Origin of the sequence: Chryseobacterium arthrosphaerae, from assembly GCF_001684965.1 — a bacterium.
GTDB classification, from domain to species: Bacteria; Bacteroidota; Bacteroidia; order Flavobacteriales; family Weeksellaceae; genus Chryseobacterium; species Chryseobacterium arthrosphaerae.
Genome location: NZ_MAYG01000001.1, coordinates 57,672 through 173,014, shown reverse-complemented (window position 1 = coordinate 173,014; position 115,343 = coordinate 57,672). Strand labels below are relative to the sequence as shown.

106 protein-coding genes and 5 tRNA genes (2 of these 111 cut by a window edge) are annotated in these 115,343 nt (G+C 38.9%); 35 read left to right on the top strand and 76 right to left on the bottom strand.

Translation table 11 applies throughout. From position 1 onward, the window contains the following. The 8 genes from BBI00_RS00765 to queG form a co-directional block, all read right to left on the bottom strand. Positions 1–108: the 5' end (the start) of a TolC family protein gene (locus BBI00_RS00765; RefSeq protein ID WP_065396972.1), read on the bottom strand. 1,335 nt of this gene lie to the left of the window's left edge; the window shows 108 of its 1,443 coding nt (coding positions 1–108); the start codon lies at positions 106–108; its stop codon lies beyond the left edge, outside the window. Next, entirely contained in the window at positions 89–3,211 is a 3,123-nt protein-coding gene (locus tag BBI00_RS00760) for an efflux RND transporter permease subunit (protein ID WP_065396971.1), read from the bottom strand. Before BBI00_RS00760 ends, BBI00_RS00765 begins: the two co-directional genes overlap by 20 nt. Before the next feature lie 28 nt (positions 3,212–3,239). Further along, complete coding sequence (locus BBI00_RS00755) at positions 3,240–4,328, bottom strand: efflux RND transporter periplasmic adaptor subunit (protein WP_065396970.1); 1,089 nt, start codon at positions 4,326–4,328, stop codon at positions 3,240–3,242. 61 nt (positions 4,329–4,389) lie between these two features. Beyond that, positions 4,390–4,722 carry a hypothetical protein gene (locus BBI00_RS00750; RefSeq protein ID WP_065396969.1) on the bottom strand — a complete coding sequence of 111 codons (333 nt, stop codon included), beginning with the start codon at positions 4,720–4,722 and terminating at the stop codon, positions 4,390–4,392. Positions 4,723–4,933: 211 nt separating this feature from the next. Continuing rightward, positions 4,934–5,386 (bottom strand): SRPBCC family protein, encoded by a 453-nt coding sequence (locus tag BBI00_RS00745; RefSeq protein WP_065396968.1) that lies wholly within the window; start codon positions 5,384–5,386, stop codon positions 4,934–4,936. An 11-nt stretch (positions 5,387–5,397) separates the two neighbouring features. Then, positions 5,398–6,042 (bottom strand): murein L,D-transpeptidase catalytic domain-containing protein, encoded by a 645-nt coding sequence (locus BBI00_RS00740; RefSeq protein ID WP_065396967.1) that lies wholly within the window; start codon positions 6,040–6,042, stop codon positions 5,398–5,400. Between the two features lie 3 nt (positions 6,043–6,045). After that, positions 6,046–6,729: a TIGR02117 family protein gene (locus BBI00_RS00735; RefSeq protein WP_065396966.1), complete on the bottom strand. Its 684-nt coding sequence runs from the start codon at positions 6,727–6,729 to the stop codon at positions 6,046–6,048. Between the two features lie 360 nt (positions 6,730–7,089). Then, on the bottom strand, positions 7,090–8,028 hold the full coding sequence (queG, locus tag BBI00_RS00730) for a tRNA epoxyqueuosine(34) reductase QueG (protein WP_065396965.1): 939 nt from the start codon (positions 8,026–8,028) through the stop codon (positions 7,090–7,092). A 293-nt stretch (positions 8,029–8,321) separates the two neighbouring features. Between queG and BBI00_RS00725 the strand changes: the two genes are divergently transcribed. Both BBI00_RS00725 and BBI00_RS00720 read left to right on the top strand, forming a co-directional pair. Continuing rightward, positions 8,322–8,621, top strand: coding sequence for a rhodanese-like domain-containing protein (locus BBI00_RS00725; RefSeq protein WP_065396964.1), 300 nt, complete (start codon positions 8,322–8,324; stop codon positions 8,619–8,621). A gap of 26 nt (positions 8,622–8,647) precedes the next feature. Then, complete coding sequence (locus BBI00_RS00720; RefSeq protein ID WP_065396963.1) at positions 8,648–9,265, top strand: HD domain-containing protein; 618 nt, start codon at positions 8,648–8,650, stop codon at positions 9,263–9,265. Positions 9,266–9,281: 16 nt separating this feature from the next. Here BBI00_RS00720 and BBI00_RS00715 read toward each other — a convergent pair whose 3' ends face one another. Both BBI00_RS00715 and BBI00_RS00710 read right to left on the bottom strand, forming a co-directional pair. Continuing rightward, positions 9,282–10,109 carry a GLPGLI family protein gene (locus tag BBI00_RS00715; protein WP_065396962.1) on the bottom strand — a complete coding sequence of 276 codons (828 nt, stop codon included), beginning with the start codon at positions 10,107–10,109 and terminating at the stop codon, positions 9,282–9,284. A gap of 72 nt (positions 10,110–10,181) precedes the next feature. Next, positions 10,182–10,385, bottom strand: a complete 204-nt coding sequence (locus tag BBI00_RS00710) for a hypothetical protein (RefSeq protein ID WP_065396961.1) — start codon at positions 10,383–10,385, stop codon at positions 10,182–10,184. 433 nt (positions 10,386–10,818) lie between these two features. Between BBI00_RS00710 and BBI00_RS00705 the strand changes: the two genes are divergently transcribed. Next, the gene (locus BBI00_RS00705) at positions 10,819–11,304 is read left to right on the top strand and encodes a hypothetical protein (RefSeq protein ID WP_065396960.1); all 486 of its coding nucleotides are present in this window, start codon (positions 10,819–10,821) and stop codon (positions 11,302–11,304) included. Positions 11,305–11,337: 33 nt separating this feature from the next. On the opposite strand, the gene BBI00_RS00700 is transcribed toward BBI00_RS00705, so the two are convergent. The 10 genes from BBI00_RS00700 to BBI00_RS00655 all read right to left on the bottom strand — a co-directional run bounded on the left by BBI00_RS00700 (position 11,338) and on the right by BBI00_RS00655 (position 20,733). Continuing rightward, complete coding sequence (locus BBI00_RS00700) at positions 11,338–12,177, bottom strand: GLPGLI family protein (protein ID WP_065396959.1); 840 nt, start codon at positions 12,175–12,177, stop codon at positions 11,338–11,340. Between the two features lie 114 nt (positions 12,178–12,291). Continuing rightward, a complete protein-coding gene (locus BBI00_RS00695; RefSeq protein WP_065396958.1) occupies positions 12,292–13,062 on the bottom strand; it encodes an alpha/beta fold hydrolase in 771 nt (256 codons plus the stop codon). 7 nt (positions 13,063–13,069) lie between these two features. Then, the gene (locus BBI00_RS00690; RefSeq protein WP_065399563.1) at positions 13,070–14,014 is read right to left on the bottom strand and encodes an NAD(P)H-dependent flavin oxidoreductase; all 945 of its coding nucleotides are present in this window, start codon (positions 14,012–14,014) and stop codon (positions 13,070–13,072) included. A gap of 224 nt (positions 14,015–14,238) precedes the next feature. Then, positions 14,239–15,606, bottom strand: a complete 1,368-nt coding sequence (locus tag BBI00_RS00685) for a peptidylprolyl isomerase (protein ID WP_065396957.1) — start codon at positions 15,604–15,606, stop codon at positions 14,239–14,241. 86 nt (positions 15,607–15,692) lie between these two features. Continuing rightward, positions 15,693–16,616 (bottom strand): PfkB family carbohydrate kinase, encoded by a 924-nt coding sequence (locus tag BBI00_RS00680; RefSeq protein WP_065396956.1) that lies wholly within the window; start codon positions 16,614–16,616, stop codon positions 15,693–15,695. A gap of 28 nt (positions 16,617–16,644) precedes the next feature. Further along, positions 16,645–17,202: a gliding motility lipoprotein GldD gene (gldD, locus tag BBI00_RS00675; protein WP_065396955.1), complete on the bottom strand. Its 558-nt coding sequence runs from the start codon at positions 17,200–17,202 to the stop codon at positions 16,645–16,647. 44 nt (positions 17,203–17,246) lie between these two features. Then, positions 17,247–18,281 (bottom strand): A/G-specific adenine glycosylase, encoded by a 1,035-nt coding sequence (gene mutY, locus BBI00_RS00670; RefSeq protein WP_065396954.1) that lies wholly within the window; start codon positions 18,279–18,281, stop codon positions 17,247–17,249. Positions 18,282–18,368: 87 nt separating this feature from the next. Further along, the gene (locus tag BBI00_RS00665) at positions 18,369–18,827 is read right to left on the bottom strand and encodes a hypothetical protein (RefSeq protein ID WP_065396953.1); all 459 of its coding nucleotides are present in this window, start codon (positions 18,825–18,827) and stop codon (positions 18,369–18,371) included. Between the two features lie 77 nt (positions 18,828–18,904). Next, the gene (locus BBI00_RS00660; RefSeq protein ID WP_065396952.1) at positions 18,905–20,266 is read right to left on the bottom strand and encodes a DUF5458 family protein; all 1,362 of its coding nucleotides are present in this window, start codon (positions 20,264–20,266) and stop codon (positions 18,905–18,907) included. A gap of 20 nt (positions 20,267–20,286) precedes the next feature. Continuing rightward, the gene (locus tag BBI00_RS00655) at positions 20,287–20,733 is read right to left on the bottom strand and encodes a type VI secretion system contractile sheath small subunit (protein ID WP_065396951.1); all 447 of its coding nucleotides are present in this window, start codon (positions 20,731–20,733) and stop codon (positions 20,287–20,289) included. Positions 20,734–21,082: 349 nt separating this feature from the next. Between BBI00_RS00655 and BBI00_RS00650 the strand changes: the two genes are divergently transcribed. After that, positions 21,083–22,129, top strand: coding sequence for a hypothetical protein (locus BBI00_RS00650; protein WP_065396950.1), 1,047 nt, complete (start codon positions 21,083–21,085; stop codon positions 22,127–22,129). Between the two features lie 62 nt (positions 22,130–22,191). Here BBI00_RS00650 and BBI00_RS00645 read toward each other — a convergent pair whose 3' ends face one another. Beyond that, the gene (locus BBI00_RS00645) at positions 22,192–24,288 is read right to left on the bottom strand and encodes a M13 family metallopeptidase (RefSeq protein WP_065396949.1); all 2,097 of its coding nucleotides are present in this window, start codon (positions 24,286–24,288) and stop codon (positions 22,192–22,194) included. A 59-nt stretch (positions 24,289–24,347) separates the two neighbouring features. Here BBI00_RS00645 and BBI00_RS00640 point away from each other — a divergent pair, with 59 nt between their 5' ends. After that, positions 24,348–24,566 (top strand): hypothetical protein, encoded by a 219-nt coding sequence (locus tag BBI00_RS00640; RefSeq protein ID WP_123902207.1) that lies wholly within the window; start codon positions 24,348–24,350, stop codon positions 24,564–24,566. A gap of 80 nt (positions 24,567–24,646) precedes the next feature. On the opposite strand, the gene BBI00_RS00635 is transcribed toward BBI00_RS00640, so the two are convergent. The 3 genes from BBI00_RS00635 to BBI00_RS00625 form a co-directional block, all read right to left on the bottom strand. Beyond that, the gene (locus BBI00_RS00635) at positions 24,647–26,704 is read right to left on the bottom strand and encodes a M13 family metallopeptidase (RefSeq protein WP_065396947.1); all 2,058 of its coding nucleotides are present in this window, start codon (positions 26,702–26,704) and stop codon (positions 24,647–24,649) included. A 228-nt stretch (positions 26,705–26,932) separates the two neighbouring features. After that, positions 26,933–30,331, bottom strand: coding sequence for a polysaccharide deacetylase family protein (locus tag BBI00_RS00630; RefSeq protein WP_065396946.1), 3,399 nt, complete (start codon positions 30,329–30,331; stop codon positions 26,933–26,935). An 87-nt stretch (positions 30,332–30,418) separates the two neighbouring features. Further along, positions 30,419–31,669, bottom strand: a complete 1,251-nt coding sequence (locus tag BBI00_RS00625; protein ID WP_065396945.1) for a CinA family nicotinamide mononucleotide deamidase-related protein — start codon at positions 31,667–31,669, stop codon at positions 30,419–30,421. A gap of 114 nt (positions 31,670–31,783) precedes the next feature. Here BBI00_RS00625 and BBI00_RS00620 point away from each other — a divergent pair, with 114 nt between their 5' ends. After that, positions 31,784–32,257, top strand: coding sequence for a DUF7832 domain-containing protein (locus tag BBI00_RS00620; protein ID WP_065396944.1), 474 nt, complete (start codon positions 31,784–31,786; stop codon positions 32,255–32,257). Between the two features lie 242 nt (positions 32,258–32,499). Here the strand turns inward: BBI00_RS00620 and BBI00_RS00615 are convergent, their stop codons facing one another. From BBI00_RS00615 to BBI00_RS00605, 3 genes are all read right to left on the bottom strand, one after another. Next, the gene (locus BBI00_RS00615) at positions 32,500–33,042 is read right to left on the bottom strand and encodes a lipocalin family protein (protein WP_065396943.1); all 543 of its coding nucleotides are present in this window, start codon (positions 33,040–33,042) and stop codon (positions 32,500–32,502) included. A gap of 74 nt (positions 33,043–33,116) precedes the next feature. Further along, positions 33,117–33,851, bottom strand: a complete 735-nt coding sequence (locus BBI00_RS00610; RefSeq protein WP_065396942.1) for a LytR/AlgR family response regulator transcription factor — start codon at positions 33,849–33,851, stop codon at positions 33,117–33,119. Positions 33,852–34,008: 157 nt separating this feature from the next. Then, positions 34,009–35,790, bottom strand: a complete 1,782-nt coding sequence (locus BBI00_RS00605) for a tetratricopeptide repeat-containing sensor histidine kinase (protein WP_065396941.1) — start codon at positions 35,788–35,790, stop codon at positions 34,009–34,011. 1,583 nt (positions 35,791–37,373) lie between these two features. On the opposite strand from BBI00_RS00605, the gene BBI00_RS00600 reads away from it, so the two are divergent. Further along, positions 37,374–38,048 carry an SIMPL domain-containing protein gene (locus tag BBI00_RS00600; protein ID WP_065396940.1) on the top strand — a complete coding sequence of 225 codons (675 nt, stop codon included), beginning with the start codon at positions 37,374–37,376 and terminating at the stop codon, positions 38,046–38,048. Between the two features lie 382 nt (positions 38,049–38,430). Then, positions 38,431–39,618, top strand: coding sequence for a VWA domain-containing protein (locus tag BBI00_RS00595; RefSeq protein ID WP_065396939.1), 1,188 nt, complete (start codon positions 38,431–38,433; stop codon positions 39,616–39,618). Between the two features lie 142 nt (positions 39,619–39,760). On the opposite strand, the gene BBI00_RS00590 is transcribed toward BBI00_RS00595, so the two are convergent. Further along, positions 39,761–40,966, bottom strand: coding sequence for an NAD(P)/FAD-dependent oxidoreductase (locus BBI00_RS00590; RefSeq protein WP_065396938.1), 1,206 nt, complete (start codon positions 40,964–40,966; stop codon positions 39,761–39,763). 115 nt (positions 40,967–41,081) lie between these two features. Here BBI00_RS00590 and BBI00_RS00585 point away from each other — a divergent pair, with 115 nt between their 5' ends. Both BBI00_RS00585 and BBI00_RS00580 read left to right on the top strand, forming a co-directional pair. Next, the gene (locus BBI00_RS00585) at positions 41,082–41,462 is read left to right on the top strand and encodes a SpoIIAA family protein (protein WP_065396937.1); all 381 of its coding nucleotides are present in this window, start codon (positions 41,082–41,084) and stop codon (positions 41,460–41,462) included. 174 nt (positions 41,463–41,636) lie between these two features. Beyond that, positions 41,637–41,981: a mannan-binding lectin gene (locus tag BBI00_RS00580; RefSeq protein ID WP_065396936.1), complete on the top strand. Its 345-nt coding sequence runs from the start codon at positions 41,637–41,639 to the stop codon at positions 41,979–41,981. Between the two features lie 116 nt (positions 41,982–42,097). Here BBI00_RS00580 and BBI00_RS00575 read toward each other — a convergent pair whose 3' ends face one another. Next, complete coding sequence (locus BBI00_RS00575; RefSeq protein ID WP_065396935.1) at positions 42,098–43,300, bottom strand: MFS transporter; 1,203 nt, start codon at positions 43,298–43,300, stop codon at positions 42,098–42,100. Between the two features lie 183 nt (positions 43,301–43,483). Between BBI00_RS00575 and BBI00_RS00570 the strand changes: the two genes are divergently transcribed. Then, on the top strand, positions 43,484–44,383 hold the full coding sequence (locus tag BBI00_RS00570; protein ID WP_065396934.1) for an AraC family transcriptional regulator: 900 nt from the start codon (positions 43,484–43,486) through the stop codon (positions 44,381–44,383). Between the two features lie 125 nt (positions 44,384–44,508). Here BBI00_RS00570 and lipA read toward each other — a convergent pair whose 3' ends face one another. Both lipA and BBI00_RS00560 read right to left on the bottom strand, forming a co-directional pair. After that, complete coding sequence (gene lipA, locus BBI00_RS00565; protein WP_065396933.1) at positions 44,509–45,375, bottom strand: lipoyl synthase; 867 nt, start codon at positions 45,373–45,375, stop codon at positions 44,509–44,511. 324 nt (positions 45,376–45,699) lie between these two features. Continuing rightward, complete coding sequence (locus tag BBI00_RS00560) at positions 45,700–46,260, bottom strand: RNA polymerase sigma factor (RefSeq protein WP_065396932.1); 561 nt, start codon at positions 46,258–46,260, stop codon at positions 45,700–45,702. Positions 46,261–46,538: 278 nt separating this feature from the next. Between BBI00_RS00560 and tyrS the strand changes: the two genes are divergently transcribed. Beyond that, entirely contained in the window at positions 46,539–47,834 is a 1,296-nt protein-coding gene (gene tyrS, locus BBI00_RS00555; protein WP_065396931.1) for a tyrosine--tRNA ligase, read from the top strand. A 158-nt stretch (positions 47,835–47,992) separates the two neighbouring features. On the opposite strand, the gene BBI00_RS00550 is transcribed toward tyrS, so the two are convergent. Further along, positions 47,993–48,499, bottom strand: coding sequence for an outer membrane protein (locus BBI00_RS00550; protein WP_065396930.1), 507 nt, complete (start codon positions 48,497–48,499; stop codon positions 47,993–47,995). A 181-nt stretch (positions 48,500–48,680) separates the two neighbouring features. Here BBI00_RS00550 and BBI00_RS00545 point away from each other — a divergent pair, with 181 nt between their 5' ends. Next, positions 48,681–50,675, top strand: a complete 1,995-nt coding sequence (locus tag BBI00_RS00545; RefSeq protein WP_065396929.1) for a sensor histidine kinase — start codon at positions 48,681–48,683, stop codon at positions 50,673–50,675. Next, complete coding sequence (locus BBI00_RS00540) at positions 50,665–51,303, top strand: response regulator (RefSeq protein WP_065396928.1); 639 nt, start codon at positions 50,665–50,667, stop codon at positions 51,301–51,303. Before BBI00_RS00545 ends, BBI00_RS00540 begins: the two co-directional genes overlap by 11 nt. 48 nt (positions 51,304–51,351) lie before the next feature. Here BBI00_RS00540 and BBI00_RS00535 read toward each other — a convergent pair whose 3' ends face one another. Continuing rightward, the gene (locus tag BBI00_RS00535; protein ID WP_228394691.1) at positions 51,352–51,783 is read right to left on the bottom strand and encodes a hypothetical protein; all 432 of its coding nucleotides are present in this window, start codon (positions 51,781–51,783) and stop codon (positions 51,352–51,354) included. Between the two features lie 246 nt (positions 51,784–52,029). Between BBI00_RS00535 and BBI00_RS00530 the strand changes: the two genes are divergently transcribed. The 3 genes from BBI00_RS00530 to BBI00_RS00520 all read left to right on the top strand — a co-directional run bounded on the left by BBI00_RS00530 (position 52,030) and on the right by BBI00_RS00520 (position 54,639). Continuing rightward, on the top strand, positions 52,030–52,668 hold the full coding sequence (locus BBI00_RS00530; protein ID WP_065396926.1) for an alpha/beta hydrolase: 639 nt from the start codon (positions 52,030–52,032) through the stop codon (positions 52,666–52,668). 120 nt (positions 52,669–52,788) lie between these two features. Then, entirely contained in the window at positions 52,789–54,108 is a 1,320-nt protein-coding gene (locus tag BBI00_RS00525) for a PDZ domain-containing protein (protein ID WP_065396925.1), read from the top strand. A 3-nt stretch (positions 54,109–54,111) separates the two neighbouring features. Further along, entirely contained in the window at positions 54,112–54,639 is a 528-nt protein-coding gene (locus BBI00_RS00520; RefSeq protein ID WP_065396924.1) for a hypothetical protein, read from the top strand. On the opposite strand, the gene BBI00_RS00515 is transcribed toward BBI00_RS00520, so the two are convergent. The 4 genes from BBI00_RS00515 to BBI00_RS00505 all read right to left on the bottom strand — a co-directional run bounded on the left by BBI00_RS00515 (position 54,632) and on the right by BBI00_RS00505 (position 57,176). Next, positions 54,632–55,672, bottom strand: coding sequence for a L,D-transpeptidase (locus tag BBI00_RS00515; RefSeq protein WP_174715402.1), 1,041 nt, complete (start codon positions 55,670–55,672; stop codon positions 54,632–54,634). The two genes, BBI00_RS00520 and BBI00_RS00515, sit on opposite strands and share 8 nt — an antisense overlap. 233 nt (positions 55,673–55,905) lie before the next feature. Further along, entirely contained in the window at positions 55,906–56,028 is a 123-nt protein-coding gene (locus BBI00_RS23625) for a hypothetical protein (RefSeq protein WP_262487220.1), read from the bottom strand. A gap of 5 nt (positions 56,029–56,033) precedes the next feature. Continuing rightward, a complete protein-coding gene (locus tag BBI00_RS00510) occupies positions 56,034–56,741 on the bottom strand; it encodes a hypothetical protein (protein WP_065396923.1) in 708 nt (235 codons plus the stop codon). A 15-nt stretch (positions 56,742–56,756) separates the two neighbouring features. Beyond that, positions 56,757–57,176, bottom strand: coding sequence for a hypothetical protein (locus tag BBI00_RS00505; RefSeq protein ID WP_065396922.1), 420 nt, complete (start codon positions 57,174–57,176; stop codon positions 56,757–56,759). A 172-nt stretch (positions 57,177–57,348) separates the two neighbouring features. Here BBI00_RS00505 and BBI00_RS00500 point away from each other — a divergent pair, with 172 nt between their 5' ends. The 3 genes from BBI00_RS00500 (at position 57,349) to BBI00_RS00490 (ending at position 62,581) form a co-directional block, all read left to right on the top strand. Beyond that, on the top strand, positions 57,349–58,398 hold the full coding sequence (locus tag BBI00_RS00500) for an AraC family transcriptional regulator (RefSeq protein WP_083988387.1): 1,050 nt from the start codon (positions 57,349–57,351) through the stop codon (positions 58,396–58,398). 136 nt (positions 58,399–58,534) lie between these two features. Continuing rightward, on the top strand, positions 58,535–61,381 hold the full coding sequence (locus BBI00_RS00495) for a TonB-dependent receptor (protein WP_065396920.1): 2,847 nt from the start codon (positions 58,535–58,537) through the stop codon (positions 61,379–61,381). Positions 61,382–61,399: 18 nt separating this feature from the next. Beyond that, positions 61,400–62,581, top strand: coding sequence for a phosphatidylinositol-specific phospholipase C domain-containing protein (locus BBI00_RS00490; protein ID WP_065396919.1), 1,182 nt, complete (start codon positions 61,400–61,402; stop codon positions 62,579–62,581). Between the two features lie 140 nt (positions 62,582–62,721). On the opposite strand, the gene BBI00_RS00485 is transcribed toward BBI00_RS00490, so the two are convergent. The 7 genes from BBI00_RS00485 to hutH form a co-directional block, all read right to left on the bottom strand. Then, entirely contained in the window at positions 62,722–64,371 is a 1,650-nt protein-coding gene (locus BBI00_RS00485) for a hypothetical protein (protein WP_065396918.1), read from the bottom strand. Positions 64,372–64,374: 3 nt separating this feature from the next. Then, positions 64,375–67,719, bottom strand: coding sequence for a WGR domain-containing protein (locus tag BBI00_RS00480; protein ID WP_065396917.1), 3,345 nt, complete (start codon positions 67,717–67,719; stop codon positions 64,375–64,377). A 44-nt stretch (positions 67,720–67,763) separates the two neighbouring features. Further along, entirely contained in the window at positions 67,764–69,278 is a 1,515-nt protein-coding gene (locus tag BBI00_RS00475) for a retron St85 family RNA-directed DNA polymerase (RefSeq protein ID WP_065396916.1), read from the bottom strand. A 521-nt stretch (positions 69,279–69,799) separates the two neighbouring features. Further along, positions 69,800–69,873: transfer RNA gene (locus BBI00_RS00470), tRNA-Asp, on the bottom strand. 205 nt (positions 69,874–70,078) lie between these two features. Further along, a complete protein-coding gene (locus BBI00_RS00465; RefSeq protein ID WP_065399561.1) occupies positions 70,079–72,070 on the bottom strand; it encodes a urocanate hydratase in 1,992 nt (663 codons plus the stop codon). A 12-nt stretch (positions 72,071–72,082) separates the two neighbouring features. After that, positions 72,083–73,348: an imidazolonepropionase gene (gene hutI, locus BBI00_RS00460; protein WP_065396915.1), complete on the bottom strand. Its 1,266-nt coding sequence runs from the start codon at positions 73,346–73,348 to the stop codon at positions 72,083–72,085. Between the two features lie 11 nt (positions 73,349–73,359). Then, a complete protein-coding gene (gene hutH / locus BBI00_RS00455; RefSeq protein WP_065396914.1) occupies positions 73,360–74,907 on the bottom strand; it encodes a histidine ammonia-lyase in 1,548 nt (515 codons plus the stop codon). Between the two features lie 77 nt (positions 74,908–74,984). On the opposite strand from hutH, the gene BBI00_RS00450 reads away from it, so the two are divergent. After that, positions 74,985–75,872, top strand: a complete 888-nt coding sequence (locus tag BBI00_RS00450; protein ID WP_065396913.1) for a LysR family transcriptional regulator — start codon at positions 74,985–74,987, stop codon at positions 75,870–75,872. A 167-nt stretch (positions 75,873–76,039) separates the two neighbouring features. Here the strand turns inward: BBI00_RS00450 and BBI00_RS00445 are convergent. The 23 genes from BBI00_RS00445 to BBI00_RS00335 form a co-directional block, all read right to left on the bottom strand. Beyond that, positions 76,040–76,113, bottom strand: a tRNA-Asp gene (locus BBI00_RS00445). 32 nt (positions 76,114–76,145) lie between these two features. Beyond that, positions 76,146–76,219, bottom strand: a tRNA-Asp gene (locus tag BBI00_RS00440). A gap of 33 nt (positions 76,220–76,252) precedes the next feature. Next, positions 76,253–76,326: transfer RNA gene (locus BBI00_RS00435), tRNA-Asp, on the bottom strand. A gap of 33 nt (positions 76,327–76,359) precedes the next feature. Continuing rightward, positions 76,360–76,433: transfer RNA gene (locus tag BBI00_RS00430), tRNA-Asp, on the bottom strand. Positions 76,434–76,562: 129 nt separating this feature from the next. Continuing rightward, positions 76,563–76,880, bottom strand: coding sequence for a thioredoxin (gene trxA / locus BBI00_RS00425; RefSeq protein WP_027374941.1), 318 nt, complete (start codon positions 76,878–76,880; stop codon positions 76,563–76,565). Between the two features lie 85 nt (positions 76,881–76,965). Further along, positions 76,966–78,141: a cysteine desulfurase family protein gene (locus tag BBI00_RS00420; protein ID WP_065396912.1), complete on the bottom strand. Its 1,176-nt coding sequence runs from the start codon at positions 78,139–78,141 to the stop codon at positions 76,966–76,968. A gap of 2 nt (positions 78,142–78,143) precedes the next feature. Further along, positions 78,144–78,611 carry a hypothetical protein gene (locus tag BBI00_RS00415; RefSeq protein WP_065396911.1) on the bottom strand — a complete coding sequence of 156 codons (468 nt, stop codon included), beginning with the start codon at positions 78,609–78,611 and terminating at the stop codon, positions 78,144–78,146. 24 nt (positions 78,612–78,635) lie between these two features. Further along, positions 78,636–79,223 carry an HAD-IB family hydrolase gene (locus tag BBI00_RS00410; RefSeq protein WP_065396910.1) on the bottom strand — a complete coding sequence of 196 codons (588 nt, stop codon included), beginning with the start codon at positions 79,221–79,223 and terminating at the stop codon, positions 78,636–78,638. Positions 79,224–79,227: 4 nt separating this feature from the next. Further along, positions 79,228–79,953 carry an SDR family NAD(P)-dependent oxidoreductase gene (locus tag BBI00_RS00405; RefSeq protein ID WP_065396909.1) on the bottom strand — a complete coding sequence of 242 codons (726 nt, stop codon included), beginning with the start codon at positions 79,951–79,953 and terminating at the stop codon, positions 79,228–79,230. Continuing rightward, positions 79,953–81,272, bottom strand: a complete 1,320-nt coding sequence (locus BBI00_RS00400; RefSeq protein ID WP_065396908.1) for an FAD-binding oxidoreductase — start codon at positions 81,270–81,272, stop codon at positions 79,953–79,955. Before BBI00_RS00400 ends, BBI00_RS00405 begins: the two co-directional genes overlap by 1 nt. After that, entirely contained in the window at positions 81,269–82,156 is an 888-nt protein-coding gene (locus BBI00_RS00395; protein WP_065396907.1) for a decaprenyl-phosphate phosphoribosyltransferase, read from the bottom strand. Before BBI00_RS00395 ends, BBI00_RS00400 begins: the two co-directional genes overlap by 4 nt. 195 nt (positions 82,157–82,351) lie before the next feature. Further along, positions 82,352–83,041 (bottom strand): OmpA family protein, encoded by a 690-nt coding sequence (locus BBI00_RS00390; protein ID WP_065396906.1) that lies wholly within the window; start codon positions 83,039–83,041, stop codon positions 82,352–82,354. 25 nt (positions 83,042–83,066) lie between these two features. Beyond that, positions 83,067–83,558 carry a lipocalin family protein gene (locus BBI00_RS00385; RefSeq protein WP_065396905.1) on the bottom strand — a complete coding sequence of 164 codons (492 nt, stop codon included), beginning with the start codon at positions 83,556–83,558 and terminating at the stop codon, positions 83,067–83,069. Between the two features lie 124 nt (positions 83,559–83,682). After that, positions 83,683–85,389: a S8 family serine peptidase gene (locus tag BBI00_RS00380; RefSeq protein WP_065396904.1), complete on the bottom strand. Its 1,707-nt coding sequence runs from the start codon at positions 85,387–85,389 to the stop codon at positions 83,683–83,685. Positions 85,390–85,462: 73 nt separating this feature from the next. Beyond that, positions 85,463–86,086: a WbqC family protein gene (locus BBI00_RS00375; protein WP_376786448.1), complete on the bottom strand. Its 624-nt coding sequence runs from the start codon at positions 86,084–86,086 to the stop codon at positions 85,463–85,465. Between the two features lie 60 nt (positions 86,087–86,146). Further along, positions 86,147–87,790, bottom strand: coding sequence for a signal peptidase I (lepB, locus tag BBI00_RS00370; protein ID WP_065396903.1), 1,644 nt, complete (start codon positions 87,788–87,790; stop codon positions 86,147–86,149). Between the two features lie 134 nt (positions 87,791–87,924). Further along, positions 87,925–88,626: a 4-hydroxy-tetrahydrodipicolinate reductase gene (gene dapB, locus BBI00_RS00365; RefSeq protein WP_065396902.1), complete on the bottom strand. Its 702-nt coding sequence runs from the start codon at positions 88,624–88,626 to the stop codon at positions 87,925–87,927. 61 nt (positions 88,627–88,687) lie between these two features. Next, positions 88,688–89,326, bottom strand: coding sequence for a DUF5683 domain-containing protein (locus BBI00_RS00360; protein WP_065396901.1), 639 nt, complete (start codon positions 89,324–89,326; stop codon positions 88,688–88,690). Further along, positions 89,326–90,216: a ParB/RepB/Spo0J family partition protein gene (locus BBI00_RS00355; RefSeq protein WP_065396900.1), complete on the bottom strand. Its 891-nt coding sequence runs from the start codon at positions 90,214–90,216 to the stop codon at positions 89,326–89,328. Before BBI00_RS00355 ends, BBI00_RS00360 begins: the two co-directional genes overlap by 1 nt. Positions 90,217–90,286: 70 nt before the next feature. Then, on the bottom strand, positions 90,287–91,060 hold the full coding sequence (locus BBI00_RS00350; RefSeq protein WP_047099017.1) for a ParA family protein: 774 nt from the start codon (positions 91,058–91,060) through the stop codon (positions 90,287–90,289). Between the two features lie 165 nt (positions 91,061–91,225). Beyond that, positions 91,226–92,065 carry a hypothetical protein gene (locus BBI00_RS00345; RefSeq protein WP_065396899.1) on the bottom strand — a complete coding sequence of 280 codons (840 nt, stop codon included), beginning with the start codon at positions 92,063–92,065 and terminating at the stop codon, positions 91,226–91,228. A 247-nt stretch (positions 92,066–92,312) separates the two neighbouring features. Further along, positions 92,313–92,603, bottom strand: coding sequence for a hypothetical protein (locus BBI00_RS00340; protein ID WP_065396898.1), 291 nt, complete (start codon positions 92,601–92,603; stop codon positions 92,313–92,315). 142 nt (positions 92,604–92,745) lie between these two features. Continuing rightward, positions 92,746–94,032, bottom strand: coding sequence for an adenylosuccinate synthase (locus BBI00_RS00335; protein ID WP_065396897.1), 1,287 nt, complete (start codon positions 94,030–94,032; stop codon positions 92,746–92,748). Positions 94,033–94,248: 216 nt separating this feature from the next. On the opposite strand from BBI00_RS00335, the gene BBI00_RS00330 reads away from it, so the two are divergent. From BBI00_RS00330 to BBI00_RS00305, 6 genes are all read left to right on the top strand, one after another. Continuing rightward, complete coding sequence (locus BBI00_RS00330; RefSeq protein WP_065396896.1) at positions 94,249–95,172, top strand: alpha/beta fold hydrolase; 924 nt, start codon at positions 94,249–94,251, stop codon at positions 95,170–95,172. A gap of 78 nt (positions 95,173–95,250) precedes the next feature. Next, the gene (locus BBI00_RS00325) at positions 95,251–95,799 is read left to right on the top strand and encodes a P-loop NTPase family protein (RefSeq protein WP_065396895.1); all 549 of its coding nucleotides are present in this window, start codon (positions 95,251–95,253) and stop codon (positions 95,797–95,799) included. 131 nt (positions 95,800–95,930) lie between these two features. Continuing rightward, a complete protein-coding gene (locus BBI00_RS00320) occupies positions 95,931–96,611 on the top strand; it encodes a helix-turn-helix transcriptional regulator (protein WP_065396894.1) in 681 nt (226 codons plus the stop codon). Positions 96,612–96,812: 201 nt separating this feature from the next. Further along, positions 96,813–97,076, top strand: coding sequence for a zinc ribbon domain-containing protein (locus BBI00_RS00315; RefSeq protein WP_065396893.1), 264 nt, complete (start codon positions 96,813–96,815; stop codon positions 97,074–97,076). 11 nt (positions 97,077–97,087) lie between these two features. Further along, positions 97,088–97,606: a HEAT repeat domain-containing protein gene (locus BBI00_RS00310; RefSeq protein WP_065396892.1), complete on the top strand. Its 519-nt coding sequence runs from the start codon at positions 97,088–97,090 to the stop codon at positions 97,604–97,606. A gap of 140 nt (positions 97,607–97,746) precedes the next feature. Next, positions 97,747–98,370 carry a hypothetical protein gene (locus BBI00_RS00305; protein ID WP_065396891.1) on the top strand — a complete coding sequence of 208 codons (624 nt, stop codon included), beginning with the start codon at positions 97,747–97,749 and terminating at the stop codon, positions 98,368–98,370. Positions 98,371–98,431: 61 nt separating this feature from the next. Here the strand turns inward: BBI00_RS00305 and BBI00_RS00300 are convergent, their stop codons facing one another. Then, on the bottom strand, positions 98,432–100,024 hold the full coding sequence (locus tag BBI00_RS00300) for an ABC-F family ATP-binding cassette domain-containing protein (protein ID WP_065396890.1): 1,593 nt from the start codon (positions 100,022–100,024) through the stop codon (positions 98,432–98,434). A 194-nt stretch (positions 100,025–100,218) separates the two neighbouring features. Between BBI00_RS00300 and BBI00_RS00295 the strand changes: the two genes are divergently transcribed. From BBI00_RS00295 to BBI00_RS00275, 5 genes are all read left to right on the top strand, one after another. After that, a complete protein-coding gene (locus BBI00_RS00295) occupies positions 100,219–100,773 on the top strand; it encodes a phosphoribosyltransferase (RefSeq protein WP_065396889.1) in 555 nt (184 codons plus the stop codon). Between the two features lie 153 nt (positions 100,774–100,926). Then, positions 100,927–101,505 (top strand): adenylate kinase, encoded by a 579-nt coding sequence (locus BBI00_RS00290; RefSeq protein ID WP_065396888.1) that lies wholly within the window; start codon positions 100,927–100,929, stop codon positions 101,503–101,505. 62 nt (positions 101,506–101,567) lie between these two features. After that, complete coding sequence (gene obgE, locus BBI00_RS00285; protein WP_065396887.1) at positions 101,568–102,551, top strand: GTPase ObgE; 984 nt, start codon at positions 101,568–101,570, stop codon at positions 102,549–102,551. Positions 102,552–102,689: 138 nt separating this feature from the next. Further along, the gene (locus tag BBI00_RS00280; RefSeq protein ID WP_065396886.1) at positions 102,690–103,178 is read left to right on the top strand and encodes a DUF6438 domain-containing protein; all 489 of its coding nucleotides are present in this window, start codon (positions 102,690–102,692) and stop codon (positions 103,176–103,178) included. Between the two features lie 156 nt (positions 103,179–103,334). Next, entirely contained in the window at positions 103,335–104,645 is a 1,311-nt protein-coding gene (locus tag BBI00_RS00275; protein ID WP_065396885.1) for a DEAD/DEAH box helicase, read from the top strand. A gap of 58 nt (positions 104,646–104,703) precedes the next feature. Here BBI00_RS00275 and BBI00_RS00270 read toward each other — a convergent pair whose 3' ends face one another. From BBI00_RS00270 to BBI00_RS00235, 8 genes are all read right to left on the bottom strand, one after another. Continuing rightward, positions 104,704–105,858 carry a hypothetical protein gene (locus BBI00_RS00270; protein WP_065396884.1) on the bottom strand — a complete coding sequence of 385 codons (1,155 nt, stop codon included), beginning with the start codon at positions 105,856–105,858 and terminating at the stop codon, positions 104,704–104,706. A gap of 3 nt (positions 105,859–105,861) precedes the next feature. Next, positions 105,862–106,629, bottom strand: a complete 768-nt coding sequence (locus BBI00_RS00265; RefSeq protein WP_065396883.1) for a TatD family hydrolase — start codon at positions 106,627–106,629, stop codon at positions 105,862–105,864. A gap of 7 nt (positions 106,630–106,636) precedes the next feature. Continuing rightward, positions 106,637–107,161 carry a DUF4269 domain-containing protein gene (locus BBI00_RS00260; protein WP_065396882.1) on the bottom strand — a complete coding sequence of 175 codons (525 nt, stop codon included), beginning with the start codon at positions 107,159–107,161 and terminating at the stop codon, positions 106,637–106,639. Next, positions 107,162–108,112 (bottom strand): GSCFA domain-containing protein, encoded by a 951-nt coding sequence (locus BBI00_RS00255; RefSeq protein WP_065396881.1) that lies wholly within the window; start codon positions 108,110–108,112, stop codon positions 107,162–107,164. A gap of 74 nt (positions 108,113–108,186) precedes the next feature. Next, positions 108,187–109,158: a polyprenyl synthetase family protein gene (locus tag BBI00_RS00250; protein ID WP_065396880.1), complete on the bottom strand. Its 972-nt coding sequence runs from the start codon at positions 109,156–109,158 to the stop codon at positions 108,187–108,189. 102 nt (positions 109,159–109,260) lie between these two features. Continuing rightward, positions 109,261–110,403, bottom strand: a complete 1,143-nt coding sequence (locus BBI00_RS00245; RefSeq protein ID WP_065396879.1) for an inorganic phosphate transporter — start codon at positions 110,401–110,403, stop codon at positions 109,261–109,263. Between the two features lie 12 nt (positions 110,404–110,415). Next, positions 110,416–111,054 carry a DUF47 domain-containing protein gene (locus BBI00_RS00240; protein WP_065393534.1) on the bottom strand — a complete coding sequence of 213 codons (639 nt, stop codon included), beginning with the start codon at positions 111,052–111,054 and terminating at the stop codon, positions 110,416–110,418. 150 nt (positions 111,055–111,204) lie between these two features. After that, on the bottom strand, positions 111,205–112,896 hold the full coding sequence (locus tag BBI00_RS00235; protein WP_065396878.1) for a DEAD/DEAH box helicase: 1,692 nt from the start codon (positions 112,894–112,896) through the stop codon (positions 111,205–111,207). A 389-nt stretch (positions 112,897–113,285) separates the two neighbouring features. Between BBI00_RS00235 and BBI00_RS00230 the strand changes: the two genes are divergently transcribed. From BBI00_RS00230 to BBI00_RS00220, 3 genes are all read left to right on the top strand, one after another. Next, positions 113,286–113,951, top strand: coding sequence for a DUF2461 domain-containing protein (locus BBI00_RS00230; RefSeq protein WP_065396877.1), 666 nt, complete (start codon positions 113,286–113,288; stop codon positions 113,949–113,951). A 389-nt stretch (positions 113,952–114,340) separates the two neighbouring features. Then, on the top strand, positions 114,341–115,135 hold the full coding sequence (locus tag BBI00_RS00225; protein WP_065396876.1) for an FkbM family methyltransferase: 795 nt from the start codon (positions 114,341–114,343) through the stop codon (positions 115,133–115,135). Positions 115,136–115,144: 9 nt separating this feature from the next. Beyond that, on the top strand, positions 115,145–115,343 hold the 5' end (the start) of the coding sequence (locus tag BBI00_RS00220) for a lipopolysaccharide biosynthesis protein (protein WP_065396875.1). Its footprint extends 1,280 nt past the window's final position; the window shows 199 of its 1,479 coding nt (coding positions 1–199); its start codon is at positions 115,145–115,147; the stop codon falls past the right edge of the window.

The following is a 115,343-nucleotide window of genomic DNA, read 5'->3' as shown; positions in this document are numbered from 1 at the left end:
AGGCAGGGTCTGGGCCTTTTTAAGGTCAGCAACCTTCGGAACGGCGCATGAAACTAAACTCAATGCAGCCATTCCGTACAATATATTTCTAGGATTTAATCTTTTCATCTTTCTTCTTATTTTCAAGTTTTGCAAAGAATATATACAGTCCCGGAATGACGATCAGTCCGAAAACAGTTCCAAGCAACATTCCTCCTGCTGCCGCTGTTCCGATGGAACGGTTTCCTATGGCTCCTGCTCCCGATGCAATACACAGGGGAATAAGTCCTGCTACAAAAGCGAATGAAGTCATCAGAATCGGTCTCAGACGCTGTCTCGCTCCTTCAATAGCTGCCGGAATGATATCAAAGCCCTGCTTATTTCTGGCTACAGCAAATTCTACGATCAGAATAGCATTCTTAGCCAAAAGCCCGATCAGCATCACCAGCGCAACCTGAGCATAGATATTATTATCCAATCCGGCCATCACCAAAGCAATATAAGAACCGAAGATCCCGGTAGGTAAGCTTAAAAGCACCGGCATAGGAAGAAGGAAACTTTCATATTGGGCGGCCAATAAAAGGTATACGAATAACAGACAGATCAGGAAGATATAAACAGTCTGGTTTCCGGATAAGATCTCTTCCCTCGTCATTCCGGACCATTCAATATCAAAACCTCTCGGAAGGACTTCCTTTGCCACACGCTCCACCGCTGCAATAGCATCTCCGGAACTGTACCCGTCAGCCGGCTCTCCGTTGATCATTGCCGACATATACATATTATACCTCGTCAGTACTTCAGGGCCGTAAACTTTTTCGATGGTGATGAATGTTGAAAACGGAACCATTTCACCTTTATCATTTTTCAGATACAGGTTCAGAATACTTTCCGGGGTATCCCTGTGTTCCGGACTTGCCTGAACCATCACCTTATACATCTGACTGAAACGGATAAAATTGGTCGCATAATAAGACCCCAGCATCGTCTGTAATGTTGACATCGCATTGTCTACGGAAACTCCTTTTTTGGCAGCCATATCATAATCAACATTGATCATATACTGAGGGAAAGTAGCATCAAAACTGGTAAAGTTATTCTGCAGTTCCGGCGCTTCATTCAGTTTTTTAACAAAATCCTTGGTGATTTTATCCGTATTTTCAATGCTACCTCCGGTTCTGTCCAGCAAGCGCAGTTCAAAACCACTGGTATTCCCGAATCCCGGAACCGTAGGAGGTGCAAAAATCTCGATCTGGGCATCTGAGATCCCTTTTGTTTTTTCAGAAAGCTCTGCAATCAGATCATTTACTGAAATGTTTCTTTCTTTCCAGTCTTTAAGGTTGATCATGGCCATACCGTAGGAAGAACCTGCAATTTCCGTTACAATACTATATCCGGCAAGAGTTGTTACGTTTTCCACGCCTTCGATTTTCTTTGCCATTACAGTCACTTCATCCAGCACTTTCTCTGTTCTTTCCACGGTTGCTCCCTGCGGAGTGGTAACACTCACATACACCATTCCCTGGTCTTCCATCGGAATGAATCCTGTTGGCAGGAATTTACTGGTCACAAAAGTTAACCCGACAAATAAGAACAGTAAACCAAAAGTAACCGTTGTTCTCGTTGCAAATTTTGATAAGATTCCCACATACCCATTGGTTAATCTTTCAAAACCTGTATTGAAACTCTGGAAAGCCCTGTCGATGATCGTTTTCTTCTTATGATGGTCATGAGGCTTCAGGATAATGGCACAAAGCGCCGGCGTAAGTGTCAATGCATTAACTCCTGAAATAACAATACTGATAGCCAGCGTCAATGAAAACTGTCTGTAGAATACTCCTACCGGACCATCCAGAAATGCTACCGGAATAAATACCGCAGACATGACAATGGTAATCGCTACTACCGCTCCTGCAATTTCTTTTGTGGCACTGATGGTGGCATCCATGGCATTCATACCCTCTTCCATTTTTACATGGACTGCCTCTACGACGACGATGGCATTATCTACCACGATCCCGATAGCAAGCACCAATGCGAATAAAGTCAGCAGGTTGACGGAGAAATCAAGCATATTCATAAAGGCAAAGGTTCCTACAAGTGCCACAGGAACTGCCAGCACAGGAATCAGGGTTGAACGCCAGTCCTGCAGGAAGATAAATACCACAATTCCTACCAGAATAAATGCCTCGATAAGCGTAGTTAATACCGCACTGATGGAAGCATCCAGGAATCTGGAAACATCATACGCCATATTATATTCCATTCCGGGAGGGAAAGAGGAGACTTTCAGCTCTTCCATTTTTGCTTTTACACTTTCAATAACTTCTGAAGCATTGGAGCCGGGACGCTGTTTCATCATAATAGATGCGGAAGGTCTTCCGTCTGTCTTGGAAACCATTCCATAGTTCATTGCTCCGAATTCCACTTTAGCAATATCTTTAAGCTTTAAGATGGTTCCGTCTACATCTGAGCGGATAGGAACTTCCTCATATTGTTTAGGCTCAAAGAATTTTCCTTTATATTTGATCACATATTGCAGCTGGCTGGAAGTTTTTCCGGAGGTTTCCCCTACTTTTCCCGGTGCCGCTGAAATATTCTGTTTTTGTAATGAAGTGATCACTTCATCTGCTGAAATATTGTAAGCCGCCATCTTCTGAGGATCCAGCCATACCCTCATCGAATATTCTTTTTGCCCCATGATCTCCGCACGCCCTACTCCATCAATACGTTTCAGCTCCTGCAGGACATTGATATCCGTAAAGTTGTAAATGAACTGCTCATCCTGACTGGGATCCGTACTCGTAATGTTGAGGTACATCAGCATACTGTTGACTTCCTTTTCGGTGGTAACACCGGCACGGATTACTTCTTCAGGAAGCTCATCCAGAATTGTGGTTACCCTGTTCTGAACATTTACTGCCGCCACGTCAGGATCAGTTCCCACTTCAAAGAAAACCTGAATCAGGGTAAGACCGTCATTCGAGGTTACCGTAGACATATACGTCATCCCCGGAACCCCATTGATGGCACGTTCCAGAGGAAGGGCTACCGCATTGGCAGATACTTCGGCATTGGCTCCCGTATACTTTGCCGTTACCGTTACGGAAGGCGGCACGATATCCGGGAACTGGGTGATCGGCATCTTCAGCAATGCCATGATTCCCAGGAGTACAAATAATATGGAAATAACCAACGAAAGAACCTTTCGTCTTATAAACATTTCTACCATTGTAAATTGATTTAAAGATTATGAAAGGTTAATATTTCTTTTTGATTTTGATCACATCACCGTCTTTCAATGACTGGGTGCCTTCATAAATGATTAAATCTCCTTTTTTAAGGCCGCTTTCCACCATATAGGAATCTCTCAGGGTGGTTCCGATCTTAATATTGGTCATTTTCACTTTATTCTGCTTATCCACAACAAAAACATAAGTTTTATCCTGAATAGAGAATGTAGATTTTTGTGGGATAAGGATTGCATTATCCTGCTGTTCGGAAATGATAAGCTTTCCTGAGGTTCCGTGTTTGATCAGACGGTCCGGATTCGGGAAAAGGGCTTTATACCGGATGGATCCTGTAGTTCTGTCGATCTCTCCTTCAGCGGTTTTCAGTGCTCCGTTAAACTGATAATTCACTCCGTTAGGCAAGGTAAGCTCAATCTTCTGATGATTCCCGATCTTGTCATTGGCCAGAAGCTCAAAGTACAGGTTTTCAGGAATAGAAAAATAGGCATACACTTCATTAAGCTGGGACAGTGTGGTAAGTAAAGTGCCATTTTCTACCAAACTTCCGTCTTTGTGAGGGATTACGTCAATGACCCCGTCAAAAGGTGCTGTAATTTTTGTAAAGCTTATTTTCTGAAGAACGGCTCTTTTCTCTGCATCGGCAAAAGCATGCTTAGCCTGGGCAGAGGTCAGCTTTGCTTTCACCATTTCCAGTTCGTTATTGGCTACGAATTTTTTGGCATGGAGGCTCTGAATCTGCTTCAGTTCAACTTCTGCAATGCGTACATCAGCTTCCGTCTGCTTTAGTGCAGCGTTAGCCTTCAAAAGTTCCATCTGCAGTTCGGCATCATTGATCTTAAATAAAGGCTGGCCCTGGTGTACAAACTGACCTTCATTCACATAAATATGCTGAATAATACCTCCAATCCTGGAACGCATCTCTACGTTTTTTTTAGCCTGAATATCCGTAACAAACTGGTTATTGACCAACGTATCTTTTTCCTTGATTTCCAGTACGGGAACTTCTTTCTCTTTCTGGCTGTTTTTTTTCTTGTCTTTACTGCATGACACAGCGAATAATATTGCAAAGCTGCAAATTATTACGTTTTTAAAATACATTTTTAAATGTTTAGGTTATAAGATTTCCGTTAAAAGTAATTTGGCATTCAACAACTTAAACCTAATACAACTGAAGGAGATGGAGAAAGGATTTGACACCGCAGATGATAGAGACTGCAATTTCCGGAAGACTGATTTTAGGAATAACTTTTAATATTCCTGAAAAGTCACCAACGGCAGTATCATCTTTACGGGTGGAGTATTTTACGATTTTAGAGGCTGCAGGTAATGCATGCGTGTTCATATCCGCCTCTTCATAAACGTCAAGAAGGTGAATATTACTGACATGAGGAACATGAGGAATATTCTGCAATGAATTCTCTGCCCAATTCGAATTGAAAAGGGTAAAAACCAGTAGGATATAGAATAAGATAAATGACCTCAGACCTGCCATGTCAATCAGAACACATTAGTTTTCGTAAAAACGGTAAGTATTGCAAAAATAAGGATTTTTAACGGAGCAGAAGATCTTTAATTGTTAAAAAAACTTAAACTATGAAGACATTGGTATTAATTCCACGTCATACTGTCGAATATTATTCTGAGATTTCTGTGAAATGGTAAAGTGTATGATTGTATAGTGAATTAAAGAATATTAAATCAGTTTAAAACAGTTTACTCAATATCCTGAAACGGTAATCAAAGATATATTCCAGCTTCTTTTTGACAAGCAGTCTGTGAGCGATTTCTCCCAGAAACCCCAACGGAAGCTCATAGTCTATCGTATCTTTCATCAGAACGCCCTGCTCATTCGGAATAAACTCATGATGGTGGTTCCATAATTTGTAAGGTCCTTTTTTCTGAAAATCGGTGAAGCTTTTCCGGTAGTCTACCTGAGTGATCTCTGTCTGCCATTTCATTTTAATCCCCAGGAGCGGCGATACATCATAATCAATCAGCATTCCTTCGTAGATCTGGTCATCTTCCAATTCCGTCAGGACAACAAACCCCATATCTTTAGGGGTAATTTCAGAAAGGTTATCTGCTGCTGAGAAAAATTTCCATGCCGTTTCTATATCACAGCTGAGCTGTTGCTCACGGAAAAGCTTATGTTTCATCGTACTTCTTTTTAATTGTATATCCACATCAGAACCGGTTTTCCGGATTTCTGAATCATCGGGTCAATTTCCTTCATTGCATTATTGGAAACAGTAGGGCATCCCCAGCCCTCCGGCGAACCTTCAGGAAAAGTTTCTTCATCACTCATTTTATCCCAGGAATGAAAAACAATGAATCTTTTCAGGGCATTGCTGTTGGTGTCTTCAAGGCCATGCATCAGGTATTTTATATGGATTCCCCAATCGCTGTACCCTCTGCCTTCCAGTTTATATTTTCCCAAAGATGAAAGATGACTTCCATCCTCATTGCTAAATCCTGGATCCGACTTCGAGTCATCTTTACTCCATGAGTTTGATCCGCAGCCATGGCCTACCAGATATTGCTTTGAAATGGAATTGGTTTTAAAATCCCACACAAAGAAACGGTTGATCCCGGAATGAAGGCTCATATCAATCAGAATACAGAAATCGGTATTGAATTTCCCGGAGGTACAGAACTCCAATGCTTCTTCAGCCTTCATTTTTGTTTTAGAGAAATCAGCCCCGGGTTTCTTTTCAACTGCAGCCGGAATTTCAGCAACTGGTATTTCTTTTTGTTTCTTCTGTGAACAGGAGCTGAGGATAAAAATAATGATGAAAAGAAAGCCCGTTCTCATTTCTTATTTATAATGCTGAAAAATTCCAAAATCTGAAGGGGTCCATAACGCAGCTTTCTGTCCTGCAGCCTTTAAAGCGTTATTAGACCATGTATTGCATGTATAAAGAAAGCTGTATGTTCCTTTAGCATCATAAAAAGCATCGTTATCACCATACACCGCATCAGTAGGAATCAGCATAAATTTTCCGTTCTGATCCCTGTCGAACTTATCTTCTACAAATTTTACAAGATTTTCATACTGTCCTCTGCTGATCATGATCATTTTACAATCTTCACCTTCTTTCATTGTTCTGTAATAGGTACAGTGCATTGCTGAATCACTTAGCCAGAATGCAGCTTTTACGGCAGTAGAGAATTTCAGATCGGCCCAGGTGGGGGTATCCAGATAAAAGCCTTTGTCTCCCCAGCCGATCCCGATATACTGATAATCTGTTTTCTTTGATTTTGTATCTGCAAAAGGTATTTTCGCACTCCAGTCCTGGAGGTCATTTTTTACGGGCATTACAATATCGGTATGCACTCCGTTGGTATAAATATAGATAGGAATCTCTTTCTTTTGTCCGTCATCTTTTGCAGAAACAGGAATGTAGGGAATCAACAGTCCAAGGATCACGTATATAATTACAATTCCCAGAATAACGCCTATCACTTTCAGGATATACATCAATATTATTTTCACAGTCATGTTTTTTAATAAAATTTAATTTACACTTTTCTGTAAAAGTATTTGTTTTAATCGAAAAAATGGCTATATTTAGTTACGAAATATTCACAAATATGCGTAAAAATACCAAATCCCAGAAAAGATTTAAAGTAAGAGTAAAAACGGCTCCAAAAAGAATACAAAAAAGACGTTGATTTTCGGTGAGATCTGATCTCCTGGAAGTCAATTTTTCTTTTTAGGAAAGGACTTTTCAGCTTATTTAATCTTATAAATCTTTACCTCCTTAAGGCAGAAAATTTAAGGAATGGTCGTTTATCCGCTTTAGTTTGGAAATCCAGAAAATTCCAAAGAAGGGATCATCACCAAAAATTTAAGCTAAAATCAATCTGATGAGTTGTTTAAAAACTCAATATTTCTCTTCAGCCCTGTAAACTTGGTCCTTTTCACGGGTGATTTTCTGAAGATCTCAGAGAATATTTCCTGGGTAAGATCCTTCCATTCTCCTTTTGTAAAGTTTTTTAAAGCTTCATTGGGTTTGAAACGGCTCTGTTTATGCGGTGCAGAGAAGCGGTTCCATGGGCATACATCCTGGCAGATGTCACAGCCAAACATCCAGTCTTCCATTTTACCTTTGAAATGGTCCGGGATTTCATTTTTAAGCTCAATGGTCGCATAGGAAATACAGCGGCTTCCGTCTATGATCTTTTCAGAAACGATAGCATCTGTGGGGCAGGCATCGATACATTTTCTGCAGGTTCCGCAGTGATCGGTGGTTGCATGATCGGGGATCAGCTCAAGATCACAGATAATTTCAGCAAGGAAGTAAAAAGATCCGTTCTGCCTGGTTATCAGGTTGGCATTTTTCCCTACCCAGCCTATCCCGGACTTCCGGGCCCAGCTTCTCTCCAATACCGGAGCTGAGTCTACAAAAACCCGAAAGCCGAACTCTCCTATTTCTTCCTGCAGCTCTGCCACCATCTCACGGAGAATTTCTTTGATCACCTCATGGTAATCTTCTGCATATGCATATTTTGAAATTTTATAATTTTCCAGTATTGGGATTTTCTCTTCAGGAAAGTAATTATAAGAAAGTGAAATCACAGACCTGGAGCCTTCTACCAAAAGTCTCGGATCCAATCTTTTATCAAAATGGTTTTCCATATACTTCATCTCGCCATTGAAGTTATTCTTCAGCCATTTTTCCAGATGAGGTGCATCTTCTTCAAGAAAATCAGCTTTGGAAACGCCACAGCTCTGGAATCCAAAACTTTTTGCCTTGGATTTGATCAGTTGGGTATATTTTTCAGCGCCTGCATTCATAATTTCACCCTGCAAAATTAAGATTATTTTATCAATCTTCCGGTTTTTCAGGATCAGGCGCTATCCCTGCTGAAGCACGTGGTTTTTCTTCACAGCAGAGTAATTTGAAAGCCTATGCTTTCATACCTTAACGGCCAATGTTATTCAAATCGTTTACATTTCTTCCGGTTATGCATACAGGAACGCCTGCTCAATACGGTTTTCTTTCTGAAAAATTTATGCTTGAATTAAGATTTTTTTCAAAAAAAAATTGCGTAATTTCGTTCATAATTTAATGTTTAAAATAAACAACTATGTCTTTAATAGAAGTAATACAATCCGGAAACTATGAATTGATCGACGTTCGTGAGCCTATGGAGCTTGAAATGGACGGAAATATAGAAGGTGCTAAGAATATTCCTCTTGGTGAAGTAGAAGACAGACAGGATGAAATCCTATCTATCGAAAAACCGGTTATCTTATTCTGCAGAAGTGGAAACAGAAGTGGAAAAGCACTGGAATATCTTAATTCTCAAGGATTGAAGGACGGTTACAACGGCGGAGGCTGGGCTGAGCTGAAAGACGTTCTTGCAGCAAACAGAGGAACTTTTTAAAGTTCCTTTTTTTATTCTTTATTACCATGCATTTAAAAGATCGGTTTCTCCGGCTCTGTCTGCCTTTGGATAAAGATCATGAGCGCATCAGCCGTTTGTGGAATGAAATTGAAACAAAATATACCGAAAAAGGCAGGTATTATCACAATCTTCTTCATCTTGACAATATGTTTCAGGAGCTTGAAGCGGTAAAGGATCGTATTTCCCGTTTTACCCTGTTATCTTTTGCCTTGTTTTACCATGATATCATTTATGATGCCACTTCCAAGTCTAATGAAGAAAAAAGCGCAGTAACCGCTGAGAAAAGGCTTTCAGAACTTGGCTTATCCCATGAAGAGATCAAGATTGTCTCTGACCAGATCTTAGCAACAAAATCCCATCAGAAATCTGAAAATATGGATATCAATTATCTTCTGGATGCTGACCTATCTGTTCTTGGAAAAGACCGGGAAACGTATTTAGTATACACTGAGATGATCAGAAAAGAATATTCCATTTACCCTGATTTTCTTTATAAACCGGGACGGAAAAAAGTTCTCAGACATTTTCTGGAACTTGAAAATATCTTTAAAACTGAATATTTCAGAGATCAATATGAAACCCATGCAAAAGAGAATATTGAAACAGAACTTCGGTTGCTGTAATCACTGATCTCTTCTTTCAGTTTACAGCTTTCAACAGGTCAATTTCGATGATATTATTATCTTTTTTGATTCTTTCCCTGCTCAGCTGTTCAATATCCCTCACAATTTCAGCTCCTGTACGGAATTTTCCTGAAGTATCTGTCTGATCCGGAATCCTGCCTGCCATATAAAGTTGTCTTGTCCCTGCAGCAGGGTCTTTTCTATATCTGATAAAAATTTCTTTAAATTCAGAGTAGGTTAGATTTGTATCTTTTGTTTCCGGATTTAGATCAGGATACTGTATATCTCCGGCAATATTTTTAATGCCTGCCAATTCATAGGCATGGCTTTTCTTATCATCTTCTATTTTTAGAATTAATCCCGGAAGCCCATGAAATTTATAGGGTCCATCCTGAACGGGAATATCTGTTGTAAACCATGCTGTCCATTTTCTGCCTGCGAAATTCAATAATGCTTCCTGGGCTTCATAGCCTAAAATGTTCTGTATCTTTTGGAGAATCTTCCAGTTCATTTTCCTGTCATCATCCACCCTTATTTTATCCAAACCATAATCACTGATCAAAAAGAAAACATGATTATTCTTCTTTTCTATTTTGTATAAAATATCTGCATTGGGTATATAAGGATTTCCTTTCCGGGCTTCAGCTACCGCAATGGAATCTTCAACAAGTTTATTCCGGCTAAAAAATAAAGATCGGTTTTCGGTTATATCCAGATACATTAATTCCTTAAGAATATGGGCACTATTCGTTGAATCAGGAATAAAAGTATATTGATACATGAACCTTTTGTTCTGAGCAAAAATCATTTGTGATAACAATAAAAACACTAGGATATTTTTCATAGGATATCAATTGAAAAGAAAATACATCTGACTGATTCATCAGATGTATCTCATTAAACATTCATTCAAGTATTAAACCAGTACCACGTGAGAACCGGAACTGCATGAAACTGATCCGGATTGCTCAACTGATACCGTTATCGTTTTACTGCAAAGCTGAGGATTTTTATCTGAGCAGCATTTATAGCTGCATCCTGTTCCTTCTGAAGGCTGAGAAGGTCCTCCACCTTTTAAGTTCTTCAGATTGTCTCTTGAGATTCTTTTAATTTTGTTCATAGCATTCGGTTTTTTAAATTATTTGTTCCATTATCAACACTTTAAAAGTAAAACTTTACTATATCACAATAATGTGATTATTGTTGCATATTTTTTGTTTTTTTATTGCATAAAGTACTGTATACAAAGGCTAAATCTTAAACTCAGAAGAAAGAATTATTTAAACATTCAGCTTAATACTAAGTGAATAATTTTAAATGAAAAAAGATTCTTTAAAATATTTAAGTTTAAAAAAACAGGATTTATTAAAATTCTGAAGAGCAGCTTGTTCCGTTAAAAAAAATAGGTTCTGTATGATAAGGTGTGCAATATGTACAAATTTTAATTTGTCACAATAAAGGCTAGCTAACAAATATCATTATGATAAAGTGTGATAAGCTTTAAGCAATGGATTTATTTGCTTATTTTTACTCATTATAAATAAAAATAATCTATGAGAAAAATTATATTTGCGGGAATAGCTGCTTTAGGAGGACTTCTAACGGTAAATGCACAGTGTAAAACGGTATCTGATCTTACCGAAAATTTTGATACCTGGAAAGATATTCATAAATGCTGGTCTGCCCAGCCGGGAAAAGCCATGCTTTATGCCAGTGACCAACGAATTGTATTTTATTCGATGAGCAGTCCCGGAGAAAACATGTACCTGATTACTCCAAAAATTAAGGCCGGAAACTACACGCTTTCCGTTGATGCTTCAGATAACGGAGGAGAAACAACCCTGGAGATTTTTTCCGTAAACAGTGCATCTGATGCCAAGTCCTATGTTTCCATTGTGAAACCTTCAAAGATAACGGGAAACAAAAAGACCGTGAGTATTTCTTTAAAGAAGGATTCAAGCCTTGCACTAAAAGTTTTGCTGAACGGTATACATCAGGCCGTTTACCTTGACAACTTTTCACTGCAGCCTAAAAAATAAAACAAAAAAGAGATGCCGGGCATCTCTTTTTTATTATTGTACTGTTTTCAGCATATCAATTTCGATGATATTATTATCTTTTTTTACGTTTTCTTTAGCTGCTATTTCTATATCTCTCAGAACTTGCGCTCCCGTCCGGAAGTTTCCGGTATGGTCTCTCTGATCAGGAATTCTTCCTTCTATATATAACTGTTTTTCTATAGCAGCAGGATCTTTCCTGTATTTTGTATAATACTTTTGATATTCCGCCCTATTGAACTCTACTTCTTTCAAAAACTGATATCGTTCTGGATAGGAATAATCATCAGGAAGATTTGCTATGCCTACCAATTCAAAAATATGACTTGCTGTAGTATCCTCTATCTTCACAATAAGCCCCGGCAGTCCGTGAAACTTATAAGGGCCGTCCTGCATAGGGATAGCTTGAGTAAACCAGGCATTCCAGGTTCTTCCACCAAATTTTAAGGAAGCTTTTTGAGCATCATAATTCAGAATTTTCTGTCTGTCATTAAGAATTTTCCAGTCCATTTTTCTGTCTTCATTCACTTTTATTTTCATCTGGGCGGAACTGCCTAATGTTTTGTAAAAGATTTTATCTCCTTTCTTTTCTATCGTATACAAGACCTGCAGATCCATTGGTGGCATTATCATTTTTCCTTTATTGGCAGGTGCAATCATGGTTGAGTCAGACTGATATTTACGCTGACTGAAAAAGGATGATCCACCATCGGAGACATCTAAAAACATAAATTCTTTCATAACCCCAGCTTTATTTGTAGAATCTGGAATGAAGGTGTACTGATAAATAAACCGTTTATTTTGAGCGGTCAAACCCTCTGCGAGGAGAAAAAGAAGAAAGAAAAAATATTTCATGGCTGATCGTGTCATTTGTCTTTTCAATATACATCAAAATTTATTGACAGAAAAAACTTAATTTTTAAAACGAATAAAGACACCTTCGAAAGATGTCTTGTATTATTTTTTTTCTCAGAAATTTCTATTGATAAATTCTGAAGCTTTTTCCAATACCAGCTCCGGAACTTCTTTGTGTGGAGTATGGCCGATCCCGGGAATAATATATTTCTCAGCGTTTCCACTGACCTGAGTAATGGTTTTTTCAACCTGATCCAATGTCCCGTATTCGTCCGCTTCTCCCTGAATAAATAATAATGGGCAAATAATATCCTTCAAGAGGTATTCAATATTCCATGATCTGTAGTCATCACGGGTCCATGTTTCTGTCCAGGCTTTGAATAGCATTTCAACCTTATCGCCATGATATTTCCGGAGACGCTCCGGCAGATTGGTCGTCCTGTAAGCTTCCCAGGCATCATAAACACCTTTTAAGGTTACTTCTTCTACAAAAATATGTCCGGCTTCACATACCACCGCTTCCACTCTTTCAGGATATTTTGCGGCGGCAATCAATGCAATGGTTCCTCCGTCACTATGCCCGAAAAGAATCGCTTTATCAATTTTCATTTCAGTCAGAAGCTCATTCAGTACATCTGCTTCCAGCTCCATATAGTTTACAGGCCTTTCATGGGTGAGCATTGGATAAGATTTTCCGTATCCTAAACGGTAATAGGCAAGAACGTTACATCTGGTTTTCTCAGCCAGTTTCGCAGGAAAATCACGCCAAAGCTGTACCGATCCCAGTGAGTCATGTAAAAAGACAATGGTAGGTCTGCTTTCAAATGATTTAGTGTATTCTATGTATAATTTTTTCCCTTTTGCATCAATGATTCTCCCTTCCATTCAACTATTAAAATGTTGGCATTTTTACTTCTTCAAATTCTTTTAACAGCTGATTGAAGACAACTTCTACCGGCAATATATCATCAATTAGGGCAGAAACCTGTCCTATTTCCAGCTCACCGTCTTCCATATCTCCTTCAAACATTCCCTTCTTTGCTCTTGCTCTTCCCAGCGAAGCGATCAGAGCTTCTTTATTTCTTCCGCTCTGGTAGATCTCTTCCAGCTCGCCGAAGAATTTATTTTTCACCATTCTTACAGGGGCCAGTTCTTTTAAGGTAAGATGGGTGTCCCCTTCCTGAAGTTCCGTGATTTTCTTTTTCCAGTTTTCATGGGCGCTGGCCTCAGTAGTTGCGGCAAAACGCGAACCGATCTGTACCCCGTCTGCGCCTAAGATCATAGCTGCTTTCATCTGGGATCCCAATGCAATTCCTCCGGCTGCGATCAGTGGTTTAGAAATATGTTTTCTTACATTAGGAATAAGACAAAGCGTTGTAGTTTCATCTCTTCCATTATGCCCTCCGGCTTCGAAACCTTCAGCTACTACCGCATCTACTCCTGCATCTTCACATTTTACTGCAAATTTGGTAGAAGACACTACATGGGCAACTTTGATCCCTTCTTTCTGAAGGGTCTCCGTATATGTTTTCGGGTTCCCTGCTGAGGTAAATACAATTTTCACTCCCTCTTCAAGAATAATCTGAATGATCTCTTCAAGATTAGGATACAGCATCGGAACATTGACCCCAAAAGGTTTATCCGTTGCCTGCTTACATTTCTGAATATTTTCCCGCAAAATATCGGGATACATACTTCCTGCACCGATCAGGCCCAGCCCGCCGCAATTGGACACTGCCGAAGCCAGTCTCCATCCTGAATGCCAGATCATTCCTGCCTGTATAATCGGATATTTGATATTGAAAAGCTGTGAAATTCTATTTTGGTTACCCTGCATATCATGAATTTTTTTTGCCGAATTGAAATCTATAAAATTGCTCATGCGTAAAAATACTAAAAACAAAGGTTTTATGGGAAAAATATGCCGATAAATTCAGTTTGAAAAAACAGGAAAATCAACGTTGTAAAGTTTTGGATATTTTCCCGAAAAATCATTACAGCAATACTGCTCTTTCTTGTATGCCATAAAAAAACCTTCAGAAATTCTGAAGGTTCATTTTATTATTTTTTGATGGATTCTTTCTTCCAGTTAGACTTAAAGCTACAGTTATCATAGCGTCCGTCTATAGAGATAAAAGTGCTTGGCAGTTTAGAATTGACAAACTTCTCAACCATTTCACTTTTCTTTTTATTCAGCGCCATCTGCTTGATTCTGCTAAAGTCTGTTTCCAGAGTGATCTGGTGCGCTGCAATTTCATCTTCCAGTTTCAGGATCTTAACCAATTTTCTTTTGTTTTCTTCATCTTCAAAAGCTGTAGTAATATCTCCTTTATTTAAACCTGCCAATTCGTAGCTGATTGTTCCCGGAATACTTTCTCTCTCAATTTTGTCTGAACCATCAGCTCCCGGAATAATTCCACCGTTGAATTTGGTTCTTTTATCATCTGAGAATTTGAAAGCAGCATCTTTAAATGTCATTTTTCCATCCATGATAAGTCCTCTGATGCTGTCTAATTTTGCCTTGGCAGTCTTAATTTCGTCATCGGTAGGCTTAGCCTGCAGAAGGATGTGTCTTGCATCATATACTTTACCTGATCTTTTCAGTAACTGAATAATGTGAAATCCGAATTCAGATTCAACAGGATCAGAAATTTCATTTTCCTGAAGGTTTAGTGCAGCAGCTTCAAATGGTTTCACCATCTGTCCTTTGTTGATGTTCTTATATAAACCACCATTGGCAGCCGATCCTTCATCTTCTGAATAGATTCTTGCCTGGCTTTCAAAACTTTCTCCTGCAAGAATATCCTGTTTGATCTTTTTCAGCCTGTTGATCAGCTCCTGCTTATGAGCTTCCGTTAATGTAGGATAGATCATAATCTGAGCAAGAGTAACCTCGTCTTTTACCTGAGGGAGCTGCATTTTATACATATTGTAGAAATCCGTTACCTCATTTGGGGTTACGTCAGCTTTTTCAGTAATTCTCTGGTATTTTGCCTGTCCGTAATATTGATCCGTATCGATTTTCTCGATAGCATTCTTCATTTCGTAGGCATTTCTGAATTTATAAGCGGCCAGTAATGTTTTTTCGTCCGGAAATTGAGAAAGCAACTGACGGTATTTTGCATTAGCCTGTTCTTTGATCGCTGCAGAACGGTTCTCGATCAGTGTATCTTTTTTTGCTTCGTATACAAGAAGCTTATTGCTGATAAGGTTTTCAAGGAACTCACATTTGTCTGTATTGGCAGCTCCCTGCTGCTTCCCATAATTCATCTGCTCGATTACATCTGACTCCAACACGATTTCATTCCCGATAACAGCAGCAATACCATCCACCAAATCTCCTTGTTTTAGCTGGGCCTTCATCATATTTGAAGAGAACATCATCATGAAAATCCCAAGAAGAAAAGTGATTTTTAGTTTATTTGTCATTTTACTATTTTAACAAGTTGCAAATTTAGAATTCTTAACGAATTTCACTCAATTTTTTATTATAAATATTTCTTAAAAAGACTTATTTACTGCAGCTCAACATCAAATGTCGTCAATTCTTTAAATTGTCTCAATCTGCTGAACATATCTGCTTCGTTTACTTCTTCTATTCTTTCTGTTCCGAATTTCTCTACAGTGAATGAAGCCATTGCAGATCCCACGATCAGGGCAGACTTCATGGTATCGAAATCAAATTTCCCTTTTTTAGCAAGATAAGCTGCAAAACCTCCTGCAAAAGTATCTCCGGCTCCTGTAGGATCGAAAACATCTTCCAGTGGAAGTGCCGGAATGGCAAATACTTTATTGTCATGGAAAAGAAGCGCTCCGTGTTCTCCTTTTTTGATGATCACGTATTCAGGTCCCATAGTGTGGATCTTTTTAGCGGCTTTCACTAAAGAATATTCACCTGAAAGCTGTCTTGCTTCTTCATCATTAATGGTAATAACGTCTGTTTTAGCGATCATATCCATCAGAATATCCAAAGCACTGTCCATCCAGAAATTCATGGTATCAAGGATCACAAGCTTAGGACGGGTGTTCATTTTTTCCAATACGGACAGCTGAACTCCAGGGTGTAGGTTTCCAAGTAACAGGATTTCGGCATCCTGCATTGAATCCGGGATTTTCGGATCAAAATTCTCCAATACGTTTACTTCAGTAGCTAAAGTATCTCTTGTATTCAGATCATTGTGGTATCTGCCAGCCCAGAAGAAAGTTTTTCCTTCTTTTACGATTTCAATTCCTTCGATGTTTACATCTCTGTCGGTAAACATATCAAGGTGTTCCTGTGGAAAGTCTCCTCCTACTACAGAAACAATACCGGATTTAACGCCTAAAATAGATGAAGTGATCCCGATATAAGTGGCTGCACCTCCTAAAATTTTGTCCGTTTTACCAAATGGTGTTTCAATTGCATCAAATGCAACACTTCCTACAACTAAAAGTTTCATATATTTTTCAATGTATATTAAAAGTAAATTATTTTTTCCACTCAAAAGAGTCCAGCAGATGCTTCATATCGTTTTTGATATAGTTTACTGCAGGAGCAAGGGAGTCCGGTTTCGGTCTCGTATTAAAGTATAGATAGGCAGTCACGAAATGTTTTGTACTGTCTGTAATGTAAAACTGAAGATTGGAAGCTGTCTGCCCTTTCAGCTCATAAAAATCCCCGTACACCTTCTTTTCAGGGTATGCAAAGGATTTTGTGTCTATAGCACTGGCTTTGATGGTATGTTCATATACCATTTTTTCAGATTCCTTGATATGATCTGCAAAGTCATTCTGTATCGGATAATACGTAACGAAAACTTTGGCCTTCATTTTAGGATAATTCAGATAGAACCAGCAGGGTTTCTTGGCCGGGTCAATCGAAGCAAAATCCGAGTATTCAAAGGTATAGGCACAATTGTTTTCAAACTTTTGGTATTTCGGAGCCGGATATTCCAGACGCAGTTCACCATAAGGTTTCGGAACGGAGTCTTTTCCACATGAAATTAAAAGCAGTGATACAAAAATAAAAATGACTTTTTTTATCATTTTGCAAAAGTACAAATTAGATTTCAGATTTCGGAAGACAAATTTCAGTCTTTCAGAGAGTTTTGAATGTAATTTTCCAGAGGCTTAGGAAAGGATTTTTTGTGGGACGCTTCCACATCCGTAATCAGGTATTGATTTTCAGTGATAAAATCGTTCCAGATCTTTTCTGAAGTTACCTCAACATTAAAAATTTCAATGCTTAAATTCTTGTGGGTCAGCTTATGCGTAATTGTTTTCGAGCCCATGATGAAGGATTCCATCCCGGCGGGAATCGCTGCAGGAAATTCAAACAGTTTCTTCCAGATAAAATCATCTCCTCTCTGGCGGATCAGAAACTGACCGTTTCTGTGAACAAAATAATACGTCAGGGCAAGATCTTCTGCTTTTACCTTTTTTGTTTTCACTGGGTAATCAGAGATTTTTTGAGTAGCAAATGCCAGGCAGTCTTCGTTTAGAGGGCATTCTCCGCAAAGTGGATTTTTAGGTTTACAGATTTCGGACCCTATATCCATCATCGCCTGATTGAAATCTCCTACATTTTCCGGCATTACCAATTGAGCCAGTTCAGAGAAATAGCTGAAAGCTTTTGAGCTTGAAATATCAAAATCATCAGCAAAAAGGCGGCTCAGAACCCGGTAGAAATTACCATCAACAGCAGGCATTTTTCCATTGAAGCAGATGCTGGAAACTGCAGCAGCAGTATACTTTCCTACACCTTTAAGTTTTAGAATTTCTTCATACCGGCTGGGAAATACGCCCTGATAATCATTCATAATCTGTTGAGCAGCCTTATGAATATTGATAGCTCTGGAATAATAGCCCAATCCTTTCCAATACAGCAATACCTCATTCTCTTCAGCTTCTGCCAAAGTTTTTACATCCGGAAATCTTTCTATAAAGTTATTATAGTGATTGAGTCCCTGGTTGATCCTTGTCTGTTGAAATACAATTTCGCAAATCCAGATTTTATACGGATCTTTTGTCTGTCTGAAAGGCAGATCTCTTGCATTATTCCTGTACCATTCCCCGATTTTCCTGCCAATGTACAGAAAGTCTGAATTTCCGCTATCCTTCTTCAAAAATTTTTTGTTTAGATTTTAATATGGTCTGCTTCAACTTTCTTCAGCATCTTTGAAGCATTTTCTGTCTGCAAAGATAGGCTTATTTTATTTTTTCTTCACAGTATATACGGGAGCGGCTTTCAGCCATTGGTATTTAAGATTTCTGTCTTTGGCTATAAAACGGTATCCATCCAGTTTTTTCAGATACACATACATGGAGTCGCTGCTTTTTATTTTTAATTTGTAAGGCGACAGGAACATCATCGGCATTTCTACCACTGAGTCTCTCACGGTTTTCAATACTTTTCCGGAGCTGACTTTATAAAGGAAGAACGATTTCCCACGGCCTTTTGAGCTGTCTGCCAGTTTCACACCTGCACTCGCCAGTACAAGCTCACTGCCCTGAAAGCATTCATCTTCACTCATGATGTAAGCTTTTCCTTCCTGGCGTTCGTCTGCAAAAAGATCATTTTCATAGGTACCGGGACTCTGGTATTTTTTTTCGCAACTTACCAGAAATACCATGCATAAAGCGGTGAGCCCTATGATCAGTTTTTTATTCATATGCAATTTTATAGATATTGGTAGAAAAAAACCGATGTAAAAATTGCATCGGTTTTTGATATTTTAAATAAGGATTTTTATTCCTGAGCGTATTCTGCATCCCATTCGTTACCATCATCTCCTTTGTGTCCGTCAAGTTTGATAACGAAACTTTTTGTAGGGAAATAAGGGGTCATCCGGATATCAAGCCATACTCTGTCTTTGTTTACCCTATCCTGTTCGAAACGAACGATCTTGAATTTCTCGATCAGTTTGTCCGGCCCTTTGATATTGTCTAAGAATGTTACGATCTGTCTTCTCAAATCGTCTTCGTTTTTGGCATTCCAGTTTTCGAAGGCTCTTCTGTTAAGGAAATCAAGCAACACTTTAGTAACATAGTCGAATACACGGACTACCGAATACGTCTGAAGACCGATGTTGTCTCCTGTAAATAATGTTTTCGCAGAGAAAGCCATAATTTTACCATATTCGTTCACCATTGGTACAAGACCCATTTTTTCCAACTGAGAGATTTCACTTTTCTTCAATTCGAATTTTACAGCATCTACCTCGTTGATGTTACCGTGCTTTTTACCGGCTGCCACCTGAGACATCAGTGTTTTATGAATTTTTCCAGCCAATGAAGTGGAAGGCGGAAGCTCTACATTCTCTTCTTCCCCTACTTCTTCAGCTTTTCCACGGCCTACCAGCCAGTTACACGTCATAATCACGTTACTTCTGTGAAGCTCACCTCCGGTAAGGTTTGCGGAGTGGAATAAGTCTACTACGTCATCCGGTTTATCCAGGTTGGCGAAGTCTGTAACCATCATTACTTTATTCTCGTTACAGATTTTTGCCCATTTCTCGATCACCTTGTTGGATCCTAAATATCCTGGAATGGCCAGAATTGAATAGTTGTCTCTAAGGTCAAGACGGTCGTAGTAGTTTTTAAATTCTTCGGAAATAGCATCGATGAATAAAGGATTATCAAGATCTGAAACCTGTTCAAGACTTGCATTTACGATGCTTACGTTATCCACTTTATCCAATTCTGTGTTTTTATAGAATTGAGCTACGGTTCTGTAGTTGGTTTCCAACATACGAACGGCGTCCAGTGTATTTTTTAAGTTTGTTTTTAGATTCTGGTCAGCCTGCTGTGCTTTATTTTTGCACGTCTCAGCCATTTTATCAGCAGATTCATTACCTTCTAAAAGGCTTACCCAAAGGTTGATCTTCTGAAGAAGCTCTTTTCTTTCTTCTGATTTATTGCTGTCATTAAGGAAAATTTCCTTTCTTGCTTTTCTTGTAGGGTTCATATTGGCGATACCGTCTACAACGGATTCAACAAAGCCAAAACCTCCCATTTTATTGAGCTCCGCAAGCGGGTTGCCTTTCGGCTGCCCTGAGTGTTGCTGTTGTCCCTGCTGCTGGCTTTCCTGCGCCTGTAATTTGCTATCCATGATTTAATGTAAGTCTTTAATTATTTTTCAAGTTCCTGTGCCACTTCTTTCAATACTTCTATGAACGCAGCTCTTGTCTGATCGTTCTCCAGCATATTGCGTAGAATTTTATTTGTTTTCAGCTGACGTACAATTTTATTGTACTGCTCCTGCTCCATGCTCAGCTGCTGCAGATAATCTGATTTCTGAGTAAGGCTTTTAGGAGTAAAGTCACCAAGATTTTGAAAACGGAATTCTTCTTCTACTATTCCACCATCCTCTGTTTCATGCTGTACCGCTACAGAAGGCTGGAAATGTTTGAAAACATCTTCCACAGTTTTTAATCCTGTTACAATTTCAGGGGTATAAGATTCTTCTGTTGTAAGCTGGCTTACTATCAGTGATTTATTTTCCTGGATTTCCTGAATAGCTTCATTAGCGTCTACTTTTACCTCGTTTCCGCCAACACCATAATTAAACATTGCCATATTATTATTATTTTGAGATTTACTATTTTATTTTGGATCTGTCTTTGAGTAATTTACAGAGTAATCCAATAAATTACCAATCCAATGTTTAAATTTAAAAAAAAACTGTAACATACAAAATTTTGACAAGATTTTTCTTGACTTATTTAAATTTACCCATACTTATTTAACATAAAATCACGATCTTACGATCTCACTAAGCTATGAAAAATAAATAAAATCAATCAAAAAAATTAAATTAAATTTTTGTCTGCTCTGTCATTATAGAAAAGTTTCCCGGAATACTTCAACAATAATTCTCAGACGTTACAAAAAATATTCTTTATATTTAAGCAAAGTGAACCGTGTCATGAAAGATGTAAAAATAGCGTTTAGAAAGCCCATATTCCCTGTTTCCGAAGCATTAGGGCAATATCTGGAAAAACACAACAGAACGACCAAGATTAAATTTCTGTACGAAGACCTGTTAAGATTCAGTGACAGTGTGAATATTCTGGATAAGGACGGCAAGGATACTTTATGGCTAGGCGTGTTATATCCTGAATATGAGTTTAGAGAAATTGAAGCCAATTTAAATAAGATCTACACGCTGCTGCATTCTGACGGTGATGAAGCAACTTTGCCTTATCTGAAAGTAGATACGATCGATTTCTGTACTTTCGGGAACTCCAAACCTTTCCGGATCCGGGTGAGAAATATCCTGAACGACAACTATACCAATTTTTATATAAAACAGGCAGATGCTTCCCGAATATACGGGCTGGAACTTGAAGATCTGCTTTCTCCCAACCGTATTAATTTTCTAATCTACAAAAACACTTTGATAGAAGAACATATTCTGGGGATTCCCGGCGATGTTTTTATCCAGAAACATTTACACAACTGCACAGAGCTGGAAAAGGCACAGATTTCAAAGGAGTTTGTAAAGTTCAATGAGCGCTGCCTCATCGGGCTTCTCGGGGATATGCGGTCTTATAATTATGTGGTGATTCCTATACACGATTTTGACCAGGTTATCTACAGGATCCGGCCGATAGATTTTGATCAGCAGAGCTATGAGGGGAACCTGAAAGTCTATCTTCCGCAGTATTTCAAAGAAAACAACCTGATGGTAAATATGGTGCTGGAAAAGCTAAAACCCAATTCTATAGAACAATACCGGAAAGAAGTACGTTCACAGATTGTAAAAAGGGTGACCAGCAGCAAAAACAGATTTGACGAACTTATTTCTATTATGAAAAAGGAAGATCTCGCTCCGGAAGCCAATGTTACAGAACTGAAGACTGCTCTGCAGAAACTCACCTATGACGTCAACTTCAAATACTGTAAGACCATGGGTGACATTTTAGAAACCGGAATCAGGTTTGTCATCCGGAATTATAAAAAAGCCTATTAAAAAAAGAATCCGTCTCAATGAATATGAGGCGGATCCTTTTTTCTAACAATCTTTTGGTAAACCTACCAAATTTTTATTCTGTCCTGAGGCGCTTTATACAGCTTGTCTCCAGGCTTGATATCAAATGCTTTGATGAATGAGTCCTGATTCACCAACGGGCCAAATGCTCTGAACATTCCCGGAGAGTGCGGATCTGTTTTTACCTGATTGATCATATACTGATCCGTAGCTTTGGTTCTCCAAACGGTTGCCCAGCTCATAAAGAATCTCTGATCCTGAGTAAAGCCACTGATCTTACCCGGATTTCCTTTATCTTTAAGATACATCTGAAGGGCATCGTAAGCCACTGCTACCCCACCAAGGTCACCGATATTTTCACCACTTGTAAATTTACCGTTTACAAAGCTTCCTTTTACGGGTTCATAAGCACTGTACTGGGCAGCAAGCTGTCCTACTTTTGCATCAAAGTTCTTACGGTCAGCATCTGTCCACCAGTTATTAAGGTTTCCGTCCCCATCGAAACGGGAACCGCTGTCATCAAATCCGTGAGAAATTTCGTGACCGATTACGGCACCAATACCTCCGAAGTTCACTGCAGCATCTGCTTTCGGATTGTAGAAAGGAGGCTGAAGGATTGCGGCAGGGAATACAATTTCGTTGTTTGATCCGCTGTAATAAGCATTTACAGTTTGCGGAGACATTCCCCATTCTGTTTTGTCAACCGGTTTTCCTACTTTATCCAGGCTTCGCTGATATTGCCATGCTGCCACATTCTGAAGGTTTGAATATAATGTAGCTCCCTGCTTCGGAGATTCTACTTTCAACTGGGTATAATCTTTCCACTTATCAGGGTATGCAATCTTCACCGTAAATTTGGATAATTTTTCCTGAGCTTTCACTTTGGTCTCAGGAGACATCCAGTCTATATTGGCAATATGGGTTTTGAAAGATCTCAAAAGGTAATCGATATAGGTCTCCATCTGCTGTTTGGCTTCAGGAGTAAAATATTTATCTACATAAAGTTTTCCGAAAGCTTCTCCCAGAACTCCATTCACAAGAGTAAGCCCTCTTTTGTTCATAGGGCGCTGCTCTTTCTGCCCCTGTAAATATTTAGCATAGAAGTCAAATCTGATCTGCTCCAGGTTATCGTCAAGATTGCTGGCATTACCATTAATGATATGGTACTTCAGATAATCTTTTAATAAAGGCAGGTTTTTCTGCGTGATAAACTGATCCATATTCTGGTAATATTTCATTTCCCCAATGATCACCCTATCTGTATTTACCCCTGCATCTTTTAAATATTTTGCAAGGTCAACATTTTTAACGATTCCGGATAACTCGGATACATTTTTAGGATTATATCTGAGATTGGCATCCCTGTTTTGCTCAAGGGTCAACAGATAATTAGCCATCTGTTTTTCAAAATCCACAACGTTCTGTGCAGCCTGAGCTGTATTTTTATAGCCTAACACTCCGAACAGCTTACCTACGTAAGTCTGATATTCTGCCAAAGTTTTGGTATTGGCCTCATTTACCTTCTGATAATAGTCTCTTCCCAATCCAAGATCAGGGCCACCCAGGTAAACAGCATTCATTTTAGAATTCTTCATATCTGCACCCACTCTCCAGCCATAGAAAGAGTTGTCTCCCATTCTTGTTGCTTCCAGAAGATATTTCTGCAGATCATTCAGACTTTTAATGGCATCTACTTTTGCCAGATCAGCCTTGATAGGTGCCAAACCTTCTGCATTTCTTTTAGCAGTATCCATAAAAGAGGCATAAAGATTCTGGATCTTCTGTCCTTCTGATCCTGCCGGGTAGTTTTCGGTAAGAATTTTATTTAAAATATCCAATGAAGCATCATCTACATTTTCCCTCAATGCATTGAAAGATCCCCAATTGGCTTTATCGGAAGGAATCTGGGTAGTTTTCACCCAATTTCCGTTCACATAGCTAAAAAAGTCATCCTGCGGACGGACACTTGTATCCATATAAGATAAATTGATTCCCTCCTCTTTCACGTCTTCTTTCACCGGCTCTGCAACAGCTGCCGTAGCCTCAGTTTTTTTCTCTGTCCCTGCAGTCTTTGCCGCACCACACGAATTGAGAAATACAATCCCCGCAAGGGCAAGTATTCCAATATTTAGCTTTTTCATTAAAGATAATTTTTGATTTTACACAAACTTATCAAATATACAAACTTTAATGATAAGTGGTGAAGGATAATTGGATTGCGGTAAAACTGATTCAGGTTTTGGCTAAAGCCGGATGGAGATTGATTTATAAAGTAAGCGGGCTAAAGCCCGCTTGTATTGATATTACCTCGTGGTTGACCACCCGTCAAATCAGAGATTTGACCCCTTCCGGAGGAGGGAATGATCGTTCTATCATCTGTCATTTGTATCTATTAGCTGCCTCTTCCCACAATCCCTAATCATCAACCTCCTGCTACCTGCCACCTCAGACCTGCCACCTGAAAAAACAAAAACCGCCCATTGCTGAGCGGCTGTATTATTACCAGATTTTGATTCTGTCTTCCGGAGCTTTGTATAATTTGTCTCCTTTTTTAACATCGAATGCTTTGTAGAAGGCATCAACGTTGATCAACGGACCGAAACTTCTGAAATATCCAGGAGAGTGAGGATCTGTTTTCACCTGATTGATCATGTATTTTTCACTGGATAAAGTTCTCCAAACGGTTGCCCAGCTTAAGAAGAATCTCTGATCCTGAGTGAATCCGCTGATCTTTCCTGGGTTTCCTTTATCTTTTAAATACATCTGAAGCGCATCGTAAGCGATGTTTACTCCTCCTAAATCTGCAATATTTTCACCGTTTGTAAAGGTTCCGTTTACGAAAGTTCCTTTCACAGGCTCATATTTGTCATATTGGGCAGCAAGAGCTTTTGTTGCTTTTTCGAAGTTGGCTTTATCTTCCGGAGTCCACCAGTCAACAAGGTTACCGTCTGCATCAAACTGAGCTCCTGAATCATCAAACCCGTGGCTCATTTCGTGACCGATAACAGCACCAATTCCTCCAAAGTTTACAGCGGCATCAGCCTGAGGGTTGAAGAACGGCGGCTGCAGGATTGCTGCAGGGAATACGATTTCGTTATACACAGGATTGTAGTAAGCATTTACAGTCTGTGGAGTCATTCCCCACTCTGTTTTATCCACCGGTTTTCCGATTTTTGCTAAATCTTTGTTGTACTGCCATTCACCAATGCTCTGAAGGTTGGAGTATAATGTTCCTCCTTTTGCTTCAGGAGTAATAACCAATTTGGAATAGTCTTTCCATTTGTCCGGATACGCTACTTTTACTGTAAACTTATTCAGTTTCTTCATCGCTTTCTCCTTGGTTGTAGAAGACATCCAGGTCAGATTATTGATATGAAGGGCAAAGCTTTTCTTTAAGTAATCGATCAGTTCTACCATCTGAGCTTTAGCTTCTGCCGGGAAGTATTTTTCAACGTATAATTTACCGAAAGCTTCTCCAAGGTTTCTGTTGATCAGCTCAAAACCTCTCTTGTTCAATGCTCTCTGTTCCTGCTGGCCTCTCAGGTATTTAGCGAAGAAGTTAAACTTCATATCACCCAGTTTTTCACTCAGGTAAGAAGCACTTCCGTTGATCATATGGAATTTCAGATAATCTTTGATTACCGGAAGGTTTTTGGCATTTACCAACTGATCAAAGTTTTTATAGTAACCTAACTCTCCAATGATTACGCGGTCTGTATTAACTCCCACCTTTTTAAGGTAAGAAGGAAGATCTACTCCTTTTACCAAAGCTGAAAGCTGAGCCATCGTCTGAGGGTTATACTGAAGGGTGTTATCACGGCTCTGCTCATTTGTAAGATACGTTTTTGCAATGCTTTTTTCGTAGTCAACAATACCTTTTGCTGCTGCGTCTGCATTTTGGTATCCTAATTCTTTCAGCATAGAAGCTACATATTTCTGGTATTCAGCAATAGCTTCTGTATTTTTATCATTTACTTTCTGATAGTAATCTCTTCCCAAACCAAGGGCTGCTTCTCCCAAGTAAACCGCATTCATGTTGGAATCTTTCAGGTCAGCGTATACGCCCCATCCGTAGAAGCTATTTTCGCCTTCTTTTGTTACGGAAGCAAGATAAGTCTGAAGGTCTGCCATATTTTTGATGGCATCAATTTTATTCAGGTTTTCCTGGATAGGTTTGATTCCGTCAGCATTTCTTTTCTGCATGTTCATATAGGAAGCATACAGGTCCTGGATTTTTTTCCCTTCGCTGCCATCAGCAAATTTATCTTTCAAAAGAGAGTTCAGAATCGTCATGGAATTGTTATCCGTGTCTTCTCCAAGTTTGTTGAAACTTCCCCAGGTAGGCTTATCGGATGGAATTTTAGCCGTTTTCATCCATGTTCCACTCACATAGTTATAAAAATCATCCTGTGGACGTACCGAAGTGTCCATCAAGCTAATGTCCAGACCTTTGTCTGTGTTGTTTACTGCTGTTTTAACAGCTTTAGCCTGTGCGCTCATTGTATTTTGAGTGCAGATCCCTGCTATTAGAAACAAAGAAAGCGTTAGTTTTTTCATTATGATAACAATTTATACAATAGGTATGATTTATTTATTATTTGTTACTTTTTTGTAAAACAAATTTAAACAAATAACATCAGAGTGGGATGAGAGTTTATAATTTAGAGCGGTTTGAAGCAGGAAGTTATAAAGTCATCAGTACTATCTGCGTAATGCTAACTCAAAATAACTTCCTTCTTCCGGCCGGATCATCTCAACTCCTTACTCCACAGTTCCGTTCACCCATTAAATTGTTGCGATCTCTTTTACATTTCCGGTTCTTTTCAAAAATCCCCAGGACTGCATTTCGCCTTTCAACGCTTTTCTTAAACTTTTAAATAATACGATATACATCAGCCATCTGTACCCGAATCTCTGTGGAATTATATAGAACAGGTTGGTCAGTTTTTCCCGTTGCATAATGAACGCTACCAGTGCCAATGAGGCATCCACCAAAAGGAAAATCAGATAATAGGTAAATATTTTACTCCCATTCCCGGACAGGATTCCAAAAAACATAATGACGTCTGCCAATGGCGAAAAGAACGGAATAATGTATTGGAATAATAAAATATTCGGCATGGCCCAAAGTCCCAGTCCTTTATAACGGGGATTAAGGAAAGTCTGTCTCTGCTTCCAGAACATCTGCATGATTCCGTAGGTCCAGCGGAAACGTTGTTTTAAAAACTGTTTTACGGTTTCCGGAGCTTCTGTCACGGCAACAGCCCTGTTTTCATTGGCAACCGTGTACCCTGCTTTCAGGATTTTCACCGTAATATCACAGTCTTCAGCCAGGGTATCGGAAGAATATCCTCCTGCTTCCAGCACTACAGATCTTTTAAATGCTCCGATAGCTCCGGGAATTACGGTAATGGCATTAATATGGGCATACGCCAGACGGTCGAAGTTCTGGCTGGTCGTATATTCTATGGCCTGCCATCTGGTCAGCCAGTTTACGGTATTCCCTACTTTTACATTTCCGGCTACTGCAGCGATTTTTTCTTCAGGGCCGGCATTTAAAAATCTTGCGATCAGGTATTTTACCGCATCCTGCTGTAATTTGGTATCGGCATCAATACACACTACATATTCTGCATCGGTTTGTGAAATTCCGAAATTCAGAGCAGTCGCTTTCCCACCGTTTGTTTTGGTAAAAATCTTCAGTTTCGGATGATCCGGAAATGCTTCATTTGCTCTGTCATAAGTTGAATCCTTACTTCCGTCATCTACCATGATAATATTAAAGTTCGGGTAGGTCTGTTTCAGTAAATTCTGCAAGGAAGAAACAATATTCACTTCTTCATTATAGGCAGGAACGATAATGGAAACTTTCGGATAGGATTCCAACACGGGAAACCCACTCAGTTTTTTCTCTTTTTTTCTTTCTTTAAAAGCCCAATATGCCATCAACAGAAGTCTCATCAATCCCAATGCAATGAAAATAGTGAACAGAGCGACCAGAAAATGACTTATCCCGTAAATAACAGTAGCCAATACCAGGTTGAGCTGCATAATATAATAGGATCTTGTTTTAGGAACTTCAGGCATCAGCTCATTTTTACTTTTATGCAGAATATTGGTAAGGTTGGTGAAATGATAACCTTGCTTCTGCAACATAGGAATTAAAGTTTTCAGTGCTTTCACTGTTTCTTCTCTGGTGTCTCCCCCCGCATCGTGAAGCAATATGATATTTCCTCTCTGCTGTTGGATTCCGGCCATGACCCGTTTTATTATTTCATCTGCCTTTATTCCGGGTTGCCAGTCTTCCGGGTCAATATTCTCACCGATATCCAGATAGTTCTGCTGTCTTGCCAGCGCTACCGGAATGATCTCTTCAGATGTTGTAGGTTCAGAGTCTGCATTATAAGGAGCCCTGAACAGGATCGTGCTGTGACCTGTCACACATTCAATCAGCAGTCTTGTCAGTTTCATTTCAAGCAAGGCTCTTTCCGGACTTACTTTAGCTACATTTTCATGCGTGAAAGTATGGTTTCCTATTTCATGCCCTTCCCGGTAAATTCTTTTCACCAGCGGAAGGTTTTTTTCAGCATTTAATCCTACCAGGAAGAAAGCAGCCGGAACATGATATTTGGACAACACATCGAGTATCTGAGGGGTATATGTTTCGTCAGGTCCGTCATCGAAAGTGAGTACCAGTTCTTTCTGCGGGGCACTTCCGTATTTTTTTACTTCATAAGAACTTGGATAGGTGATATAATTCTCGTCAGTAATGATCTTCTCTTTTGGATCTGTTTCCAGAGCGATTTTCCCGTCATGAGGGGTATTCAGTACATCAAGCACTTCTCCGTCCCCGATATAATCCACCATGGTCTGCCCTTTCACATTCTCAAGTGTCTTTAAATTGAACTTAGATAGTCCGGCAAACGTAAGATCCTTATCATAGAAATTCCAGATTCTGCTGTCCTCACTTCCCAGTCTCCACAGTGCGGTTCCTGCCAATGGATATTCGGATGAAAAACGCATGGTGTTGAAAATAGAAGCCGCATCATTGAAAAATACGGTATGCGTGAAGTTTTTAGAATCGGTATAGGAATAATTCAGATTAAAAGTATTGTCATTAAAATCAATCACGGCCTTGCTTGCATGGGCTTTTGTAATGGCCTGCATATAAGTGACTGAAGTATTATCATCTTTATTGGAACTCCAATCATAACCATAAGCACCCAATCCCAATATAATCTTGCGGGGAGATGTTTTTCTCACCACTTTACCGGTTTGTTCCTCTATCCATTTCTGAGAAGAAACGGGGCCCGCATCGCCATCAGCAGAATATTCGTCATAAGCCATCAGTACAAAATAGTCTACATAAGGATCGAGTTTTTGAATATTATAATCATCATTATCTGTCATAATATCCATGGTAACCAGCAATTGGTTCTGTCTGAAAGTTTCTGACAGTTCTTTCATGAAAGCAATCAGATTTTCATCAGAATTCAGATTCATATCTTCAAAGTCGATATTAATCCCTTTGAAATGATATCTGATACACTGCTGCGTAATCTTCTGAATCAGCGCTGCTCTTCTCTTAGGATCGTTAAGCACTTTTGCCAGTCCTTCGGCACGGAATTCCCGGTCAGAGTTATTACTCAGCATCGGCATTGCTGCTACTCCGGTTCTTTTGATGACTTTATAACCTTCGGGGTCTACATTGGTTTTCAGGTCTCCCGTTTTGGGATCAATGAAAAACCATTCCGGAAATACAAGGTTGACATGTCTGATATTTCGCTTCAATGACATCAGAGACTGCGGATCCCATGCCACATAAAATGCAGAACGGATTCCTCCTGGGAATTGTGCCCAGTTCCGGTTCTGATTTTTCAATCTTTCTGCTCCCGCCTTTTCAATCTTGGCGAGATTAGTGTGCATTGTTTTTTCAGAAATGAAACTTCTGAAGCCTTTATATTCTTTGGAAATTTTATTCTCCTGAAGATAGGGTTTATTAGCTGTGATTACAGCCTTATAATCTTCTTTGAAGGGAATTGCAGGACTCTTGTCCAGGATCATCATCAGACCCAAAGCGAGCAGCAGCAGTATTCCTGTAAAGATAAAAATACGGCTTCCCCATTGCACACTTTTCCAGCGTTTTTTACTGTTGGTCTGAAAGATCTGTTTGGAATTTTCCACGTTGATGAAATTTTATGGAATGATTTCAAAAAGCGTGAAAAACTGCCAAAAAAATAATTAAAAAAAAATTAAAACAACACCTGGTTTCTAGCTGTTTACAAGAAGTGCCACCAGATCCTGAATCACCTTCTGAGAAACGAAATCCATAAAATCAATCCGCTCCAGATGCGGCATATATAATCTGGACGTTACTTCCTGATCACCCATTCTTATGGTATAGAAAACGGTTCCTACTTCTTTTCCATCCTCACCTTTTCCGGGGCCGGCAACTCCGGTAGTTGAAAGGGAAATATCTGTATCAAACAATTGCTGACAGCCTTTTGCCATTTCCTGAGCCACCTGTTCACTGACTACGGTGAACTGATCTACAGTTTCTTTGGAAACATTCAGAATCTTAATTTTCTTCTCTGTAGCATAGGCTACCATCCCACCCATAAAATACTTTGAGCTTCCGGAAACTGAAGTGATCATTTTTGCCAGTTCGCCTCCCGTACAGCTTTCTGCGGTAGAAATGGTGAGCTTTCTTTCGGTAAGCATTTCGGCCAGAATATTCTCGATCTTGTCTTCAGATACGGCAATCACATGATCTCCAAGTAACGGAAGCAGCTTCTGAATTTCTTCTTCGGTCTGTAGTTTCAGTTCGTTTTCGTTACTTCCTGATGCCGTCAGCCTAAGTTTTACACGGGTACCTACCGGAAGATAGGACAATGCTGTATTTTCAGGAAGTGCCAGCTCCCAGTCTTCGATCATATCTGCAAGGATACTTTCAGGGATCCCGACTACGGAAACAATTCTTGTATGGATATAATTCAGGCTAAATTTTTCCTGTAAATAAGGTATAATCTGATCCTTGATCAGGGGTTTCACTTCATAAGGAACTCCAGGCAGGCTGTAACTCAGCTTTCCGTTCAGTTCCATCATCATGCAGGGAGCCGTTCCGTAATGGTTTTGGAAGACAATGGATTTTGTGGGAACGAAAGCCTGTTCTCTGTTTCTTTCCAAAATATCCGCACGCCCTCTTCTTTCCATATATCCTTTGAGATGACTGAAGGTAACCTCATCCAGGGCAATTTCATCATTGAAGAATTCTGCCAGTGCTTTTTTGGTCTTATCATCCCGGGTAGGTCCCAGTCCGCCGGTAGTGATAACAAGATCTCCCAGCTCAAAAGCGGTACTCAAAGTATTTTTAATTGTTTCAATTTCGTCAGAGATCGTGAAGATCTGTACAACTTTTATTCCGATATTTTTAAGCTCGGAGGCAATAAAATTAGAGTTGGTATCTACCGTGTTTCCTGAAAGGATTTCATCACCAATGGTAATCAGAACCGCTTTATCCATGTTTTGTTTTCGAAAAAAATTCTGATACAAATGACGGAAAATTCCCCGTGCCCGGCAATATAAATTGATTTTTTCTATTTTTGACAGAATTTATTTAAAACTACAAGAAAAATTATGTCTAAATATGATGATGCCTCATGGCATTATGGCGGTGATTTCCCGGAAGGACTTCCTCAGAAGAACGGAGCAACCCATACCGGAATGTTCCTGAACTGGTGCGTAAACCATGATCTTATCTCTGATGAACTGAAAGAAGATTCCGCAGAGGAAATTGAACGGCTGAAACGAAGAGAAATAACCGGAGCGGAATTTGTGATGGACTGCTGTGACGGGAAGTTTTCCGAATATGACCTGAATGACCTGGGAAACAGTTTTGCGAAAGACTATTATGCTGATGATACTGATTTCGGGAACCGATACAGCTCTTTTGCAGACGACTACGTCAACCTTTTTGATACCAAGGCGGAAGAAAATGATTATGAGTATGAAACGTTTTACCACATTGAAGATACTTACGAGAACTACGATCTGATGAAACAGGTCATTGATTATCGTTTTGAAGAGTGGAAGGAATATATTGCGGGATAAAGGATCACCATCAAAAGTTGTGGAATGAAAACAAATTATTTTCCAAACGCAAAGAATAATTATCCGGATACTTAATTTTAAGGAGGCTAAAACTTTGCGTTAAATTAAATTCCATCAATACAAACAATATGATCCACACAATTTGTATTTGATTCGGGAAGAATGAAAATACAAAGGAAGCTAAGAAGATCAATGCGTCAGTTATTTATTAACAGCCATTCTTCTCAGCTTCTTTTTTTTATTTATTGATTATGTTTTACCCAGATCAGTTCATTGGTATCATAACCGATTTTTTTTGCCTTTGCCAGGAAACGCTGACGGATGCTTTCGGGGATGGTGGTAGTACGGGACAGGATCCAGAGATATTTCAAACTGCTTCCTGCAACCATGGCATACTGATAGTCTTCATCAATATCGATCACGTTATACCCTGCCCAGATAGGTTTGAAAAATGATACTTTCAGCCGGGCTTCTGTAGGGTCTTTTACAAACTGGGCTTCTCCGATAGATTCATTCCAGACTTTTTTTACGTAATCATAGCCTTTGTTCTTCACCTGAATGGAGCCATCCGGATTTTCTGTATATTCTGCAGTGACATTATCCATATTTTTCTCAAAACGATAGTCAAAACGGGCAATTTCATACCATCTGCCGAGGTATTTTTTAGCATCAAAGTTCTTTACTGCTGCAGCACCTTTGGGAATTCTTACGGAACACGAGTTAAAAATAATCAGTCCTAATGCACCCAATGATACGGGAAGTATGATTTTATGAAGGGTTTTCATAAGAGATTTTTTTGGTGTGGTTCTGATGAAAACGTCAAAAATAATGCCTACAGGCTGTTAAAGAACAATAAATTCTATGAAAAGACCTTCAGGAAATTATCCTTAAAGCTTCCGGAAACCTCAATTTCCGTATCGTCAGACAGCATTACAGTTCCGCTTTTGTGGTAGGATTTTACAAAAGCTGTATTGATGATGTGGGAACGGTGTACTCTTACAAAGGGACTTTCCAGCAGGTCGTCAAAATGTTTTAAAAACCTGCATACCATCTTCTTTGAGCCATCGGTAAGGTAAACCTGGGTAAAGTTTCCGTCTGCCTGCAGCCTGACAATATCTTCTGTTTTTACCACATCAAAGCCTTGTAAAGTGGGCAATATCAATTGCTGTTTTTCCGGTTTCAGCTTCAGATTCTCCAGCAAAATTTTATTCCGGTTGAGTTCTTCTTTTTTCTCCAGGCTCTCAGCGACTTTATTAACGGCCAGAATCAGTTCCTGAATATCAATGGGCTTTAAGATATAATAGCTTGCCGATTTGTTCAATGCCTGCAGCGAATACTGTGAAAATGCTGTAATGAAAATGGTTTCGTACGCCTGATCTTTGGTGGCCTCCAACACATCAAAAGCGTTTCCAAAAGGCATTTCAACATCAAGAAACACCAGTTGCGGCTGCTTTTCAGTAATCAGCGGAACGGCTTCTCTGATATTTTCAGCTTCACCAAGAATTTCCACCTGCGGGCAATATTTGGTGAGATAGCTTCTCAGAACTTCTCTTGCTATGATTTCATCATCTACAATTACGGCTTTTATTTTCATTCGGTCAGGTATTAAGTGACAGATAATAGACTGCACGATGCAAATTAGGAATATTTACCCATTCATACAATCTGAAACCTGTGCATGGAAACACTCAATGCTTCAGGCAAAAAATATTCCGGAATAATATTGAGAATAAAAATTGAAATCCTACAAATTAAGCAAGATTGATCCTGATGGTCACCAAAACTCCTCCATTGTTGTCTTTATCTTTTACTGAGCAGGTAATGTCTTTTTTGTAGAGGTCATTCAATAGCTGAACTCTTTCAAGTGTATTTTTCATTCCCCGTCCTTCTCTCGTTTTTTGGTGCCGGGTTTTCTGTTTTTTGCTTTCTTCGATTCCTATTCCGTTGTCTTCAATGGTAATCTTCAGATATTGGTCATCTTTTTCAAAGCTCAGTTTTAAAAACCCTTTTTCAGTTCTGTAGCGGAGGCCATGCCAGATTGCATTCTCCAGAAAAGGCTGTACAAGCATTCCGGGAACCTGCTGGCTCTGGAGATTAAGATTTTCATCAACTTCAATTTCATAATCGAATTTGTCGGCAAAACGTGTTTTTTCCAGCGCAAGATAATTCTGAAGCAGATCAAGTTCCTGCTGGAAAGGAATAAAATCTTCTGTTGAGTTTTCCATTACTCCGCGCATCAGCTTGGAGAACTTTGTCAGATACTGATTGGCTTCCAGTTCATTATTTGTGGCTATAAAATGGTTGACGCTATTTAAACTGTTAAAGATAAAATGCGGATTCATTTCTCTCCGGAGCGACTGAAGAGCAATTTTTTTGTTTTTGATCTGAACTTTTTTCAGGGTTCTGAAAATAATAAAGATCAGCCCCGTCAGAAGGATTAAAGCTGCAATCAAACTGTAATTGAAGACATTCTTCTTACGGATCAGCTCATCTTTCAGCTCTTTTTCTTTTTCAAGCTGGGAAATCCGTTGTTCGGTATCTTCAAGTATTTTATTGTCCACCAGGCTTCTGTCTTTAGACACAAGATCCGGAAGTTTTCCCAGGAAATCTCTGTATAGCTGTACCGAGGCATCCGTATTCCCGGAAATCGCATAGAGACTGTCCAGTTTTTTCACACTTCTCTGTGCTTCCATGGTATGCCCTTTATTCAAAGCAATCCCATAAGCGTTTTTTAAAAGACTTACTGCTTCTTCAGGATCATTCTTCTTGATATAGATATCCGCCAGCTCCTGGATCTGATTCACCTTTTCCTGTGAATTCTCTTTCACAAAATCTTCCTTCAGTACTGTTTTCTTGGCTTCAATCGCTTTATCAAAGTTTTTATTTTCCACATAGAGATCGGCCAGCTTCTGATTGATGGCCAATGCCTGTTGTGGGGCTTCTTTTTTTGAGATTTTATAAGCGTTGTTAAGGTTTTCTTCCGCTCTGGAAACATCCTTTTGCTGTATATTGACTTCTGCAAGCTGACTATAGCTTTCCGCCAGATCTGCCTGCTCATTCTCTTTCTTGCTCAGGCTGATATTATTCTGAATAGCTTCGGCCCGCAGTTCGGGAGAAGGAGAAGAAAGTCTTGCAACATCGTTGGCATTCACAGCCTTACTTTTTTCACTATATCCCATCTGTGCAGCCATGCTGTAGTTACTGATTGCGGGAGTTATTTTATTTTGTTTCTCCTGGGATTGTGCCAGTTTTCTGGTGGTGATTTCAAGATTTTTTTTATCGTTCAGATTCTGATAGATATTTTTTGCTTTGATGAGATACTCTTCGCTTTTGGCATAATTTCCCTGATTGTAATAGTCATTGGCCATTCCCACATAGGTATCTGCAACGCCTTTATTATCATTTTTATCAACTGCTTTTTTCAGTTTTGCAGCAGAATTCAGAACTTTAGAAACCCGTGTAGTATCCTGGGCAACAAGGGAATTCCCTGATGCTAATATTATAATAAGTACTATTTTAAAAACTAATTTCACAGATTTCAGATCTTTACTGCAAAGTAAGTAAAACTTTATTGATCGTATTCTATTCTTTACCAAGTGAAAGCCTTATTTCACCAAGTTGGAAAAAATTAGATTTTGAAGTGCCAACTAAGATTATTATTTAGCCACAAAAGATTTTAAACACTTTAGTTTTTTAAGCTAATAATGCTTGGCGATGAGAAGTACATATAAGTTTTTTGAAAATCTATGATTTTCTTTTTGAATGCGACTAGTTATAAGGTATGAATTTATAGAGTTATGTTTTCCCAATCATTATAACGCAACGTTCGCAAAGATTCTTTTATAGATGTAAATAATAAACGTCCGCAAAGGCGTTAACACTCAGCAATGAAGCCCGATACTAATATACGGTATTAAATTACTCAGCTGAATAGAATGCCCTTGCGAACGGAAATATCCAGCATCTTTTTCCCTATTCTTACGGTCTTTGCGTTATAAAATTTTCCAATTTTTCAGGTAAAGTGTGAATTTATAGAGACATGTCTTCCCAATCATTATGACGCAACGTTCACAAAGATTTTTTATAGATATAAATAATATACGTTCGCAAAGGCGTTAACACTCAGCAATGAAGCCCGATAATAATCGGCGGTATTAAATTATTTAGCTGAATAGAATGCCCTTGCGAACGGAAATATCCAGCATCTTTTTTTCTATTCTTGCGGTCTTTGCGTTATAAAATTTTCTAATTTTTCAGGTAAGGTGTGAATTTATAGAGGTATGTTTTCCCAATCATTATAACGCAACGTTCGCAAAGATTCTTTTATAGATGTAAATAATAAACGTCCGCAAAGGCGTTAACACTCAGCAATGAATTCCAATACTAATCTGCGGTAATAAATTACTTAGCTGAATAGAATGCCCTTGCGAACGGAAATATCCACCATCTTTTTCCCTATTCTTTGCGGTCTTTGCGTTATAAAATTTTCCAATTTTTTCAGGTAAAGTGTGAATTTATAGAGACATGTCTTCCCAATCATTATGACGCAACGTTCACAAAGATTTTTTATAGATATAAATAATATACGTTCGCAAAGGCGTTAACACTCAGCAATGAAGCCCGATACTAATCGGCGGTATTAAATTACTCAGCTGAATAGAATGCCCTTGCGAACGGAAATATCCACCATCTTTTTCCCTATTCTTTGCGGTCTTTGCGTTATAAAATTTTCCAATTTTTCAAGTAAAGTGTTTCCCAATCATTATAACGCAACGTTCGCAAAGATTCTTTTATGAATAAATAATATATGTTCACAAAGGCGTTAACACTCAGCAATGAAGCCCGATAATAATTGGCGTTATTAAATTACTCAGCTGAATAGAATGCCCTTGCGAACGGAAATATCCAGCATCTTGTCCCTTATTCTTTTGCGGTCTTAGCGTTATAAAATTTTCCAATTTTTAATCAATATTACAAAGAGAAAGCTACCGTCTTCATTTTAAAGATAAGTTCCACAACTCACCAAGTGAAAGCTCTGTTTCACCAAGTCTCCCGATTTCCAGTTCCAGATCCCGGTAATTTTACATCAGAATTTAAAATTTAAAAACAGGAAATTATGAAATTGAAACATTTTTTATTAATCGGAATTTTAACATTAGGGAGCTTTGTCAATGCTCAGGAAGTAAAGAAAAATGCCATTGAAGTAACAGGAGTGGCGGAAATGGAAATTGAACCGGATGAAATCATCTTCAGTATCGGAATAAAAGCAGATAACAAGAATGATCTGGCAGATAATGAAAAGAAATTGTTTGAAACACTCAAGAGTGCCGGAGTGAAGAATGAGGATATCAAATTCAAATCAATGTACCAGAATATCTACTCCAAAACGGCAAAATTCACTAAGAATTATCAGTTTAAAGCCGGCACAAAAGCCAATATTGCTAAGATCTTTGAAGATCTGAATCAGAAATGGGTAAGCAGCCTGAACATTGCTGAGGTAAAGAATACCAAAATTGCAGATTTCAGGAAGGCAGTAAAAATCAATGCTTTAAAAGCGGCTAAAGAAAAAGCAGATTACCTGTTGGAAAGCATGGGTAAAAAGACCGGAAATGCTATTGAAATTGTAGAAATAGAAGATTATACCAGTGATACGGTACTTCCTGTGGCTTACAAAAGCAGAATGGCAAATGTACAGATGGAAGCAGCAGATGCTCCGGTAGATTATTCTTTTGACAATATTGAAAATATCAAGCTGAAATACAGTATCAAAACCAGATACGAAATCCTTTAAAATAACAGATTTAAGGAGGCTGCCCCAAAAGGCAGCTTTTTTGTTTTGCTACTGGTACGAACAGAAACCTTTGGTATAAAAGCTTAGACTAGTTTAAACCAAGTGTTTAATATTAAATTCGTTACGCTTAGCAAGGTCTGAATGTTTCTTCAAGCCATTGAATATCTGAACAGACTATTCTCAGTCATATTATCCACCAAGTGAAAAGCCCGTTCCACCAAGTCTCCCAAATTCCAGCCTTAAATACACATAATTTTACTTCATCATCAATGAAAACATTACAAAAAATAAAACAGAAAGAGAAAACTTCTCAAAAAGCAGTGAACTCCAATAAGTGGGAAACAGAATATTACCAGCAAATAACCTATAAAAAAATAATAATATGACAACTTTAAAAATCTTAGCCATCGCAGCAGCTTTCTTAAGCTCCGGAACAGCTCCCGGTACCGGCTGCTCGAAAAGTAATATGGAAAACAGAAGCCTGTCTGTACAAAATGCTTCCGCACTTCCGTTCAATACAATATCAAAGGATAATAAAATCCAGGTAGCCCTATTACTGGATACTTCCAACAGTATGGACGGGCTGATTGACCAGGCAAAATCAAGGCTCTGGAATATTGTCAATACGCTGACCACTTTAAAATATAACGGCCAGACGCCACAAGTTGAGATTGCCTTATATGAATATGGAAACGACGGTATCCGTGATGAGAATTACATCCGCCAGGTTACACCTCTCACTCAGGATCTCGATCTGGTTTCTGAAAAATTATTTGCATTAAGAACCAATGGCGGTAGTGAATATTGCGGTGCTGTCATTCGTGATGCCTCAAACAATCTGAACTGGGATGGCAATGAGAAAAGTATGAAGCTGATTTATATTGCAGGTAACGAACCTTTCGATCAGGGAAGAGTTAATTATAAAGATGTTATCTCAAAGGCAAAGAATAAAAACATCTACACCAATACTATTTTCTGCGGAAGCCGTGAGGAAGGTATCCGGGATTACTGGCAAAACGGTGCAGCAACCGGAGGCGGTAAATACTTCAATATCGACAGCGATAAAAAAGTGATCTATATAGAAACACCTTACGATATCAGGATTTCCGAATGCAATGCCAAACTGAATGATACTTACATTTACTACGGCAACCATGGTTCTGAATACAAAATGAAACAGATTACCCAGGATAAAAACGCCGAGGTACAATCGGTATCCAACCTTGTGGAAAGAACTGTTTCCAAATCAAAAAAGAATGCCTACAAAAATGAGCACTGGGATCTTGTTGACAGGGCCGAAAAAGATGCCGGATTTATTGCTTCCGTAAAAGAAAGTGAGCTTCCAGCCGAACTGAAAGGAAAAAGTAAGGAAGAAATAAAAAAAGCTGTCGCGGCAAAATCAGCAGAACGTGAAAAAATTCAGAAAGAAATAGAGGAACTGTCTAAAAAACGTCAGAACTACATTGATGGTGAAATGAAAAAAAGAGGAAATGACGATTCTGACGATCTGGGAAAAGCCATTGAAAGTTCAATACAGGAACTGGCTAAGAAAAACGGATACAGTTTGTGATAACAGTAGAGCGGGCTTTGGCCAGCTCTACTATTTTTATTGGTGCAGAATGGTGATATTCTGAGAAAAGACCAGATTTTGTAAGCTTAGTTCATAATGCGAAGGTTTGTCATGCCTGCCTAAAACTTTTGTACTTAAAAAATTATCTTCCGAATTTAAAATACCGGGACAGCAGGTGCTTTTTATTTTTCATAAATAAAGAAGCCATTTCCATTCCCGTTACGGAGAATGTAATTCCGTTTCCGCCAAATCCCAGAACAAAATAAGAGTTTCTGAACTTTTTATGTTCTCCGATATAAGGAAGACCATCCTTGGTTTCCCCAAAGGTACCTGCCCACACAAAATCGGAATAGAAATGATAATCAGGTTTGATTTTCCTGAGGCCTTTTAAAATTTCCTTTTCTTTTTTATTCAGCAGGGCATCACGCTTTTCAGCATCATAGAAATCTTCATCCCCGCCTCCTATCAGGATCCTGCCATCATCGGTAGTCCGCATATAGAGGTAAGGATCATCGGTATTCCAGACCAAAGTACTTGTAATATTTTTAAACTTATCCTTATCTATTTCAGATACCACAGCATAGGTGCTTTTCAGGTTAACAAAATTTTCTTTCAATAGATTTTTGCTTTCATAACCAATGCAGTATATTATTTTTTTAGCCCTGATCCGGAAACCTTCAGCTGTAACAGCCACGTTAAATCCTTTATGGTATTCCACCTTTTGCAATTCTGTTTTATCAAAAACTTCCAGCCCTTTCTTTATATTATGCTTGCATAATTCGTGAGCAAACTGGAAGGCATCAATACTTCCCCCCTGCTTTGAGAGAATTCCGCCATAGGTATTTTCGAAGCCGAACTGTTCTGAGACCTGCTTATCTGAAAGCCATTTCACTTCAAATCCAAAACGTTTTCTGGCTTCGTACTCTTTTTTAAGCCATTCCACATCTTTCTTTTTAGAAGCAAAATACAGTGATTTTTTACGCTTGAATCCTGCACCGGATCTAATTTTTTTGGAGAGCTTATCGATGATATCAATAGCATCACTACAGGCTTTATAGCTGGCAACCGCCCCTTTCATCCCGATTTTCCCGATCAATTCATAGAGGGGAACATCTATTTCATACTGCAGCATTGAGGTGGTGGCAGAAGTGCTTCCGTTGCAAAGCTCCCGCTTATCAATCAGCATCGTCTTATACCCGTCTTCCACCATCTGATGGGCAATCAGGCTTCCTGTAATACCACCGCCTATGATGAGAACATCGCATTCCTGATCAGATTTCAGGGAGGGGTGAGAAGCGATCAATCCATTTTTTAAAAGCCAGAAAGGTTCATTTGATTTCAGATCCATATTACTATTTTACCTTAAAAATAGTAATATTTAAATCTATTTTAACAATTTATTATCAAATTACGGTGTGGTTATTGTTATCTCTTAAAAATCAAACCACCATAAAATATTTATTATGATAACAATTATTCCAGAAGCTCCGGAGAATGTTGCAGCTTTCAATGCAACCGGAGTTGTAACGAAAGAGGATTTTGAGAAACTGGTAATTCCGCGGGTAAAAGAGAAAGTAGACCAATTCGGTGAGCTGAATTACTTATTGTATTTGGATACCGATCTGGATAATTTTACCATGGGAGCCTGGCTTGAAGATCTACTGCTGGGGTTAAAGAACCTCGCCAAGTGGAATCGTACCGCCATCGTTACAGACAAAGAAGGGGTGCAGAACTTTACAGATGTTTTCAGTGTTCTGATGCCCGGAGAATTTAAATCCTTCCCAAAGGAAAATTTATACAATGCACTTTACTGGTGTAAAAACGGTAATGAGGTTGAAGCTTAACCAACCTTATACAACAGCGAAAGGCTGCCTTTAAAGGCAGCCTTTTTCATTATATACCAATCAATATCAATACGATACGTAAAAACACCTAATAATTAATTTAGTATATTCTACGGTAAACATTTCCCATAATGGTGAGTACATTTGTAATGTTAAACCATAAAAATTTTCACCATGTCAACATTCAAAATCAACATTATTGCAGGACCACTATGGAGCAATGACGAAGCACAGAAATTAGGCGGACGTATCGCCGCAGCACACTTAGGAAAGTTTACCGGACAATGGACAACCATTGTAGAAGGACAAATGAGCGTTATAGAAGTTGAACTCAACACTGAGCCAACCGGCAGTACGGAATATACTTTAGATGTTTTAGCAGGTCCGATCTGGAGCAACGAAGACGCTAAAGAAGTTTGCCCGGCCATCTGTGCGTCTTATGGAGGTACGTGGAACGGTCAATGGACTACAGTTGTAGAAGGCAAAATGAGCGTTTGCGGCTGTGTCTTTAAATTCTGATCTGAAGAAGAACTTATTTAAAAAGCTGCTTCAAGTCTGTTTTTTGACTTTGAAGCAGCTTTTATATTTTTTACCTACAGATTTTTAAAGTCTGTTCTGTAACAAATTATATTGTTTTATTTATCACAGGAAACGCATTCTGCAGCGTTTTCCTCTTCTGCAACAGTTGCCGAACCGTACAGGTACATATATCTTACGCTGATTGCAAATCCAATAAAGGTCATCCCAACCCCAACCAATGACGGATAGTTGAAAGGTAATCCGTATTCTAAGGGTATTCCGCCAAAAAAAGCTCCCATAGCATTTGCAATATTAAATCCTGCCTGCATAAAAGCCGCTGCCATCATTTCACTTCCCGGTGCCGCTTTCATCATCATAATATTAATAGGTGCCGCAATAGACATGGATAAAGCCCCACACATAAAGGTAAGTACAAAAGCAATATTCTGGTGTTCGGAAAGTAAGAATACCCCCATCAGGGAAATCATCATCAGGAATATCAGAAGCGCACAGGTTTTCTCCGGTCCCAATTTATCTGAAATAACACCTCCTCCCAGGTTTCCTACAACCATTCCAGCTCCTGCCAGCACCATTACATAGGCCATCTGGCTGGAAGCAACTCCGGAAATTACGGTCATTAAAGGAGTAATGTAACTCAACCAGGTAAAAAGCCCTCCAAATCCGATTGCGGTAATCGCCAGCACCAGCCAGGATTGCTTCTTCTTCAGGAATTTGAGTTCTTCCAGGAAATGGGTATTCTGATTGGCCTCCATGGCGGGTAGCCATAATTTTAAAAATAATAATGCAAAAACACCAATCAGAGCTACAATGGCAAAATACAGCCTCCAGTGGAAAGTATGCCCGATATATGTTACCAGAGGAACCATCACCAGATTGGCCACGGTAAGCCCTGTAAACATCATCGATATATAAAATGCTTCTTTTCCTTTTCCTGCCATTTTAGCCGCAACCACCGTTCCTACTCCGAAAAATGCTCCGTGAGGAAGCCCGGACATAAACCTGATGATCAACATTGTCCCGTAATTGGGAGCAATTGCAGAAAGCCCGTTGAATAAAGTAAACAGCAGCATAAAAGCAATCAGTACTTTTTTCGGCGGAAACTTCACAGAATAGCCGATCAGAATCGGAGCCCCAATGACAACTCCCATTGCATAGGCAGAAATCAGGTGCCCGGCCTGCGGAATTGAGATCTGTAATGTTTTGGCAATATCCGGAAGAAGCCCCATTACGGTAAATTCTGTGGTTCCTATTCCCAAACCGCCTATTGCCAGCGGTATTATTCGTTTATCAATCTTCATTATTGCTGATTCTTTTATTATATTATTTTTAAATTAAAAAAATGGCTTTTCCCATCTTCAAATTATGAAAGTGCAAAATTCGACAGAAAGATTGGATTTCACTTCTCTCTGAATGATAAAAATTTGCTCCGTATTAACCTTTTTATTTAATTTTAAATTCAGAAACAATCAAAACAGAACACAATGAAAATTCAGAAAGAAAATATTACGTTTGAAAAAGGAAAGTCATTCAAGCTCTTCTCTCCCTCTCTGAAAAACTGTTTTTTCTGGCATTATCATCCTGAAACAGAACTGGTTTATGTAGAGGCCACCAACGGAATCCGACACGTAGGTAAAGATATTTCCGGTTTTACAGACAGTGATCTTTTATTAATTGGCGCCAATGTTCCTCATCTCAATTTCGATTATGGTATTCAGACGGAATGCAGGCAACTTGTACTGCAGATGCGGGAAAATTTTCTTCAGGATATTATTCTGCCCGTTCCTGAATTTGAAAATATAAAAAAACTGTTGGAACGCTCTTATCTGGGCTTGTCTTTCTATGGAGAAACCAAAAAAACAGTGGTTGAAAAGCTTCAGATCATCCGGGACAAAAATAGTTTTGAATCTTTCATGGGGCTCATAGAAATTTTGAAGATCCTGGCCGATTCTGCGGAGGTAAAAGAACTGAATAAGGAAGACACAAGAATCAAATGGTTTTTGAATGACAAGATCAGAATGGGCACCATCTACGATTACATCCATGAAAACTATGATAAAAAACCTAATGTCAATGACATAGCCCAAACAGTAGGTTTAAGCACTCCAGCCTTCTGCCGTTATTTTAAGAAACAGACGAATATGACCTTTACCGATTTTGTTAACAATTACAGGATCAACCAGGCAAAAATATTTCTTTTAAAAGATTATTCAGTGACAGAAGTCTGTTTTCAGGTTGGTTTTGAAAGTCTTTCCTATTTCAATAAGTTATTCAAGCAGCATACGGGAGAAACGCCATCTGAGTTCAAGAAAAAACATTTCAGACCTATTGAAGTCAATGGGCGGATTGCGGGAATTACGAGGGAGACTGCATGTGATAAATAAATTGAAAAGATATTTCAACACTGGTTCTATGCAATCTGAAGTCTTTAACTTTTGGCCGAGCCACCTGCAATCTGTAACCTGCCACCTAAAAAACAAAAACCGCTCATTGCTGAACGGTCTGTATTTTAGTGAATATGTTTCTCTGCGTGGTAAGAGCTTCTTACAAGAGGTGAACTTTCAACGTGTCTGAATCCTAAACTTCTTGCAAAATCTCCAAACTCATCAAATTCTTCCGGAGTGATAAATTTCTTTACAGGAAGATGTTTTTTGGTCGGCTGAAGGTATTGGCCCAGAGTGATCACATCTACATTGGCATTTCTGATGTCTTCAATAGTCTGGAAAACCTCATCTCTGGTTTCTCCCAGCCCAAGCATTACTCCTGTTTTTGTTCTTCTCTGTCCGGCTTCTTTTAAGTATCTCAATACTTCAAGGCTTCTTTCATATTTAGCCTGAATTCTTACTTCTCTGGTCAGACGTTTTACCGTTTCCATATTGTGGGAGATGACTTCAGGTGCTACTTCTACCAGCCTGTCAAGGTGTTTGGTAATTCCCTGGAAATCCGGAATCAATGTTTCCATCGTAGTTCCCGGAGATATTCTTCTTACGGCATTTACTGTTTCGCCCCAAAGGATAGATCCCATATCTTTCAGATCATCACGGTCCACAGAGGTAAGTACAGCGTGTTTGATCTTCATTAATTTAATGGAACGGGCTACTTTTTCAGGTTCATCCCAGTTGACATCCAGTGGTTTTCCTGTTTTTACACCACAGAATCCACAGCTTCTTGTACAGATGTTTCCAAGGATCATGAATGTTGCCGTACCTTCTCCCCAGCACTCACCCATATTCGGGCAGCTTCCGCTCTGGCAAATTGTATTTAATTTATATTTATCAACCAAGGTTCTCAGTTCTCTGTAGTTCTTTCCGGTAGGAAGTTTTACACGAATCCACTTTGGTTTCTGAACGGTAGTATCCTGAACTAAATTTTCCATTTATTTCTCAAATTGAGGTTCAAAGTTAGTGATTTTTTTATCGAAACAATCAAACAGAGGCATTGATGAAACAGATAATTCTGGATTTTAAAACGCAAAATATTTTATGAAACCCGTATTCCGGCTGCTATGTCTAATTATAATATTAACCCACAGAATGATTCGGGAGATATGAAAACCAGCCATATTCATATTTCTTCTACCAAAAATGCATGAATAATATAAAAAACTATGTTTCTATGTTGTTTATTTTTAATGACATAGAAATATGGGGATTGTTATTTGTGCATTTGCAGCATTATGTCAATATGTTTTCTGACCAGATCAATTGTCTTCAAACTCGTTATTTTTCAATAATTCGGCCAGTACCTTTTTGGCGCGCATCACACGGACTTTGGTATTGGCCACAGAAATTCCCAGCTCTTCAGCAATTTCTTTGATGCTCTTTTCTTCAAAAAATCTCAGTTTGATGATATCCTGATAGTTGGCATCCAGAGATTCTATGGTTTTGATAATCTTCTTTTGCTCTTCTTCAGAAATAAGAAGTTCTTCGGGAGATTTTGCATATTGATTTTTAACTTCATCCAGATTTTCGATGGAGTCTTCATTTTCACGGCTCTTTTTCCGCCAGAAATCAATCACGGTGTTCTGGGCAATGGTCAGAATCCAGGTTTTAAACTGAAAATGCGGATCGAACATATCCAGTTTCGACAATACTTTGGAGAAAACGTTTACGGTGATCTCATCGGCATCATTTTCATCCCTTACTTTTTTCATTACAAATGAGAAAACATCCACCCAAAAAACATTGATGAGTTTAGTCTGGGCCTTCTGATCCTTGTCTTTGGCCTTCTGGATGAGCAGGAATAGCTGTTCGTCGTTCATTAATAACAAATATAAAGTATTTGAGACAAAAAGGCAAATTGTGAAATGGCAAAAACAGAGAGGTGGGAAGCTGGAAGTTCCTGTTGAATGAAGTTTTTTAGCCGGACTCAAAATTAATACCATATAAACCCTGCTTATTTTTCAAACCTCTATAACTCCTCCTCTTCCAGCCTCCGACTTCCTTACCTGAATTTATTTATCTTAAATAATTCTCAGCTCTCTTCAATACTTCTGAATTTATTATCTTTGCCTCTTAAAATTTTAAAGTAAAAAATCAAATGAATTCCTTTATAGAAGAACTGAAATGGCGTGGTCTGTTTGCCGATATGATGCCAGGAACCGATGAACAACTGAATAAAGAGGTAACTACGGCATATATTGGTTTTGATCCTACGGCCGATTCTTTACATATCGGAAGTCTTATCCAGATAAAGATTCTCGCTCACTTCCAGCAGCATGGTCACAAGCCAATCGCTTTGGTAGGAGGTGCTACAGGAATGATCGGAGACCCATCCGGTAAATCGGCAGAAAGAAATCTTCTGGATGAAGAAACTCTTTTACATTATGTAGACTGTCTGAAAAACCAGCTTTCAAGGTTCCTTGATTTTGCAGGGAATGAACCCAACAAGGCTGAACTGGTCAACAACTACGACTGGATGAAGAATATTTCTTTCCTTGATTTTGCCAAAAATGTAGGGAAGAATATCACAGTGAACTACATGATGGCTAAAGATTCTGTAAAGAAAAGATTCTCCGGAGAAAGCGGAGCAGATGGAATGAGCTTTACAGAATTTACCTATCAGCTGATTCAGGGATATGATTTCCTTCATTTGTACCAAAACAATAATGTAAAATTACAGATGGGAGGTTCTGACCAGTGGGGAAATATCACTACCGGAACTGAGCTGATCCGCAGAAAGGCCCAGGGAGAAGCATTTGCCCTTACAGTTCCTTTGATTACAAAAGCTGACGGATCAAAATTCGGAAAATCTGAAAGCGGGGAAAACTACTGGCTTGATAAAAAGAAAACTTCACCTTATAAGTTCTATCAGTTCTGGCTGAATGCAACGGATGAAGATGCTGAAAGATTCATCAAATTCTATACGTTCTTAGGAAAAGAAGAGATTGAAGCATTGATAGAAGAGCACAAAACGGCTGCTCACGAAAGAAAACTGCAAAAGAAACTTGCTGAAGAGGTCACCGTTTGGGTACATGGCAAAGAAGAATATGAAAAGGCACTGAAAGCATCTGAAATTCTTTTCGGACGCTCTACTGCCGAAGATCTGGTAAGCCTTGATGAAGAAACATTCCTTGAGGTTTTTGACGGGGTTCCTCAAAAAGAGGTGGCTAAAGCAGATGTGCTGGGCGTAAACATCATTGACCTTCTTTCTGAAAAATCAGGATTTTTAAAGTCTAAAAGTGAAGCCCAGAGAGAGATCAAAGGAAATTCAATTTCTGTAAACAAGCAAAAGGTGAATGATACTTTTACCGCTAATGAAAGTGATCTTATTGACGGTAAATTCTTATTGCTTCAGAAAGGAAAGAAAAGCTATTTTATTGTAAAGGTAATTTAACGACAATACAAACTCAATACTAAACCTGTTTAAACCTTTTAGAGAAAGAGTTTAAGCAGGTTTATTTTTTATCCTTGAAAAACAAAAAACCGCAGATTAGCTCCACGGTTTCATTGAGAAAAGTATCAATTTTTAGCATTAAAAATCTGTTCACCTATTTAGAATTTGTACGTAAGCCCGGCCTTTCCGCCTGAAGCTACAGTTCCGCCTCCGAGTTCTACATGCAGGGCAAGGTTATTGGTAAAGAAGTATCTTCCTCCCACCTGACCTGCAAAACCTACACCGGAAGATTTCCCATCAAAGTAATCGTAATCTGATCCGTTGTACTTATAGGAAAATGAGTTGTAGGCCAGCGTGGCACCTGCATAGAAATCCCATTTATTAGGAATTTTCAACAGCGTATTGAAATGATAATTCCCGTTGGCTCCTATCCCCAGCCAGCTTCCTTTAATATCTCCTGTATATTTTTCTGTGGCATAGCTTCCTTGAATTCCCACTGTAATATCATTGTGTATGGCATAATCAACGCCTATTGACACCGGTAATCCCCATCCGTCGGCAACCCCTAGATCTACGTTGATCTGGGCTTCTCCCTTCTGTATTCTTTGTGCATTCATCATACCAAAAAGGGATACCATGCCCAGTATAAAAATTCTCTTTTTCATTTTAATAATTTAGTTATGCTTATTATCTGTTCCCGCAAAACTATCAGAGAATATTATAAAGCACAACCCTAAAAAAAATGTATTTTTTTCTACCTATTTCCCGGTATTTTTCATCCGTATTTTTTTAATTATATTCACATATTCATAAAAAAACTGAACGACAACGTTGAAAATTAAACTGATGAAGCGATTATGGTGTATTTTATATATTCTAATCCACTTTACCGTAAAGGCTCAGGGGTTATTTCCCCTTAACGAAAAAAAATATACTGACAGCCTTCAATCCAGGATTGGCAGCCATGTCGATAATATTTCTAAAGCCAATGCCTATTTTCACCTTTCCGATTATTATAAAAATACAGACAGTCTTTTAAGTAAAAAATATCTGCAAAACGGAAAACAACTGGGAGCACAGGATCGTTTTACATCGGCTGTCTATTATTACTATGAAGGATTGTACTATCAGGACCTGAATAGAGATAAAGCAACAGCATCATTCCGTAAAGCGATTGCACAACTGTCTGAATTAAAAAGTCAGAAAGCTGATTTCTACCTGTCTTTATGCTGGTACAATTACGGTATTCTGCAGAAAAATAAAGAAGGTTATCCTTTCCTGATCAAAACCATGCTTGAAAAAAGTATTCCCACTGTTGAAAAATACGGAGATACCAAGGTCCTTGGATTTCTGTATACCCAACTGGCCCTTATGCTCACTTATAATGCGGAGTTTGAAAAGGCAGGTTATTATAATGAGAAAGCAATTCATATTCTTGAAAAAAAAGCCCCTCATTCTACAGAGTTGTTTCATGCCTATCTTAATACCAACAGCAACTATTGCTACCAGGCAAAATGCAGCATAGGAAAACAGTTTCTGGATAAAGCCGGAAAAATGGTGCGCCCCTACCCTGAATCGTCTTCCAATACTTTCTATTATTACAATCTGGCCTTATATTTCATCGGACAGCAAGAGCATATCCAGGTTCTCCGGACGATCGAAAAAGGATTGTCTTATGCCAGAAAATACAACCAGAAACTGCTGATGCAGATGTTCTATTTTCATCAGTACGATACCTACAAAAAGATCAAAAGATATAAGGAAGCCAAAAGCCTGCTGGAAGAAATCCTGGCAGAAAAGACACTGGCCCGTGATCTCAACAACCGGAAAACCATCTACAGCCATCTTTCCAGCATCAACGAAATTATGGGAAATCCCGGCGAAGCTTTGGTCTGGGAGAAAAAGTATTCAAAACTCAATGACAGCTTAAATGCCGAGAATATAAAACTGGAGATCAATAAACTGGAAACCAGATTCAATGCTTCTGAAAAGGAGAAAAAAATAGCCTATCTGAATGCTGAAAAGAATCAGAAAGAGATGGAGGTTAATCAAAAAAACTCTTATTTATGGGTATTGAGCCTGATCCTCTTGTTATTTTTAAGCCTTCTTATTTTCCTTTTTATCATTTACAGGAAGAACAAGAAACTTTCTGAACAGAAAGAGATCAACCTTCAGCAGAAAATAGAAGATATCAAACAGAAAGAAGAACTGGCACTTACCAAAGCCATTCTTGAAGGAGAAGAGCGGGAAAGGGAGCGTGTAGCAAAAGACCTTCATGACGGTCTTGGAGGTATGCTGGCAGGTGTTAAAATCAATCTTTCCACCTGGTCTTCCAATCAGCTGGATCCTGAGCAGCATCAGGATTTTTATAAAATACTGAATCAACTTGACAATTCGGTAACAGAACTCAGACATGTGGCCAGAAACCTGATGCCCGAGTCTCTTCTCAAATTCGGTCTGGAAACGGCATTAAGTGATCTGTGTGAATTTTATGGGAGAAAAGATCTTGATATTTACTTTGAACCCCTGAACATCGAGAAAAATCTGGCCCTGACGGTACAGCTTAATATTTACAGAATCGTACAGGAACTCTTAGCCAATGCCGTAAAACATGCCGAAGCCACTAATATCCTCCTTCAGTGTTCCCAATCCGGAGAAAGCTTCCTGATCACCATTGAGGATAATGGAAAAGGATTTGATAAGGAGATAGAAAATACCACTAAAAATATGGGACTCCGCAATCTGAAAAACCGGGTTAACTATCTGAAAGGTAAAATGGAAGTCAGCTCAGACAGCCAGGGCACAACGATTAATATAGAACTCAATATAGATGGAGAATAAAAAAATAAACATTGTCATCGTAGACGATCACCCTATTGTCATCGAAGGGTTGAAAATGATGCTGAACAGCCAGCCTTTCTTCAATGTGACAGAAACTTTTACTTCCGGTTCGGAAATCATCCGTTTTATCCAGTCTCATCAGGTTGATATTATCCTTCTGGACATTACCCTGCCGGATGCCAATGGTACGGACCTCTGCCGGGAAATAAAAAAAATATCACCGGATATTTCAGTAATTATGTTCAGTAACCGTTCTGAAAGAAGCATCATCATGCAGTCTATACAAAACGGAGCAAGTGGATACCTTTTAAAGAATACCTCCATCAGTGAGCTGGCAGTATGCATCAAAGGGGCACTTTCCGGAGACATCGTATTCTGTAATGAAACAAAGCAGATCATCAGCCGTCCCCCTCAAAATGATCTTCCCATTCCCAGGCTTACCAAAAGGGAAAAGCAGATCCTGCAAATGGTAGCCCAGGGGAAAACGAGTAATATGATTGCTGAAGAGCTGTTTTTAAGCCCCCTTACTGTAGATACGCACCGAAAGAATCTGTTGCAGAAATTTCAGGCCAAAAATTCAACGGAACTGATCAACCGTGCTGTACAGCAGCATATGATTGAAGAATAAAAAAACCGCTGTAAAAGCGGTTTATGTTGGTATCAATATTTAAATATTTTATGGCTCTAAGAAACTGAAATCCAAAGATACAGACTTTTCTCCCTTTCCTACTGCTTTTGCTGTTCTGACTATTTCTCCGTCTACATAAAGATTGATCGTCAATTCTGAAGTATCTTCAGGCAATTTTGCTCTTGCATCAAGGTTCAGCTGTGCCTGGCTGGAGTTTACAAAGAATTCTCCACTATTCCATACTGATTTCAGAGGGGTTACCGGATTACTTAAAATAGTATTCTGAACAGTACCTACCTGAGTAACAACAGCGATAAGCTCTCCTCCTGTAGTAGTTTTTGCTTCAAACTGGACTACGTGATCCTGAAATTCATCATCGTCATCTTTTTTACAAGAATTGAACACGGTGATCGCTGAAAATAATAAAACGAATAAAAAAGAAAGTCTAAGTAAACTTTTTGAATTGTAAAATTGCTTCATTTCTCCAAATAGATTTTTTAATGTTTCAAATATAGGTTTTTTATTAATATAAAAATAACTTTTATGAAAATTTTCCAATAAAGATTTGTAAACAATATCAAATCGGCAAAAAGTAAAAATACTTCGTAAAACACAATATTACAGCACAAATAATCATTTTTTGAATATAAAATATGTTCACACGAAAGTTCTTTGTACGAATGGCAAAAATGGGGAACAATCTGATTTATTAATTATATTTGCTGTATGAATTTAGATTACCTAGTAAGAGAGCCGGAACATATTACCCCGAGCACGCCTGTTCTTTTTATGCTTCACGGTTATGGCAGCAATGAGCAGGATCTTTTCAGTTTCAGGGAAACTCTTCCCTCCGACTGGCTTATCGTTAGCTTCAGAGCACCAAGAGACACGCAGTTTGAAGGATATTCATGGTATGATATCAATTTCAATGATCCTGAAAACTTCATTGATGTGCCTCAGGCTAAAGAATCTTTAAACGCAGTTCTGGAAAGCATACTGAAAATCATCAACCATTATGGCCTTACAGAAGGCAAAACTCATTTGTGCGGCTTCAGCCAGGGCGGAATATTGTGTTATGCCCTAGCCTTAAAATATCCTGATCTTTTTAATTATGTTGCCTGTCTGAGCGCTTATCCTGAGGAAAAAATCCTGGATGGCATTGTAAAAGACAAAAAGAAACTTGAAAGACTCAGATTCTTTATTTCACACGGTACTGATGACGCTGTTATCCCTCTTGAGTGGGGAAGAAAAGCGGCAGACCTTCTTTATGACCTGAGCTGCTATTTCACTTTCAGGGAATATATGAGCGGGCATGGCGTGAATCAGAAAAACTATATGGATCTGATGGAATTTTTCTCCAAATAGGTCTGATCCTGTTTTTAATAATTTTAACGTTTCACACTACTTCGTTGTAGTTTATATAAACATTCCTGCTTTTGGAATGTTTTTTTATTATAATATTAATAAATTCACTAAATTCAGTAAATGAAATTTAAGTTTCTTTTACTGGGATTATTGCTAAGCATTTTTATAAATGCACAGAACGCTTTTGAGCTGATTAATACTAAAAAAGCCGTCATTCCTTTTAAATTTATCAACAATCTCATCTTTATTCCTATCAATATCAACGGAGCCGAACTTACCTTTCTTCTTGATACCGGAGTTTCAGAAACCATCCTTTTCAGTCTTGAGAACAAGGAACTCAAACTTGGAAATGTGGAAAAGATAAAATTTTCAGGACTTGGCGGAAGTTTAAGCATTGACGGTTTAAAGTCTGACCGCAATACCGCCCGGATAGGTGACGTTATGGTCAATACCTCAATGTCTTTATATGTGATCCTTGATGAAGAATTCAATATTTCATCACATGTGGGAATTCCTGTAAACGGTGTGATAGGGTATCATTTTTTTAAAGACCACCCTATCGTCATCGATTATATGTCAAAAAAAATAACGGTCTATGAAAATTCCGATCTTCTGAAAAATAAAATCAAAAGGTTTGATGAATTTCCAATCAGTATTGAGCAAAGTAAGCCTTATCTCATGGCAGATGTAGAAATGACGAATGAAAGAAAAAGTTCAAAACTGCTCATAGACCTTGGAAATAGCGATGCTATATGGCTGTTTCCTACCCTTATTAAAAATTTCGTTTATAACAGACCTAATATAGATGATTTCCTTGGCCGTGGATTCAATGGAGATATTTATGGAAAAAGGAGCAGAATTCATAATTTTTACCTGGGCAATTTTAAATTTGAAAAACCTCTCACGGCAATGCCTGATGAATTTTCCATACAGCATGTCAATCTGGTAGAAAACAGAAAAGGATCTGTGGGCGGAGAAATCATGCGCCGGTTTACTGCTGTTTTCGATTATCAGAATCAGAAGCTCTACCTGAAAAAGAACAGAAATTTCAATGATCCTTTCAACTTCAATATGAGCGGACTGGATTTCAGACAGGACGGCCTGGAATGGGAACAGGACCGGGTCAAAATTGAAACCCAGAAAAGTACCGGGGTAACCCATGAAGCGTATAGAGACTCTTTCCAGTATAAATTCAGTTTAAAACCAATGTTTTCCATTTCAGGGGTAAGGAAAGATTCTCCTGCCTATGAAGCCGGGGTGCAGAAAGATGACAAAGTGATCAGCATCAACGGGGACAGGACTGCAGATATGACGCTGGAAAAAATTGTAGAGCTCATGAAATCATATGAAGGAAGAAATATCACCATGGTTGTTCAGAGAAAAAATGAACAGCTCACTTTACGTTTTACCCTGGAAGACCCCATTCCTTATCAAGAATAGTATATGAAAACCGAAGAAACCACTTTAGACAGAATACGAACCAGACCCAGATTCAAAATGTTTACCCACCTTACCAAAGAAGAGTATGCTGAGAACCTGAAGAAATACCTCGCCGGCCATAAAGATGAATTTGCTGGCAATATCAATAAGGAAGTTGCCACCATCTGGGTAGAAACAGAATATGATAATTACTGGAAGCCCCGCCTTGCCTTGCGTGTGGAAATAGAAGATGAAGATACTGTCATACGGGGCGTATTCGGTCCCAGCTCTGCCGTCTGGACTTTTTTCATGTTCCTGTATTTTTCTTTTTCTATTCTGTGGATGACGTTCTTCACCATGTATTATGTGGAAAAACAGATAAAAAGCGCCGAATACCCGTGGGCACTGAGCGCTTCTTTTGTTATGTTATTTTTTATTCTTCTTACTTATATCGCTGCAAGATTCGGGCAGCATAAAGGAAAAGATGAAATGCTTAAACTGAGACGTTTTGCAGAAGAGTCTACGTTACAGTTTGAAAAGAAAATCAATTAGATAAAGAATCTCCTGCCCTTTCCTGAACGGGAGCAGCCATGGCTTTTGCTGTTTTTATAGAATCAGCTACTCTTTCCCTGTTGCTTTGCTCTTTCAGCATTTTCGGTACATCCGGCTCCAGAAGTTTGGTAAGTTCTTCAACGGATATATTATTGGCATTCGGATCATCAAGAAGTTTCCTCCACGGTTTTCTTCCGCCCCAGTTGTAATCTCCAAATACCATTACGGCTGTACCTCTCGCTTTTGTAGTGGCACCCCCCGGAGCCAAAATCCAGGTATCAGCATAAGAATACAGCCACTGTGCATCTTTTCTCAGCAATCTTAAACAGGAATGCGAAGCCGGGTATCCCGGAAGGGTATACTCATGCCATCCGATTCCGCCTATATTATGAATGTTAAAATTATAAGGAAGTTTCCATTCACTGCTGACAGTGGAGATTGATAATTTCTTTTTCCAGTTGGCAAAAGTAAGTCCTCTTGTGGTCTGGGCAGATTTTTTTCCCATACTTGTAGGGCCCCATTTTACAAGGGTTCCGTTGGAATATACGCCATAGGCCTGAATAGGATACGAAAAAATCACAAATTTCTTCACTCCGCTTAATATATCCAGCTGCATCGGAAACGGCGAATAAGCCATCAGTGTAGTATCTATCTTTGCGGGAACTACCAGTGTATCGGCATTCCATTTACTTTTTGAATCCAGCCTGTTTAATGCTAAAATAGCCGTACGTTCCTCTACACTATATTTCTTGCTGAACTCTGCATATACAGAATCCCTCATCTTCTTATCTTTCGGAAGTACGAATGCATTATAGAAACCATTTTCCTGCATGGCAGGGGGCATAGATTCTTTTTTAACCACAGGTACGGAATCTTTCTTTACAGAGTCTTTTTCAGCTTCCGGCATATCAGAGGCAGAAACGGTATCTTTAAAAGTATCGCTTATTTTTTCTATTTCTTTTTTGCAGGAAACAAGGAACAAAGCGCATAAACATGCATATAAAAATGATTTTTTCACAGATATGTTCTTCATAAATAAAATCGGCCATTTAGTTTGGCTACCCAGTACAAATATCAGACCTAAAATTGAATCCTAAAAGACATTATTCAAAATACCGTAAAAAAACGGAGTGTGATGAATTACAAATGATGAATACTGCATTCAATTCTAAAGTTTTATAAAGAGCTGCTGGCTTTCACAAGATAACTATTCTTCAGAATCTTTTTTGCATCATAGAAAACCTATAGACTCCATTTATTTTCCGTTTATGCATGGTAAAAGGTAAGTCTGAATTCCTTTGCTTCATCAGCAGATTTCAGGATAAACGGATGTGCATAAGCCAACACATAGATCAGGATAATGCATAATAAAAACACCTTTTTCATCATCGTAATTATTTGCAGTACAGTAAATCTCCTGTAGTCATATCTTCGAATATTTTACCAGCGTAGTCATTGGGAGCTATATAAAGATATGCTTTGCTATGAGGCTTTTTTTCACCTGCCTTTATTTTTCCCTGTTCAGCATTCACTTCTATTTTCAATGTTCCTTTTTCATCATCATGTGCGACAGAATATTTGATAACCCTGTCTTTAAGATTCCAGGTATAAATATCAAAAGAGCCGAAGAAATCACCTGTTGTCTTTACTGCTTTTCCGTATTTCTTATCTATCGCTGCTATAAATTTCCCAGATTCTGAAGGAGTAATTTCCGTATCAACCGCATTTAGCAACATTATTTTACCATCCAAAGCAGTTACAAAATTGACTGTATTAAAATCAAAATCTCCAAATTTCGCCAGATGGGTATCTGTAGAATGGCTCATCTGATGATATTCTATCCATTTCGGTTTACGCTCAGCTGAAAATTCGTTATCATATGCTGTATCCTTGCGGATGGTTGAAGATTTCACTTCGTAAAAACCGTCCATATCTTTACTCTTCATTCTTTCAGGCAGCAATGAAGAAATAGGGACAGAAAAATTAAAATCTTCAAATTCAAGCACTTTTTCATCCAGAGACTGCTTCTGACAAGCAAAGACAATCATGGCTGTAATCAGTGAAGCAAAAAAAGAAGTGTATTTTTTAAGGAATTTTTTCATGGTTTATTAATAATATTAGTAATCATTTGTATTGAAGTGCCTATTCATCCGGAAATAATAAAAAGTCCAGATAATCAGCCAGGGCATATTCATTATCAGAAATAAGATGATATCGTCTTTACTTATTTTTCCGTCCGGAAATGTAAAAAACGAACCAACAGCGATCACCGGTAACAGGAACCAGCATAATGCCGTTTTAATTTTCCCCTGAAACGGTTGTAAAACAGACAGCAGACTGCTGAAGGAAAGTATACTCAGAAACAGATTCCAGAAAATAAGTAAACCATAAGCCAGGCCACTCATATCACAGTTTCTCGGATATTCCCTCACTTCCCTGGTCGCATACATAAACAGAATCAACAGAGCTGTAGAAACGAATGTGGATATAAGCCAGGTTTTCAGTATAGAAAGTAATATGAATTTTCTTTTCGACATCCAATCTATGTTTGACCGCTAAAGTACTAATATCCCTTTAATCTTCAAAAACAGAATACATTATGTTCCACGTTTTTAGGATCATTTTATATTTTTTCTGAACTGATATTTAATAATTTGTTAAAGAACCCATGCATATATTATCTATAATTTTGGCAAAATATCAGTTATCATGCTATACATCATTATGGTAGTTGTACTACAGGCACTTATCACGCTTACTTTATTATTATACCTCATCAGAAACAGGGAATCTATACTGAATATGTTATTATTGTATATCGGCGTGGTGGCCCTGGACATGGGATATGAGTATTTTATCATTCAGAGATTCGGGTATGAGTCTGTCCTGTATGAAATTCCGGGAAGTCTCCGTGTTTTCAAGGGACTTATTTTCTTATATATTACGACCTATCTGATTCATGCAAAATGGAGAGACAAACTGAAATACCTGATCGTTCCCTTAACCCTGATTGTTATTCATCACGCAGTGGCCCTTTGTGCAAAGATTTTTGACCTGTCCTGGGCAGATATAGCGATCAGATCCTATAAATCCTACTTCATGTACTACAGCTATTATTGGGTAGCGTGCCTTGCTGTCTGTATCTTCTTCCTCACCAAATTCCGGAAAAATATTACGCATCCGGCAGCAGGCAATTTCCGGTACCTGGTCTGCTATGTCCTGATGGGAGTATTGATTTTCTGGGGTGTTTACCAATTGGGATGGAGTACCCTGATCTATCAGAAAATCTACAGCCTCATGTTTTTATTCCAGTTCGGATGGATTTTGTACGTTTATATTTTAACGTACCAGCACAATCTCCGGGAACAGCAATATGCAGTGCATTTCTCAGGTCCAAAAGAAACCTATCAATATAAAGATCTTTCCAAAATAGATTTTGATGCTGTGCAGAATGCCATTATCAGTTTCTATCAGGAGAGCCATATTTATCTGGATGAAGAATTCACTTTAGACCAGCTCTCAAACTGTCTGAAGATAAGTAAAGCCGATCTGAGCATTACGTTTAATAAACATCTTCACTCCAACTTCCACGAATACACCAACAGAAACCGTATACAGCACTTTAAACAGATCTTATCAGAAGATCCTTCAGCCAGTGTAACCGATATTGCTTTCCAATGTGGTTTTAAATCCAAATCTACTTTTTATAAATATTTTAAAAAGGAATTTGACTGCCTTCCGTCTCAGCTTGTACACTAATTTACAATTATTTAATATTAGTAAATCATTGATTTACAGTAAAGTTTACCTCGAACTCATGAGAAGCAGTTGCATAAAATTTAAATGAACCAAAACTTCTGGATGAGCTGACATCTTTGCATAAAACTTCACTAAGATGTCACGAGAAAGTCTTTTTCTAACAAAAGCAGCATTTTTTCTTTTAGGCCCTTTGGCCTTTGCACAGACCTCAGTTCACGGAACTGTGGTAGACAGCCAGGGAAACCTTCCTAATGCTTTGGTATATATTGAAAACAGCGGGCAAAAGATCACCTCCGATACCGATGGATCCTTCGTCCTGAATAATGTATATGACGGCAGCTACAAACTTGTTATAGAATATAAGGGATATGACACCCTTTACATTCCTTTTCAGGTAGCAGATAAAAAGGAGGTAGATCTGGGATTGGTTAAATTCGGTCCTAAACTTAAGGAGAACAATATTCAGGAAGTAGTCGTTACCAGCGTTTACAAAGCATCACAAGCCAGGGCGATTACAATGAAAAAAAACTCTAATACCATCACGGAAGTACTTTCCGCCGATGCTATCGGAAAACTGCCGGATCGTAATGCTGCTGATGCCGTACAGCGTATGCAGGGGGTATCTATTGAGCGGGATATGGGTGAGGGACGTTTTGTTGCCGTAAGAGGAACTCCTGTACAATGGACCGCTTCTACCCTGAACGGAAACAGAATGCCGAGTGCCAGTGGTGATAATGCCAACCGTGGTGTTCAGATGGATATTTTTCCTTCTGAGCTTATCCAGAATGTACGCCTGTCTAAAGCTTTAACTCCGGATCTGGATGGGGATGCCATTGGGGGGAATGTTGATTTTATTACCAAAACCTCTCCAAATAAAGAGACACTCGCTGTCAGTATGGCTTCCGGCTATGTCAGTATGTCGAAGTCTCCTACTTACAATACTTCAATCGTCTATGGAAATAAAATTACCGATAAATTAAAATTCATTACCTCAGCAGTGATCTGGGAACGTTCTACCGCTATAGATCAGATGAGAAATATTTTTAATTACGGATTAAAAGATAAAACAGCTTCCTATTCCATCAATCAGCTTCAATTGCGTGATTATCTGGCCAACCGGCGGACACTGGGATTCAATTTAGGATTGGATTATGAGATAGACAGCAGGAACAAATTATATTTTAAAGGTTTATACAGTCAGTACAAGGACGGCCAGTCGGTAAGGGAAACCTATTTTAATTTTGATAATAAGAATGTAATGCTGCAGGCCCGTCATGCAGATTACCTTACTGATCTGTATTCTATGCAGCTGGGTGGTAATCATCAGGTAGGGCAGCGCCTGGAAGTCAACTGGTCCCTGTCTAAAGCCCGTTCAGAATTCAGATTCGACTCTCCTGATAATCTTGACAAATATGAAAGAGGGTATCCTATGGTCAATTTTGTACAACCCATGACGTATGGAAATCTGTCTGCGGATGGCAGGAAATACATGGCTATGGATGCTCCTGACGGCACAGGCAATACCGAAACTTATACCTTACCCTACAATCAACAGCCTATAATGGCGGATAAACTGAAATTAAACCAGATCATCCTCAGCCAGAACCGTAATAGCGAAACAGATCTCAGAGGCCAGATTGATGTAAAATATAAAACGACAGACAACTTTGAACTTAAATTCGGGACCAAATACAACAATAAGAATAAAACCGTTAACAGCTCTTTACTGGTATGGATGCCAAAATCAGGTTTGGGAATTGTCGGAGCTCCGGTAATTTACCTGAACCAGCTTGAGCGTGAAGGATTCCCTTACAAAGGAGGTTTTATGAATCCTCTCGGCAATCCTTATAACGGTGTGATCATTGATCAGATCACCAATGACCAGATCGATCAGATGTATAATGCAGATACTCAGAACAGCCTGGGCCTGATGCAGGTTAGTGGTAAAGACAGCAATTCAAACATTACGAGTTCATATCGTGGAACTGAAAACGTATGGTCCGCTTACCTGATGGGAATCTGGAAAGTTAATGATCAGCTGCAAATATTGGGAGGGGTCAGAAACGAATACAACGATGTTACTTTCTGGGGTAAAAAAGTAGTTTCGGATAAAGGCAACAGAACGGAAGATATCAAGGACAATAAAACCTACAACGTACTGCTTCCTATGGTCAATATGAAATGGAACATCAGCAGTGACCGTATTCTGAGGCTGGCTTATACCCGTTCTTTTGCAAGACCGGATTTCAATGACCTGAACCCGGGAACAATTGTCAATGATATCACCAATACCATCACCCAGGGCAATACAAAACTGGATCCTACATTTTCCAACAATTTCGACCTTATGTTTGAAAATTACTTTGGAAAACTGGACCTGATAACCGCCGGCGTTTTCTATAAAGATATTACCAATCTTATCTATAAAGACCAGTCGGTTGTAGATCTTGCAGGAAGATCCTATACTTTTACTGCCCCTAAAAACCTGGAAGGTGCCAAGCTTTTCGGTTTTGAATTCGGGATTTCCAAACGTTTTGAAAACCTGCCCGGCTTTTTGAAAAACATCGGCTTCGAAGGAAACTATACCTACATCTCTTCCAAAATGAATATGCCGGTCTATGAAAACGGCAGGCAGACAGGAACAATGTCTACAACAATTCCTAATCAGGCCAAACATATTTTCAATACGATATTGTTCTATGAAACCAGTAAACTGATGATCCGTATTGCAGGGAATTATAAAGGGAATTACGTAAGTGAGATCAGAGCCGCTGCAGGTGCGGACCATTATCAGTATTTTGATAAAAACTTTACTGTAGACCTTTCTACTTCGTACAGCATTTCAAAGAAAGTACGGCTTTTTTTAGAGCTTAACAATATTTTCAATGAACCCAACCGCTACTATATGGGAACAAAAAACCGTGTAGAAAATATTTCCTACTCAGGAATGCGTGGACAAATGGGCTTTACTTACAACTTTTAATCAAAAAAATATTCATCAATGAAAAAGTATATATACAGTGCTGCATTCTGTATGACAGCATTATTACAGGCACAGGATCAATGCAGGAATCCGAAGATCAACCAACTGCAGATCGTAGGAACCCACAATTCTTACGCACAGCCTGCAGATCCTAAAGTGTTGGAGCTGGTATCCCCTATCATCAAAGGTATGATGCAGAAATACGACAGCATGATGTCTGAGGAACAAAAAGAAAAGTTCAAGGAATATCATCCTAACGGAATGGACATGAAAGAAGGGCTGAATTATAATCATCCCGATTTTGCAGAACAGCTCGACGCCAATCTCAGAGGACTGGAAATAGATGTTTATTATGACCCTGACGGGAAAAGATTCAGTAATCCTGCAAGTTACCGGATTTTAAAAGGAAAAGGGGTGACTGATCTGGCTCCTTTTAATACAAAAGGACTGGATCAGCCGGGTTTCAAAGTACTGCATATGGCTGATATTGATTTCAGGACCCATTACCCTACCTTAAAAGATGCACTTACTGCCCTTAAAACCTGGTCTGATCAGCATCCGGATCATACACCAATTTTTATGATGATCGAAGCAAAGGATTCCGGTTTCCCGATCCTTGAAAACAGTACGAAGGTTTTACCGTTCGATAAAAAGGCTTATGACGACCTGGACGCAGAAATTGTAAAATACCTTGGTAAAGATAAGATCATCACTCCAAAGGACGTTCAGGGTACATACAAAACGCTCAAAGACGCCGTAACTCATCATAACTGGCCAACGCTTAACGAAAGTAAGGGCAAATTTATCTTTATGCTGCTTCCCGGAAGTGCAGGAACTTTATCTTCCAAAAACAACCCTTACCTGATCAATGGTTCATTAAAGGAAAGGCTTATGTTTCTGAACAGTGAACCCGATGATTCTTTTGCCGGATTCATACTGCGGGATAATGCGATTGTAAGGCAGAAAGAAATCCAGGATCTCGTAAAACAGGGCTATATGGTAAGAACAAGATCAGATATCGAAACGTATGAGGCTAAAGTCAATGATTCCACAAGAGCTAAAGCAGCGTTCAGCAGCGGTGCGCAGGTGATCTCCACCGATTTTTTCCGTCCGGGAAACACCTATGGAACGCCTTATTTTGTACAGCCACCTCAGGGAAAGGATTATCTTAATAACCCGGTCAATACTTCATGTAAATAAATTAACCCCCGATTCTGTTTTCAGAATCGGGGATTATCATTATGATTTATAAATTCCTATTTCCGGAAAACTTCTGCAGTCCCGGCTGTATTACCGAAAAGCATTATAACCGCTGAACTGCCGGATTATTTTTTACTGACTTAAACCTCTGAACTCTTTCTGGTCAGCATCATTCTCGTCGCCAGAATATGTTCACAAGGGCCCTGTCTCAATCCGTTTGCTTTATAAAAACCGCACTGGCAGTTTCCATCAGTAAGACGTTGGTCCCTATCAATGAAAGCCTGAATTTTGAGAGTAGAATTATTATCCTTCACCGTTCCCCGGATATTGAGAACATCATTTTTAACACTGTAATCTATTTTCACCTTACCTTCCGAAATCAGCTGATCTGCTTTTTCTTCCAACGGGCTCGAAAAACGCAACTGTTTCATATCCAGCGGCTCCTGAGTCAGCTCACGTACTCTGTACAGTCCTGAATTGAGATCATAAATTACTCTTCCCGCCTGTGTATAAGAAGTAAGCGAAGCCGAAACCGCAGCTGTATCCAGATTCAGCTTTCTTGATAGCTCGGTAGCGGTACCGAACCAAGTTTCTTTTAATGTATTGAAAACCTTTTCCTGAGTCAGGAGATCTACATGACTTCTCGGGGCCATCAGATCAAAATTCCCTGCCCTGCTCCAGTCATTGGTGGTCCATCCTGAAAGCCCTAAGGTAAAAAACATATCGCCCAGATCCGCAATATAAAATGAAGGCAGACCGTTGCCCAATAAAACCACCCGGAAATTTTTAGCAATAGGAATTAATCTTTCCAGGATCAACAGTCTTCTCCGTCCCCAGATTCTGATTGTTTTACTTTCCGTTCCTGTATACATGGAGCGGTGAAAAGTTAATACCTCATACCAAGGCTCAAAAACAGCCTGAACAGGTTTTCCGGGCTCAAGAATAAAACGCAGTGCCCTCGGTCCTTTTTTCTCTTTAAATCGTCTCAGAAACTGGCAAATACTGAAAACATCCATCGGATGAAGATCAAATGTTGTGGCAGGCAGCGTCATGGCAGAGCTTACCTGTAAAAATCCGCGGACCCATGAATCCGGCAGATCTATCTTTTCTTCTTTATAGACTTCTTCATTTGTAGTGCTTGCTTCAAATCCTGAAGGATCAATTTTAAATTCGGTATCCTTATAATCTCTTATTTTCTGGAATTCGTTGTAAAGTGCAGCCGAATAATCAATATTTGTCGTTCCACATTTGAATTCGTTGATCTCTGTGAAAACATTGTAGCTGCTGCTCAGTTTTCCGTAAGTGGATTCATCCTGGCTGAAACATTCAAAGAAAACCTCATCGGGATGTACTGTAATAACGGGATCGAGAACAAACCAGGCGTCTCTGTCTTTTTGATACAGATAATCGAAATACGCTTTTTTTGCAGTATTGAAAGGCCCCAGCACCCTGTTCTTTTCTTTATAGACCTGATCCAGTTCGCCTCTTACTTCGGCCATTCTGTTCCGGACTTCTTCAATCTGGAATTCTGCCATATAATCACTCAGCCAAAGCTTTTCCTGCTCAGCAACCCATTCTTTATATTCCGCCCTGTCCTTTGGTTTGAAACGAAGATCGGAAACCACCACATCATGCAGTGCTGAAATAGCTTCCCTGAAAGGTATTTTTTTATTGAGTTTACCCACAAAAAATGTAGGATCCCGTTGCAGATCAGGTGAAAAGCTCATTTGCGTGCTCGTTGCAGAGTTCGTAATGGCCGTATCTTTATGAAATTTATAATCGAATAACATGGCTTAAGAGATTAATTGAAGATGGACATTCAGTTGAGGATAGATCATTTTCAGTTCAGAAATAATATCAATGCATCTGGATTTATCCTGAATGGCTGTGGTTGCTGACAAATCGTCTAAAATACGGCTGACAATCTCTGCGGATTCTGCACTTTTTCTTCCTTCATTTTCAAGAAAAGTGAAAATCCTGTTTTTGGCAGTTCTTGACCTGTTGACCCTTGAAAGCACTGAACGGAAATAAAAGTTTAGCTCTTTCAGTTTTTCAGGGTTGTCTGTTGCATATTCTTCAAGATAGGAGGTCACAAACAGCTGTATATTCTGGCTCGGATGCTGGCTCAGTTTGGTAAGATATTCCATTCCCTGTTCTTTTTTGAAGAATTTCATAATAAGATTTTTACCAAAACTTTCCACATCAGAACGTACGGAATCTACAATTCCAACCAGGCAGTCTGTGTCCCAGTCTTCATCGGTGAATTCGTTTTCGAAAAAGTGAAATGCAAAAGCCCTGCTGTCATCCCATTTCGCATCCAGAATTCCCAATGCATGATTACGGTCAGATTTTATCCGTTCAACGTTATTTTTGTAAAAGTTCCAGGACCATTGTCTTACTGCCAGAAACTCATGATTGGCCAGAGCAATGACCTGCTTCAGGCTGAACCGGCTGTCATCCTTTACTTTTTTCAGCAATTCAAATCCGAAAAGCCGGTTTTTTACACTGTTGGCAAATACTAATCTGATCAGCCATTTTACCGGAATGGCACCGTTGTATTTCGCTGCCATTTTCTCAAGATAATCTCTGAATATCTGATGGGAATTTTCAAATTTCTGTTCGATCATTAATACGTCAAAAAGTCTTTCAGTAGTTTGCAGCTGAATTTCAGACTGTGATTCAAACTGATCGTTCAAAGCAAGGATTCCTTCTGCAACTTCCTGATAACCGGTAGAAAGCAACTGAAGAATCTGCTGCCAGCTGTTGCCGGTTTCTTCTTTCGGATACTGCTTTAAAAGACTAAGCCCGTTTTCCCTGATGGTTTTATTTTCATTGTTTAACAGCAGTTCGATGATTGAAACAGGTATTTCCGTAACAGGGTATTTCCGGGATTTGGAAAGGAGGATTTCACTGGCCAAAAATCTGTTATTATTCAGCGGTGAAGTCAGTAATTGGGCAATAATGTCCCAGCTGATCTCAGAGAAATTGGACGAAGCCGTTATTTTAAGTTTTTTGGTAGCAGCTTCGGCAATTCTGTTGTTTTCTTCATTATTTTCCAGCGCAATCAGTTGAATGATTACTTTTCCGAGCACTGCTTTCTGCCTGTCTTCCGGTAAAGATGCTTTTTGCAGTAGATTATTGATAAATTCATTGGACTCTTTGCGTGAATTCATCACCAGAATCGTCATAAAATCTGTGGAAGAAAGAAAATACTGGGTATTATTTTCAATATTCACTTTCGCCCAGTTTCTAGCTTTTTCGTTTCCGGAAACTAAAATCTGTGCTACCCAACTTTCGTTCTGTCTCAGTTCCGTCTCTCTCTTCATCAAAGCATCGAAGCCTAACCTTTGAGGATATTCCGAAGATTTGTTGAGCAGGCGGATCATCATTTCCGGTTCGATTTTTTGCAGCAGATTTTTATACTCAGGATGAACGGAAAGGTTTCTGTAAGCGAATTTCATAACCAGATCCATTTTTGCCTGCATCAAAAGCTGAACATAAGCTTCCGGCATTGCATCCCAGAATTCAGGATACAATTCGGATCTGGAATAATTGGATTCAACCTCAATTGATGGTGCCTCTTTCTTCGGTTGAATATCGGCAGTTTTCTCTTTATTGGAGCTGAAAATATTTTTAAATGTACTGATGATATTCTCTAAAGCTCCTTCCTGCTGTTTTTTAACAGAAGTATTTTCTGAAGAAGCCTGGTCATTATCTGTACCTGATTCTATTTTTGTAACTCTATTTTCCTGATAATAATATTCTGAACTCCAGAATTGTTCTTTTTTAATGTAAAACTGAAGTTTGGCATCCATTTTACGGGTCTTATCATTCCCGAAAAGGATGGTTGTAAGAAGTAAAGACTGATAACACTCAGGGAAATCAACGACTGTATAATGATATCTGCTGCTCTGCCAGTCATAATTTCCGTATACGCTTAATGGTCTTCTGACCGCAGGGGTATAATCTGAATTGGAATACTGTATCAGGGCATTGACGGCAAACCTTAAATATTCTTTTGCTTTATTCTGTTTTCCAAGATCTTTTAAATAATAAAAACCGTTCTTCTGAAAATAAAGTTTGGTAAAATTTGAAAATGCCAGCCTGCTTTCGTTATTGGAAAGCTCTTTTCTTACATTCACATAGCCACCGAAATCATAAAAGTACTGCTCCTGATTCCATGATTCTTTATCAAGGCTGACCGTTCGGTTGAACATCGGTCTTTTCTTTTCGAACAAAAATGAAAGCATTCCCAGAATCTGTGCATCATCTCTGAAACGGGCGAGCTTATATATTGCCCGGATGTTTCTGAAATAAGGAGCTTCAAAAGGAATCTGCCAGAGAAGGTTTTCAATAACCTCAACCAGGGAAGGATAGGCTTTTGACAGCAGATAAAGAAAGGTCAGCTCATCTGCTTTTTCTTTTTTGCCGAATTTCTCAGCGTAATGTTTTTTTAAGCGTTCATAATCACCTTTATCAATAGCATACCGTATGTCGGCTGGTAAGCTTTCCAGTAATTCTGAAACGGTCTTTTCCTGTTCCGAAGCTTCATTGATTGTCAAAAGAGCATCAAAAGCAACGTTCCGGATATACTGTTTATGTCTTGTACTGTGTGCAATGCTGTGAAGAAGTCCTGATGCCTGGGTGATTTGTAATGTTCTGATGGCAAAAATGGAAGCATACAGCTGCATTTCGTCTCCTTTAGTTGCCAGTTTCAGAATATAAGGCACCGATTCTTTAAATTCCATTTGGGCTGCTTTCCAGATCACACGGGAAGTTTTCCACTCTGTTTTGAAAGAATTGATTCCCTGTGTGGCATCTTCCAGGCGTTTCAATATAACGCCTTCAGTAGAGTTCATATTCACAGTTTCCAATGACGGAAGTTCTACAAATACTTCTACTTCTGACTGGTATCCTTTATTTCGTTTTTCTTTTTCGAGCTGGTCAAAAATGCTTTCAGCTTTTTCTCTTGAAACAAATTCAGGAGTTTTACTGCCTTCTTTCAACGCAGCTCCCCGTCTTCCGTAACGGAAATTGACAATAAAAGCATCGGGATTGATTTCACAGAGATCGATTTCGTAAACTTTATCCGATTTTCCCTCGTGGAAAAAGAGCTTGGTCTGTTTGATGATTTTCATCTATCTTATGGCTTAAGATGTTGTTATTAGGTATTGGGATCAGGCTAAAAAATATTCCACCAATCTGTTTTGTCTTCTTTTGGTGCTGCTATTTCTTCTTTACGTCCGGGAACTTCAATTGTTTCTGCAGTTACCGGAATTATTTTTACAGTCTCCGTCATCGGCTTACCGTGTTTTGCAATAATTGCTTTTAATTTTTCATTAAAGGCTAAAGCTTTGGAAGGGTTTACCATATTCACAAAATTGATATAGCCTTCTATCGCATTGATCAGATGAAATGCTTTTCCCCAGGTCTGGTTCTGCCATCCATTGACTTCAATATTATGTAAAAGTGCCCTGAACTTTCTCAGCTTCTTCCTCTCAACATTCAGTTTTTCATTCACCACAATGCCCGTCACTTTCTGCTGATGCTTCTTTCTCATGATATGAAGCTTATCAGGATGCACAGTGAAGTTTTCGTCGCTGATCACCTGTTTTACGAAATATAAAAGCTTATTTATGTTTTGATCATTGGCCTGATGCGCAGAAAAAGTAAGATCATCTGCATAGCGTGTATATACAAATCCTAATTTACCGGCCAGCCCCTGTAATCTCTTATCCAGCTTATAAACAATAAGATTGCTTATTGCAGGGCTTGCAGGAGATCCCTGAGGCAGGAACCTTTCTCCTTTATGAACGAAATATTTAACTCCGTCCAATAAAACTTCTTCTGTGTGAGCCTGGGTACAGGCTAATGCAAAAATAGTCGCCAGCTGTTCCGAATAGCCCAGTTTCACAAACAGCCCCTTTACCCTTTTATAGCTGATTGAAGGAAAAAAATCCTGCAGATCTATATTGATGATGATATCTTTCCCAAGATGCGGCTCTGCATTGGTAACGATTGATTTTTGTGCGGTGAAGCCATGAACAGTTTCTCCTACAGGGATTTTATTTAAAATATTCTCCAGAATCCATTGCTGGAAACCTTTCAGCTGAGACTTCGGGGCAGAAATTTTTCTTTTTCCTCCCGATTTTTTTGAAATTTCAAAAGTGTGGTAATGAGATTTTTTTGAAACGCTCCTGTGGAAGGCAAGATACCTGATAACCGAAAGACTGAAACCTGATTTTCGGCTGAAATCTGCTATGCTTTCAAAAGCAGGAAGTGAATACTGTTGTAACTTTTCCCCGTCAGAATCTGTTTTATGAAGTCCTTTTGAAACATTTTCACCAAGATAAATAATCTGCTGCTCCTGTAATTTCTTCCAGTGATCCGCTTTATCCTGCCGTTTCTGTTCATTTTTTTGTTTGGTGACTTCTCTTTTGGCTTTTGCTTCCTGCATCCGTTTTTTACGCATTTCACGAAGCATCGCTTCCTGGTTGCCGTACTTTCTGTTTTTCGCCAGTAATTCCTGCAACTCCTGCTGTAAAACAACTTCTTTCTGTATCAGTTGTTCCGGTAAGGAAGGTGTAGAGGTCTCCTGCCAAAAACCAAGCCTTTTCATTTCCTCCAAAATATAACTGTCTTTGGAAGATGCTTTTATGCGGTCGTAAATCTGTTGTCTGCTGAGATTTTGTGACATTGGTTATGTGTTTTTTTATAAATAAAAAGCCCTACGATTGAATAGGGCTTTGTGTGTGATAAACCTTCGTATCTTCTGAGAACTATATCTATCAACTCCAGAAATGGTACTAGTGTGTATCTTTATTTTCCCGGAAAATGAACTGAAAAGGTACATACTAGTACCAATTTCACCATTAAAGATAGTATGTAGTGCAGTATGCTAAGCAATTTTACATCGATGACGAAACATCATCATTTCTTAAAAAGAAAAGCAAGGATCTATCTTTTCCAAATATATAAAAAAAATGATATGGTACCAATAAGAATTGAATTCTTTGTTTTTTTCCTTAGAATACATTTTAAGAATCAGGATCAGAATTTGAAACTATATTAACTTCTTTGCGTTTTTTATAGTTTATTTTATCTGATCCCTTTTTGCTCAGCTCAGTTTTTTACGCCTGATTGGAAAAGTATCTCCGAAATTAAGAATTGAAAAGGTCAAAAACGAAAAAAAGTCTTCTGAAAACAGAAGACTTTTTGCGATCCGGACGGGACTCGAACCCGCGACCTCCGCCGTGACAGGGCGGCATTCTAACCAGCTGAACTACCGGATCATAAAAGGATGAGCATTAAATTTTCCTCCTTTTTTAACTGCTGCAAAGATATCACTTTTTTTATTTTCCACCAATTAATACTGATGATTATTGGGGATCTTTTCATAAGCAGCAGATTGTCAAATATAAAAATTTCAAAAAAAATCAGCCCGGCACGTTTCTGTTGCCGGACTGATAAAAAATATGAAGTCTACTCTCCATATTCTTATTTCAGAGCCTGCTCATCCACTGCATATGGAAGAGTGACCGTTAAGGAAGGTGTTCTTTCCATTTCCCGTTTTATAGCAAATATTGCTTCTTCATTTCTGGCCCAGCTTCTTCGTGCAATGCCGTTATTTACATCAAAGAACAGCATATCCTGAAGTTTTGTCCTAGCAACATCCGTTCCGTCAAGCACCATTCCGAATCCTCCATTAATTACTTCTCCCCAGCCCACTCCTCCTCCATTGTGAACAGATACCCAGGAAGCTCCCCTGAAGCTGTCTCCTATCACATTATGAATGGCCATATCAGCTGTAAACCTGCTTCCATCGTAGATATTACTGGTCTCCCTGAAAGGGGAATCTGTACCGCTTACATCATGATGATCTCTTCCTAAAATCACCGGAGCTGACAATTTTCCTGACTTCACAGCTTCATTAAATTTCAAAGCAATTTTTGCACGGCCTTCAGCATCAGCGTATAAAATTCTTGCCTGTGAGCCTACAACCAAAGCATTGGATTCTGCCTCGGCAATCCAGACGATATTGTCCTGCAGTTGCTGCTGTATTTCTTCTGGGGCATTGGCTTTTATTTCCTGCATCACTTCTCTGGCAATCTGATCTGCGATTTTCAGATCTTCAGGTTTTCCTGAGGCACATACCCATCTGAATGGTCCGAAACCATAATCAAAGCACATCGGCCCGAGAATATCCTGAACATAGGAAGGGTATCTGAAACGGGTACCTGTCTCATCCATGATATCAGCTCCCGCTCTCTCAGCTTCCAACAGGAAAGCATTTCCGTAATCGAAAAAGTAAGTTCCTTTCGCGGTATGGGCATTAATGGCCTTTACCTGTCTGACAAGTGATTCCTGAACATGTTTTTTATACTGACCGGGATCCGCAGCAATCATATGGTTAGCTTCTTCAAAGGTCAATCCTGCCGGATAATAACCTCCTGAAAAAGGATTATGGAGTGAGGTCTGGTCTGAGCCGATATGGATAAAAATATTTTCTTTATCAAAGCGCTCCCATACATCAACCACATTTCCGATATAAGCTAATGAAACGGTTTCTTTGCTGAACCGGGCAAGGTTTACACGGTCTACCAGCTCATCTAAGCTATCAATCAGTTCGTCTACCCATCCCTGACTATGTCTTTTTCTTGCAGCGCTTGGATTTATCTCTGCACAGACGGTAATACAGCCTGCTATATTTCCTGCTTTGGTCTGCGCTCCGCTCATTCCTCCCAGGCCGGCTGTTAAAAATATTTTCCCCTGTACTTTTTCTCCATTGGAGAGCTTTTTCCGGAATGCATTCATTAAGGTAATAGCAGTTCCGTGTACAATTCCCTGCGGGCCGATATACATATAGGACCCCGCTGTCATCTGCCCATACTGGGTCACGCCGAGGGCACTGAATTTTTCCAGATCAGCTTTTGAGGAATAATTGGGAATCATCATACCATTACTCACTACTACTCTTGGTGCAGAAGGACTTGATGGGAAAATTCCCTGTGGATGGCCGCTGTAAATGTTGAGGGTCTGTTCATCCGTCATTGTGGCCAGGTATTTCATGGTCAGGAGATATTGGGCCCAATTCTGGAAAACCCCGCCATTACCGCCATAGGTAATGAGCTCCTGGGGGTGCTGGGCCACTGCCGGATCAAGGTTATTATGGATCATCAGCATAATACAGCCGGCATGCAGGCTTTTAAAAGGATATTCTTCTATGGGGCGGGCATATATTTCGTAATCGGGCATGAAACGGTACATGTAAATTCGTCCATAGGTTTCCAACTCTTCTAAAAACTCTACAGCCAGCTCTTTATGCCATTCTGTAGGGAAATACCTCAGTGCATTCCGCACACTCAATTTTTTTTCATCATCGTTTAATACATCAGCTCTTACAGGGGCATGATCTATTTCTTTATTGTATTTCTTAGGCGCCGGAAGGTGTTCCGGAATTCCCTGCAGTATTTGTTCTTTAAAATTCATCATATTTTCGATTTAGTTAGATGTAATTATTTGTTTCCCTTTTTTATAAACATATTTGGGTTTTAATTTTCCCTGGTGGTAAAAAATTTCATGGTAACTATGGGTTTCAAACAGGTTAAAGTCTGCCAGCATACCTGCTGCAAGCCTTCCTCTGTCCTTCAGTCCTAAAGCATTTGCGGCACGGTAAGTAATCCCGGCAAGAACTTCAGCATTGGAAAGTTTTTCAAAAGTTCCCAATACGGATGCTGTACAAAGCAGATCTCCTATTGGCGCCGAACCGGGGTTCCAATCACTGGCAATAGCTACTGCCAGACCTGCATCAAGCATTTTCCTGGCTGGCGTAAATGAGCATCCTAAACCTATGGAAGCTCCGGGAAGAGCTACGGCAACTACATTACTTTTGGCCAGTATTTCAATTTCAGCATCTGTACTTGCTTCCAGGTGATCAGCACTTAATGCCTGAAATTCTACTGCCAGAGCACTTCCTTCACAGGTAAACTGATCGGCATGAACTGTTATATCGAATCCCATTTCCTTTGCTCTGGTCAGATAGGGCTTAATTTCTTCATTTCTGAAGGCATTTTCTTCAATGAATACATCCACCCGGTTAGATAGCTTTCCGTTTTTGATGACGGGGAAAAGGTTTTCAATGATATCATTCAGGTAAGCGGAGCGGCTTTCAGCATCTTTTGGCGGAATATGAGCTGCCAGACAGGTAGGTACAAGATCAGCCTGTGTATTTTCATTGGCCTGCTGAATTGCATTCAACATTTTCAGCTCCTCCATTACACTCAGCCCATAGCCGCTTTTTACTTCTATAGTAGTCACTCCTTCCGCTAAATGTCTTTCTGCACGTTGTATGGTTAAATAAATCAGTTCATCCAGAGTTGCCTTCCGGGTACTGTTTACGGTATCCCATATTCCGCCACCGGAAGCACTGATTTCAAGATAGGTTTTACCTGCATTTCTCATCCGGTAATCGTTCGACCGTGTTCCGGCAAAACATATATGAGTGTGGGCATCTATAAAGCCCGGTACACAAACCAATTCATCCGTTAGTTTTATATGGGCCGCATTTAATTTTTCCGCTTCTTTTCTAAGTATATCATAATCATCTACACGGTATATAGTGTCTTCTTTTAACAGAATCGCTGCATTTTCCAAAGCCACAATTTCTTCATCATGTATGGCTCCCTTATCTGGTAACCCGGCCAGTGTAATCAGCTGAGCAAAAGGGCCTATGAGGGAAAAGCCTGTATTTATATTTTCTTTTTTCATCATTTGTTTTTTTAAAAAAGATGATCCTGCTCTATTGATACGGCCTCCTGTGCAACTTTCAGAAGGGATCCGTCTTTCACCATATCGATTGTGACCTGCATCATATCATGCATAATCTGGTCTTCTTCAATGTGGGCTACTTTGGAGCGTACAAAACGGTGAACTGCTTCCAGTACTTTTCCAGGCTTTAAAGGAGCATGGTAATCCATGGCCTGAGCGGCACAAAAAAGCTCGATACCCAGGATTTTTTCAACATTTTCAATGACCTGATGTAATTTGCGGGCCCCTATTGACCCCATACTTACATGATCTTCCTGTCCCAGAGAAGTTGGAATACTGTCCGCACTTGACGGGAAGCACAATCCTTTATTTTCACTGGCCAAAGCAGCAGAGGTATACTGTAAAATCATCAATCCTGAGTTCAGGCCTGTTTCCTTCATCAGCAGCTTTGGTAATCCCGGAGTATTTCCTTCAAGGGAAAGATAAATTCTCCTGTCACTGATGTTTCCAATTTCAGAAGCAGCCAGGCAAGCATAATCCAGGGGTAGGGCAATAGGCTGTCCATGGAAATTTCCTCCGCTTATCGTAGATGTTTCACTGAAAACAACCGGATTGTCTGTAACGGAATTGATTTCAATTTCCACTGTTTTTTTAAGGTGGGCATAAGCGTCCCGGGATGCACCGTGCACCTGTGGGATACATCTCATAGAATAGGGATCCTGAACTTTTGAACAGTCAGCATGGGAGCGTACAATTTCAGAGTTTTTTAACAGTGTCCGGATATTGGACGCTACTTCTATATTTCCGGTGTAAGGTCTCAACTGGTGGAGTTTTTCATCAAAAGGTTTTTCAGAGCCTTTTAAGCCTTCTATCATCATTGCGGAAATAATATCTGCATTGGTAAGCAGGTTATGAAGTCTTTCTACTGCTTTCACCCCATGAGCCGCCATAAACTGTGTCCCATTGATCAGTGCCAGACCTTCTTTTGCACTCAGTGAAAGCGGTTCTACATTCTGTTCTTTTAAAAAGGTACCTGCGGGAATTACTTCTCCTTTGTAATACACTTTCCCCAATCCGATCAGTGGAAGGAACAAATGGGATAAGGGAGCGAGATCCCCCGAAGCCCCTACAGATCCCTGCTCCGGAATTAAAGGGATAGCATCCGTTTCAAGATGCCAGATCATACGGTCCAGGGTTGCTTCCTGAATTCCTGAATATCCTTTTGACAGGGCATGAAGCTTTAATACCAACATTATTCTGGATAGTTCCACATCAATAAACTTTCCGACCCCTACTGCATGGCTTTTTAAAATGTTGCTCTGAAGTTTACGGGTATCTTCAGATGAAATCATGGTGGTGCATAAGGGGCCAAAACCTGTATTAATACCATACACTGCTTTACCGGACTGCGCTATTGTTTCTACATACCGGCTGCTTTTCCTTACTTCTTCCCTGCTGCGGTCATTTAAAATCCCTTTCAGTTCGCCCCTGCTAATGGCTAAGGCCCTGGAGGCTGTGAGCATATCAATGCCGTAATTAAAACCGTATTCTTTATTCATATCATTTATAATTTGAATCAAAAATAATAAGTATATTTAATACTTAATAATACCATTTACATCATTAATCAATAACTATGAGTTATCAGATAGAACTTAGACATTTGAAATATTTCCAGGTTTTAAGCAATGAGCTGAGTTTCCGGAAGGCTTCCGAAAAGCTTTTCATATCACAACCAGGGCTCAGCCGACAGATCAAACAGATGGAAGAGATATTCAATGTGACCTTATTTAACAGAACCAAGAAAAAAGTAGAATTATCCGAAGCCGGGCTTTATCTGAAAAAGGAAGTGGATTTTATTTTTAATCATTTAATCAATATCAAAGAACAGCTTGAAAATATCAGCCAGGGCAGACAGTCTGAACTGAGAATCGGTTTTCTGGGTTCTGCTGCAGAAAAGATTATTCCCGACTGTGTTGTAAAACTGAACCGGATCTATCCTGAGATCAGAACTGTTCTGCAGGAGATGCCCAATAAGCTGCAGGTAAAGCTATTGGAAGACCATCAGCTGGATATCGGGTTTGTAAGGTTGCAGAATATTCCTGAAGGTATTTCAAAGCATCTTATCCATCAGGACAGTTTTTCTTTGGTTCTTCCTAAAAATCATCCTATTGACAATATAGATGATGAGACTTTTAAGAGTTTATATAAAGAGTCTTTCATTTTCTTTTCGAGTGAGGACAGCCCCCATTACTTTGATGTTATCATGAGTATTTGTGAAGATCATGGGTTCCGGCCAAAGGTGTTTCATAAATCCATCAATGCGCTGACTATTTACAAACTTGTGGAGGAAGGGTTGGGAATAGCCATACTGCCTACGTCTCTGCAATATGGTTATGATCTGAATGTAAAATTTCTGGAGCTGAATTATATTTCCCAAAAAACGGAACTTTATATGGTATGGAAAGAATCTAACAGAAATCCTATACTAAAAGACATTATAAATTACCTTACTGAAAATTAATGTGGTCAATTTTGAAAGGATCTGCTCCATTGAATCATCATGGATATACAGATTGCTGATCCTGCTGCCAGATTGATTGGCTGTTATAAAAATACAGGAACCGGATGGTTTTGATTTCCGAAAGGGCATAAATAAAAAAAAATCTTCTATTTCTAGAAGATTTTTTGCGATCCGGACGGGACTCGAACCCGCGACCTCCGCCGTGACAGGGCGGCATTCTAACCAGCTGAACTACCGGATCAATTTTTTTAAAGTAAATTGAGAAAACTTCTGCGATCCGGACGGGACTCGAACCCGCGACCTCCGCCGTGACAGGGCGGCATTCTAACCAGCTGAACTACCGGATCAATTTTTTTAAAAAGAAATTGAGAAAACTTCTGCGATCCGGACGGGACTCGAACCCGCGACCTCCGCCGTGACAGGGCGGCATTCTAACCAGCTGAACTACCGGATCAATTTTTTTAAAGTAAATTGAGAAAACTTTTTGCGATCCGGACGGGACTCGAACCCGCGACCTCCGCCGTGACAGGGCGGCATTCTAACCAGCTGAACTACCGGATCATTATTTTTTAAAAGAACGTCGTTTCTTTTTCGTGGTTGCAAAATTACACCTTTTTTTATTACCTGCAAATTATTTTCAAAAAAAATACCTTCCAAACACGGAAGGTATTCATTATCACAATTGTTTTTTTACAAGTGAGCGCTTAATTTTTCAGCGATTACCTCTTTTGGAGCTACACCTACTAATTTATCTACTACTTCTCCGTTCTTAAAAATAAGAACTGTAGGGATATTTCTGATACCATACTGCATCGAAATTTCCTGGTTGTTGTCCACATCTACTTTTCCTACTACTGCTTTCCCTTCAAAATCTGATGCAACTTCTTCGATGATTGGTCCTAAAGTTCTGCAAGGTCCGCACCATACTGCCCAGAAGTCTACTAATACCGGTTTGTCTGATTTTAAAACCGTATCCTGAAATGAGCTGTCTGTAATTTCTAAAGCCATTTTTGTTTCTTTTATTTTAATTAATATTATTTTCTTGTTTTCCCCTTTATTGAGTCTTCAAAATTACGATTTTTACATCATAAGACTATCTATGCTCAACATTAGTTTTTTCTATAGTGTAATCACTTGAAATTTCCTTTAAAGCTGTCACCAGTGTATCAATGTCTGCTTTAGTCGTCATATGGCTGAAAGAAATACGTAATGGCGTACAGTGATCCATTTCATCCTCAGAAAGTACCATCATCATTACCATTGAAGGTTTTGACGCTCCTGAAGAGCATGCACTTCCCTGAGAAATTGCAATTCCTTTCATATCCAGCTGAAGTCCGATCAGCGGGTTTTTGTATGGCAATAAAGCGCTCAGAACAGTGTAAAGACTGCTTTCCTTCTCAGCACTTCTACCGTTGAATTTAATGCCTTCCACTTCGGCTGATAATCTTTCTATAGCATACTCTTTGATGCTCTGCATATGCTGTGTATATTCGTCCATATGCGTCAGCGAAAGTTCCAAAGCTTTCCCAAGTCCTACAATACCGCTTACATTTTCTGTTCCGGCTCTGAGGCTTCTTTCCTGAGGTCCTCCGGTAATGATCCCTTTAAGGCCCGTTGCTTTTCTGATAAAGGCAAATCCTGCTCCTTTAGGCCCGTGGAATTTATGGGCACTGCAAGAAGCGAAATCTACGGGGATATCAGAGAAATCAAGATTCATATGAGCCATGGTCTGTACGGTATCTGAATGGAAAAGCGCATGGTGTTCCTTGCAAAGTTCCGCTACTTTTTTAAGGTTTATCAGATTCCCGATTTCGTTATTGGCATGCATTAAGCTCACCAATGTTTTTTTATCTGAAGCTTTTAAAAGCTCTTCTAATTTGTTAAGATCAATATCTCCCTTTTCGTTCGGGCGGATATAGTTTACTTCTACTCCTTTTCTGGCTTTCATATCCAGAATACTTTCCGAAACACATTTATGTTCCAGAGGAGAGCTGATGATCCTTTGTACGCCAAGATGTTCTACGGCGGATTTAATGATCATGTTGTTGGATTCGGTTCCACAGGAAGTGAAAATGATCTCAGCAGGAGTTACATGAAGATAGTCTGCAACCTGTCTTCTTACATTTTCAATAAGTATTTTTGCTTCCTGGCCAAAGCTGTGCGTTGAAGACGGGTTTCCGAAATTCATCTTCATAGTACCCACCATTGCATCTATAACTTCTTCTGCAAGCGGAGTGGTTGCGGCATTATCTAAATATACTTTATCCATTATTATTTTGAATATTTTAATTCTACGGAGGTAAACTGATACTCTGCGGGAACAGCGAAAATAATCCAGGGATTGGAGATCACCTGAATTTCCATTTCACCGGCAGGTTCCCCGGCCGGGACTTCTACATACAGGATGTTGTTTTTCACGGATACATTTCTGATTTCTGTGACTCTGTGGCTTCCTGATCTGAAGCTGCCCAAGTTGTAGAGTATAACTTTTTTATTCTTCGGAAATTTCGGATAATCAGTAGCCGGTTCTTTTCCAAGATCTACCCATCCGAATCCCGTTTTTATCGTGTTACGAAAATCTTTCCCGTCTTTAATGATTCTGAAGCCGGGCTGATCTGCCCCACCCTGAGATTCCGAAACAAGAAGTTCTGCTTTTTTCTGCATAGGAGATTCCTTTTGAGACGGTACATTCGTACAACTCATCAGGATGATCATCAAAGCAAATAACAGACTTTTCATTTTTTACACTTTTACCTTCCAAAATTAATGAAAAAATTGGTAATGTCCCTCATTTGCCCATTTCAACATTGGCCGATCCCCCGAAGTATCACCAAATGCGATAATTTTATCATATTTGGAATCGTTGATTTCAGCTTTTATTCTTACCAGTTTTTCTTTTCCGTTACAGTTTTTGCCGATAAAGTTTCCTGTGAAAACACCGTTCTTAAACTCGGCCCGGGTAGAAACAAGATGCATTTTCAGTTCATCGGCAAAAGGTTTTACCCAGATATCCAGTGAAGCGGTAACCAATAAGCTCTGTGTATTATTCCTATCGATATTTTGTATAAAGTCCAGGGCATTTTCCCTTACGATTTTAGGGTAATGCATTTCAAAAAACTGTTTCGATTTCTGCTCGATCTTTTCCTGAGACTGTCCTTTTAAAATAGAACCGATAAAGCTTTTCTTCACTTTTTCCGTTTCGGCCAGTTTCAGCTTCAGCAGGATGAAGAGCGGTACATGTCTTAAAAATTGTATCCGGTATTTTGTAGAATCGTAGAATTTAAGATACATAAACATGGTATCCTTATACGTCAGTGTTCCGTCAAAATCAAAACAATACAATTTTTTCATTTTTTTAAAGCTTTAATTTTTTGAATATAAATTCAGGAATATTACTGATGATCAACATGATAATACTCCAGACAGGCAAAACATAGGCCACATTATTCTGCTTTTTAAAAGCTTTGTAAATGCATGCGGCAGCCTGTTTCGGTGTAGCGGTCAGTTTAGGATTCAAAGGAAGCCCTTCTGTCATTTTGGTAGCCATAAAACCAGGCTTGATGGTCAGAACATGTACTTTTTTATCAAAAAGATAATTCCTTAAACCACTTAAATAAGCTGTAAAAGCTGCTTTTGCGCTTCCATAGATAAAATTACTCTGTCTTCCCCGATCTCCTGCCACTGATGAAAGCCCGATGATCGTTCCGGACCTTCTGCTTTCAAATTTATGGGCAAAATAGTTCATCACCGGTACCAGCTTTGAATAATTGATATCAATGATCCGCTCGGTATTCCTGTTATCATACAATCCTTCTTCTGTTCCTTCGCCCAAATATCCTACGGCACAAAATAATACATTTGAATTGATATTATCAAATCTATTATAATCAATTTCTTTGGTCAGATCGAGTTCAATGACTTCAGCCTGCTGCAGAAACTTCACATCAATATGCCTTGCAAACCTCTCTGTAGTTTCCTTATTTGAGGTAAAAAGATAGATCTTTTCAAATTTTTCTCCTTCCTGAAGTGCTTTTTCCACAAATGCCTGTGCCACTTCAGATGTACTTCCCAGAACGATCATTATGAGTTGTTGTTTATGATTCTTTTGTGCTGTAAAGACACAAATTTAGGATTTTGAATATTTTTCAGATAATTGGTCAGTGAAGACCTGCTCATGCTGTCTTTGGTAAGATAGATTCTTCCGCCGAATTCCTGTACGATAGCATCCAGCTGATCTACCAGTTTCTTCAGTTTTGAATTGACTTTAAAATCCAATGCCAGCGTATATCCTTCCACAGGAAATGAATTGTACGCCTGCGGATTGTTTTTCCCGAAAAGCTTCAGCACTGCCAGGAATGATCCGTTTCCGCTTTTGGCAATTGTTTCCAGGATTCTCTTCATTCCTTCTTTTCCTGCTTCTTTGGGAATTACCATCTGATATTGTATAAAACCTGATTTTCCGTAGATCTTATTCCATTCATTGATGGCATCCAGAGGATAGAAGAATGTTTCGTAGTCAATAAAATTTCTGACTTCTTTCTTAGATTGTTTTTTATAATACAGCCAGTTGAATATTTTCACCGTCAATGCATTCAGTACAAATCCGGGAAAATAGAAAGGAACAGTAGGCTGAAGTTTTTTCTTCAGTCTTAAAGGGGTTTTTCCCATACTTTGAGGAAGCTCGTGCTGAAAGGCATGTTCTCCTCTCATCAGAATACTTCTTCCGATATTTTTTCCTTTCTGAAGACAGTCTATCCAGGCCACCGTATAAGTCCAGCTTTCACTTTCATCAAAAAGCTGAAAGATCTCATCCAGGTTTTCAGCCTTGATGCTTTCCTGACGGATGTATGCAGACTCTATATTTTTAAGCTTAAATTTTGCTGTAAGGATAATTCCGGTAAGCCCCATTCCTCCGATGGTAGCCCAAAACTTCTCTGAATTTTCGTCTCTGGAACAGGTGATGATCTCACCATTTTCAGTCATCAGTTTAAATTCAATCACATATTCTGAAAAGCACCCTTCAGCATGGTGGTTTTTACCATGTACATCTGAAGCAATGGCTCCGCCAACTGAAATAAATTTTGTTCCCGGAGTTACATACAGGAAATATCCCTGCGGAACAGCAATCTCCAGAACATCAGAAAGAAGGACTCCGGATTCACATTCTATCACTCCGTTCAAACGGTCGAAACTGATGAACTTATTTAATTTTTTAGTAGAAAATATGGACTCTCCCAACGAAGCATCTCCGTAGCATCTTCCGTTTCCTCTTGCTATAATTTCGTTATGATTGAGTACAAATTCTTTTATCTTTTTGAAGCTGTCCTCAGATCTCATTTCTTTTTCCACTACCGGGAAATTTCCCCAGTTTGTAACTTTCTGTGTGAAATTCGGCTTCATTTTTTAAAGTAAATTTGAATTAAAAATGTGGCGACCCAAAGTAATAAAGTGACCTGAATATAACGGTCTCTGTATACAATTTTGGTTGGAGATTCGGTTCTGTTGTACACCAGTGTCTGCTGCAGATATCTCAGCAAAGCAAACACAACGAAAACTACAGTATAGAAGACTCTTTGATGGAATCTGGCCTGAACCTCCGGCGACAGGGTAAACATCAGATAGCAGACGATAGCCAGGGTAATGGAAATAGACAGTGCAATATCTGCAAACTGAACATTATACCCATCCAATGCCTTCCTTGTCTTTCCTGAAACCTGTGCATTGATCAGCTCTCCCCTTCTTTTTCCGATGGCCAGAACCAGTGCCAGTACAAAGGTCAGCAGAATAGCCCACTGCGAAATGCTGATCCCTGTAATATAACCGCCGGCCAGTACTCTGAGTACAAAGCCTATGGCAATGATAAAGATATCAATGATAGGAACATGCTTGAGTCTGAAAGTATAAGCAAGGTTCATCACTACATAGAAAGCTATGATGGTGGCGAATTTCCATAACGGCTGATGGAAATAGAGCTGAGCCAATAATACCAGTACAATATCTGTGATGACAAGGCCTATAAGAATTCCTATTGCTTTTGATTTGGAAATCGCCCCGCTTGCCAGGGGTCTTCTTCTTTTTTCAGGATGTTTCCTGTCTGCTTCAATATCATTATAATCATTCAGAATGTAAACCACACTTGCAGCAAGTGAGAATATGACAAAAGCGAAAATACTTTCGACAAGTAAATTAAGGTTGGTAATATTACCTGAAAAAAACAGAGGGACAAATACAAACAGGTTCTTCACCCATTGTTCTACACGCAGTAGCTTTAAATATTTCTTCATTTATGTTATTTCTTCCGAAATTTTTATTTGTTTTTAATGGTTGCAGGGGGCCTTCATCATTTTTTATGTTATGTAAGGGATTTCAAATCATAAAGGTTTAAGGTACAAAAATAATAAATTCAAAATTTCCAGCATAAAAATACAAAAAAAACCGCCGGGGCGGTCTTTTACGAAAATATTTATATGTTAAATTAATTACTGCCCTTGTTTGGCATCGTTAATCATTTTCTCATTTGCAGTAATAGCGAATTCAACTCTTCTGTTTTTAGCTCTTCCTTCGTCAGTATCGTTACTTGCAACCGGCATATTTTTACCTTCACCTTTTGTAAACATTCTGCTGCCTGCAATTCCTTTCCCTACCAGGTAAGATTTTACGGCATCAGCTCTTCTTTGAGAAAGTGCCATGTTATAAGCATCTTTACCTACGCTGTCTGTGTGTCCGTAGATATTGATATTGGTATCCGGGTTATCAGCCAATACTTTGGCTAATTTATCCAGGTTGGTCTGAGCAACAGAAGTAAGGTTTGAAGAGTCGAAAGCAAAGTTTACAATACTTTCATTCATGGTCACTTTAATACCGTCACCTACTCTTTCTACCTGAGCTCCCGGTAAAGTTTCTTTGATATCTCTTGCCTGTTTATCCATCTTGTTACCGATAACGTTACCTGCAACACCACCGATAATACCACCCAATACAGCTCCAATCGCTCCATTTCCTCCTTTTCCTACATTGTTACCAAGAATACCTCCTAGTACTGCTCCTGAAGCAGCACCTACGGCTGTACCTCTCTGTTGGTGGTTAGAATTCTGAACCGCTTCACAGCTTGTCAATAATAAAGCTGATGACAAGAAAAGGGCTCCTACGTATGTTTTATTAAATTTCATTTTTTCTGATCTTTATGTTGATAAATTATTTCATTCCTGTTCTCTCGAAGTTGTAAACAACTTTTACATTTTCTCCTTCAAACGGAACATCCTGCTCAAGTGAAAACTGATCGGTAGTCTGCTTGATCAGTGTCAGGGTATATCCTGCTGTATTTTGTTTTGCTTTAGTACCTGAAGCAATCTTTTTAAACATAAACGTATTACCGTTTTTCACTTCAAATTTGATAGGCTGGGTAATTGCCGGGCAATTTCCACCACCGTTTAAAGTATACGCCCCTGTCCAGTTGTTAGGAATCAGTCTCCAGTGACTTCCTACGAAACATTGTGCATCTGCACCTTCATCAAAAGGTTTGATTTTATATCCTTTTTCGTAATCTACGCTCACGATCTGCCAGTCTCCCTTCATGGTAAGGAAGTCTGCTCTTTGATTTTGAGATGTAGCTGCTTTATTCACAGAGGAACAAGACACTGCAAAAAGTGATGTTCCCAACATCCCTGCAAGTAGTAACTTTTTCATTTTGTTGTTTATTATTTTGTTACTATAAAGTTACAAAAAACCGTGCCAAAATTGAAAATAAAAAATAAAAAGTCCGAAAAAATTCGGACTCTTTATGGTTTCTCCTTAAACACAGGAAGATAAATTATTTTTTAACAGCCTTTTTTACGGATTTGACTTCGTTGGCTCTACGTTTTGAAGGTTTAGCAGTATCTGCGGATCCTTTCCCGTTGTAGAAATGAGTATAGGCATATTCTGCTGCTTTTTTCAGGTCGATAACCCCACCAGCCTGCGACTGATCTGTGAATCCGTTTGCCGTGCTCGGATTGCTGCTCTTTACAAGAGATTCAATAATCTGATCAGGTTTCAGCTCGGGCATATAGGCCAGCAGGACGGCTGCTGCTCCTGCTACAACCGGTGAAGCCATTGAGGTACCCTGAAGGTATTTGTATTCATTTTTTGGTACGGTAGAATAAATTTCTTCTCCCGGAGCAAAAACATTCACCATTTTTTTATTGTAATTGGAGAAGTCAGCTCTCAAAGCATTATTCTTATTGGTACTTGCCCCTACAACAAGAACGTTGCTTACAAATGGTTTTTCGTCAGAAATGTTCTTAAAGTTGGTAGGATATGCAAGGTGCTCTGCCACATCTTCGTTTTCATTACCGGCAGCCTTTACTAAAAGAACGCCTTTATCTTCAGCATATTTGAAAGCATCCCATACTACATTTTTGCCTGGTGATACGGGTTTTCCAAAGCTCATATTCAATACTTTAGCGCCATTATCCACCGCATATCTGATAGCGTTGGCAACGTCTTTATCTCTTTCATCTCCATTCGGAACAGTTCTTACGGTCATGATTTTTGCCACTTTGGAAGCTACACCATATTGTATTTCTTTTCCCTGCGGAAGACCTGCAATAATACCTGCTACGTGGGTTCCGTGCTCTGCATCCGGTCCTTCATAATGGTTGTTTCCGTAGATCTTTTCAGAGTAGTCATCATAGTTATCTCCCACAATTTCTTTTCTAGGATCATAAGACAGGTCATACTGTTTGGCAGCAGGAGCAAAATGATCTATTGCCTCTTTCATTTCGTCTTTCATCTTTTTCTCGAAGTCAGCGGCAGATTTTCCGTTAAACTCCGGGCTTGATGAGATCTGGTTCAAAAAGTCCAAAGCAATAGCATCCCTCTGATCTGCAGGTGCTTTAATCGCTCTGATTGTTTCTGCAGTTACAGGTTTTCCTGCCAGCAGTTTTACCATATTTGGAATCAGCTCATTCAGCATAGAATAGGTCTGGAAATTCTGCTTAGCCTCAATACTTTTTTTGCTGAAAAGATCTTTGGCTTTCATATACATGTCAAACTCCTCCTTCATACTCGCCTGGTTGGCTTTGTTCTTTGCAGAATCAGTACCTTCAAAAACCGGTTTATATTTAGCAACCACTCTTGTCACCTCCATATTGTCGATATCAATATCTCCGTTTTTTCCGCCTATAAAGTTCCATCCGTGTACATCATCAATATATCCGTTCCCGTCATCATCTTTACCATTTCCCGGAACTTCATTAGGATTCGTCCACAGGTTTTTTACCAATCCCGGGTGGTCTACCTGTACACCACTGTCTAAAACGCCGACAATCACTGTTTTGGGCTTCAGACCTTTAGATTCTAAATATTTATAAGCATTTGCCGTATTCACTCCATATACTTTTGAAGCAGAGAAATCCTTATGATACCAGGTCATCAGATCTTTATCTTCTTTGGGATCAATACTTTTAGCTTTAGACTCCTGTGCAAAGGAGAAATTAAAACCTGCTAAAAAAACTGCAGCTAATAATACCTTTTTCATATGTTGATATTTAATTTTAAAAGTCATACACCCACCAGTTTTATCCGTTTTTAAGGGGATCAACAGTGATTTACTATGATGACTGTTTTATTTTTTTAATATAAGAAAGCGACTCAGGACCTTTGTTACAGACAAGATCCAGAACCGATAAATCTTTCAAAAATCCAAATTTATCTGAGAAAGTCTGGTAATATTCTTCCATTTCAAATTCTGAAGGGTGTTTTGCTGAGAATTTTTCTCTGAAACTGATACCTTCCGGATTTTTGATATATTCTACATTCAAAGAGTGTGCCTTTTCTGTTTTCAGTATCTGTTGGATGATCTCCAACCCTTTAAGGTTAAAATCCAAAAGAAACTTTTCTTTCATATCGAAGATCTTTCTGAATTTATCTTCATAGTATTCGAAATAAGGAGAGCTTTGATAAGCGGTCTTGATCGACTTCCAGTGAAGGGTTCTCCAGTCTTCTCTGTACGAAATCTCAATATCTTTCATTTCCCTTTTTCCATTATGGTTCATAGGGATGATCAGCGACAGTCTGCCATTGGCTCCATAGATATTGGCTCTGTTTCTATAGGTCTGCTTTGGAAAGTTTTCAAACTGTTCAAATACAACGTCATTTTCAGCATCCAAAAACACTGAAAACCATGAAACCGGTGGTAAATAAAATACCGGTAATAAAACATTCTTCATATTCATAATGCAAAAATGAAGTATTTTTTCAAATACTTCATTCTATTTTAAGTTTAATTTTTTCTATTAATCGTTTTCGGTTTTATTCTTTCTGAACAATTTCACGAAATACTCCCATCCGAAGAACAGTATCAGGATCATTGCTGCAATCCACCAGTACGAGGTTTTATTGGCTTCTCCTGTGTTTGTTGCTTTAAACATTCTGTCCCAACGGATCTTGAATGGCGCCTGATACGTAGAACTGCTGTCTGCAAAGGCTCCCTGAAGGCTCATCCATGTAAACATCGGTTTTCCTACGATGTTTTCTTCCGGAACAAAACCAAAGAATCTTGCATCTAAGGAAGCATCCCTGTTGTCTCCCACCATCATGTAATAATCCTGCTGAATGGTATACTGATTCGCTTCTTTTCCGTTGATGAAAATTTTTCCGTTCTTTTTTTCCAGACTATTATGTTCGTATTCTGAAATAATCCACTGGTACATCGGAAGGGTTTCATTGTTGATCGCTACCACATCCCCTTTTTTAGGAATTCTTACAGGACCGTACCAATCCTGATTCCAAGGTTTGTTGACAGGGAAGATAGACTGAGTGGTATCAATTTTAGTTTTGGCTTCATCTCTGTAATAAATGGCAGCTTCTCCTTTCGGGGAAACTTCTTCTTTCATATCAATTACCTGAGAAAGCTCTTTAATTTCTTTCGCTGTTTTATCTGTCAGCCCCTGGAAAGCGTAAAGATATCCTTTATCTGTCTGCACTTCCTGAACCGGCAAAAAGCCGTATGTATTATATAATGAAGGAATATCCAACTGGCTTCCTGTAGTTACAATATATCTGTGCTGAACTTCCTGGTCCCCTAAAACGGTTTCCGGTTTGCCATTCACAAAAAGTCTTCCGGCTCTCATTTCGAAAGTATCCCCTGCTGTAGCCACACATCTTTTTACGTACGGATCTTTTCTGTCGATTGCTGTGTGTACGGAATCCTGAGGATAGTTGAAAACTACCACATCATTTTTCTGCGGCTTATTGAATTGTAAAATTCTTGTGTAAGGCAGCTTTACTCCGTCTACATAAGATTTCGGGTCATCTTTAGGATTTCCTTTCTGTCCGGTATCCATAATGGTTCCCTGAAGGAAAGGTATTGCTACAGGACGCATGGGTAATCTGTATCCATAGCTCCATTTGTTGACGAAAAGGAAGTCTCCTACCAGCAATGTTCTTTCCATTGATCCTGTAGGAATTCCGAACGGCTGTGTTACAAAAACGTGGATGATGGTTGCAAAGACAACAGCAAAAGTAATAGATCCGATAAAGGTATCTTTCTTTTTGTCATTTTTCTCTTCATCGGTAAGAAACAGGTCATTGGCATTTTCATCTTCCAGTTCCACATCTTTAGAATAGTTGATCACTGCCATATAGATAAACGGGAGGATCACAGTAAGGATCTGATCCTTGAAAAGTGTTTTTCCGAACTTCTTCACCAGGTAAAGATGAAAAACAGACATCATAATGGGTCCTACGATCGGAAGATATGAAAGAATAGCCCACCATTTCGGGTGTTTTGTTTCTTTAAGAATAATGAAATAGTTGTAGAAAGGTATAAAAGCCAATAAAGGGCTATACCCCATTTTCTTGAACAGCTTCCAAGTTGAAATCCCCATCAATACAGATAAAATGAGGACATACACTGTATAAGTTAAAAAATAATTCATAAATTTTTTGTGCCTATTCTTATGATATCAATGATAAATGATGAGTAATAAATGATCACAGCAGTTCGCTATTTACAATTCACTATTCATCATTTTCTGTTTATTTGTCTGCAATTTACAGAATTTGTTACAAATTAAAGCCCCAAAACGTCTTTCATTCCGAAGTTTCCTTTTTTATCTTTGATCCATTCGGCAGCGACTACAGCTCCCAATGCAAATCCGTTTCTGTTGAAAGCAGTATGTTTGATTTCAATCTCATCTACTTCACTTCTGTAGAATACGCTGTGGGTTCCCGGAACTTCATCTTCACGAACAGCGAAAATACCAAGCTGCCTGCCTTCTGTTTCTTCCAGCTTCCAGGCATCAAACTTAGGATTATTTTCTATAATACCTTCAGCAATGGAAATAGCGGTACCGCTAGGTGCATCTTTTTTATGGATATGGTGAATTTCTTCCAGCTGGCAAGAGTACTCGTCCACGTTTTTCATCAGATCGGCAAGCTTTTCGTTTAAAGCAAAAAATAAATTCACTCCTAAACTAAAGTTGGAACCATATAGGAATGCCGTATCATTTTCTACGGCCAGTTTTTCTATTTCTTGTTTTTTCTCCAGCCATCCTGTCGTTCCGCAGATTACCGGAATTTTATTTTCAAGACATGCTTTGATGTTATCATAGGCAACTTCCGGCAAAGAGAATTCAATCACAACATCCGGATTGTTAAGATTTTCAGCAGTTGGAGTTTCCTTCAGGCGGGCCACCACCTCATGACCTCTTTTCTGTGCGATCTCATCAATGATCTTTCCCATCTTACCATAACCCACTAATGCTATTTTCATAATCTTTTTTATTTTTTAATCCTGCATTTTCCTCGTAAGGCATCATGCATCTAGTATTCTATTAAAATCTATAACTTAAACTAAACCCGGTTTTCGGTGCATCATATCCGTACTGATCCTGAATCATAGACGGCTTAAAGGTAAGATCCGGATCATGGCGGCTTTCATAAAGATGCGCATCCACTACGGCATCTACTATATTCAGAATGTAAATCAGTCCTGTAATGGCAATGGCATAGTCCCTTTGTCTTTTCGATCTGTCCTGTGCATTCCCCAATGCTCTTTTGTCTAACCAGGGATGGCTGTCTACAAATTCATTGGGTGTTCCATTAAGTTTAGCGATGTAATATTCACGATATTTCTTGTATTGGTTGTCATTCCAGACGGCAATACCTACTCCTGCTCCTACAGCTCCCCAAACAATGGGAATCTTCCAGTATTTTTTGTTATAGAATTGTCCCAGTCCCGGTAAAACTGCTGAATACAAACCTGCTCTGGTAGGGTTCAGCTTAATCGTTTTCTTTGTGGGGCCGTTCGCTTTTTCAAGATCTTCAATGATCTTAGATTCTGTTTTTCCCGGTTTCAGCACAGGGGTTTCCGGTTTCGGAGGCGTCTGCATCCGAACGGTATCGATTGGATTGACTTGTGAATAGGCCAATGCAGCCAGGCACAAGAAAAATGTGAAAAATATTTTCTTCATTATTTAATATGGGATAAAATATATTCCAGCTCTTCTTCATTTTTAAAGTCCAGAACAATTTTACCTTTTTTACCATTGCCCGAAGTTTTGATCTCCACTTTTACATCTAAGATATCAGCGATGGTCTTCTGGGCTCTTTTATAATTATTGGAAAGCTCCATGCTTGCTTTTTTAGCAGCCGGAGATTTAGGATTCTTCAGGGCAGCAGCAGCCTGTTCTGCCTGACGAACGTTTAATTTTTCTTTTATGATCAGTTCGAATAAAACCTGCTGGTCTTCTTCACTTTCAAGACTGATGATTGCTCTTCCGTGTCCTGCAGAAATCTCACCACTTCTGATGGCATTCTGAATATCCGGATTGAGCCTCAGCAATCTGATGGAATTGGTAATGGTACTCCTGTCCTTCCCTATTCTCTGGCTCAGGTTTTCCTGAGTAAGACCGATCTCCTCCAAAAGTCTATGATAAGTCAAAGCAATTTCAATGGCATCAAGATCTTCTCTCTGGATGTTTTCAACAAGAGCCATTTCAAGAAGCTCCTGATCATTTACCAGACGGATATAGGCAGGAATAGTCGTTAAGCCTGCAATTTTACTGGCTCTGTAACGTCTTTCCCCGGATATGATCTCAAATTTCTCACCGTCTTTTCTTAAGGTAACCGGCTGGATCACGCCTAAGTTTTTGATAGACTGGGCAAGTTCATTTAATGCTTTTTCATCAAAATAAGTTCTCGGCTGCGTCGGGTTCGGGTAAATATCTTCAAGCGCAACTTCTACAATATTTCCTACAAACTTATCTGCTCCTTCATCGGTAGCGGAATTCACAGTTGCTTTGGATTCTGCACTTAAAATGGCGCCCAAGCCGCGTCCCATAGCTCTTTTTTTGTCCTTCATAGATATAATTGATAAATGATGTTTGATAAGTGATGAATGATCATTCACTTATGGGCCATTTATTATTAATTTAATTCTTTACTAAATTTTCATTCTTCAAAAGAACTTCTTCAGCTAACTGAATGTACTGAACAGCTCCTTTACTTTCTGCATCATAGTTCAGGATACTTTCTCCGAAACTAGGTGCTTCACTCAATCTTACGTTTCTGCTGATAATGGTTTCAAAAACCATTTCAGGGAAGTGCAGATTCACTTCTTCCACTACCTGATTAGACAGTCTTAATCTGCTGTCATACATGGTAAGGAGAAGCCCTTCTATTCCAAGGTCTTTGTTATGGATCTTCTGAACGTTCTTAACGGTATTCAGAAGTTTCCCCAATCCTTCCAGTGCAAAGTATTCACACTGAATCGGGATAATTACAGAGTCTGCCGCTGTAAGGGCATTCACGGTAATAAGACCTAAACTTGGTGCACAGTCTATAATGATATAGTCATAATCATCTCTTACGCTGGCCAATGCTTTTTTCAGCATATACTCACGGTCTTCCTTGTCTACCAATTCGATTTCTGCAGCTACCAGGTCAATATGTGACGGGATAATATCCAGGTTCGGAGTTGCAGTTCTCTTGATACAAAGTCTTGTATCTGCACTATGCTCCAACAGATTGTATGTAGAGTACTGAACATCTTCAACGCCCAGCCCTGATGTAGCATTAGCCTGGGGATCAGCGTCAATGATTAATATTCTTTTTTCCAATACTCCTAATGCTGCTGCCAGATTTACAGCGGTAGTCGTTTTTCCGACACCTCCTTTCTGATTAGCAATACCTATGATTTTTGCCATTATTCGAACTTTAAGTTTCAAAAATACACTTTTTTCTTTGCTCCCGGTGAAGGGGGAAAATCAAAATTGAGTTAAAATATTGTTAATAAGCAATTTAACGATAAAAAAAATTATCCACAAAAAAAAATCTTTGTGGATAACTATTAAAAATTGTTTTCAGAGCAATTAATCAAACTTCATAGAGATCGGAAATTTGAAATAACTTCTTACGAATTCTCCTTTTTTGTTTTTGGCAGGAATCCATTTCCCTTTGTTTGAGATTGATTTAATTGTTCTCATTGCCTCATTATTAAAATCGGCATTGGTTCCATTAGCTTTTACCCCTGAGATCGTACCATCCATTTCTACAATAAAAGTCACTGTAGTTTTCACCAGCTCTTCGGATTCAAATCCTGAACCGTCAAAGTTGTTCATTACTTTATTTCTGAAAGACTCTATCCCTCCAACGAAATTAGCTTCAGAACCTAATTCGCCAGCTTCTACAATTTTATTTTTATCTACAGGTGGATCATATTTTACAGCAGGTGGCCCATCTCCTCCGATGACACGGGGAACAATCGGAATATAGCTGTCAACTTTTGTGTCTTCCCCTTCTGATGTTTGTGTACTTGCTACAGCATTTGTTTTATCCTCTACTTCTTTTTTTTCATTGGTAACAATAGCTTTCGGCTCCGGTACGGTATTATCATATGTTTTTACAGCTGGCGCCGGGGTTGCCGGTTTTACAATCTGTACAGGTGGATCTTTAGGCTTTTCTTCCTCTGGGATGATCATTGGAGGAGGAAGTACATATCCACCACCAGTGATTACTTCCGGAGTTTTAAATGCTGAGATCACAAGCGGTGTAATTGACACAGCTGCCATTAAGCTGACTCCTATAAAAAGTGCTTTGGTTAATATTCTGTCTGATTCGTTTCTTAATACATAAGCTCCATATTCTTTGTTACGGTGCTCAAAAAGAACTTCGTTGAAGCGAAATTCCTGGTTTTGATTCTGTTGTTTCATCACTACTACTATTTAAACTGTTAAAAAAGCGATTATTAGTTTGTTAATTCTTATCGATAAGCAATGATTCAATATCAAAAGATCTGCCAGAATTTTATCAAAACAACATAATATTAGAAAAATTTATGATAAAGTTGAAAATTTAACATTTTGAAATTTAAAATCTTTCTTTAAAACCCGGCTTATTTTTCAGAAAAACACAATAGCAGAAAGCTAAGAATGGTAATTCTAGTTTGAGGATAATATATTATGTAAAGATCATCAATAACAGAATCAGAGGAATTAATAATCCCAAAGCATTGATAATAATGAGAATGACGGAACTGATCTTTGCTTTTTTATAGCTTTTACAGGCAAAATAAATAGCAGCAGTACTAAACAGCAAGCTACAGGCAATAAATAGCTTCAGTAAGAAATCACCGGCAAGTCCTGTCGGCAACCCCAGATAAACAATGATTAAAACAGCATATGCAATGGTAAAATAGAGGCTGATGACAATATGATCCAGGATACGTTGGGGCACTTTATTATCTTCCATTCGATTACAATTAGGATTTAAAGATAGGAGATTTCCATAACATGAACTGTTCTGAAAATATGCCGAAATACGCCGCCGGTTTAAAAATAAAAAAGAGACTTTCACAACTGAAAGCCTCTTTAAATTTTATGATATGAGAATCTTAGAATAATTCTTTTCTGATAATGTTCTGACTTCTCTCAGGACCTACAGAAACCAAATATACATTGATTCCTAAATATTTCTCGATAAACTCGATGTATTTCTGAGCATTGTCCGGAAGTTCATCATAGCTTCTTGCTTTTGTGATATCTTCCTCCCAACCTGGTAAATCCTGGTAGATAGGTTCGTAGTTGTACAGTTTCTCTGTTGACGAAGTGAAATAATCGATAATTTTTCCGTCTTCAGTTTTATAATGCGTAACGATTTTAAGGTTTTCAATTCCTGTAAGAACGTCAAGCTTAGTGATGACAAGATTGTTGATTCCGTTGATCATACAAGCGTGCTTTAAAGAAACCAGGTCTAACCAACCTGTTCTTCTCGGTCTTCCTGTAGTTGCTCCGAACTCACCACCAATCTGTCTGATTTTCTCACCCAATTCATTGTCTAGCTCAGATGGGAAAGGTCCGTTTCCTACTCTGGTACAGTATGCTTTTGCCACACCGATCAGGTTCTGAAGTGATGTTGGCGGAACACCTGCTCCTGAACAAACACCTCCTGTAGAAGGAGAAGAAGAAGTTACGTACGGATAAGTACCGAAATCGATATCAAGCATTAACGCCTGAGCTCCTTCGAACAATACGTTCTTTCCTTCCTGAATAGCTTCGTTTAATTCCAGCTCTGTATCAACAATTCTGTCCTGAAGCTGTTTTCCAATTTCAAGGAATTCGTTGTAGATCTCTTCAACATCTAAAACCGGCTTTCCGTAATATTTTTCAAAAAGAGAGTTCTTAACTTTTAAGTTTTTCTCGATCTTGTCTCTTAAAATCTCAGGGTTTAAAAGGTCTACCATTCTGATCCCGACTCTTGCAATTTTATCTTCATAACAAGGTCCGATTCCTTTTTTGGTAGTTCCGATCTGAGTTCCTCCGTGTTCCTCTTCACGGTAAGTATCCAAAAGGATGTGGTAAGGCATGATCACATGCGCTCTTCTGCTGATAAAGATATGATCTGTTCTCAAGCCTTTGCTCTCGATCTGATTCACTTCTTTAATGAAAGACTTAGGGTTTACCACTACTCCGTTCGCAATGATACATTTCCCTTTGCATTGAAGAACTCCTGAAGGAAGAAGGTGTAGAACGAATTTTTCATCACCCACATAAACCGTGTGACCAGCGTTGTCTCCACCCTGGAAACGCACTACATAGTCTGATTTTGCCGATAAAACATCCGTGATTTTTCCTTTGCCTTCATCTCCGTACTGAAGACCTACAACTACATAAGTTGACATATTTTACATTTGTTTTTAGATTCGTGCAAAATTACTTTTAAAAAATTGCGTGAGCAAATTTGAAGGGGATTTTATTTTTTGATGGGGTGGAAATCATGATTTTAAATTGAAGATACATTCTATATTATCATTATATTTGATGTAAAAGCTAAAATACATCCGTTAAATTTTCCAATACATTCTAATAAGTAACTTTGATCTTTTAAAAATATAAATATGTCTTCAAAATCATCATACCTTCCCTCCAACCTCAATAAAGATTCAAAGCTTTTCCATACCCTGTTCTCCCCGGAAACAGCCAAAGCCACCCTACTCATCGTTCACGGGATGCAGGAGCACAGCGGAAGATATGCTGAGATTGCAGAATACTTTGCCGGTCATGGAATCGCTGTATTGACATATGATCATCTGGGACACGGAAAATCAGTAAAGGAGAAAAAAGACATTGGTTTTTTCCAGCTTGAAAAACCGGATGAAAGACTTGTTTCAGATGCAGAAATGATGGCTGATCATCTTGCTGAGCAGCATCCCGGTATCCCGCATTTTATTCTGGGACATTCGATGGGATCTTTTGTTACCCGTTGTCTTCTTCAAAAAGCAAGCAGTAAATTTTCCGGAGCGATCATTACAGGAACCGGAGGACCGCTGGCAGGAATTGATGTATTGAGAGGTTATTTGTCATTGGCTACAGCTATTGCCCCCCGTCACCGTACTTTTTTGAATTCTGTTTTTACAGGTGTCAATAACAGACATTTTAAAAAAGATAAAGACTTTAGTGATACCAGCTGGCTGAGTGTGAATCCGGAAAACAGAAAAGCTTTTGAGCAGGATGAACTTTGCGGAATTCCGTTTACCCATAATGCATTTTATACTTTGTTCAGCATCTATAAAAAAGCTACCTCAAGAGATTGGGCAGCTTCCATTTCTCCATCTTTTCCTTTGCTATTCGTGAGTGGGCAGAATGATCCGATCGGAGATTTTGGAAAAGGGGTCGAACTTACGGTTAACAATTTAAAGACTGATGGTTTCCGGAATGTCGAAGTAAAGCTTTATCCGGAAATGCGTCACGAGATTTTGAACGAAGAAATACGGGAAGAGGTGCTGAATGGAATTTATACCTGGATTTTGAAGTACTCTTAGTCATATTACTTACGTCTGAGGGAATTTTTATATGCTCTCGCTGATTTTGCAGATTTTGCAGATTTAAAAACAGAATTCATGAGAATACATATTTTCGGGGCATCCGGTTCCGGGGTGACTACATTGGGGAAAGCATTGTCTGAACAACTTAATATTGAATATTTTGACAGTGACGATTTTTTCTGGCTTAAAACCAAGGTCCCCTTTACAGAAAAGCAAAATCCTGAAATCAGGAACACCACTGTTTCGGATATTCTTCATACCACCGATAGCTGGATTTTCGGAGGATCAATCATTCATTGGGGTGAAAATATTTTTCCGCCGTTTGATCTTGTTATTTTCCTTTATCTGCCACCCCAAATGCGAATGGAAAGACTGAGAAAAAGGGAATTCGAAAGATATGGCGAAGAAATCACCGTCAATCCGGAAAGAGCCGTCAAATCTGAAGAATTCCTGGAATGGGCAAAAGATTATGACCATGATACAGGAATTGCCAACAGAACTTTAAATGCTCATCGTGAATGGCTTACCGGAATAGATGTTCCGTTGCTTGAAATTTCAGGAAATTATCCGGTTTCAGATAAAATAAAAGTTATTTTGGACAGGATAAAACAGGATCATTTATAGTTGAATAACCAACTTTTAATATAGAATCTTTCACAGACTCGGAAGAAAAGCAATAGTGAAATTGCTTCGCTTCGCCCGCAATGAGTTTCATTCGTGATAATTTTATACTTTTGGCCTTCACGTCTTACACAATGAACAGAATCGACAGGCTGATATCCGTACTCACCACTTTACAATCCAAAAAGTTTGTAACGGCTGATTATATTGCTGAAAAATATGAGATCAGCATCAGAACAGTGTACAGAGATATCAAAGCTTTGGGCGAAATCGGGGTTCCTATTGATTATGAACCACAGAAAGGCTATACTGTTTTACAGGGATTTTTTCTGCCTCCTGTTCTCCTGACAAGCGACGAAGCTAATGCACTGATCATGATTTCCAGACTTTCGGAGCGTTACACTGATAAAACCGTTCAGAAAAATGTTTCCAATGCTATTGATAAAATAAAATCGGTTTTACGATACCATGAAAAGGAGAAAGCTGATACGCTTCAGAATAAGATCGGAATCTATGTTTCTCCCGAAACGGACCACAGCAAGGATTATCTTACCATTATCCAGAACGCTATTGTTGGCAAGCATATTTTAAAAATCAATTATCTCAACAACCTGCAGGAAGCCAGCGAAAGGGAAATTGAACCTATCGGTATGAGCTTCTATACCAACCAGTGGCATCTGATCGCCTGGTGCTGGAAAAGAAATGAATACCGGGATTTTAAAGTACTGCAGATCCAGGATTTGAAGAATACGGCACAGCCATTTAGGAAAACGTTGCATTTTACACTGGAGGAGTATATTAATTCTTTGATGTAAGTATGGAAGCTGAAAGTTTATTCCTAAAGATTATTCAGATCACTGGCTTAAATAAAATTAACAGTCTATAAACTTACCTCCCGGCCTCCATAACTTCCCTCTTCCAGCCTCCGGCTCCCAACTTTATTTCTTTTAACAAAAACAGACTGACATAAGGTTGACAGTTGCCTCAAATATCTTTGTCAAAAAAAATCATACAACATGAACAAAGTGTATAAAAAATGTCAGAGCTGCGGTATGCCTCTGAAAAAATCACCTGACGGCGCCGGTACCAATAGTGACGGTACCATCAGCACAAAATACTGTGAATACTGCTATGAAAAAGGACAATTCAGCCAACCGGATATCACGGCAAAAGAAATGCAGGAGTTTGTAAAGCATAAGATGAAAGACATGGGCTTTCCCGGATTTCTGGCCGGTTTATTTTCGAAAGGAATTCCTAAATTAGAACGCTGGAAACATTAAAAACAAAGGCCATGACTATAGAAGAACTTTTTAAAGATAAAACCACAAAAGCAAAGGAAAAAACAGAGATTATCAGTCAATGGATTCTCGATACTTCCTTACCGGCTGATGAACTGATCGCTTTTGCTGAGAAATCAAAAGATCCGGTAAAAGGAACCTGTATTGAAGCAATGGAATATGCTACAAAACAGAATCCCAATCTTGCAGACGAAGCGGTATTCGCATTTGTCACCCAAACCCTTACAGAAAAAGCTCCCAGAATAAAATGGGAAAGTGCTAAGGTCATAGGAAACACGGCCCCATTGTTTCCTGATAAGCTGGATGATGCCATTACAAACCTGATCGCCAATACAGAGCACGAAGGAACTGTAGTACGCTGGAGCGCAGCATTTGCATTGGGTGAAATTTTGAAATTGAAAACAAAATACAATACAACCTTACTTCCGGCTCTTGAAAACATCAGTGAAAAAGAGGAGAAAAACAGTATCAAAAAAATCTATCTTGATGCCATCAGAAAAACGAAGAAATAATATTTTTAATGGTAGAAACCAAAGTCTGGACATGAACGTTCAGACTTTTTATATGTTTGGTTAAAGCCAGTTGTAATGATAATTGTATAATTGATTATCTTCGTTCAGCAAAAAATAAAAACTAAATCATCACTCAAATAATGTATAACAATTCCAGGGATGAATTCATAAAAATAGCAAGAGAATATCTTTTAGAAAATATAGGTGACGATGTTGATATATTTGAAGAGGATATTGAGGAATGTGAAGATGCATTTCGTTTTCACTACCAATCTAAAAAGTTTTTGAAATCCGGAAGATTTGGAGATCAGTATGTAGGTCCGGGCCCTTTATATGTTTTAAAAAGGAACAGGAAAGTCATTTCTTACGGAAGTGCTTCTCTGGGAATTACTGCCCGTGTCCATTTGATCAGCCAAATAAACAAGGAAAGGCTCATCAGAATTTACTATAAAGATTATGATATCTGGGAAGGCAAATACAATCTGATCATCAATGAGATTACTGATGATTTTGAATTAGGAATTGAAGATTTCATCATTGAAGATTTTGTAAGCGTGCTTTTAAAACATGAAATTTGGGATTCTTCCCGCTATGATCGCGAGAACAATAAGAGTTATTATTACACCAGAGAAGAGTTGGAACAAGCTTTAAAAACAGGTCCGCTCATATTAAAGAGGCATTTTTGCGAGAAACTGGAAGATCTTCTTGTTGATCTTATCAATACCAATATGTATCTCGACTGGACCCTGGAAGAAATTAAATAATGAGCACTCTGCAGGAATCTTTCAATGGTTCGGATCCCTGCTGAATGCCCGATAGGAGATTTTAAGATTCCAGCAATACCTCACCACTCATTCCGATCTCTTCCAGAAAAACCTCATCATGTGAAATCACCAGCAGAGTACCGTGATAATCCTTGATGGAACGTGTCAGGATTTCTACATTCTGCAGATCCAGATTATTGGTTGGTTCATCAAGAATAATCATATCAGGGGCTTTGTTGCTGATGGAAAGTCCGCACAGCAGAAGGCGCAGTCGCTCTCCCCCACTCAGGACATCACAGTTTTTGTCCCAGGTTTCTTTTCCGAATAAAAATCTTGACAGCAGTGTTTTCACTTCAGATTCCTGCAATGCATGGTCATTGAACTGCTGGGCAAAATCATAAACCGTTACCGCCTTACCAATCAGAGAATATTCCTGATCAATAGAGATGCTTTGAAAATCCGATCTTGAAATCTTTCCTGTGGAAGGTTCTAAATCTCCCAGCAAAAGCTTGATCAACGTGGTTTTTCCTGAACCGTTGGCACCTTTAACAGAGATTCTGTCGCCACTCCTGATTTCAAAATTCAGGTTTTCTTTCCAAAGGTTTTTTTCGGAATATTTACAATTAATGTCTTCCGCCGAGATCAGAATCTTCCCGGAATGCAGATTTGAATCATTAAAATTGACCTTCATTTGATCAGCATTTCTCACTGATGAACGTAAATCCCGTAAATCACCGGAAATATCACTGATTTTCTCTGCATGCACAGACTTTAATTTTGAAGAATTTTTCTCTGCATTATTCCGCAGCGTATTCATCATAATTCTTGCCACCCCGGATTTTTCCTGCTTTCCTTTGCCTCTTGCATCCAGTTTTTGTTTCCTTTCCAATGTTTCACGCTCTTTTTCTTTAGCTTTTTTCAGGGCCCTTTCTTTAGAATGGATATCATTTTGCAGCGCTTCACTTTCAACTTCTTTTTGTCCGGCATAGAAGTCATAATTTCCGCCATAAGTGGCAATTCCCTGGTTACTCAGTTCAAAAATCGTATCAACAAGATTCAGTAATGTTCTGTCATGGCTTACAATAAGAACCGTAGCATCCGTTTTACTGATAAGTTCGTACAGTAATCGTCTTCCTTCAAGGTCCAGATGGTTCGTTGGTTCATCCAGTATGATGATATCAGGCCTGTTGATCTGGATTCCGGCAAGAAAAACTTTGGTCTTCTGTCCTCCACTTAATTCATCCAGCTTTTGGGTGAGCTCAAAATCTTCCAGCCCCCAGTACTGTAAAGCACCCTGGGAACGCTCTTCGATATCCCAGTCATCATTCAGCGTTTCAAAATACCTTTCATCCACCTCGCCGCTGGTAATGTGGTGAAGGGCATTCAGCTTATGATCAATTTTCAGGGATTCAGCAATCGTAAGGTGATTAAAATTCCCAAACATTTGGGGAACATAGAAAATTTCCCCCTGTACATTGATATTTCCGTTTAATGGTTGTATTTCGTCAGCAATTAATTTCAGCAGGGTAGATTTTCCCATACCGTTATTTCCCACCAAAGCTGATTTAGTGTGAGATGGTATCGTTAACTGTATATGATTGAATAGAAGATCTCCTCCCGGAAACCCAAAGGATATATTGTGTAGTAAAATCATTATTTCTTTCTTAAAATGGTTAAACAGCGGTTACTCATAGGTTACCGTTTTATGGATTCTGAAAGAAATTATATCCTACATGTCTGTATTTATGGGTTTTGAAAGAACAAAGATAGTATAAATCCTGTATTAAACGCAAAAAGATTTTATTCAAAAATCAAAAATCCGTAACTTTGCCTCCTACTAAAAATTTTATGGAAAGCATTAAAGTTCACGACAAAACTTTCGTTCCTTATTTAAAGGATGCCGAAATTCAGGAAATTGTAAAAGAGACAGCGTTAAGAATTTATGAAGATTACAAGGATGAAGTTCCAGTTTTCATTGGGGTTTTAAATGGGGTTATCATGTTCTTCTCAGATCTTTTAAAGTATTACCCGGGCGAGTGCGAAATTGCCTTCATTCAAATGAGTTCCTATGTAGGAACCGAATCTACAGGAATCGTTTATCAGAAAATGGAACTTACCAAAGACGTAAAAGACCGTCACATTATTCTTGTAGAAGATATTGTAGATACAGGAAATACTGTTGAAAGTCTTTTCAAATACTTCAAAGAAACACAGCGTCCTAAATCTGTAAAACTGGCAAGTTTCTTATTGAAACCTGAGATCTATAAGAAAGATTTCAAGCTGGATTATATCGGAAAGGAAATTCCTAATAAATTTGTACTTGGATATGGACTGGATTATGATGAGCTGGGAAGAAACCTGCCTAATTTATATCAATTAGCAGACGGACAAATCAACCATTAATATGCCTATTAGCTTCTAGCTTCTGGCTATTAGCTTTTAAATAAATTCTAAAAAAGTAATTATTAACTAAACAAAGCTAAAAGCAAAAAAGCAAGCCGCTAAACGCCGGGAGACGGAAGCAAAAATGCCAATTGCAGGAAGCGAAACAAAATTATGATAAACATTGTTCTGTTCGGCCCTCCAGGAAGTGGAAAAGGAACACAAGCTCAGAATCTGATCGAAAAATTCAATTTAAAACAGGTTTCAACAGGTGATCTTTTCAGATACAATATGAAAAATGATACCGACCTTGGAAAATTGGCTAAATCTTATATCGATAAGGGAGAATTGGTTCCGGATCAGGTAACAACAGATATGCTGATTGATGAGATCAGAAAACCTACAGATACCAATGGCTTCATTTTTGACGGATATCCAAGAACAACTGCTCAGACAGAAGCGCTGGAAAAAATCGTTAAAGAAGAACTGAATGACGAGATTGATATCTGTCTTGCCCTGGTAGTAGAAGACAAAATTTTGGTTGAAAGACTTCTGAAAAGAGGTGAAACCAGCGGAAGATCTGACGACAGCAATGTAGAGATCATCGAAAACAGAATTAAAGAATATTATGCTAAAACAGCAGAAGTAGCCGAACTTTATAAGCAGCAGGGAAAATATGTGGAAGTAAACGGTGTAGGAGAAATTGATGAAATTTCCCAGAAACTTTTTGCTGAAGTTGAGAAAATTAAATAATCGGGGTCCGGGATACGGGATTATATTTTCGTCCCGTAGCTCCAACTCGTAACAAATACTATATGTCTAACTTTGTAGATTACGTAAAAATCCATTGTAAAAGCGGTCACGGAGGTGCAGGTTCTGCCCATCTCCGCCGTGAAAAGTATATTCCTAAAGGTGGTCCTGATGGTGGCGACGGAGGTCGCGGCGGGCACGTCATTATGAGAGGAAATGCTCAGGAATGGACTTTACTTCCGCTTCGATACACCCGCCATATAAAAGCTGAGCGTGGTGAGAACGGAGCAAAAAACCAGCTTACCGGTGCTGACGGTTCTGATATTTATATTGACGTTCCCATCGGAACTATCGCTAAAAATGAGGACGGAGAAATTATCGGCGAGATCCTTGAAGACAAACAGGAAATCATTCTGATGGAAGGTGGAAAAGGTGGAAAAGGAAACGAACACTTCAAATCTTCTACCAATCAGACTCCTAGATATGCACAACCCGGAATGGATGGCCAGGAAGGTTATGTAGTCTTCGAACTTAAAATTTTGGCGGATGTAGGACTCGTTGGGTTCCCTAATGCCGGAAAATCTACACTTCTGGCTTCTGTTTCTGCAGCAAAACCCAAAATTGCCAACTATGCCTTCACTACTTTGACCCCTAACCTGGGAATCGTAGATTACAGGAATTACAAATCTTTTGTAATGGCTGACATCCCGGGAATCATTGAAGGAGCGGCGGAAGGAAAAGGTTTGGGACACAGGTTCCTTAGACATATTGAAAGAAACTCTATCCTGTTATTTTTAATTCCGGCTGATTCTGAAGATCACTACCAGGAGTTTAAAATTCTGGAAAATGAGCTGAAGGAGTACAATCCTGAGCTTCTGGATAAGGATTTCATTGTTTCCGTTTCAAAATCCGATCTTCTGGATGATGAGCTGAAAAAAGAAATCGCTGCCGAATTCCCTGAAAACAAGCAACCGCTTTTCTTCTCAGGGGTTACAGGAGAAGGACTGACAGAACTGAAAGATGCTATCTGGAAACAATTACACGGATAAAGCAACTTTGAATCAGATAAAATACAATAAAGAGGAGCAATAGGGCTTCTCTTTATTTTTTCCCCTTATAGTCTGTAATCAGATCAACGGCCTGCTGGATTGGAACAGTTATTGAAAGATTCCTTCAAAATATACGTTATGAAATATCTGCTAGGCCTTTGTGCATTTATATTGTTATTCTCCTGTAATTCTCAGAAGGTCAATTCCAAATATTCTAAAATTGAATATGAGGCCACTCCATGTTTTGGATTCTGCCCGGTTTTTAAAATGACGATCAATCCGGATAGAACGGCAGTTTTTGAAGCAGAACATTTTAACTTCAGCGACAAACCTTCGAAGGATGAATTTTCCAAGCCCCGTGAAGGGACTTTTAAGGGAACCATCAAAGAGGAAGATTATAACAAACTGATCATTCTATTGGATGGGCTGAACGTAAAAAGCCTGAATGATAAGTACGGCGAACGCAACATTACAGACCTGCCAACTTCTTATTTAAGAATCAATTTTGCTGATGGTACTGTAAAGAATGTGGAAGATTATGGAAAACGGGGCAGTGAAAAGCTCGCAGAGGTGTATGCGTTTTTTGAGAACCTGAGAAAGAATCAGCAATGGATTAAGGTAAACTAAGCTGTATAAAGATTTAAATACAAAGGACAGGTAAAATCAGAACAACAGGGGTCTTATCAACAGGATATAAATTCTTAAAAATATTTAAGCTACCTTTGCAAAACGTAATTCTTTCAGACAGAGGGAATTTTTATTTAAAATTTTAAAATAATTCATTTGAATTTTACAGACTTAAACTTAATAGAACCTATTGCAAAAGCAATCCAGGAACAGGGATACACGACTCCCACCCCTATTCAGGAAAGATCTATTCCTGATATCTTAGAAGGCAGAGACTTTTTAGGTTGTGCCCAAACCGGAACAGGAAAAACGGCTGCTTTTTCTATCCCCATTTTACAGAACTTATCTAAAAATAAAACTCCAAACCGTCATATTAAAGCATTAATTCTTACTCCTACACGGGAGCTGGCGATCCAGATTGAAGAAAACATTAATGCTTACGGTAAATACCTACCGTTGAAACAACTTGTTATTTTCGGAGGGGTAAAACAGGGAAACCAGGAAGCCGCTTTGAAAAAAGGGGTTGATATTCTGGTAGCCACACCGGGAAGACTTCTTGATTTTATTGCCCAGGGTATTATCAGCCTGAAGAACCTTGAGATCTTTGTATTGGATGAAGCAGACAGAATGCTTGATATGGGATTTGTACATGATGTGAAAAGAATCATTAAGCTTTTACCCCAGAAAAGGCAGACTTTATTTTTCTCGGCAACAATGCCCGGTGAAATCCAGAAGCTGGCCAATTCTATCCTGAACAATCCTGTAAAAGTAGAAGTGACACCGGTTTCTTCTACCGCAGATACGATCAAACAATCCGTATATTTTGTAGAAAGAGAAAATAAACTGAATCTGTTATCCCATATTCTGAAAAATGATATTGCAGACTCGGTACTGGTATTCTCAAGAACAAAACACGGGGCTGATAAAATTGCCAGAAAGCTTCAGAAAGATAATATCTCTGCTGAGGCTATTCACGGTAATAAATCCCAGAATGCAAGACAGAATGCCCTGAATAACTTCAAATCAGGAAAAACAAGGATTCTGGTGGCTACAGATATTGCAGCAAGAGGAATTGATATTGATGAATTGAAATTCGTGATCAATTTTGAATTATCTGATGTTTCCGAAACCTATGTACACCGTATCGGAAGAACGGGAAGAGCGGGGGCTGAAGGTACATCGATCTCTTTTGTAGACGGACTGGATCTTTTAAACCTGAAAAACACGGAAAAGCTGATCGGGAAGAAAATTCCTGTGATCAAAGATCATCCGTTCCATACTGATGACCTGGTAGCACAGAAAAGGGATTCCAACAATAAGCCCGTTCCTTCAGGAGGTCCGGAAAAGCCCAAAGCATCCAACGGGAATGGTTCAAGGTCAAATAATAACCGTAAAAAGCCATCCTCTCCTACCGCTTCTGTGGGATATAAAAAACCTAAGAACAAGAATTTCACAAGAAAAAAATAAAAGAAAAAGTTTCTCAGTATTGGGAAACTTTTTTTGTTATATGATCTTCAGTCTGTTTTCAGTTTTCATTCAGGTTATTCCGCAAAGCAAAGCAATATCCGATCACAGCAAACGGTAAACAGGCCGCCAGATAAGTTGTAGAGAAGAAATTATTCTGATAGGAAATGCCTAAGGTAAGATACTGCTCGCCCACAAAGCACAGCATAACTAAAAAGGTAATGTAGGCTGAAAAGTAAAACACAGTCTCAATTTTTTTAACGTAGAATGCTACGATGACTGCCAAAGCCACGAAGAACAGCATTACAAATTTATTGCTTTGTCCCTGAAGGGTTAAAGGATTGTACTGCAGAAGATGGTCAATACTTTTTGCCGGCAAAAGCACAGTTGCCAGTAATACACTTACCATGAATAAAAAACTTAACCCAAACTTTATTTTCTTTTCCCATGAAGTGACTATAAAAGGCTGCAGAAGGAAAATTATCAGGGGAATCGCCACCACGCTCCTTGTAAGGCACAGAAGTCCTGTACAAATTCCTAACAAGACAGGTTTCTGAAAGTAATCATTCCTGAATCTGCTGCTCCAGAATAGTATAAACGCCGCAACAACAATAAACGATGAAATAAAATCGCTCTTACAAACTACCTCATAGATATAGGCAAGGGATACTCCCAGCATGAGTATGGCTTTAAACCTGACCAGGTTATTCTTAAATTCAACCAAAACAGCAGATGAAAACAATAGAAAAGCTGCTACCTGAAGATATCCCACATTACCCAAAAAATAAAATATACCGGACAGCGCCAACTGCCCCGGAAGGTAAGAGGATAAATTGCCCATAAAATTAGGCGTATCATAGATATACTTTCCTTTAAACCAGTATTCTAATGAAAATTCCAGCGTCTGCCACCTGTCTATATTCATTCTGTACGGATCTTTCATGACGTGGCACAGGCCAATATAGGCAATACCGATAAAGGCAATAAGGATATAAACCAGTTTTCCAGTCCATATTTTCTTAAGCTGAGGCCATTTTTCCAGGGAAAACAGGAATGCATTGGCCACAAAGAAAACTGCGGCCAGAATACTGAGGGGAACAAAAGACTGCCTGATCCCATACTTTGTAAGGAACAAAAGATTCACTATAAAATAAACCGCAAACAGTAAACTGCCATTTAACCGGTTATTGTTTACAGGCTTCAGCAATCTGTTCATGGATTATTCGGTTTTAAATAGGTTCCGGGCATTTCCGGTAGTAATCCTGTCTATTTCTGAAAAGTCTTTACCATAGATATCTACCAGTTTTCCGGCTACCAGATCAAGGTATGAGCTTTCATTTCTTTTTCCTCTGTGCGGTACGGGTGCCAGATAAGGGGAGTCTGTTTCCAAAACAATTTTATCTAAAGGAATTTCATTCAGAAACTGATCAATTTTCCCGTTTTTAAAGGTCACTACTCCACCGATCCCTAAAATGAAATTAAGGTCAATAGCATGCTTTGCCTGCTCAAGATTCCCGGAAAAGCAGTGGAAGATTCCTCTCAATTTAGGATGTTTTTTCCTTTCCAGCACCTCGAACGTTTCATCGAAGCTTTCTCTTGTATGGATAACGATCGGAAGGTCTTTTTCAATCGCCCAGTCAATCTGCTGCTCAAAGGCTTTCACCTGAATATCTAAGGTCGTTTTATCCCAATACAGATCAATACCTATCTCTCCTATTGCCGGAAAATGTCTCTGATCAAGGTAATTTTTAACGATCTCCAGTTCTTTCTCCCAAGATTCCGGTTTTACATAACAGGGATGCAGCCCCATCATGGAAAAAATCTGTCCCGGATATTCAGCTTCCAGTTGCAGCATCTTTTCATGGGATTCGGAGTCTATTGCAGGAAGATAAAATTCATTAATTCCCTTATCTAAAGCTCTCTGAATGGCTTCTTTTCTGTCTTCATCAAATTCTTCTGCGTATAAATGGGTATGTGTATCAATCATTTTCGTATCATTTTAACAGATCTTCATAAGGGTTTTCAAGCTCCAGCAATATTCCGAAAGCCGGCTCCGTTTTGATGCCCTGTTTTTTCAGTTCTGTAATTTTTTGTTTAAAATTTTCTCCTTTCTCTTTCAATATCCTGTATTCAGCAATCATATGTCTGTAAGCATTCTGTTCTTTCACCGGTTTATTCTGTCCGAAAATTTCAACGGGAAATTCATCCAGCATAAAGTTCAGAATGATACATTTTTCTCCGTTGATGATGCTGTTTTCTATCTTCAGTTCTGCGCCGGCCGGTATTATTCCGCTTTCCTTTACTTCATTCAGAAAATCATTTTCAAAGGTGGGATCCACTTCACAAATGATATCCAGATCACTGCCTTCAATATCAATTTCAATAGGGATTGTTCCGGCCAGCAAAGGAGAGTAACGGTTTAATTTCTCAAAAACGCTGTATCTGGTAAGAACTTCATAAGCTCTTTTCTGTTTTTCATTTCCATGCTTTAAATAGTCAATCTTTGTAAAATCAATCATTTAAAATATTTTATGCTTTACCTTTTTGCGCTGGTTTTCAATTCTCTGATCAAGCTTTTCTCTGAATTCAATAAACTTCGGGTCTTTTTTATCACTGGTCTTATGCTCCAAAGCTTTGATGATCTTAAAGTTTTCTTTGATAAAATTTTGAGTTTCGCCGGAGAAATAAGCGTTTCCAAATTTGTCAAAAATATAATTAACCGCCTGCGTGCTTGGATGAATCATATCTTCTTTATAAAACCGGTAATCCCGAAGGTCATCCATTAAAATCTCATAAACGGGAAGGTAGTGGCAGTCTTCAAACATTGAAATCGATTCGTGAATCGCTGTAATCAGTTTGGATTTACTCAGCTGGTTCTCTACCATTCCGTCCTTGGTATGCCTTACAGGAGATACTGTGAACAGGATCTGCACTCCTTCTTTACAGATATCTTTAAGCTCAAGGATGGTATTATAAATAGAGCCTGTAAGTTCCTGATGAGAGAGCAATCTTTTCTCAAAAAACTTCTGCGGAATTTTGTGACAGTTGGCCACCAGCTTTTTCTTCGGAAGAAATTCATAGATGAATGAGGATCCATAGGTGATAATAATCCAGTCTGCTTCCTGAAGAAAGGCATTTCCTTCTTCAATGGATTTGTTGATCTTATCTAAAGTCTGATGAATATACCGGGTATCAAAGCTTGTATGATGGTCTAAAGAGATGTATTCCTCATTGTAGGTAATAAGCTCTTCTTCCTGATAGAATGCCGAATCGTGAAGTCTTTGTACCGCATTATTGATAGAAAATGGATTAAAGATGGTTCCAAAAGGATTACTGAGGGTCTGCAGCTGACCGTTTTCAAGTAAATCCGTCATCTCAGAGGCAAAACAGGAGCCTATTGAAAATATTTTATCTTCAATCTCTATTTTCTTTTCTGATGCGGGAATGTCAACTTCGGTTCTGAATTTCATTGTATAAGGGTTAGGTTTCAGAGAAACAGACTGCAGGTAATTGCTGTTACCTGCGGCCTGCCATCTGTTACCTATTAACTTTCTCTTCTCAACAAATAATTAGCCAGCTCAATGAACGGTTTTTTCTTTTCTTCAGGAACGTCTATTTTCTGAAGATAGCTTTGTCCGATCTCGTTGTGTTTTTCGATCAGACGTAATGCTTTTTCGTCCACCTTTGTTCTTCTGAAGATCTTTTCAACACCATAGATCTTGTCAACGTTATCGGTCTTTTTAGAATACCAGTAATCCAGCTCTTTTCTTTCTTCCTCGGTGGCGTGCTCTCTTGCCAAAAGATACAGAACCGTTTTTTTATTCTCATAGATGTCTCCGGCATGCTTTTTACCGAACTGTGCCTGATCTCCGAATACATCAAGATAATCATCCATGATCTGGAAGGCTATTCCGATGTGTTTTCCAAAATTGAAAATTGCTTTGGCATCTTTAAAGTCTGCTCTGGCGATCAAAGCTCCGATCTCAAACGAAGAGGCGCTTAAAACTCCCGTTTTATAGGTAATCATTCTGATATAATCATCAAAAGTAACATCCTTTTGAGTTTCAAAATTGATATCATACTGCTGCCCCTCACACAACAGAAGTCCGGTGTGTGTAAAAATCCTGATACAGGCTTTGAAGATTTCAGGTTCAAGATCTTCAAAAAATTTATATGCCTTAAGCATCAGCCCGTCTCCGGAAAGGATTCCCACATTGATCCCGTGTAACGTATGTATCGTAGGTTTGTTTCTTCTTAAAGGAGCTTCATCCATAATATCATCATGGATCAGCGTGAAATTATGGAAAAACTCAATAGCCAGTGCCGGCTTAATGGCCTGCTTAAGGTCTCCTCCAAACAGATCGCATGCCATCAGTACCATAATAGGGCGAAGACGTTTTCCGCCATGGGAAATGATATAATTCATCGGGTCATACAACTCCGAAGGTTTATCTTTGAAAGTATACTTGGTAATGGCGTCTGCAACAATCTGCTGATATCTGTCTAAAAATTCCATAAAATCTTATAATTTGAACAAAAATACGATTTTTCGAGGCTTTATAAAACAAAAAACTTTGCCCAAACGGACAAAGTTAATATGATAAATATGATTTGTATTTTAAAAAAGGAAGGTTACCACAAGATAGGTAATTCCGGCTACTATCGCAGAGATTGGAATGGTCAGAACCCAAGCCCAAAGTAAGCTTACGGTGATTCCCCATCTTACGGCTGAAATTCTTTTCGTTAACCCTACCCCGATGATGGAACCTGTGATCGTGTGTGTAGTAGATACAGGAATACCAAAGTGGTCAGTAATGAATAAGGTAATAGCACCTGCAGTTTCTGCACTTACTCCTTCCAATGAGGTCACTTTCGTAATTTTGGTACCCATTGTTTTGATGATCTTCCAACCACCACTCATCGTACCTAAACCGATCGCAAGGAACGAAACCAGAGGAACCCAAAGATAATGTTCTGCAAAATAATCAAAACGTCCTGCTGCAGGAATATTCAGATATACAGGATCATGAAGCATTTCCACATGATAGTAGATCAATGCAGCTCCAATGATCCCCATTACCTTCTGTGCATCATTAAGCCCGTGTCCTAAACTGAACAAAGCTGAAGAAGCAAGCTGCAGCCTTTTGAAAGACTGATCTGCCTTGTGAGGATTTGATTTTTTATAAAGGTGAACAATAATTAACGTAATGATAATCGAGATGATCATCCCTATGACCGGTGCCATGAAAATGAACAGGAAAATAGGAATTACTTTATCAAACTTTACAACGCTCTGGTGGGTTACCTGGCTGAAAGCTTCCTTAATGGTTCCCCATGTCCCAAGAGCGGGCTGTGCTGCTGCCACATCATGATAATCCATCATGAAAGCGTGCATAAGAGCTGCCCCCAAGAAACCTCCGATCAGTGTATGCGATGATGAGGAAGGAATCCCGAACCACCATGTAAGCAGGTTCCAGGCGATAGCGGCCACAAGACCGGAAAATATAACTTCAAGGGTGATAAAATTCTCGTTTACCGTTTTGGCAATTGTATTACCAATTTTGAATTCTCCAATAATATACGCAGCGATGAAGAAGGCTGCGAAGTTCCAGAGCGCCGCCCAAAGTACAGCCTGGAATGGAGTTAAAACTTTTGTCGAAACTATAGTTGCAATTGAATTGGCAGCATCATGGAAACCATTGATATAATCGAAGATCAGGGCCAACGCAATAATAACTATAAGTAAAATCGGAAATTCCATTTTTGCTATGTATTAGGCGTATTTAATCATGATGTTCTCAATCGTGTTGGCAACATCTTCTGCTTTGTCTGTTACTATTTCAAGATAGTTCAATACAGATGAAACCTTAATGATATTGATGGCATCATTTGTTTCAAATAATTCTACCATTGAGTTGGACAGTAAGTCGTCTGCAATATTTTCAATAGAGTTTACCTTGATACAAGCTTCTTTCACCTGCTCCATGTTTTTGAAACCTTTAAGGTTCTTCATGGCATTCTGAATCTCAAGACATGCTTTGTGGATCAGTAAAGAGAAGTCTGAGTACGCCTTCATCTCCGGTGATTTGTATAGGAAAATATATTTTGTAGAAGCGTAGATATAATCGGCGATATCATCTAATCCTGTTGCTAGGGTGTGAATATCTTCACGATCGAAAGGTGTAATGAAGTTTTTTCCAAGCTCTACGAAGATTTCGTGAGTAAGTTCATCATTTTTGTGTTCAAAATCACTCATTTTTTTCAACATTGAATCGTCGTTAAGATCGAAATCCTTGATTCCTGCGTTGAATTCTTCTGACATTGCAACTAGATTTTCAGTTACTTTTTCAAAAAGTACAAAGAAGATTTTATCTTTTGGTTGAAAAGCGTGGAAAATATTACCAATTCCCATTTTTTAGTATTTATAATTCGTGTGCAAATTTCTTAAAAAAGGATTGTACGTGAAACTATATAACATTAAGTTTTGTTAACATTAGCTTAACAGCTGATTATCAAATAAAAAAACCGGCATTACTGCCGGTTTGTATGGTATGGAAAGATATTAATTCGCTACTTCAGCTCTCATATCTTTTCCTTTGAATTTCATCGATTGAATATTGCTCAGGACATTGTCTTTGAACGATTTTTCAACTTCGAAGAAAGAGAATTTCTCCAAGATCTCAATATCTCCTATTTCAGCTCTTTTCTTGCTTTTTCCGCCAGAAGTAGCTTTATTGATAATATCCAGAACATCAAGTTTCTTCAGATGGTCTTTTTTACCAAGATTGAAGAAGAATCTTACCATATTCTCATCTTTTCTTCTTGGTTTTCCACCACGGTCCCTGTCTCTTCCACGATCCCTGTCACGACCTCTATCTCTGTCTCTGTCACGCCCACGGTCTCTTCTTGAGTAATCGTCATCCCTGCTGCTTAATTTCTGCTCAGCAAGATCATGCTTGTCTTTGTAATATAAAGCAAGGTCTTTCAGCTGGAACTGCAGTAACTGGTGTACCAGTTCTTCTTTGGTAAAGTTGCTAAGATCCGGGATTAAGCTATCATCAAATTCGAAAAGATCTTCGTGCTCCGTCAATAATTTTTCGAATACACCTCCTACCTGAGCTTTGATAATATCATCACCTGTAGGAATAAATCTTTCGTGGATTTCAATTTTTGTTGCAGATTTGATCTGTTTCAGTTTTCTGCTTTCTTCTGGCTTGATTAAAGCCATAGAAATACCGTCTTTTCCGGCTCTACCTGTTCTTCCGCTTCTGTGAACGAATACTTCAGGATCATCCGGTAAAGAGAAGTGAATAACGTGCGTCAGTGAGTTTACATCCAATCCTCTTGCTGCCACGTCTGTCGCTACAAGAATATCGATGTTCTTCAATCTGAATTTCTTCATTACCGTATCTCTCTGCGCCTGAGAAAGATCACCGTGAAGAGCATCAGCTGCATATCCGTTCTGCATCAAGAAATCGGCAACCTCCTGAGTTTCCATTCTCGTTCTGCAGAAGATAATGGAATACTGGTTAGGGTTTGCATCGATCAGTCTTTTCAATGCTTCTTTTTTCTGACGGTACCCTACTACATAGTATTCGTGGGTAATGTTCTTCTTCACTTCGTTGATAGAACCTACAGAAATACGGTGTGGTTTTGTAAGGTAATTTTTGGAAATTCTTTCCACTTCTTTATTCATCGTTGCAGAGAATAAGAAAGTCTGTTTTGTTTCCGGAGTTTCGCTCAGAATGGTTTCCAATTCATCTTTGAAACCCATAGAAAGCATTTCATCAGCTTCGTCTAATACCAACCAATGAATGGCAGAAAAGTCTAATGCTTTTCTGTTGATAAGATCAATTACTCTTCCCGGAGTTCCCACAATGATTTGCGGTTTATCCTTCAAAGATCTCATCTGCTCTACAATACTACTTCCACCATAAACCGCAGTAGTTTTGATGTCTTTCATGTACTTAGAGTAATTCTTTATGTCCTTCGAAATCTGAAGACATAATTCCCGTGTCGGACAAAGCACCAATAATTGGATTTTGCGACTCGTATCGTCAATCATATCCAAAATCGGAAGCGAAAACGCTGCTGTTTTGCCTGTCCCTGTCTGCGCAAGTGCGATCAAGTCGCGAATATCTGAAAGAATAAAAGGGATAGTCTGTTTTTGGATTTCTGTTGGGCTTTCGTAACCCAGTTCGCCAATTGCCTTAAGGATATCAGGACTTAAATTGGTTTCCGTAAATAAATTCATTAACTATTTTAAAATTTTTGCAAAGATACAATAAATATTTGATTTGTTTTTGAACAAAGTTTTAAATATACAAACTTAAATTCAGAATTTTTTAATATATTTTTAATTTTTAGAAAATTAAATCTAAAAAAACAAGCCATAGGTTAAAGACTTGTTAAACATTGTTTTTTTTTATTAAATTGGATTAATTTTTTCTGTATTATTTATGAATTTTCAAAAATAAAACCCCGAAAAGCCAATTTCTCTTTTTGATATTCTTATTTCCCTTCACTGAAATATTGTTCCATACTCAATAGTTTTTGTACATTTGAGTGATGTGATCCGGAATTTACGGAATCGGAAAACCGGTTTATATCTCACTTAACAATAATAAAAACACTTAACACAATATGTCTGCAAGTATTTCTTCCAAAACCTTTGATTTTTTGAAAAAATTAAATAAAAACAATAACCGTGAATGGTTCAATGAAAATAAAGATCTTTATACGGAATCACAGCAGAATGTGATTTCATTTCTGGATGAACTGATCAGGGAGATGTCCGGTTTTGATGAAGAACTTGGTAAAATAGACGGTAAAAAATCTTTATTCAGAATTTATCGTGATACAAGATTCTCAAAAGATAAATCGCCTTATAAAACCAACTTCGGAGCTTCTTTGGGAATGGGAAAAGGCAGTCAGAAAGGAGGTTATTATCTTCATATGGAACCCGGAAAATCTTTTCTTGCCGGCGGAATCTATATGCCTGAATCTTCTGTTTTGAAAGATGTACGTAAAGAAATCTCTTTGTATGGAGATGACTTTCTTAAAATAATCAACAACAAAGATTTCAAGAAGCATTTTCCAGAGCTTGACCAGGATGATAAACTCAAAAAAGTACCCCAGGGATTTGAAAAAGAAGATCCAATGGCGGAATATTTAAAGCTTAAAAACTTTATTGTAGTCTATTCCCTGAAAGATGAAGAGGTTCTGGATAAAAATGCAGCGAAGAATATGACAAAGATTTTTAAACTGATGAAACCTTTCAATGATTTTTTGAATACGCCGTTTCAGTAAACCTTAAAATTACATTCGAAAACAGGAATTTGTTAAAAGAAATCCGGACACTGCAATTCCCTGTTCAATTACTGAGCAGGGGAATAATGATGTATTTCATTTAAAAGCTTTTCTGTTTTTTTCAATATATTGATATTTTTTTAAAAGCATCAGAATGATCGGCTCATGATCAGCCTTCCGGAGTCCCCTTCATAGGCACTGAGTTTCAACTCAATATTCATCCTATTCTACAAAGCGTCTCTGTGACAAATTGAAAACAGGTTAAAGTTCAGCTCATTACAAAACACAACACAAAGCCTATCTATTGAAAATCAATAAATTATATTTAACATTTTTTAAGATAAGTTTTACATTTTTGTTTATCTTTGCTGTTCGTCAAAAAGCTCAGGATGTCTTTATACCAAAAAATTGCAGAAAAACTACAATATATAAGTCCGAATTTCTACAAAAAAAGATACTTTAAGAACTTAAACAATCTTAATAAAAATAATTTTTCGGAACGCAATGTAGAACCGGAACTGGTATGGATCAAAGAATACCTTCCTAAAAATGCTGTAATACTGGACATTGGTGCGAATGTAGGAACCTTCCTCTATCAGCTGGAAGATAAATTGGATCATGAACATATTTATGGTTTTGAACCCAATAAAAAACTGTACAGACGGTTGAAAAGACTGTTTCCCTCCATGCGCATTCTTCCTCTTGCCCTTTCTGACGAAAATATGATGGCGGAATTTAAAGTTCCGGTAATCAACGGAAAAACAATTGCTTCCCGCGGGACTTTAAATACTTCTTACAAAGAAAAAGGAGAAGAAAAAAGCTATACGGAACAGGTAAAAGTGATCAAGCTCGATGAATGGGCTGCCCTCGAACATTTCAACAGGCTGGATTTCATCAAAATAGACGTTGAAGGAAATGAAATAAAAACCCTTTCCGGAGCCAGAGAAACCATCAGACAGTTCCACCCTACCTTAATGGTTGAAATGGAACAGAGACACCACCAAACACCTATATGGACAGAAATTTCCGAAGTGGAAAGCTGGGGATATAACGCCAAGTACCTCAACCGGAACAGCTTTACGCTGGAATCTCTTACAGAAGAAATTATATTGCAAAATACAAACGACGAAAAAAATAAAACTCAGTACATCAACAATATTATTTTTATACCTAAAAACATTTAAAACAACTTTATGAGTGTAGTAGCGAGACAAGGCTTCAAATATTCCATTATCGGTTATATTGGTTTTTTGCTGGGCACGGTTTCCGCAATATTCATTTTTCCGAATGATTTTGAATTTTATGGAAAGCTTCGCTACAGTATGCAGACTGCTGAAATGCTTGTTCCTTTTGTGGTATTCGGAATCTCATATGCGAATGTAAAGTTTTTTA

Excerpts from the sequence above, each read along its gene's own strand:
- BBI00_RS00760 (WP_065396971.1), bottom strand. The coding sequence starts at position 3,211 with ATGGTAGAAATGTTTATAAGACGAAAGGTTCTTTCGTTGGTTATTTCC.
- BBI00_RS00755 (WP_065396970.1), bottom strand. The coding sequence starts at position 4,328 with ATGTATTTTAAAAACGTAATAATTTGCAGCTTTGCAATATTATTCGCT.
- BBI00_RS00750 (WP_065396969.1), bottom strand. The coding sequence starts at position 4,722 with ATGGCAGGTCTGAGGTCATTTATCTTATTCTATATCCTACTGGTTTTT.
- BBI00_RS00745 (WP_065396968.1), bottom strand. The coding sequence starts at position 5,386 with ATGAAACATAAGCTTTTCCGTGAGCAACAGCTCAGCTGTGATATAGAA.
- BBI00_RS00740 (WP_065396967.1), bottom strand. The coding sequence starts at position 6,042 with ATGAGAACGGGCTTTCTTTTCATCATTATTTTTATCCTCAGCTCCTGT.
- BBI00_RS00735 (WP_065396966.1), bottom strand. The coding sequence starts at position 6,729 with ATGACTGTGAAAATAATATTGATGTATATCCTGAAAGTGATAGGCGTT.
- queG (WP_065396965.1), bottom strand. The coding sequence starts at position 8,028 with ATGAATGCAGGCGCTGAAAAATATACCCAACTGATCAAATCCAAGGCA.
- BBI00_RS00725 (WP_065396964.1), top strand. The coding sequence starts at position 8,322 with ATGTCTTTAATAGAAGTAATACAATCCGGAAACTATGAATTGATCGAC.
- BBI00_RS00720 (WP_065396963.1), top strand. The coding sequence starts at position 8,648 with ATGCATTTAAAAGATCGGTTTCTCCGGCTCTGTCTGCCTTTGGATAAA.
- BBI00_RS00715 (WP_065396962.1), bottom strand. The coding sequence starts at position 10,109 with ATGAAAAATATCCTAGTGTTTTTATTGTTATCACAAATGATTTTTGCT.
- BBI00_RS00710 (WP_065396961.1), bottom strand. The coding sequence starts at position 10,385 with ATGAACAAAATTAAAAGAATCTCAAGAGACAATCTGAAGAACTTAAAA.
- BBI00_RS00705 (WP_065396960.1), top strand. The coding sequence starts at position 10,819 with ATGAGAAAAATTATATTTGCGGGAATAGCTGCTTTAGGAGGACTTCTA.
- BBI00_RS00700 (WP_065396959.1), bottom strand. The coding sequence starts at position 12,177 with ATGAAATATTTTTTCTTTCTTCTTTTTCTCCTCGCAGAGGGTTTGACC.
- BBI00_RS00695 (WP_065396958.1), bottom strand. The coding sequence starts at position 13,062 with ATGGAAGGGAGAATCATTGATGCAAAAGGGAAAAAATTATACATAGAA.
- BBI00_RS00690 (WP_065399563.1), bottom strand. The coding sequence starts at position 14,014 with ATGCAGGGTAACCAAAATAGAATTTCACAGCTTTTCAATATCAAATAT.
- BBI00_RS00685 (WP_065396957.1), bottom strand. The coding sequence starts at position 15,606 with ATGACAAATAAACTAAAAATCACTTTTCTTCTTGGGATTTTCATGATG.
- BBI00_RS00680 (WP_065396956.1), bottom strand. The coding sequence starts at position 16,616 with ATGAAACTTTTAGTTGTAGGAAGTGTTGCATTTGATGCAATTGAAACA.
- gldD (WP_065396955.1), bottom strand. The coding sequence starts at position 17,202 with ATGATAAAAAAAGTCATTTTTATTTTTGTATCACTGCTTTTAATTTCA.
- BBI00_RS00665 (WP_065396953.1), bottom strand. The coding sequence starts at position 18,827 with ATGAATAAAAAACTGATCATAGGGCTCACCGCTTTATGCATGGTATTT.
- BBI00_RS00660 (WP_065396952.1), bottom strand. The coding sequence starts at position 20,266 with ATGGATAGCAAATTACAGGCGCAGGAAAGCCAGCAGCAGGGACAACAG.
- BBI00_RS00655 (WP_065396951.1), bottom strand. The coding sequence starts at position 20,733 with ATGGCAATGTTTAATTATGGTGTTGGCGGAAACGAGGTAAAAGTAGAC.
- BBI00_RS00650 (WP_065396950.1), top strand. The coding sequence starts at position 21,083 with ATGAAAGATGTAAAAATAGCGTTTAGAAAGCCCATATTCCCTGTTTCC.
- BBI00_RS00645 (WP_065396949.1), bottom strand. The coding sequence starts at position 24,288 with ATGAAAAAGCTAAATATTGGAATACTTGCCCTTGCGGGGATTGTATTT.
- BBI00_RS00635 (WP_065396947.1), bottom strand. The coding sequence starts at position 26,704 with ATGAAAAAACTAACGCTTTCTTTGTTTCTAATAGCAGGGATCTGCACT.
- BBI00_RS00625 (WP_065396945.1), bottom strand. The coding sequence starts at position 31,669 with ATGGATAAAGCGGTTCTGATTACCATTGGTGATGAAATCCTTTCAGGA.
- BBI00_RS00620 (WP_065396944.1), top strand. The coding sequence starts at position 31,784 with ATGTCTAAATATGATGATGCCTCATGGCATTATGGCGGTGATTTCCCG.
- BBI00_RS00615 (WP_065396943.1), bottom strand. The coding sequence starts at position 33,042 with ATGAAAACCCTTCATAAAATCATACTTCCCGTATCATTGGGTGCATTA.
- BBI00_RS00610 (WP_065396942.1), bottom strand. The coding sequence starts at position 33,851 with ATGAAAATAAAAGCCGTAATTGTAGATGATGAAATCATAGCAAGAGAA.
- BBI00_RS00600 (WP_065396940.1), top strand. The coding sequence starts at position 37,374 with ATGAAATTGAAACATTTTTTATTAATCGGAATTTTAACATTAGGGAGC.
- BBI00_RS00595 (WP_065396939.1), top strand. The coding sequence starts at position 38,431 with ATGACAACTTTAAAAATCTTAGCCATCGCAGCAGCTTTCTTAAGCTCC.
- BBI00_RS00590 (WP_065396938.1), bottom strand. The coding sequence starts at position 40,966 with ATGGATCTGAAATCAAATGAACCTTTCTGGCTTTTAAAAAATGGATTG.
- BBI00_RS00585 (WP_065396937.1), top strand. The coding sequence starts at position 41,082 with ATGATAACAATTATTCCAGAAGCTCCGGAGAATGTTGCAGCTTTCAAT.
- BBI00_RS00580 (WP_065396936.1), top strand. The coding sequence starts at position 41,637 with ATGTCAACATTCAAAATCAACATTATTGCAGGACCACTATGGAGCAAT.
- BBI00_RS00575 (WP_065396935.1), bottom strand. The coding sequence starts at position 43,300 with ATGAAGATTGATAAACGAATAATACCGCTGGCAATAGGCGGTTTGGGA.
- BBI00_RS00570 (WP_065396934.1), top strand. The coding sequence starts at position 43,484 with ATGAAAATTCAGAAAGAAAATATTACGTTTGAAAAAGGAAAGTCATTC.
- lipA (WP_065396933.1), bottom strand. The coding sequence starts at position 45,375 with ATGGAAAATTTAGTTCAGGATACTACCGTTCAGAAACCAAAGTGGATT.
- BBI00_RS00560 (WP_065396932.1), bottom strand. The coding sequence starts at position 46,260 with ATGAACGACGAACAGCTATTCCTGCTCATCCAGAAGGCCAAAGACAAG.
- tyrS (WP_065396931.1), top strand. The coding sequence starts at position 46,539 with ATGAATTCCTTTATAGAAGAACTGAAATGGCGTGGTCTGTTTGCCGAT.
- BBI00_RS00550 (WP_065396930.1), bottom strand. The coding sequence starts at position 48,499 with ATGAAAAAGAGAATTTTTATACTGGGCATGGTATCCCTTTTTGGTATG.
- BBI00_RS00545 (WP_065396929.1), top strand. The coding sequence starts at position 48,681 with ATGAAGCGATTATGGTGTATTTTATATATTCTAATCCACTTTACCGTA.
- BBI00_RS00540 (WP_065396928.1), top strand. The coding sequence starts at position 50,665 with ATGGAGAATAAAAAAATAAACATTGTCATCGTAGACGATCACCCTATT.
- BBI00_RS00535 (WP_228394691.1), bottom strand. The coding sequence starts at position 51,783 with ATGAAGCAATTTTACAATTCAAAAAGTTTACTTAGACTTTCTTTTTTA.
- BBI00_RS00530 (WP_065396926.1), top strand. The coding sequence starts at position 52,030 with ATGAATTTAGATTACCTAGTAAGAGAGCCGGAACATATTACCCCGAGC.
- BBI00_RS00525 (WP_065396925.1), top strand. The coding sequence starts at position 52,789 with ATGAAATTTAAGTTTCTTTTACTGGGATTATTGCTAAGCATTTTTATA.
- BBI00_RS00520 (WP_065396924.1), top strand. The coding sequence starts at position 54,112 with ATGAAAACCGAAGAAACCACTTTAGACAGAATACGAACCAGACCCAGA.
- BBI00_RS00515 (WP_174715402.1), bottom strand. The coding sequence starts at position 55,672 with ATGAAGAACATATCTGTGAAAAAATCATTTTTATATGCATGTTTATGC.
- BBI00_RS23625 (WP_262487220.1), bottom strand. The coding sequence starts at position 56,028 with ATGATGAAAAAGGTGTTTTTATTATGCATTATCCTGATCTATGTGTTG.
- BBI00_RS00510 (WP_065396923.1), bottom strand. The coding sequence starts at position 56,741 with ATGAAAAAATTCCTTAAAAAATACACTTCTTTTTTTGCTTCACTGATT.
- BBI00_RS00505 (WP_065396922.1), bottom strand. The coding sequence starts at position 57,176 with ATGTCGAAAAGAAAATTCATATTACTTTCTATACTGAAAACCTGGCTT.
- BBI00_RS00500 (WP_083988387.1), top strand. The coding sequence starts at position 57,349 with ATGCTATACATCATTATGGTAGTTGTACTACAGGCACTTATCACGCTT.
- BBI00_RS00495 (WP_065396920.1), top strand. The coding sequence starts at position 58,535 with ATGTCACGAGAAAGTCTTTTTCTAACAAAAGCAGCATTTTTTCTTTTA.
- BBI00_RS00490 (WP_065396919.1), top strand. The coding sequence starts at position 61,400 with ATGAAAAAGTATATATACAGTGCTGCATTCTGTATGACAGCATTATTA.
- BBI00_RS00485 (WP_065396918.1), bottom strand. The coding sequence starts at position 64,371 with ATGTTATTCGATTATAAATTTCATAAAGATACGGCCATTACGAACTCT.
- BBI00_RS00480 (WP_065396917.1), bottom strand. The coding sequence starts at position 67,719 with ATGAAAATCATCAAACAGACCAAGCTCTTTTTCCACGAGGGAAAATCG.
- BBI00_RS00475 (WP_065396916.1), bottom strand. The coding sequence starts at position 69,278 with ATGTCACAAAATCTCAGCAGACAACAGATTTACGACCGCATAAAAGCA.
- BBI00_RS00465 (WP_065399561.1), bottom strand. The coding sequence starts at position 72,070 with ATGAATTTTAAAGAACAAATACTGCAGGGAATTCCGGAACACCTTCCG.
- hutI (WP_065396915.1), bottom strand. The coding sequence starts at position 73,348 with ATGAAAAAAGAAAATATAAATACAGGCTTTTCCCTCATAGGCCCTTTT.
- hutH (WP_065396914.1), bottom strand. The coding sequence starts at position 74,907 with ATGAATAAAGAATACGGTTTTAATTACGGCATTGATATGCTCACAGCC.
- BBI00_RS00450 (WP_065396913.1), top strand. The coding sequence starts at position 74,985 with ATGAGTTATCAGATAGAACTTAGACATTTGAAATATTTCCAGGTTTTA.
- trxA (WP_027374941.1), bottom strand. The coding sequence starts at position 76,880 with ATGGCTTTAGAAATTACAGACAGCTCATTTCAGGATACGGTTTTAAAA.
- BBI00_RS00420 (WP_065396912.1), bottom strand. The coding sequence starts at position 78,141 with ATGGATAAAGTATATTTAGATAATGCCGCAACCACTCCGCTTGCAGAA.
- BBI00_RS00415 (WP_065396911.1), bottom strand. The coding sequence starts at position 78,611 with ATGAAAAGTCTGTTATTTGCTTTGATGATCATCCTGATGAGTTGTACG.
- BBI00_RS00410 (WP_065396910.1), bottom strand. The coding sequence starts at position 79,223 with ATGAAAAAATTGTATTGTTTTGATTTTGACGGAACACTGACGTATAAG.
- BBI00_RS00405 (WP_065396909.1), bottom strand. The coding sequence starts at position 79,953 with ATGATCGTTCTGGGAAGTACATCTGAAGTGGCACAGGCATTTGTGGAA.
- BBI00_RS00400 (WP_065396908.1), bottom strand. The coding sequence starts at position 81,272 with ATGAAGCCGAATTTCACACAGAAAGTTACAAACTGGGGAAATTTCCCG.
- BBI00_RS00395 (WP_065396907.1), bottom strand. The coding sequence starts at position 82,156 with ATGAAGAAATATTTAAAGCTACTGCGTGTAGAACAATGGGTGAAGAAC.
- BBI00_RS00390 (WP_065396906.1), bottom strand. The coding sequence starts at position 83,041 with ATGAAATTTAATAAAACATACGTAGGAGCCCTTTTCTTGTCATCAGCT.
- BBI00_RS00385 (WP_065396905.1), bottom strand. The coding sequence starts at position 83,558 with ATGAAAAAGTTACTACTTGCAGGGATGTTGGGAACATCACTTTTTGCA.
- BBI00_RS00380 (WP_065396904.1), bottom strand. The coding sequence starts at position 85,389 with ATGAAAAAGGTATTATTAGCTGCAGTTTTTTTAGCAGGTTTTAATTTC.
- BBI00_RS00375 (WP_376786448.1), bottom strand. The coding sequence starts at position 86,086 with ATGAATATGAAGAATGTTTTATTACCGGTATTTTATTTACCACCGGTT.
- lepB (WP_065396903.1), bottom strand. The coding sequence starts at position 87,790 with ATGAATTATTTTTTAACTTATACAGTGTATGTCCTCATTTTATCTGTA.
- dapB (WP_065396902.1), bottom strand. The coding sequence starts at position 88,626 with ATGAAAATAGCATTAGTGGGTTATGGTAAGATGGGAAAGATCATTGAT.
- BBI00_RS00360 (WP_065396901.1), bottom strand. The coding sequence starts at position 89,326 with ATGAAGAAAATATTTTTCACATTTTTCTTGTGCCTGGCTGCATTGGCC.
- BBI00_RS00355 (WP_065396900.1), bottom strand. The coding sequence starts at position 90,216 with ATGAAGGACAAAAAAAGAGCTATGGGACGCGGCTTGGGCGCCATTTTA.
- BBI00_RS00350 (WP_047099017.1), bottom strand. The coding sequence starts at position 91,060 with ATGGCAAAAATCATAGGTATTGCTAATCAGAAAGGAGGTGTCGGAAAA.
- BBI00_RS00345 (WP_065396899.1), bottom strand. The coding sequence starts at position 92,065 with ATGAAACAACAGAATCAAAACCAGGAATTTCGCTTCAACGAAGTTCTT.
- BBI00_RS00340 (WP_065396898.1), bottom strand. The coding sequence starts at position 92,603 with ATGGAAGATAATAAAGTGCCCCAACGTATCCTGGATCATATTGTCATC.
- BBI00_RS00335 (WP_065396897.1), bottom strand. The coding sequence starts at position 94,032 with ATGTCAACTTATGTAGTTGTAGGTCTTCAGTACGGAGATGAAGGCAAA.
- BBI00_RS00330 (WP_065396896.1), top strand. The coding sequence starts at position 94,249 with ATGTCTTCAAAATCATCATACCTTCCCTCCAACCTCAATAAAGATTCA.
- BBI00_RS00325 (WP_065396895.1), top strand. The coding sequence starts at position 95,251 with ATGAGAATACATATTTTCGGGGCATCCGGTTCCGGGGTGACTACATTG.
- BBI00_RS00320 (WP_065396894.1), top strand. The coding sequence starts at position 95,931 with ATGAACAGAATCGACAGGCTGATATCCGTACTCACCACTTTACAATCC.
- BBI00_RS00315 (WP_065396893.1), top strand. The coding sequence starts at position 96,813 with ATGAACAAAGTGTATAAAAAATGTCAGAGCTGCGGTATGCCTCTGAAA.
- BBI00_RS00310 (WP_065396892.1), top strand. The coding sequence starts at position 97,088 with ATGACTATAGAAGAACTTTTTAAAGATAAAACCACAAAAGCAAAGGAA.
- BBI00_RS00305 (WP_065396891.1), top strand. The coding sequence starts at position 97,747 with ATGTATAACAATTCCAGGGATGAATTCATAAAAATAGCAAGAGAATAT.
- BBI00_RS00300 (WP_065396890.1), bottom strand. The coding sequence starts at position 100,024 with ATGATTTTACTACACAATATATCCTTTGGGTTTCCGGGAGGAGATCTT.
- BBI00_RS00295 (WP_065396889.1), top strand. The coding sequence starts at position 100,219 with ATGGAAAGCATTAAAGTTCACGACAAAACTTTCGTTCCTTATTTAAAG.
- BBI00_RS00290 (WP_065396888.1), top strand. The coding sequence starts at position 100,927 with ATGATAAACATTGTTCTGTTCGGCCCTCCAGGAAGTGGAAAAGGAACA.
- obgE (WP_065396887.1), top strand. The coding sequence starts at position 101,568 with ATGTCTAACTTTGTAGATTACGTAAAAATCCATTGTAAAAGCGGTCAC.
- BBI00_RS00280 (WP_065396886.1), top strand. The coding sequence starts at position 102,690 with ATGAAATATCTGCTAGGCCTTTGTGCATTTATATTGTTATTCTCCTGT.
- BBI00_RS00270 (WP_065396884.1), bottom strand. The coding sequence starts at position 105,858 with ATGAACAGATTGCTGAAGCCTGTAAACAATAACCGGTTAAATGGCAGT.
- BBI00_RS00265 (WP_065396883.1), bottom strand. The coding sequence starts at position 106,629 with ATGATTGATACACATACCCATTTATACGCAGAAGAATTTGATGAAGAC.
- BBI00_RS00260 (WP_065396882.1), bottom strand. The coding sequence starts at position 107,161 with ATGATTGATTTTACAAAGATTGACTATTTAAAGCATGGAAATGAAAAA.
- BBI00_RS00255 (WP_065396881.1), bottom strand. The coding sequence starts at position 108,112 with ATGAAATTCAGAACCGAAGTTGACATTCCCGCATCAGAAAAGAAAATA.
- BBI00_RS00250 (WP_065396880.1), bottom strand. The coding sequence starts at position 109,158 with ATGGAATTTTTAGACAGATATCAGCAGATTGTTGCAGACGCCATTACC.
- BBI00_RS00245 (WP_065396879.1), bottom strand. The coding sequence starts at position 110,403 with ATGGAATTTCCGATTTTACTTATAGTTATTATTGCGTTGGCCCTGATC.
- BBI00_RS00240 (WP_065393534.1), bottom strand. The coding sequence starts at position 111,054 with ATGGGAATTGGTAATATTTTCCACGCTTTTCAACCAAAAGATAAAATC.
- BBI00_RS00235 (WP_065396878.1), bottom strand. The coding sequence starts at position 112,896 with ATGAATTTATTTACGGAAACCAATTTAAGTCCTGATATCCTTAAGGCA.
- BBI00_RS00230 (WP_065396877.1), top strand. The coding sequence starts at position 113,286 with ATGTCTGCAAGTATTTCTTCCAAAACCTTTGATTTTTTGAAAAAATTA.
- BBI00_RS00225 (WP_065396876.1), top strand. The coding sequence starts at position 114,341 with ATGTCTTTATACCAAAAAATTGCAGAAAAACTACAATATATAAGTCCG.